The 113099-nt window shown below is 73.3% G+C and carries 108 protein-coding genes, 1 pseudogene and 2 riboswitches (2 of these 111 only partly in view); of the genes and pseudogenes, 57 read left to right on the plus strand and 52 right to left on the minus strand.

Features of this window, described 5'->3' with window-relative positions; all coding sequences use genetic code 11:
- The 3 genes from BLS67_RS03695 to BLS67_RS03705 all read left to right on the plus strand — a co-directional run.
- Nucleotides 1–129, plus strand: the end of a protein-coding gene (locus BLS67_RS03695) for a TldD/PmbA family protein (protein ID WP_091239930.1). The gene continues 1386 nt to the left of window position 1, outside the view; 129 of the gene's 1515 nt are visible here — the last part of the coding sequence; its start codon lies beyond the left edge, outside the window; its stop codon occupies nt 127–129.
- Between the two features lie 5 nt (nt 130–134).
- Nucleotides 135–1526, plus strand: coding sequence for a metallopeptidase TldD-related protein (locus BLS67_RS03700; protein WP_091239933.1), 1392 nt, complete (start codon nt 135–137; stop codon nt 1524–1526).
- Between the two features lie 22 nt (nt 1527–1548).
- A riboswitch (ZMP/ZTP riboswitch) is annotated at nt 1549–1629 on the plus strand.
- A 19-nt stretch (nt 1630–1648) separates the two neighbouring features.
- Complete coding sequence (locus BLS67_RS03705; protein WP_091239936.1) at nt 1649–3076, plus strand: glycine hydroxymethyltransferase; 1428 nt, start codon at nt 1649–1651, stop codon at nt 3074–3076.
- Nucleotides 3077–3182: 106 nt separating this feature from the next.
- Here BLS67_RS03705 and BLS67_RS03710 read toward each other — a convergent pair whose 3' ends face one another.
- Together BLS67_RS03710 and BLS67_RS24020 are read right to left on the minus strand one after the other, a co-directional pair.
- Nucleotides 3183–5030: a hypothetical protein gene (locus BLS67_RS03710; protein WP_091239938.1), complete on the minus strand. Its 1848-nt coding sequence runs from the start codon at nt 5028–5030 to the stop codon at nt 3183–3185.
- A gap of 250 nt (nt 5031–5280) precedes the next feature.
- Nucleotides 5281–6348: a hypothetical protein gene (locus tag BLS67_RS24020; protein ID WP_131801667.1), complete on the minus strand. Its 1068-nt coding sequence runs from the start codon at nt 6346–6348 to the stop codon at nt 5281–5283.
- A 206-nt stretch (nt 6349–6554) separates the two neighbouring features.
- Between BLS67_RS24020 and BLS67_RS03725 the strand changes: the two genes are divergently transcribed.
- The 3 genes from BLS67_RS03725 (at nt 6555) to BLS67_RS03735 (ending at nt 8323) form a co-directional block, all read left to right on the plus strand.
- A complete protein-coding gene (locus BLS67_RS03725; protein ID WP_207500242.1) occupies nt 6555–6767 on the plus strand; it encodes a hypothetical protein in 213 nt (70 codons plus the stop codon).
- Nucleotides 6755–7144: a hypothetical protein gene (locus tag BLS67_RS03730; RefSeq protein WP_091239949.1), complete on the plus strand. Its 390-nt coding sequence runs from the start codon at nt 6755–6757 to the stop codon at nt 7142–7144. The genes BLS67_RS03725 and BLS67_RS03730 overlap by 13 nt, the downstream gene beginning before the upstream one ends.
- A 147-nt stretch (nt 7145–7291) precedes the next feature.
- Nucleotides 7292–8323 (plus strand): C40 family peptidase, encoded by a 1032-nt coding sequence (locus BLS67_RS03735; protein ID WP_091239953.1) that lies wholly within the window; start codon nt 7292–7294, stop codon nt 8321–8323.
- Between the two features lie 7 nt (nt 8324–8330).
- Here the strand turns inward: BLS67_RS03735 and BLS67_RS03740 are convergent, their stop codons facing one another.
- A complete protein-coding gene (locus tag BLS67_RS03740) occupies nt 8331–8885 on the minus strand; it encodes a DedA family protein (RefSeq protein ID WP_091239957.1) in 555 nt (184 codons plus the stop codon).
- Between the two features lie 117 nt (nt 8886–9002).
- The gene (locus BLS67_RS03745; protein ID WP_091239961.1) at nt 9003–10214 is read right to left on the minus strand and encodes a saccharopine dehydrogenase family protein; all 1212 of its coding nucleotides are present in this window, start codon (nt 10212–10214) and stop codon (nt 9003–9005) included.
- A gap of 139 nt (nt 10215–10353) precedes the next feature.
- On the opposite strand from BLS67_RS03745, the gene BLS67_RS03750 reads away from it, so the two are divergent.
- Nucleotides 10354–11871: an APC family permease gene (locus BLS67_RS03750; protein ID WP_091239965.1), complete on the plus strand. Its 1518-nt coding sequence runs from the start codon at nt 10354–10356 to the stop codon at nt 11869–11871.
- 28 nt (nt 11872–11899) lie between these two features.
- A complete protein-coding gene (locus BLS67_RS03755) occupies nt 11900–12319 on the plus strand; it encodes a universal stress protein (RefSeq protein ID WP_091239968.1) in 420 nt (139 codons plus the stop codon).
- Nucleotides 12320–12422: 103 nt separating this feature from the next.
- On the opposite strand, the gene BLS67_RS03760 is transcribed toward BLS67_RS03755, so the two are convergent.
- Together BLS67_RS03760 and BLS67_RS03765 are read right to left on the minus strand one after the other, a co-directional pair.
- Nucleotides 12423–13811 (minus strand): aspartate aminotransferase family protein, encoded by a 1389-nt coding sequence (locus BLS67_RS03760; protein WP_091239971.1) that lies wholly within the window; start codon nt 13809–13811, stop codon nt 12423–12425.
- Nucleotides 13812–13902: 91 nt separating this feature from the next.
- A complete protein-coding gene (locus BLS67_RS03765; protein ID WP_242653810.1) occupies nt 13903–14472 on the minus strand; it encodes a YdeI/OmpD-associated family protein in 570 nt (189 codons plus the stop codon).
- Nucleotides 14473–14622: 150 nt separating this feature from the next.
- Here BLS67_RS03765 and BLS67_RS03770 point away from each other — a divergent pair, with 150 nt between their 5' ends.
- On the plus strand, nt 14623–15261 hold the full coding sequence (locus BLS67_RS03770; RefSeq protein WP_091239977.1) for an SRPBCC family protein: 639 nt from the start codon (nt 14623–14625) through the stop codon (nt 15259–15261).
- The gene (locus BLS67_RS03775) at nt 15262–15624 is read left to right on the plus strand and encodes an ArsR/SmtB family transcription factor (protein WP_091239980.1); all 363 of its coding nucleotides are present in this window, start codon (nt 15262–15264) and stop codon (nt 15622–15624) included. It abuts the gene before it with no gap.
- Here the strand turns inward: BLS67_RS03775 and BLS67_RS03780 are convergent.
- Nucleotides 15597–16145: a CGNR zinc finger domain-containing protein gene (locus tag BLS67_RS03780; RefSeq protein WP_091239984.1), complete on the minus strand. Its 549-nt coding sequence runs from the start codon at nt 16143–16145 to the stop codon at nt 15597–15599. The two genes, BLS67_RS03775 and BLS67_RS03780, sit on opposite strands and share 28 nt — an antisense overlap.
- A gap of 82 nt (nt 16146–16227) precedes the next feature.
- Here BLS67_RS03780 and BLS67_RS03785 point away from each other — a divergent pair, with 82 nt between their 5' ends.
- The 4 genes from BLS67_RS03785 to BLS67_RS03800 all read left to right on the plus strand — a co-directional run bounded on the left by BLS67_RS03785 (nt 16228) and on the right by BLS67_RS03800 (nt 18596).
- A complete protein-coding gene (locus BLS67_RS03785) occupies nt 16228–17187 on the plus strand; it encodes an EamA family transporter (RefSeq protein WP_091239987.1) in 960 nt (319 codons plus the stop codon).
- 81 nt (nt 17188–17268) lie between these two features.
- Complete coding sequence (locus tag BLS67_RS03790; protein WP_131801668.1) at nt 17269–17550, plus strand: hypothetical protein; 282 nt, start codon at nt 17269–17271, stop codon at nt 17548–17550.
- Nucleotides 17551–17637: 87 nt separating this feature from the next.
- The gene (locus BLS67_RS03795) at nt 17638–18027 is read left to right on the plus strand and encodes an RNA polymerase-binding protein RbpA (protein WP_278247104.1); all 390 of its coding nucleotides are present in this window, start codon (nt 17638–17640) and stop codon (nt 18025–18027) included.
- A gap of 23 nt (nt 18028–18050) precedes the next feature.
- Nucleotides 18051–18596 (plus strand): gamma carbonic anhydrase family protein, encoded by a 546-nt coding sequence (locus BLS67_RS03800; RefSeq protein ID WP_091239994.1) that lies wholly within the window; start codon nt 18051–18053, stop codon nt 18594–18596.
- Here the strand turns inward: BLS67_RS03800 and BLS67_RS03805 are convergent.
- Nucleotides 18565–20145 (minus strand): peptide chain release factor 3, encoded by a 1581-nt coding sequence (locus tag BLS67_RS03805; RefSeq protein ID WP_091239998.1) that lies wholly within the window; start codon nt 20143–20145, stop codon nt 18565–18567. The two genes, BLS67_RS03800 and BLS67_RS03805, sit on opposite strands and share 32 nt — an antisense overlap.
- 389 nt (nt 20146–20534) lie before the next feature.
- On the opposite strand from BLS67_RS03805, the gene BLS67_RS03810 reads away from it, so the two are divergent.
- From BLS67_RS03810 to BLS67_RS03870, 13 genes are all read left to right on the plus strand, one after another.
- Entirely contained in the window at nt 20535–22889 is a 2355-nt protein-coding gene (locus tag BLS67_RS03810; protein ID WP_091240001.1) for a chemotaxis protein CheA, read from the plus strand.
- A 1-nt stretch (nt 22890) separates the two neighbouring features.
- Entirely contained in the window at nt 22891–23334 is a 444-nt protein-coding gene (locus BLS67_RS03815) for a chemotaxis protein CheW (RefSeq protein WP_091240005.1), read from the plus strand.
- Between the two features lie 194 nt (nt 23335–23528).
- A complete protein-coding gene (locus BLS67_RS03820) occupies nt 23529–25148 on the plus strand; it encodes a methyl-accepting chemotaxis protein (RefSeq protein ID WP_091240663.1) in 1620 nt (539 codons plus the stop codon).
- 40 nt (nt 25149–25188) lie between these two features.
- Nucleotides 25189–26826 (plus strand): methyl-accepting chemotaxis protein, encoded by a 1638-nt coding sequence (locus tag BLS67_RS03825; RefSeq protein WP_091240008.1) that lies wholly within the window; start codon nt 25189–25191, stop codon nt 26824–26826.
- 41 nt (nt 26827–26867) lie between these two features.
- On the plus strand, nt 26868–28478 hold the full coding sequence (locus BLS67_RS03830) for a methyl-accepting chemotaxis protein (RefSeq protein ID WP_091240012.1): 1611 nt from the start codon (nt 26868–26870) through the stop codon (nt 28476–28478).
- A 31-nt stretch (nt 28479–28509) separates the two neighbouring features.
- Entirely contained in the window at nt 28510–30147 is a 1638-nt protein-coding gene (locus BLS67_RS03835) for a methyl-accepting chemotaxis protein (protein WP_091240015.1), read from the plus strand.
- Between the two features lie 9 nt (nt 30148–30156).
- Entirely contained in the window at nt 30157–31065 is a 909-nt protein-coding gene (locus BLS67_RS03840; protein WP_207500244.1) for a hypothetical protein, read from the plus strand.
- Nucleotides 31066–31151: 86 nt separating this feature from the next.
- Nucleotides 31152–32243, plus strand: coding sequence for a protein-glutamate methylesterase/protein-glutamine glutaminase (locus BLS67_RS03845; protein ID WP_091240019.1), 1092 nt, complete (start codon nt 31152–31154; stop codon nt 32241–32243).
- On the plus strand, nt 32240–33070 hold the full coding sequence (locus BLS67_RS03850) for a CheR family methyltransferase (protein ID WP_091240021.1): 831 nt from the start codon (nt 32240–32242) through the stop codon (nt 33068–33070). The genes BLS67_RS03845 and BLS67_RS03850 overlap by 4 nt, the downstream gene beginning before the upstream one ends.
- 1 nt (nt 33071) lies before the next feature.
- Complete coding sequence (locus tag BLS67_RS03855) at nt 33072–33455, plus strand: response regulator (RefSeq protein WP_091240023.1); 384 nt, start codon at nt 33072–33074, stop codon at nt 33453–33455.
- Nucleotides 33452–33940: a chemotaxis protein CheX gene (locus BLS67_RS03860; RefSeq protein WP_091240026.1), complete on the plus strand. Its 489-nt coding sequence runs from the start codon at nt 33452–33454 to the stop codon at nt 33938–33940. The genes BLS67_RS03855 and BLS67_RS03860 overlap by 4 nt, the downstream gene beginning before the upstream one ends.
- On the plus strand, nt 33937–34299 hold the full coding sequence (locus BLS67_RS03865) for a response regulator (protein WP_091240029.1): 363 nt from the start codon (nt 33937–33939) through the stop codon (nt 34297–34299). The genes BLS67_RS03860 and BLS67_RS03865 overlap by 4 nt, the downstream gene beginning before the upstream one ends.
- Nucleotides 34296–34784, plus strand: a complete 489-nt coding sequence (locus BLS67_RS03870; protein ID WP_091240032.1) for a hypothetical protein — start codon at nt 34296–34298, stop codon at nt 34782–34784. Before BLS67_RS03865 ends, BLS67_RS03870 begins: the two co-directional genes overlap by 4 nt.
- On the opposite strand, the gene metX is transcribed toward BLS67_RS03870, so the two are convergent.
- The 4 genes and pseudogenes from metX to BLS67_RS03890 all read right to left on the minus strand — a co-directional run bounded on the left by metX (nt 34771) and on the right by BLS67_RS03890 (nt 39616).
- Nucleotides 34771–35895, minus strand: a complete 1125-nt coding sequence (metX, locus tag BLS67_RS03875; protein ID WP_091240035.1) for a homoserine O-acetyltransferase MetX — start codon at nt 35893–35895, stop codon at nt 34771–34773. The genes BLS67_RS03870 and metX overlap by 14 nt on opposite strands.
- A gap of 1 nt (nt 35896) precedes the next feature.
- Nucleotides 35897–37186, minus strand: a pseudogene (locus BLS67_RS03880) (bifunctional o-acetylhomoserine/o-acetylserine sulfhydrylase); the annotation flags it as partial.
- 42 nt (nt 37187–37228) lie between these two features.
- Nucleotides 37229–37345: riboswitch (SAM riboswitch) on the minus strand.
- 22 nt (nt 37346–37367) lie between these two features.
- Nucleotides 37368–37835 carry a DUF6630 family protein gene (locus tag BLS67_RS03885; RefSeq protein ID WP_131801669.1) on the minus strand — a complete coding sequence of 156 codons (468 nt, stop codon included), beginning with the start codon at nt 37833–37835 and terminating at the stop codon, nt 37368–37370.
- Entirely contained in the window at nt 37832–39616 is a 1785-nt protein-coding gene (locus BLS67_RS03890; protein ID WP_091240046.1) for an ABC transporter ATP-binding protein, read from the minus strand. The genes BLS67_RS03885 and BLS67_RS03890 overlap by 4 nt, the downstream gene beginning before the upstream one ends.
- Before the next feature lie 84 nt (nt 39617–39700).
- Here BLS67_RS03890 and BLS67_RS03895 point away from each other — a divergent pair, with 84 nt between their 5' ends.
- The 5 genes from BLS67_RS03895 (at nt 39701) to BLS67_RS03915 (ending at nt 43493) form a co-directional block, all read left to right on the plus strand.
- On the plus strand, nt 39701–40120 hold the full coding sequence (locus tag BLS67_RS03895) for a MarR family winged helix-turn-helix transcriptional regulator (protein WP_091240049.1): 420 nt from the start codon (nt 39701–39703) through the stop codon (nt 40118–40120).
- A 40-nt stretch (nt 40121–40160) separates the two neighbouring features.
- Nucleotides 40161–40454 carry a Sec-independent protein translocase subunit TatA gene (gene tatA / locus BLS67_RS03900; RefSeq protein ID WP_091240053.1) on the plus strand — a complete coding sequence of 98 codons (294 nt, stop codon included), beginning with the start codon at nt 40161–40163 and terminating at the stop codon, nt 40452–40454.
- Between the two features lie 12 nt (nt 40455–40466).
- Nucleotides 40467–41483, plus strand: coding sequence for a zinc-binding dehydrogenase (locus BLS67_RS03905; protein ID WP_091240057.1), 1017 nt, complete (start codon nt 40467–40469; stop codon nt 41481–41483).
- Nucleotides 41484–41571: 88 nt separating this feature from the next.
- On the plus strand, nt 41572–42075 hold the full coding sequence (locus tag BLS67_RS03910) for a SigE family RNA polymerase sigma factor (RefSeq protein WP_091240060.1): 504 nt from the start codon (nt 41572–41574) through the stop codon (nt 42073–42075).
- Nucleotides 42072–43493 (plus strand): hypothetical protein, encoded by a 1422-nt coding sequence (locus BLS67_RS03915; RefSeq protein ID WP_091240064.1) that lies wholly within the window; start codon nt 42072–42074, stop codon nt 43491–43493. Before BLS67_RS03910 ends, BLS67_RS03915 begins: the two co-directional genes overlap by 4 nt.
- 8 nt (nt 43494–43501) lie before the next feature.
- Here the strand turns inward: BLS67_RS03915 and BLS67_RS23665 are convergent, their stop codons facing one another.
- Both BLS67_RS23665 and BLS67_RS03925 read right to left on the minus strand, forming a co-directional pair.
- Nucleotides 43502–44020: an Rv3103c transmembrane domain-containing protein gene (locus BLS67_RS23665; protein WP_091240067.1), complete on the minus strand. Its 519-nt coding sequence runs from the start codon at nt 44018–44020 to the stop codon at nt 43502–43504.
- On the minus strand, nt 44017–44910 hold the full coding sequence (locus BLS67_RS03925; RefSeq protein ID WP_091240071.1) for a mechanosensitive ion channel family protein: 894 nt from the start codon (nt 44908–44910) through the stop codon (nt 44017–44019). Before BLS67_RS03925 ends, BLS67_RS23665 begins: the two co-directional genes overlap by 4 nt.
- A 44-nt stretch (nt 44911–44954) precedes the next feature.
- On the opposite strand from BLS67_RS03925, the gene BLS67_RS03930 reads away from it, so the two are divergent.
- The 4 genes from BLS67_RS03930 (at nt 44955) to BLS67_RS03945 (ending at nt 49649) form a co-directional block, all read left to right on the plus strand.
- On the plus strand, nt 44955–45935 hold the full coding sequence (locus BLS67_RS03930) for an acyl-CoA dehydrogenase family protein (protein WP_091240667.1): 981 nt from the start codon (nt 44955–44957) through the stop codon (nt 45933–45935).
- A gap of 98 nt (nt 45936–46033) precedes the next feature.
- Nucleotides 46034–47065 (plus strand): iron-siderophore ABC transporter substrate-binding protein, encoded by a 1032-nt coding sequence (locus BLS67_RS03935; protein WP_091240075.1) that lies wholly within the window; start codon nt 46034–46036, stop codon nt 47063–47065.
- A gap of 222 nt (nt 47066–47287) precedes the next feature.
- On the plus strand, nt 47288–49159 hold the full coding sequence (locus BLS67_RS03940) for a BCCT family transporter (protein ID WP_207500245.1): 1872 nt from the start codon (nt 47288–47290) through the stop codon (nt 49157–49159).
- Between the two features lie 64 nt (nt 49160–49223).
- Nucleotides 49224–49649 (plus strand): hypothetical protein, encoded by a 426-nt coding sequence (locus BLS67_RS03945; RefSeq protein ID WP_091240081.1) that lies wholly within the window; start codon nt 49224–49226, stop codon nt 49647–49649.
- A gap of 1 nt (nt 49650) precedes the next feature.
- Here the strand turns inward: BLS67_RS03945 and BLS67_RS03950 are convergent, their stop codons facing one another.
- The 5 genes from BLS67_RS03950 to BLS67_RS03970 form a co-directional block, all read right to left on the minus strand.
- Nucleotides 49651–49941, minus strand: a complete 291-nt coding sequence (locus BLS67_RS03950; RefSeq protein WP_091240084.1) for a DUF1540 domain-containing protein — start codon at nt 49939–49941, stop codon at nt 49651–49653.
- A 52-nt stretch (nt 49942–49993) separates the two neighbouring features.
- The gene (locus BLS67_RS03955) at nt 49994–50827 is read right to left on the minus strand and encodes an ABC transporter ATP-binding protein (protein ID WP_091240086.1); all 834 of its coding nucleotides are present in this window, start codon (nt 50825–50827) and stop codon (nt 49994–49996) included.
- Nucleotides 50828–50837: 10 nt separating this feature from the next.
- Nucleotides 50838–51929 carry a FecCD family ABC transporter permease gene (locus BLS67_RS03960; RefSeq protein ID WP_242653811.1) on the minus strand — a complete coding sequence of 364 codons (1092 nt, stop codon included), beginning with the start codon at nt 51927–51929 and terminating at the stop codon, nt 50838–50840.
- Nucleotides 51926–53029, minus strand: a complete 1104-nt coding sequence (locus BLS67_RS24025) for a FecCD family ABC transporter permease (protein ID WP_091240089.1) — start codon at nt 53027–53029, stop codon at nt 51926–51928. The genes BLS67_RS03960 and BLS67_RS24025 overlap by 4 nt, the downstream gene beginning before the upstream one ends.
- A gap of 124 nt (nt 53030–53153) precedes the next feature.
- On the minus strand, nt 53154–53741 hold the full coding sequence (locus tag BLS67_RS03970) for a TetR/AcrR family transcriptional regulator (protein ID WP_242653812.1): 588 nt from the start codon (nt 53739–53741) through the stop codon (nt 53154–53156).
- 61 nt (nt 53742–53802) lie between these two features.
- On the opposite strand from BLS67_RS03970, the gene BLS67_RS03975 reads away from it, so the two are divergent.
- Both BLS67_RS03975 and BLS67_RS03980 read left to right on the plus strand, forming a co-directional pair.
- On the plus strand, nt 53803–54993 hold the full coding sequence (locus BLS67_RS03975; RefSeq protein WP_091240674.1) for an acyl-CoA dehydrogenase family protein: 1191 nt from the start codon (nt 53803–53805) through the stop codon (nt 54991–54993).
- Nucleotides 54994–55022: 29 nt separating this feature from the next.
- Nucleotides 55023–55292 (plus strand): DUF2277 domain-containing protein, encoded by a 270-nt coding sequence (locus BLS67_RS03980; protein ID WP_091240095.1) that lies wholly within the window; start codon nt 55023–55025, stop codon nt 55290–55292.
- Nucleotides 55293–55310: 18 nt separating this feature from the next.
- Here the strand turns inward: BLS67_RS03980 and BLS67_RS03985 are convergent, their stop codons facing one another.
- The 3 genes from BLS67_RS03985 to BLS67_RS03995 all read right to left on the minus strand — a co-directional run bounded on the left by BLS67_RS03985 (nt 55311) and on the right by BLS67_RS03995 (nt 59382).
- Entirely contained in the window at nt 55311–56432 is a 1122-nt protein-coding gene (locus BLS67_RS03985) for an NDMA-dependent alcohol dehydrogenase (protein ID WP_091240099.1), read from the minus strand.
- 126 nt (nt 56433–56558) lie between these two features.
- Nucleotides 56559–57299, minus strand: a complete 741-nt coding sequence (locus BLS67_RS03990; protein ID WP_091240102.1) for an SDR family oxidoreductase — start codon at nt 57297–57299, stop codon at nt 56559–56561.
- A 73-nt stretch (nt 57300–57372) separates the two neighbouring features.
- On the minus strand, nt 57373–59382 hold the full coding sequence (locus BLS67_RS03995) for a PTS mannitol transporter subunit IICBA (RefSeq protein WP_091240106.1): 2010 nt from the start codon (nt 59380–59382) through the stop codon (nt 57373–57375).
- A gap of 264 nt (nt 59383–59646) precedes the next feature.
- Here BLS67_RS03995 and BLS67_RS04000 point away from each other — a divergent pair, with 264 nt between their 5' ends.
- A complete protein-coding gene (locus BLS67_RS04000; protein WP_091240109.1) occupies nt 59647–60705 on the plus strand; it encodes a zinc-dependent dehydrogenase in 1059 nt (352 codons plus the stop codon).
- Nucleotides 60706–60763: 58 nt separating this feature from the next.
- Here the strand turns inward: BLS67_RS04000 and BLS67_RS04005 are convergent, their stop codons facing one another.
- The 5 genes from BLS67_RS04005 to BLS67_RS04025 form a co-directional block, all read right to left on the minus strand.
- Entirely contained in the window at nt 60764–61963 is a 1200-nt protein-coding gene (locus BLS67_RS04005) for an LLM class flavin-dependent oxidoreductase (RefSeq protein ID WP_207500246.1), read from the minus strand.
- A gap of 256 nt (nt 61964–62219) precedes the next feature.
- A complete protein-coding gene (locus BLS67_RS04010) occupies nt 62220–63479 on the minus strand; it encodes a bifunctional 3,4-dihydroxy-2-butanone-4-phosphate synthase/GTP cyclohydrolase II (RefSeq protein ID WP_242653813.1) in 1260 nt (419 codons plus the stop codon).
- Complete coding sequence (locus tag BLS67_RS24030) at nt 63476–63958, minus strand: flavin reductase family protein (RefSeq protein ID WP_091240118.1); 483 nt, start codon at nt 63956–63958, stop codon at nt 63476–63478. The genes BLS67_RS04010 and BLS67_RS24030 overlap by 4 nt, the downstream gene beginning before the upstream one ends.
- A gap of 3 nt (nt 63959–63961) precedes the next feature.
- On the minus strand, nt 63962–65446 hold the full coding sequence (locus BLS67_RS04020; RefSeq protein ID WP_091240122.1) for an aldehyde dehydrogenase: 1485 nt from the start codon (nt 65444–65446) through the stop codon (nt 63962–63964).
- 94 nt (nt 65447–65540) lie between these two features.
- Nucleotides 65541–66620, minus strand: a complete 1080-nt coding sequence (locus BLS67_RS04025; protein WP_091240125.1) for a TDT family transporter — start codon at nt 66618–66620, stop codon at nt 65541–65543.
- Nucleotides 66621–66706: 86 nt separating this feature from the next.
- Between BLS67_RS04025 and BLS67_RS04030 the strand changes: the two genes are divergently transcribed.
- The gene (locus BLS67_RS04030; protein ID WP_091240128.1) at nt 66707–67621 is read left to right on the plus strand and encodes a LysR family transcriptional regulator; all 915 of its coding nucleotides are present in this window, start codon (nt 66707–66709) and stop codon (nt 67619–67621) included.
- Here the strand turns inward: BLS67_RS04030 and BLS67_RS04035 are convergent.
- The 3 genes from BLS67_RS04035 to BLS67_RS04045 are packed head-to-tail and all read right to left on the minus strand — an operon-like array spanning nt 67605 to nt 70255.
- Entirely contained in the window at nt 67605–68138 is a 534-nt protein-coding gene (locus tag BLS67_RS04035; protein ID WP_091240131.1) for an NADPH-dependent FMN reductase, read from the minus strand. The genes BLS67_RS04030 and BLS67_RS04035 overlap by 17 nt on opposite strands.
- Nucleotides 68135–69052 (minus strand): hydroxymethylglutaryl-CoA lyase, encoded by a 918-nt coding sequence (locus tag BLS67_RS04040; RefSeq protein WP_091240134.1) that lies wholly within the window; start codon nt 69050–69052, stop codon nt 68135–68137. Before BLS67_RS04040 ends, BLS67_RS04035 begins: the two co-directional genes overlap by 4 nt.
- Complete coding sequence (locus BLS67_RS04045; RefSeq protein ID WP_091240138.1) at nt 69053–70255, minus strand: CaiB/BaiF CoA transferase family protein; 1203 nt, start codon at nt 70253–70255, stop codon at nt 69053–69055. It lies immediately after the preceding gene.
- Between the two features lie 194 nt (nt 70256–70449).
- On the opposite strand from BLS67_RS04045, the gene BLS67_RS04050 reads away from it, so the two are divergent.
- From BLS67_RS04050 to BLS67_RS04070, 5 genes are all read left to right on the plus strand, one after another.
- Nucleotides 70450–70971: a DinB family protein gene (locus BLS67_RS04050; RefSeq protein WP_091240141.1), complete on the plus strand. Its 522-nt coding sequence runs from the start codon at nt 70450–70452 to the stop codon at nt 70969–70971.
- Nucleotides 70968–71987, plus strand: coding sequence for a zinc-dependent alcohol dehydrogenase (locus tag BLS67_RS04055; RefSeq protein WP_091240144.1), 1020 nt, complete (start codon nt 70968–70970; stop codon nt 71985–71987). Before BLS67_RS04050 ends, BLS67_RS04055 begins: the two co-directional genes overlap by 4 nt.
- Nucleotides 71988–72027: 40 nt before the next feature.
- On the plus strand, nt 72028–72996 hold the full coding sequence (locus tag BLS67_RS04060) for an AraC-like ligand-binding domain-containing protein (RefSeq protein ID WP_091240147.1): 969 nt from the start codon (nt 72028–72030) through the stop codon (nt 72994–72996).
- Between the two features lie 73 nt (nt 72997–73069).
- Entirely contained in the window at nt 73070–74053 is a 984-nt protein-coding gene (locus tag BLS67_RS04065; protein ID WP_091240151.1) for a carbon-nitrogen hydrolase family protein, read from the plus strand.
- Entirely contained in the window at nt 74050–74724 is a 675-nt protein-coding gene (locus tag BLS67_RS04070; RefSeq protein WP_091240154.1) for a pyridoxamine 5'-phosphate oxidase family protein, read from the plus strand. The genes BLS67_RS04065 and BLS67_RS04070 overlap by 4 nt, the downstream gene beginning before the upstream one ends.
- A gap of 105 nt (nt 74725–74829) precedes the next feature.
- Here the strand turns inward: BLS67_RS04070 and BLS67_RS04075 are convergent, their stop codons facing one another.
- Together BLS67_RS04075 and BLS67_RS04080 are read right to left on the minus strand one after the other, a co-directional pair.
- Complete coding sequence (locus BLS67_RS04075; RefSeq protein WP_091240158.1) at nt 74830–75744, minus strand: SCO6745 family protein; 915 nt, start codon at nt 75742–75744, stop codon at nt 74830–74832.
- A gap of 17 nt (nt 75745–75761) precedes the next feature.
- Nucleotides 75762–76733, minus strand: coding sequence for an AraC family transcriptional regulator (locus tag BLS67_RS04080; RefSeq protein WP_207500247.1), 972 nt, complete (start codon nt 76731–76733; stop codon nt 75762–75764).
- Between the two features lie 193 nt (nt 76734–76926).
- Here BLS67_RS04080 and BLS67_RS04085 point away from each other — a divergent pair, with 193 nt between their 5' ends.
- The gene (locus BLS67_RS04085; protein WP_091240165.1) at nt 76927–79233 is read left to right on the plus strand and encodes a transketolase-like TK C-terminal-containing protein; all 2307 of its coding nucleotides are present in this window, start codon (nt 76927–76929) and stop codon (nt 79231–79233) included.
- 97 nt (nt 79234–79330) lie between these two features.
- On the opposite strand, the gene BLS67_RS04090 is transcribed toward BLS67_RS04085, so the two are convergent.
- From BLS67_RS04090 to BLS67_RS04110, 5 genes are all read right to left on the minus strand, one after another.
- Nucleotides 79331–79558 (minus strand): hypothetical protein, encoded by a 228-nt coding sequence (locus BLS67_RS04090; RefSeq protein WP_242653814.1) that lies wholly within the window; start codon nt 79556–79558, stop codon nt 79331–79333.
- A gap of 43 nt (nt 79559–79601) precedes the next feature.
- Complete coding sequence (gene ilvA, locus BLS67_RS04095; RefSeq protein ID WP_242653815.1) at nt 79602–80837, minus strand: threonine ammonia-lyase IlvA; 1236 nt, start codon at nt 80835–80837, stop codon at nt 79602–79604.
- An 82-nt stretch (nt 80838–80919) separates the two neighbouring features.
- Complete coding sequence (locus tag BLS67_RS04100; protein ID WP_207500249.1) at nt 80920–81846, minus strand: oxygenase MpaB family protein; 927 nt, start codon at nt 81844–81846, stop codon at nt 80920–80922.
- 23 nt (nt 81847–81869) lie between these two features.
- Complete coding sequence (locus BLS67_RS04105) at nt 81870–82286, minus strand: anthrone oxygenase family protein (RefSeq protein WP_207500251.1); 417 nt, start codon at nt 82284–82286, stop codon at nt 81870–81872.
- Nucleotides 82287–82305: 19 nt separating this feature from the next.
- Nucleotides 82306–83175, minus strand: a complete 870-nt coding sequence (locus BLS67_RS04110) for an SDR family NAD(P)-dependent oxidoreductase (protein WP_091240172.1) — start codon at nt 83173–83175, stop codon at nt 82306–82308.
- Nucleotides 83176–83234: 59 nt separating this feature from the next.
- Between BLS67_RS04110 and BLS67_RS04115 the strand changes: the two genes are divergently transcribed.
- Together BLS67_RS04115 and BLS67_RS04120 are read left to right on the plus strand one after the other, a co-directional pair.
- Nucleotides 83235–86609 (plus strand): pyruvate carboxylase, encoded by a 3375-nt coding sequence (locus tag BLS67_RS04115; protein ID WP_091240174.1) that lies wholly within the window; start codon nt 83235–83237, stop codon nt 86607–86609.
- Nucleotides 86610–86691: 82 nt separating this feature from the next.
- Nucleotides 86692–86901, plus strand: a complete 210-nt coding sequence (locus BLS67_RS04120) for a hypothetical protein (RefSeq protein WP_091240179.1) — start codon at nt 86692–86694, stop codon at nt 86899–86901.
- An 8-nt stretch (nt 86902–86909) separates the two neighbouring features.
- Here the strand turns inward: BLS67_RS04120 and BLS67_RS04125 are convergent, their stop codons facing one another.
- From BLS67_RS04125 to wrbA, 6 genes are all read right to left on the minus strand, one after another.
- On the minus strand, nt 86910–89228 hold the full coding sequence (locus BLS67_RS04125; RefSeq protein WP_091240182.1) for a putative bifunctional diguanylate cyclase/phosphodiesterase: 2319 nt from the start codon (nt 89226–89228) through the stop codon (nt 86910–86912).
- Between the two features lie 70 nt (nt 89229–89298).
- Nucleotides 89299–90195 carry an isocitrate lyase/PEP mutase family protein gene (locus tag BLS67_RS04130; RefSeq protein WP_207500253.1) on the minus strand — a complete coding sequence of 299 codons (897 nt, stop codon included), beginning with the start codon at nt 90193–90195 and terminating at the stop codon, nt 89299–89301.
- Nucleotides 90196–90262: 67 nt separating this feature from the next.
- Nucleotides 90263–91315, minus strand: coding sequence for a pyrimidine utilization protein A (gene rutA, locus BLS67_RS04135; RefSeq protein ID WP_091240186.1), 1053 nt, complete (start codon nt 91313–91315; stop codon nt 90263–90265).
- Nucleotides 91316–91343: 28 nt separating this feature from the next.
- Nucleotides 91344–92714: an MmgE/PrpD family protein gene (locus BLS67_RS04140; protein WP_207500256.1), complete on the minus strand. Its 1371-nt coding sequence runs from the start codon at nt 92712–92714 to the stop codon at nt 91344–91346.
- Nucleotides 92715–92755: 41 nt separating this feature from the next.
- Complete coding sequence (locus tag BLS67_RS04145; protein ID WP_091240191.1) at nt 92756–93361, minus strand: isochorismatase family protein; 606 nt, start codon at nt 93359–93361, stop codon at nt 92756–92758.
- The gene (gene wrbA, locus BLS67_RS04150; RefSeq protein WP_091240195.1) at nt 93358–93972 is read right to left on the minus strand and encodes an NAD(P)H:quinone oxidoreductase; all 615 of its coding nucleotides are present in this window, start codon (nt 93970–93972) and stop codon (nt 93358–93360) included. The genes BLS67_RS04145 and wrbA overlap by 4 nt, the downstream gene beginning before the upstream one ends.
- 88 nt (nt 93973–94060) lie before the next feature.
- Between wrbA and BLS67_RS04155 the strand changes: the two genes are divergently transcribed.
- Nucleotides 94061–94762, plus strand: a complete 702-nt coding sequence (locus tag BLS67_RS04155; RefSeq protein WP_207500258.1) for a FadR/GntR family transcriptional regulator — start codon at nt 94061–94063, stop codon at nt 94760–94762.
- Nucleotides 94763–94914: 152 nt separating this feature from the next.
- On the opposite strand, the gene BLS67_RS04160 is transcribed toward BLS67_RS04155, so the two are convergent.
- The 4 genes from BLS67_RS04160 to BLS67_RS04175 form a co-directional block, all read right to left on the minus strand.
- Entirely contained in the window at nt 94915–96039 is a 1125-nt protein-coding gene (locus BLS67_RS04160) for a helix-turn-helix domain-containing protein (RefSeq protein ID WP_091240201.1), read from the minus strand.
- The gene (locus tag BLS67_RS04165; protein ID WP_091240205.1) at nt 96036–96692 is read right to left on the minus strand and encodes a hypothetical protein; all 657 of its coding nucleotides are present in this window, start codon (nt 96690–96692) and stop codon (nt 96036–96038) included. The genes BLS67_RS04160 and BLS67_RS04165 overlap by 4 nt, the downstream gene beginning before the upstream one ends.
- A gap of 625 nt (nt 96693–97317) precedes the next feature.
- Nucleotides 97318–98991 carry a hypothetical protein gene (locus BLS67_RS04170; RefSeq protein WP_091240210.1) on the minus strand — a complete coding sequence of 558 codons (1674 nt, stop codon included), beginning with the start codon at nt 98989–98991 and terminating at the stop codon, nt 97318–97320.
- A gap of 232 nt (nt 98992–99223) precedes the next feature.
- Nucleotides 99224–99805 (minus strand): TetR/AcrR family transcriptional regulator, encoded by a 582-nt coding sequence (locus tag BLS67_RS04175; RefSeq protein ID WP_165617460.1) that lies wholly within the window; start codon nt 99803–99805, stop codon nt 99224–99226.
- Nucleotides 99806–99890: 85 nt separating this feature from the next.
- Between BLS67_RS04175 and BLS67_RS04180 the strand changes: the two genes are divergently transcribed.
- Genes BLS67_RS04180 through BLS67_RS04190 form a run of 3 tightly spaced genes read left to right on the plus strand, consistent with a single transcriptional unit; the run spans nt 99891 to nt 104072 of the window.
- Nucleotides 99891–102764 carry an aminotransferase gene (locus tag BLS67_RS04180; protein WP_091240217.1) on the plus strand — a complete coding sequence of 958 codons (2874 nt, stop codon included), beginning with the start codon at nt 99891–99893 and terminating at the stop codon, nt 102762–102764.
- 53 nt (nt 102765–102817) lie between these two features.
- On the plus strand, nt 102818–103288 hold the full coding sequence (locus BLS67_RS04185; RefSeq protein WP_091240220.1) for a hypothetical protein: 471 nt from the start codon (nt 102818–102820) through the stop codon (nt 103286–103288).
- A 46-nt stretch (nt 103289–103334) separates the two neighbouring features.
- Entirely contained in the window at nt 103335–104072 is a 738-nt protein-coding gene (locus tag BLS67_RS04190) for a PIN domain-containing protein (protein ID WP_091240223.1), read from the plus strand.
- Nucleotides 104073–104197: 125 nt separating this feature from the next.
- Here BLS67_RS04190 and BLS67_RS04195 read toward each other — a convergent pair whose 3' ends face one another.
- Nucleotides 104198–104617, minus strand: a complete 420-nt coding sequence (locus BLS67_RS04195) for a VOC family protein (protein WP_242653816.1) — start codon at nt 104615–104617, stop codon at nt 104198–104200.
- A 91-nt stretch (nt 104618–104708) separates the two neighbouring features.
- Between BLS67_RS04195 and BLS67_RS04200 the strand changes: the two genes are divergently transcribed.
- On the plus strand, nt 104709–105674 hold the full coding sequence (locus BLS67_RS04200) for a helix-turn-helix transcriptional regulator (protein ID WP_091240689.1): 966 nt from the start codon (nt 104709–104711) through the stop codon (nt 105672–105674).
- A gap of 74 nt (nt 105675–105748) precedes the next feature.
- Here the strand turns inward: BLS67_RS04200 and BLS67_RS04205 are convergent, their stop codons facing one another.
- From BLS67_RS04205 to BLS67_RS04220, 4 genes are all read right to left on the minus strand, one after another.
- Entirely contained in the window at nt 105749–106456 is a 708-nt protein-coding gene (locus BLS67_RS04205; protein WP_091240226.1) for an SDR family oxidoreductase, read from the minus strand.
- Nucleotides 106457–106494: 38 nt separating this feature from the next.
- Nucleotides 106495–107490 carry an NADP-dependent oxidoreductase gene (locus tag BLS67_RS04210; RefSeq protein WP_091240229.1) on the minus strand — a complete coding sequence of 332 codons (996 nt, stop codon included), beginning with the start codon at nt 107488–107490 and terminating at the stop codon, nt 106495–106497.
- Nucleotides 107487–108065 (minus strand): TetR/AcrR family transcriptional regulator, encoded by a 579-nt coding sequence (locus tag BLS67_RS04215; RefSeq protein WP_091240231.1) that lies wholly within the window; start codon nt 108063–108065, stop codon nt 107487–107489. The genes BLS67_RS04210 and BLS67_RS04215 overlap by 4 nt, the downstream gene beginning before the upstream one ends.
- A gap of 69 nt (nt 108066–108134) precedes the next feature.
- On the minus strand, nt 108135–109322 hold the full coding sequence (locus BLS67_RS04220; RefSeq protein WP_242653817.1) for an amidase: 1188 nt from the start codon (nt 109320–109322) through the stop codon (nt 108135–108137).
- Nucleotides 109323–109400: 78 nt separating this feature from the next.
- On the opposite strand from BLS67_RS04220, the gene BLS67_RS04225 reads away from it, so the two are divergent.
- The 4 genes in view from BLS67_RS04225 to BLS67_RS04240 are tightly spaced (at most 1 nt apart) and all read left to right on the plus strand, a layout consistent with a single transcriptional unit that may run on beyond the window.
- Entirely contained in the window at nt 109401–109946 is a 546-nt protein-coding gene (locus BLS67_RS04225; RefSeq protein ID WP_091240233.1) for a MaoC family dehydratase, read from the plus strand.
- Complete coding sequence (locus BLS67_RS04230) at nt 109943–111145, plus strand: CaiB/BaiF CoA transferase family protein (protein ID WP_091240236.1); 1203 nt, start codon at nt 109943–109945, stop codon at nt 111143–111145. Before BLS67_RS04225 ends, BLS67_RS04230 begins: the two co-directional genes overlap by 4 nt.
- A gap of 1 nt (nt 111146) precedes the next feature.
- Nucleotides 111147–112310 carry an acyl-CoA dehydrogenase family protein gene (locus tag BLS67_RS04235; RefSeq protein ID WP_091240238.1) on the plus strand — a complete coding sequence of 388 codons (1164 nt, stop codon included), beginning with the start codon at nt 111147–111149 and terminating at the stop codon, nt 112308–112310.
- A protein-coding gene (locus BLS67_RS04240) for an HpcH/HpaI aldolase/citrate lyase family protein (protein WP_091240243.1) crosses the window boundary here: on the plus strand, nt 112307–113099 show its 5' portion. 44 nt of this gene lie beyond the right edge of the window; the window shows 793 of its 837 coding nt (coding positions 1–793); its start codon is at nt 112307–112309; its stop codon lies off the right edge, out of view. The genes BLS67_RS04235 and BLS67_RS04240 overlap by 4 nt, the downstream gene beginning before the upstream one ends.

Consider the following 113099-nt stretch of genomic DNA (forward strand, 5'->3'; position numbering starts at 1 on the left):
GTCCTGGGCGGGGCCTTCAACTGCGGCAAGGCCCAACCCGGGCAGGTCGCACCGGTCAGCCACGGCTGCCCCAGCGCGCTCTTCGAGGGCACGACCATCCTCAACACGGTGCAGGAGGGCGGCCAGTGACTGCCATGACCGGTCAGCAGATCGTCGAGGCCGCGCTGGCGGCGGGCACCGTCGACGGCCAGATCACCTACGTCGTCGACAGCTCCGAGGCCAACCTCCGCTGGGCGAGCAACAGCCTGACCACCAACGGGGCCATGCGGTCCCGTCAGGTGGTCGTCATCTCCCTGGTCGACGGCGGCGCGGGCATGGCCGCGGGCACGGTGGCCCGCACCGGCACCCCGGACATCGCCGAGCTGGTCGCCGCCAGCGAGCAGGCCGCCCGCGACGCCGGTCCGGCCGAGGACGCGATGCCGCTCATCAGCCCTGGCGACCCGATGGCCCCGGCGACCTCCGGCGACTGGGACGCCGAGCCGGCCACCACCTCGATCGAGGTGTTCCGCGACGTCGCGCCCGCGCTGGGCCAGGCCTTCGGCGAGGCCGGCGGGCGCGACGAGCTGCTGTTCGGGTTCGCCGAGCACCAGATGAGCACCACCTACCTGGGCACGTCGACCGGGTTGCGGCTGCGGCACGACCAGCCCACCGGTCGGGTCGAGCTCAACGGCAAGAGCCGCGACTTCGGCCGGTCGGTGTGGGCCGGAGTCGGCACCCGCGACTTCGCCGACGTCTCGATCGAGGCCCTGGCCGCCGACGTCCAGCGCAAGATGGCCTGGTCGCAGCGTCGGGTCGACCTGCCCGCCGGCCGGTACGAGACGCTGCTGCCCCCGAGCGCGGTCAGCGACCTGATGATCTACGCCTACTGGACGATGGAGGCCCGCGACGCCGACGAGGGCCGCAACGTCTACGCCAAGGCCGGGGGCGGCAACCGGATCGGCGAGCGGATCTGCGGGCTGCCGCTGACCCTGCGCAGCGACCCGGCCGAGCCGGGCCTGGAGTGCGCACCGTTCCAGGTGGTCGGCGGGTCCTCCGGTGCGTCGTCGGTGTTCGACAACGGCATGACCACCCCGGCGATCGACTGGATCTCCGGCGGCACGCTGACCAACCTGATCCGGCCGCGGGCCTGGGCGCTGCAGCAGACCGCACCGCCCACCGCGGCGCTGGACAACCTGGTGCTCGAGGACCCGCAGGCCACCGCGACCACCGAGGAGATGATCGCGAGCACCGAGCGCGGGCTGCTGCTCACCACGCTCTGGTACATCCGCGAGGTCGACCCGCAGAGCCTGCTGCTCACCGGCCTCACCCGCGACGGCGTCTTCCTGGTGGAGAACGGCGAGGTGACCGGTGCGGTGAACAACTTCCGGTTCAACGAGTCCCCGGTGTCGCTGCTGGGCCGGGCCACCCAGGCCTCGCGCACCGAGCGCACGCTGCCCCGCGAGTGGAACGACTGGTTCACCCGCGCCGCCATGCCCATGCTCCGGGTCCCGGACTTCAACATGAGCTCGGTCTCCCCGGCCAGCTGAGCCCGCACGGCCCGGTACCCTCGTGCCGGGCCGTGACTGGCGCACAGGTGGGCCACCACCGGGGAGCGGTCCCGACGGACCGCCGCGCGCCTGGGCACCCAGCGATCCCCGGAGGAGCCCCGATGACCAGCACACCGTCGCCCGAGAGCACCGCCTTCCGCAGCGCCCTCGAGGTGATCGGCGCGGTGGAACCCGCCGTCGCCGCCGCGATCGGCCAGGAGCTCGCCGACCAGCGCGACAGCCTCAAGCTGATCGCCAGCGAGAACTACGCCTCCCCGGCCACCCTGCTGGCGATGGGCAACTGGTTCAGCGACAAGTACGCCGAGGGCACCCCCGGGCGCCGCTTCTACGCCGCCTGCCAGAACGTCGACACCGTCGAGCGGCTGGCCGCCGAGCACGCCCGCGAGCTGTTCGGCGCCGAGTACGCCTACCCGCAGCCGCACTCGGGCATCGACGCCAACCTCGTGGCCTTCTGGTCGATCCTGGCCCACCGGGTCGAGACGCCGGCGCTGGCCGAGGCCGGGGTCAAGAACGTCGACGCCCTCTCCGACGCCGACTGGGCGAACCTGCGCCGGGCACTGGGCGACCAGCGCATGCTCGGCATGAGCCTCGATGCCGGCGGCCACCTCACCCACGGCTTCCGCCCCAACATCAGCGGCAAGATGTTCGAGCAGGCCAGCTACGGCACCGACCCCGAGACCGGCCTCATCGACTACGCGGCGCTGCGCAAGCAGGCCAACGAGTTCCGGCCGCTGATCCTGGTCGCCGGCTACTCCGCCTACCCCCGCCGCGTCGACTTCGCCGCCATGCGCGAGATCGCCGACGAGGTGGGCGCGACGCTGATGGTCGACATGGCCCACTTCGCCGGGCTGGTCGCGGGCAAGGTGTTCACCGGCGACGAGGACCCGATCCCGCACGCGCACGTCGTCACCACGACCACCCACAAGTCCCTGCGCGGTCCGCGCGGCGGCATGGTGCTGGCCACCAGCGAGTACGCACCGTCCATCGACCGCGGCTGCCCGCTGGTGCTCGGCGGCCCGCTGGGCAACGTGATGGCCGCCAAGGCCGTCGCGCTGGCCGAGGCCCGTCGTCCCGACTTCGCCGACTACGCGCAGCGCATCGTGGCCAACTCCCGGGCGCTGGCCGAGAGCCTGCTGCGTCGGGGCATCACCCTGGTCACCGGCGGCACCGACAACCACCTGGTGCTGGCCGACGTCTCGTCGACCGGGCTGACCGGTCGGCAGGCCGAGGCCGCGCTGCTGGACTCCGGGCTGGTCACCAACCGCAACGCCGTCCCGGGCGACCCGAACGGGCCCTGGTACACCTCGGGCATCCGGCTGGGCACCCCGGCGCTGACCACCCGCGGTCTGGGCGAGGCCGAGCTGGCCGAGGTCGGCGACCTGATGGCCGACGTCCTGGCCGCCACCTCGGCGGTGGGCGACTCGAAGGTCAAGTACACGATCGAGGACGGCGTCGCCGAGCGCGTGCACGCCCGGGCCAGCGAGATCGTCGGCGCCCACCCGCTGTACCCCGGCGTCGACCTGAGCTGACCCCGCACGCACGACGGCCCGTCCCCCGCAGCAGCGGGGGACGGGCCGTCGTGCGTGGTGCTCCGGTCCGCCGTCCGGGATCAGGGGACGGCGGACCGGGGACCGGTCAGGCGGCGGTGCGCCGACGACCGGCCAGGGCCAGACCGAGACCACCGGCGAGGGCCACCAGGCCCAGGCCGAGGGCGTCGGACACGTCGGCACCGGTGTAGGCCAGCGTCGCCGGCGAGGAGTGCGAGGCACTCACCGTGGTGGCGTGGCTGCCCGAGCCCGTGGCGACCGGGGCGATGTGCTGCACCGGGGCGGTGGCGACGGGCTCGGTGGCGGGGGCGGTGGGCTGCTCGTGGCCGCCCTGGCCCTCGTGGCCGCCCTGCGCCGGCTGCTCGGCCGGGCATCCGCCCGAGGTGGTCCCGCCGCCGGCGGAGCCGCCGACCGCGGAGGTGCAGCCGGTGACGGTGGTGTCGCCCACGATGTTGCCGGCGTTGCCGCCGGTGTTCACGACGGTGGCGTCACCGCTGTGGGTCACCGGGTTGCAGTTGTCGTCGCTCTTGAAGTTGAAGCAGTAGACGACGACCTGGTTGCCCGAGTTGGCCCAGCCGTAGTTGCCGCCGGAGTACGCCATCTGCCACGGCGCCACGACGACGTAGTGACCGGCAGCGCCGGCCGAACCGCCGGTGGCGCTGTTGTCCACGACCGTGCTGGCCCCGCCGGAACCCGACCCGATGCTGGCCTGGTCCGAGCTGCCGCTGGTGGAGCCGGTCTGCGCGTTGCCGCCGGCCGCCGAGGTGTTGCCGCCGACCGTGGTGTTCCCGACCGAGTTGCCGGCGTTGCCGCCCGTGTTGCTGACCGAGGCGTTGCCGCTGTGGGTCACCGGGTTGCAGTTGTTGTCGGACTTGAAGTTGAAGCAGTAGACCTGGACGACGTTGCCGCTGTTGGCGTAGCCCTCGTTGCCGCCGCTGACCGCGTACTGCCAGGGCGCCACGTAGACCTCGTGGCCGTAGGCGATCCCGCTGCCCCCGGTGCTGGTCGAGGAGACGTCGGTGGAGGCGTACCCGCCACCGGTGCCCTGCATCAGGCTCGCGAGCCAGGCCAGCCACACGTCGAAGCTGTCCGCCGTGCCGTCGGTGTCACCGGTGGCGGCGTTGCCCCCGGTGGCCGAGGTGTTGCCGCTGACCGTGGTGTTCCCGACCGAGTTGCCGGCGTTGCCCCCGGTGTTGCTGACCGAGGCGTTGCCGCTGGAGGTCACCGGGCTGCAGTTCGACGAGCTCTTGAAGTTGAAGCAGACGACCGTGACGACGTTGCCGGAGTTGGCCTCGCCGTAGTTGCCGTAGCTGGCGGCGACCTGGGTCGGCTCGACGACGACGATGTGACCCTCGGCGTCGGCGTTCCCACCCGTGGCGGTCGACGTGGCCGTCGTGCTGGCCCCGCTGCCCGAGCTGGAGTTGGAGCTCGCGGTGGACTCGCCGCCGGAGCTGGAGCTGCCGCCCCCGCCGACGGACGCCGAGTCGGCGGAGCCGCTGGTGTTGCCCGTGCTGGCGTTGCCGCCGGTGGCGGTGGTGTTGCCGCTCACCGAGGTGTCGCCCACCTCGTTGCCGGCGTTGCCGCCGTCGTTGGTCACGCTCGCGTTCCCGCTGCTGGTCTGCGGGTTGCCGTTGGAGCCGCTGCCCGAGCCGCCCGAGGCCGACTCGACGCCGACCTCGTTGCCGCTGTTCGCGACGCCGACGTTGCCGCCGCTCTCCGCGGACTGCTGGGGGGCGACGACCACCTCGTGCCCGTAGGCGGTGGCGTCACCGCCGGTGGCCGTGGAGCTGACGGTGGTGTCGCTGGTGCTGCTGGAGCCGCTGCTGGCGGAGTCCGAGCTGCCGGTGGTGTCGGCGGAGGCGACCGCCTGGCCGAGGAGGAAGATCCCCCCGGCCATGGTGGCAACGGCGAGGCCGTTGCGCACGGTTCGGTTCATGTCTGGGTTCCTTCGTGCTGGTGTGCGTCGTTGCGCACGAGCGGGTGGTGCTGGATGGGTGGAGCGAGGTGGTGCGGTCGAGCCCCCGTGGTGGCTGCGAACCCGTGGTGCCGGGCGGACCGAGCTGTGCTCGGGTCGTGCTGGGGCTGCTGCGCGGTGGACCAGGCTGGCCAGGCCGGGAAGGGTCGCCCGTCGTGATGTGCCCCCCGTGGGCACACCGGGGACGGGACCGAGCGCGCGGAGCGGCGCGTCAGTCGGGGCGGGAGCCCGGGTCGCCGTCGGGGTCGACGACGGCTGCCACGGCGGCGAGGGTGCGCGCGGTGGCGGTCCCGGCCGCGAGGGCGGGGACGTCGGTGGTGAGCACCGCGGAGGCGGTGCCGGGGCCGGTCACGGCCTGCCCGTGGCTCGCGCCGCCGGACGGGGCGCAGGGAGCCGGGACGGCGACCGGGGCGTCCGGGGTGCCGGGGGCCGGCAGCGGGTCCGGGGCCGGGGCGGTCGGGGTCGCCGGCGTCGAGGCGTCCGTCGCCGCGGGTGCCGGGGCGGTGGTCTCGGCCGGCGCGATCACCGAGCGCTGGGTCAGCGCGGTCGGCCGGACGCCGCCGGGTCGGTGGGCCGCGGCGGGGGTGCCGATCGCGTCCACGGCGGGCGCCGAGCAGATCGGCGCGGCGGCGGACGACCCGGCCTGCGGGTCGGCGGCCGGTGCGGCGGTGGCGGTCGCCGAGGGCGTGGGCGCACCGGCCGTCGCCGCCGGAGCCGCGCCGTCGGCCGGCTCGGCGGAGGTCGCGGCCGGGTCGGTGGTGGTGCCCGACGTCGTGGTCGTTGTCGTTGTCGTGGTCGAGCTCGTCGTCGTCGACGTGCCGCTGGTGGTGCTCGTGGTCGTCGTGCTGGTCGCCTCACCCAAGGCGGCGGTCGTGCTGCCCTGCTCCTGCGTCCCGGACGTGTCGGCGGTGGCGCCGTCGGACGGAGGTGGCTCCTCGGCCGCGGGCGGCGGTGGCTCCTCCGGGGGTGGCGTGGTGTCGGGATCCGCGGGCGGCGGATCGGCCACCGTGTAGGTCGAGGCCGAGGTGTGCGTGCTCGCCGGGTCGGCGGTGTCGGTGGTGACCGGTTCCGGGTTCGTGGTCCCGGTCGCGGTGGTCTCCGGACCGCTCACCGCGGCCGGCTCGCCGGCAGGTGCCTCGTCGGCCGAGGCGGGTCCGGCGAGGGCGACCCAGGCCGCCGCTGAACCGAGTCCGAGTGCGGCCCCGACGAGCAGCCGTCGCGTCCACGGCCGACCACCGGACGGCGGTCGGCCGTCGGCGGTGCGCGCGGCCTGGGACATGGCCCGAAAGCTAGGGACGAGGTCAAGCGCCCGACCAGGTATCGAGTCCCGGAGATGCAGAACTTCGGCGTGTCGGTCCAGATGATCGACGGACCGTTCCGTCCCGATCACGCAGCGTCGGTCAGTTGGCCACTGGTGTGATGCGTGACACCATGCGTGGTATCACCTGCCGGGGGGCGGTGCGGCGCCCTGGGGGGCAGGTCGCGATGGCGATGACACTGCGGTTGACACCGGTGCAGACCGAGGGCCTGCGGGTCCAGGCGAGGGTCGAGCGCACCTCCATGCAGGAGGTCGCGAAGCGGGCGATCGAGGAGTACCTCGTCACCCACGCCCGGTTCGCCCCGCTGGACCTGGTGCTCGACGTCGAGCTGGAGCGCTACGCCGGCGCGCTGGAGGTGCTGTCGCGGTGGACGGACTGACGCTGGACGACCTGCTCCAGGTGGCGGCCCGCGTGGTGGGTCCCGACGTCGTCGTCCGCGACCCGGGGCTCATGGTGGCCGCGCTGGCCCGGGTGTCCGCGGTGGCCGACGGTGCGGAGGTCTACCCGACCGCGGCCGAGAAGGGTGCGGCGCTGCTGCACTCCCTGGTCCTCAACGGTGCGCTGGCCAGCGGCAACCGGCCGTTCGCCCTCGCCGCCTGCCTGGCGTTGATGGGTCTGCTGGACCAGCCCGCAGGCATCGCACCGGACGCCGCCGCCGGGCTGGTCACCGCGATCGTGACCGGCCGGGTCGAGGGCGTCCCGGAGATCGCTGCGGCGCTGCGCGGGCCAGGGGTGGACGACCCGCACCGCAGCTGACCACCCGGTGGTGCGTGTGGGGCGGGTGGGACAGACACGCCCTCGCACGTCCGGACGACGAGCACCGGTCTCGTTACGTTGCGTGTCGACTCGCTCGGCGACGGCACCCCTCCCCGGGTGCCCGGGCGCGACCGAAGAGGACATCCCATGACACCCCGATCGACCGCTCGTCGCTGGTCCAGGGTGGCCGTCCCGGCGGTGGTCACCGGCGTCCTGCTGACGCTGGCCACCGGCCCCGCGGTGGCCGCACCGGCCACCGCGGCCGACGCCGCCGCCGCGGTCACGCAGACCGCGCAGCAGGTCGAGGCGCTCAGCGAGCAGGTGAACGACGCCGAGCTCGCCGTCGCCGACCAGCAGGCCCTCGTGGACACCGCCGACGCCGCCGCGGACGCCGCCGACGCGGCCCTGGCGCAGCTGCAGCCCCAGGTCGACGCGATCGTGCGCAGCGGCTTCGTCGACGGCATGCCCTCGGGCATCGAGACCGTGCTGACCAGTGGTTCGGCCGACGAGATGCTCGACCGGGTCTCGACCATCGGCCAGCTCACCACCCACACCGACGCCGTGCTGGCCCAGGTCGCGGCCGCGCGCCAGGTGGCGGTGCAGGCCCGGTCGGACGCGGATGCGGCGAAGGCCGCCGCCGACGCGTCCCTGGCCGACCTGCAGGCTCAGCAGGACCAGCTGCAGGACCAGCTGGCCGGGTACCGCGCCGACTACGCCCGGCTGGCCGGCCCGCAGCAGGCCGCCGTCGACACCGCCGTGGCCGGGCCCGAGCTGTCCGCCGCGTCGATGGCGGACGCCGCCGCGGCTGCCCCGGCGGCCGCGCCCACCGAGGCGGCCGCGGCCGCCGTCGCGACCGCGCTGGAGCAGGTGGGCAAGCCCTACGTGGTCGGCGCAGCCGGTCCCGACGGGTTCGACTGCTCCGGGCTGACCCAGTTCGCCTACGCGGCGGCCGGAGTCTCGCTGCCGCACTCCAGCCGGGCGCAGTCCGGGCTCGGCGTCCCCGTGTCCCGGGCCGACCTGCAGCCCGGTGACCTGGTCTTCTTCTACTCGCCGGTGAGCCACGTGGGCATGTACATCGGCAACGGCCAGATGGTGCACGCCAGCGTCAGCGGCCGCCCGGTCGCCGTCACCAGCGTCGACCAGCGGGGGTACGTCGGCGCCCGCCGCGTCACCGGCTGAGCCCGGGTCAGGCGGCGGCCGGGGTCGACCGGCGCCGGCGGACCCGCCACACCACGAGGACGACGACGACCACGGCGGCGGCGACGACCGCGCCGGTCGTGCCCACGGTGCTCGCGACGCTCTCCCAGGAGGCACCGGCCAGGTAGCCGATCAGCACCGCACCCACGCCCCACAGCAGGCCGCCGACGGCGTTCCAGGTGAGGAAGGTCCGGTAGCGCATGCCGGCGACCCCGGCCAGCGCCGGGGTGACCGCGCGCAGGAACGCGGTCAGCCGGGCCAGCAGGACGGCGGGGCCGCCGCGCCGGGCGAGGGTGTCCGAGGCCCGGTCGATGCCGTCCTGGTGCTGGCGCGCGATGCGGCTGGCCAGCAGCCGGGGCCCGGCGTGCCGGCCGACCTCGTAGCCCACGGTGTCGCCGAGGACCGCCGCGACCACCACCAGGACGCCCAGCAGCCAGACCGAGACGCGGCCCTGCTCGGCGGCCACCCCGCCGAGCACGACGGCGGTCTCGGCAGGCACGACGAACCCGACGAACAGGGCCAGAAGGACCCGGTCGCCCCCCACGACGCGCTCCGCACGCCGCGGGCCCCTACGACCGGGCCTCCGGGAGGGCGGTCACCTGCGCACCGTTCCCACCCGGCTTGCACGTCCGCTGTCAGCGGCCCCGGAACGGGCTGGGGGTCAGCCGCCCTCGCGCATGCCCCACGGGGAGCCGTAGGCGGTGAGGAGGTCGAGGAACGGCTGGCTGTCGAAGGCCTCGGGCCCGAGCACGCCCGCGCCGCGCCACGTGCCGGCGGCCACCAGCTCGAGGGCCACCACGGGGTTCACCGCGGTCTGCCAGACCACCGCCTGGTGGCCGTACTCGCGCATGGACCACTCGTTGTCCACCACGTGGTACAGGTAGACCTGCCGCGGTTCGCCGTCCTTGCCCGTACCGCTGACCCACAGCCCGGCGCAGGTCTTGCCCGACATCCGGTCGCCGAGCCGGGCCGGGTCGGGCAGGCACGCCGCGACGACGTCGCGCGGGCTGACCTGCACACCCTTCACCGTGACCGGGTCGGTGCGGTCGAGGCCGAGCTTGTGCAGAGTCTTGAGGACGTCGATGAACTCCTCGCCCAGCCCGTACTTGAAGGTGACCCGCTTCGCGTCGACCCAGCGCGGAATGAGGAGCACCTCCTCGTGCTCGACGTTCACGCACTCGACCGGGCCGATGCCCTCGGGGAACTCGAACACCTCGGGCTCGCTGAACGGCGGGGTGGTGAAGAACCCGCGCCCCTCCTCGTAGACCACCGGCGGGTTCAGGCACTCCTCGATGGTCGTCCAGATGCTGAACGAGGGCGCGAACTCGTAGCCGGCGACCTCCAGGTTCGCCCCGTCGCGCACGCCGAGCTCGTCGATCGTCGAGAACAGGTGGTCGGCGGCGTACCGGGCGAACACGTCGGAGAGGCCGGGCTCCACGCCCATGCCGACCAGGGCCAGCTGCCCGGCGGCCTCCCACTCACCGGCCAACGCGAACTGCTCGTCGCCCAGCTTCACGCCGGTCTCGGCGTACGGGTTCTCGGGGTGCGGGTGGGACAGCGACATCGCCATGTCCAGGTAGGTCGCCCCACCGGCCAGCGCGGCCCGGAACAGCGGCATCACGAACCGCGGGTCGACGGCGTTCATCAGCACGTCGCAGCGGTGCTCGGCCAGCAGGGCGGCGACGGCGTCGGCGTCCCCGGCGTCGACCGACCCGGCGCTGCTGAACCGCTCGTCGCCCACGGCGGACGCGGTGGCCTCGGCCCGGGCGCCGTCGTAGTCGGTGACGACCAGGGCCTCGAAGAACGACCGGCGGGCGGCGATCGCGGCGAACGCGCTGCCGACGCCGCCGGCGCCGACCAGGAGGATGCGCATGCTGTCCTTCTCTTCTCGTGGAGGGAGGCCGAGCGTAGCGACGACATCCGTCGCCGTGCCAACTCGTAACACGCGAAACCCTTGTGGAGCCGTCATCCACCTGCGATAACCGTGGCATGACGGAACCAGTGAGCCGGCCATGAGCGAGCCCGCCGCGCAGCCGCAGCTGAAGCAGGGCGCGATCGGCTTCGTCGACGCCCTGGTCATCGGGCTCGCCTCGACCTCTCCGGCGTACTCGCTGGCCGCCGTGGTCGGCGCGGTGGTCGCCCTGGTGGGGGTCTACGCGCCGGGCGTCTTCCTGGCGTCGTTCATCCCCATGCTGCTGATCGCCTCGGCCTTCTACTACCTCAACCGCGCCGACCAGGACTGCGGGACGACGTTCTCCTGGGTCACCCGCGCGATGGGGCCCTGGGTGGGGTGGCTGGGCGGCTGGGCCATCGCGATGACCGGTGTGCTGGTCATCGGCTCGCTGGCCGACGTCGGCGTCCGGTTCGGGTTGCTGGCCCTGCAGCTGGACGGGCTGGCCGACAACACGTTCGTCGTCCGCACGCTGACCGTGCTGCTGATCATCGCGATGACCGCGGTGTGCGTGATCGGCACCGAGTTCAGCGCCAAGCTGCAGAACGGCCTGATCATCGCCCAGGTCGGCGCGCTGCTGGTCTTCGCGGGCATCGCCCTGGTCAAGGGCCTGGCCGGGGACGGCGTCGAGGGCGGTGGCCTGACGCCCTCGCTGTCGTGGCTGAACCCCTTCGGCGCGGGTGGGGGCGCGCTCACCGGCGGGCTGCTGCTGGGTGTCTTCATCTACTGGGGCTGGGAGTCCGCGGTCAACCTGACCGAGGAGACGCAGGACTCGGAGTCCACCCCCGGCAAGGCGGCGATCGTCTCGACGGTGGTCCTGCTGGTCACCTACCTGGGCGTCACGATCGCGATCCTCAGCTACTTCGGGACGGCGTTCCTCGCCGACCGCTCGGGCGAGGAGGAGACGATCTTCGCCACCCTGGCCACCGAGGTCATGGGGCCCTGGGACTGGGTGCTGCTGCTCGCGGTGTCCACCTCGGCCATCGCCTCCACCCAGACGACGATCCTGCCGGCCTCCCGCACCGGGCTGTCGATGGCCCGCCGGCACGCGATGCCCGCGTCGCTGGCCCGGATCAGCCCGCGGTTCCGCACCCCGGACGTCTCCACCTGGGTCGTCGCCGCGATCGCGATCGCCTGGTACCTGGTGGTCAACCTGATCAGCGAGAACGCGCTGTTCGACTCGCTGACCGCGCTGTCGCTGCTGATCGCCTTCTACTACTCCCTCACCGGCATCGCCTGCGCGGTGTTCCACCGCCGGCAGCTGACCCGCAGCGTGAAGGACTTCTTCCTCATCGGCGTCGGCCCGGTCATCGGGTCGTTGCTGCTGATCTGGCTGCTCGTCGAGTCGATCGGTGACCTGGCCGACCCCGCGAACTCCTACAGCGGCGTCTCCTGGTTCGGGGTCGGCCCGCCGCTGGTGATCGGGATCGGCATCTTCCTGGTCGGCGTCGTGTTCATGGTCGTCTGGCGGTTCACCGACGCCCGCTTCTGGGCCGAGAAGACCACCACCGTCGAGCGCCTGCAGGCCGACATCGCCGCCGGTCGCACCGGCGCCGCCGTCGAGGACCCCGCCCCGTGACCGCCCCGACCGCTGGAGAGACCCACCGATGAGCATCGTGCTCGGCTACGACGAGTCCCCGGGCGCCCGCCGCGCCCTCGGGCTGGCCATCGACCTGGCCGGCCGGCTGGACGAACCGCTGGTGCTCGTCTTCGGGGCCGCGCCCCCCGGGGTGGTGGGGGAGGAGGCCGGGTCGCACACCCAGGCGCTGGTCGAGCTGGGCCAGACCGTCCTCGCCCACGCGGTGGCCGACGCCGAGGCAGCCGGGGTGCGCACCGTGCTCGAGCTGGTCGACGAGAAGCCGGTCACCGCGCTGCTGCAGGCCGCCGAGAAGCACGACGCCCGGGTCATCGTGGTGGGCACCTACGGCGAGACCCCGCTCCGCGGCGCCATCCTCGGGTCGGTGCCGCACAAGCTGCTGCACCTCTCGGACCGCCCCGTCCTCTGCGTCCCGGCCGACCGCGGGTGAGTCCCGTGGATCAGGTGACCTGATCCACGGGGTTCCGGCCGCACCAACGGTGGTGAGGGTGGCGACCCGGCGATCAGGTCACCTGATCACCGGCACGCGGACCTCACAGCCGGGACCAGGCCTCCGTCAGGACGCTGCGCAGGGTCTGCTCGATGAGGTCGAACTCCGCCTGCCCGGCGATCAGCGGCGGGGCGAGCTGGATGACCGGGTCGCCGCGGTCGTCGGCGCGGCAGTACAGCCCCGCGTCGAAGAGCGCCCCGGACAGGAAGCCGCGCAGCAGCCGCTCGCTCTCGGCGTCGTCGAAGGTCTCCTTGGTCGCCTTGTCCTTGACCAGCTCGATCCCGTAGAAGAACCCGTCGCCGCGGACGTCGCCCACGATCGGCAGGTCGGACAGCTTCTCCAGCGTGCGGCGGAAGTCGTGCTCGGTGTCCAGCACGTGCTGGTTGAGGCCCTCGCGCTCGAAGACGTCGAGGTTGGCCAGCGCGACGGCCGAGCTCACCGGGTGCCCGCCGAAGGTGTAGCCGTGCGGGAAGGAGACGCCCGGCCGCAGGAAGGGCTCCACCACCCGGTCGCTGGCGATCATCGCGCCGATGGGGGAGTAGCCCGACGTCATCCCCTTGGCGCAGGTGATCATGTCGGGCACGTAGCCGAACTTCTCGCAGGCGAACGTGGTGCCCAGCCGGCCGAAGGCGCAGATGACCTCGTCGGAGACCAGCAGCACGTCGTGCCGGTCGCAGATCTCGCGCACCCGGTCGAAGTACCCGGGCGGGGGCGGGAAGCAGCCGCCGGCGTTCTGCACCGGCTCCAGGAACACCGCGGCCACGGTGTCCGGGCCCTCGAACACGATGGCCTGCTCGATCTGGTCGGCGGCCCACTGCCCGAAGGCCTTCGGGTCGTCGCCGAAGTAGGGCGCCCGGTAGATGTTGGTGTTGGCCGCCCGGAAAGCCCCCGGCACCAGCGGCTCGAAGTCCTGCTTGAGGGCCGGCAGCCCGGTGATGGACAGCGCCCCCTGGGTGGTGCCGTGGTAGGCGATGGCCCGGCTGATCACCTTGTGCTTGGCCGGCTTGCCGACCAGCTTGAAGTACTGCTTGGCGGCCTTCCACGCGGTCTCGACGGCCTCGCCGCCACCGGTGGTGAAGAAGACCCGGTTGAGGTCGCCCGGTGCCGCCGCCGCCAGCCGCTTCGACAGCTCGATGGCCGAGGGGTGCGCGTAGGACCAGATCGGGAAGAAGGCCAGCTCCTCGGCCTGCTTCGCCGCCGCCTGGGCCAGCTCGCGCCGGCCGTGGCCGGCCTGGACGACGAACAGGCCGGCCAGCCCGTCGAGGTACTTCCGGCCGCGGTCGTCCCAGATGTAGGCGCCCTCGCCCTTGACGATCACCGGCGGCGCCTGCTCGGTGTAGCTGCCCATGCGGGAGAAGTGCAGCCAGAGGTTGTCCACGTCGTGAGGGCCGTACCGGCCGGGCTCGGTGACGGGCTGTTCCGTGATGGTCATGGCTGTGCTCCCGGCTGCTGCGGATTCCGTCGTCCGACGACGGCTCGACGCTCCGGAGCGTAGCGAGGGAACCCCCCGCCTGACGAGACCGTCAGTGCAGCGTCTTCCCGTCGGCGAGCATGCCCACCAGCTTCGCGATCTGCGCGGCCCGCGTGCGGGGGTTGGCGGCGGTGTGCACCCGGTGCAGGACGGCGTACCGGTTGGTGCCGTCGAGGGCGTCGAACGCCGTGCGGGCCGCGGGGACGGCATCCAGGGCCGCGGCCAGGTCGTCGGGCACGGTGATGGTGGCCGGGCCCGCGTACGCCCGCGCCCAGCGGCCGTCGGCCTGCGCCGCCTCGACCTGGGCCCGCCCGGCCGGGCGCATGCGACCCGCGGCGACCAGCTCGGCGACGGTGGCCACGTTCTTGGCCGACCAGATGCTGCGCGGCCGGCGCGGGGTGGTGCGGATCGTCCAGGAGGTCTCGTCGACGGTGTTGGCGCGACCGTCGATCCAGCCGTGGCACAGCAGCACCTCGACCAGCTGGGCCCAGGTCAGCGAGGGGAAGGCCTTCTTCTTGGCCAGCAGCACGGACAGGCCCGGGGTGTCCGCGCCGTGCGCGTCGAACCAGGCGTGCGCCTCGTCCGCGGTGGCGAAGGACCGGACCTCGAACTCGTGCTCCACCCGCTCATCGTGGCGCCTCGGCCCGGCGCGGCGCACCCGGGCTCCGGGGTTCGCGCCCCCTGGGCCACGGGGGAGAGGGCCAGAACCCCGTACCCGGTGGGCGGCCACAGCCCTTGCTCTGGCGGTACAGGCTTGCATAAGCTCCGACTTATGATTGCTGACCCCGTCGCCACCGCCGGTCTCGTCGTCCGGGAGGTGCGCACCGGCTCCCGGGACGGCGCCACCACCCGCCTGGTGGTGGCCCGGCGTCGCTACCGCACCGACCGGGCCGATCTCTGGCAGGCCGTCACCGACCCCGAGCGCATCCCGCGCTGGTTCCTGCCGGTCGCCGGCGAGCTGCACGAGGGGGGCCGCTACCAGCTGCAGGGCAACGCCGGCGGCGTCGTCGAGCGGTGCACCGCCCCCGAGTCGTTCGCGGTCACCTGGGAGATGGGCCCGATGGTCTCCTGGCTCACCGTCTCCCTCGCCGAGGCCGACGACGGCACCGACCTCGAGCTGGTGCACGAGGCGCCGGTCGACCCGCAGATGTGGAACACCTTCGGCCCCGGCGCGGTCGGCGTCGGCTGGGACCTCGGCCTGATGGCGTTGGGGCTGCACCTGGAGTCCGCGGCCCCGGTGGACCCCGAGGCCGGGCTGGCCTTCCCGACGACCGCCGAGGGCCGCGCGTTCGTGGGTGCGGCCGCCGGCGGGTGGGCCGACGCGGCGGCCGCGGACGGCGACGATCCGGTCGCGGCCCGGTCCGCGGCGGCGCAGACCACGGCGTTCTACACCGGCACCAGCGCCGACTGAGTGGCCGTCGACCCCTTCGACGCGCTCGGCGACCCCACGCGCCGGCGGATCCTGGAGCTGCTGGCCGGTACCGAGCGCACGGTCGGCGAGCTGGTGACCGCCCTCGGACGGATCACCCAACCAGCGGTCTCCCAGCACCTGGCCGTTCTGCGGGACGCCGGGCTGGTGCACGTGCGCGCCGAGGGCACCCGCCGGTTCCACGCCGTCGACGACGCGGCCGTGGCTGCCGCCCGGGCGTGGCTGGCAGGGCTGATCGACCCCTTCGACCAGCCGCTGGACGCGCTGGCCACGGAGATCGCGCGCGGGCAGCGGGCCCGGCGGGTCCGGCCGGCCGATCAGCCCGCGGCGCGGCGGGCGCGGTAGGCCGCCGCGTGCGTGCGGTTGGCACACGAGGTGTCGCAGAACCGGCGAGAGCGGTTCTTGGTCAGGTCGACCAGCGCCGCGCCGCAGCCCTCGGCCTCGCACCGGCCGAGCCGGTCGTGCTGCTCGGCGCGCACCAGGTCGGCGACGGCCATCGCGGCCTCGACCGCCATGCGGTGCGCGAGCGGTGCGTGCTGCTCGGTGGCGTGCACGTGCCACCCCCAGTCGCCGTGCCGCACCAGCTGCGGCTGGGCGTCGCCGTCGCGCAGCAGGGCGTTCACCACGGCCACGACGCCGTCGGTGTCGTCGTCCCACATCTCGCCCAGCCGGGTCCGCAGCCGGTGGACCGCCGCCAGCTCGGCGGTGTCGCCGGCCCGGTCGCCGGTGAAGCCCCAGGTGTCCAGGAACGCGGCCAGCGCCGCGGGGTCGGGGAGGAGCTCGGTGCCGGTGCCGGAGCCGCTGGCCGTGTTCACCAGCGCTGCGGCCGCGTTCAGGCCGACCTCGGTGTCATGGGCGAACAGCATGTAGCTCCTGACGTCTGCTAGGGTCCAGCTCGTCAGGAGTGTACCCAACCTTGGTCCTGACGCGGGTCGCGAGGAGATCGTCGTGCTGGACCGTCGTGCCGGGTTGACCGGACTGCTGCTCGCCCTGGCCTCGGCCGCCGCCTTCGGCACCTCCGGGGTGTTCGCCAGCTCGCTGCTGGCCTCGGGCTGGAGCGCGGCCGCCGCCGTCACCGTCCGGGTCGGGGTGGCCGCGGCCGTGCTCACCGTCCCGGCGCTGCTGCAGCTGCGTGGCCGGTGGTCGCTGCTGCGGGCCAACGCCGGGTCGGTGCTGGCGTTCGGCCTCCTCGCCGTCGCCGGGTGCCAGCTGGCCTACTTCCTGGCCATCGGGCGGCTGTCGGTCGGCGTGGCCCTGCTCCTGGAGTACTCCGGCGTCGTCCTGGTCGTGCTCTGGACCTGGCTGCGGCACGGGCAGCTCCCGAGCCCGACGACCGCCGCGGGGGTCGTGGTCGCCGTCGTGGGGCTGGTGCTCGTGCTCGACGTGGTCGGGGGTGCACGGATCGACCTGCTCGGGGTGTTCTGGGGCCTGCTCGCCGCGGTCGGCCTGGCCGTCTACTTCGTGGTCTCCAGCCGCACCGACGGCGCCCTGCCCCCGTTGGTCAGCGCCTGGGCCGGGTTGGGCATCGGCGCCGTCGTGCTCGCCGCGGCCGCCGTGGTCGGGGTCGTGCCCTGGCGCACCACCGCGGTCGACGTCGACCTGGCCGGTGCGCGGGTGAGCTGGCTGGTGCCCGTGCTGGGGCTGTCCGTGGTCGCCGCGGCCTTCGCCTACGCCACCGGGGTGGCCGCCATCCGTCGGCTGGGGTCGCGCACCAGCTCCTTCGTCGGGCTCACCGAGGTGCTGTTCGCCGTCCTGTTCGCCTGGTTCGCCCTCGCCGAGCAGCCGGGCCCGGTGCAGCTGGTCGGCGGGGCCGTCGTCCTGGCCGGGATCGTGCTGGTCCGGGCGGGCGAGCAGCGCGCCGTCCCGGTCGAGCCGCTGCCCGAACCGGCCCCCCTCGCCCAGGCCTAGTCACCCCTGCGTGGGGCATCCGGCCTGGTCATCGGGGGTTCGTGACCGCCGGGACGGGTGCGAGGGCCTACCCTGGGGTGCATGACCGGCACCCCTGACACGACGATCGATGCTGCCGTGCGCGCGATCCGGGTCGCCGATGCCGAGCGGCAGACCGCCCAGGCCGCCGCCCGCGAGGCCCAGCGCCGCTGGGAGGCGGCCCTGGTCGCCGCGGTCGAGGCCGGCCACGCACCCTCCGCCGTGGCCCGCGAGGCCGGGGTGACCCGCAACCGCGTCTCGCAGCTGGTGTCCGCCCGACGGGCGGCCACCCAGGACGACCAGGCTCCCCGCACCCCCCGGATCGTGCCCAGCCCGCTGAGCTGACACCCTGTGGTGCGTAAACAGCGTTTCAGCCCGGCCGGGAACGGCTAGGTAGAGGCGGATCGAAGCACCCGACGAGGAGGCCCCACCGTGCCCGACAACCTGCGGGGATCCCGGATGGGCACGACGAGCCTGGAGAGCGTCCGCGGCGCCGTGCTCGCCGAGGCCGCCACCCACACCTACATCTGCGAGACCGACCACGAGGTCCAGGTCACCTTCGCCGCCGACGCGATCCCCCCGGCCACCTGGACGTGCCCCCGGCACGGTCGCCCGGCCGCCCTCGTCGTCACCGCCGACACCCCGGTGGCCGAGCCCGCCGACGAGGACGAGGCCCCGCGTGGGCGCGCCCGCAAGACGGGGCCGCCCCGGGTGAGCAAGACGCCGTGGGAGATGCTGCTCGAGCGCCGAGAGATCACCGACCTCGACGAGCTGCTCGCCGAGCGCCTCGAGGTGCTGAAGGCCCGCCGCACGCGCGCCTGACCCGCGTGCGGTAGGCAGGGCAGGTGACCGAACCGCTGATCGCCGCCCTGGGGGACCGCGTCCCCACGATCGACCCCACCGCCTTCGTCGCGCCCACCGCCGTGGTGGTCGGCGACGTGACCCTGGGGCCGCGCGCCTCGGTCTGGTACGGCGCGGTGCTGCGGGCCGACGCCGAGTCGATCTCGATCGGCGCCGACGCCAACGTGCAGGACGGCTCCATTCTGCACAGCGACCCGGGCTTCCCGCTGGTCCTGGGCGACCGGGTGACCGTCGGCCACCGGGTCGTGCTGCACGGCGCGCGGGTCGACGACGACGTCCTGGTCGGCATGGGCGCGGTGGTGATGAACGGGGCGCACATCGGCACCGGTTCGATCGTCGCGGCCGGCGCCGTGGTCACCGAGAACGCGGTGGTTCCCCCGGGGTCGCTCGTGGCCGGGGTGCCGGCGAAGGTGGTCAAGGAGCTGGGCGACGCCGCGGTCGAGCCGATCCGGGCCAACGCCTCCAGCTACACCGACCGCCTCGACCAGCACCGTGCCCTCAGGCGAGTTGGGCGGCCACCAACGGCGTGAGGGTGAGGTGCGGCTTGTTCTGCTCCAGCGCCCGCAGCGCCCACTTGTCGGTGAACAGCGCCAGCAGCTCGCCGTCGGGGCGGGCCATGACCTCCGCGCCCCGGGCCTTGGCGATCTCGGGTGCCGACTCGGCGTCGGTGATCCGGGCGACCGAGTAGGGCAGGTTCTCCAGGCTGACCCGGGAGCCGAACTCGTGCTCCATGCGGTGGCTGGCCACCTCGAACTGCATGGGGCCGACGACGGCCAGCACGGGGGCACCGTCACCGCGCCGGTCGGAGATCAGCACCTGGACGACGCCCTCGCCGGCCAGGGTGTCCATGCCCTTGCGGAACTGCTTGTACTTGCTGGTGTCGGCAGCCCGGGCGACGGCGAAGTGCTCGGGCGCGAAGGTGGTGATGGGGGGGTACGTCACGGGGACGTCGGTGAACAGGGTGTCGCCGACGCCCAGGGCGCTGGCGTTCACCAGACCGACGACGTCGCCGGGGTAGGCGGTGTCGATGGTCTCGCGGTCGCGGCCGAACACCTGCTGGGCGTACTTGGTGGCGAAGGGGCGGCCGTTCGCGGCGTTGGTGACCACCATGCCGCGCTCGAAGACGCCGGTGCACACCCGGATGTAGGCCAGCCGGTCGCGGTGGCCGGTGTCCATGCCGGCCTGCACCTTGAACACGAAGGCGCTGAACGGGTCGTCGAGGGCCCGGGGCTTGCCGTCGGTGTCGGGGCGGTCGGCCGGGGCGGGCGCGAGGTCCACGAGGGTGTCCAGCAGGGCGGCGACGCCGAAGTTCGAGACGGCGGAGGCGAACAGCACCGGGGTGGTGGCGCCGGCGAGGAAGAGCTCCTGGTCGTGCTGGGCGCCGGTCTCCTCGAGCAGCTCGCTCTCCTCGAGCGCCGTCGTCCAGGCCTCGCCCTCCTGGGCCAGCGCGGCGTCGGCGTCCATGACCCGCTCGGGGGCGATGGTCGCGCCGCCGGCGGTGCGGGTGAAGTGCCGGTAGCTGCCGTCGCGGCGGTCCAGCACCCCGCGGAAGTCGCCGGCGATGCCGACCGGCCAGGTCAGCGGGGTGGGCTGCAGGCCGGTGCGATCGGCGATCTCGTCCATGAGGGCCAGCGCCTCGTTGCCCGGGCGGTCCCACTTGTTGATCACCGTGATGATCGGGATGCCGCGGTGCTTGCAGACCGCGAACAGCTTCATGGTCTGGGTCTCGAGGCCCTTGGCGGCGTCGACCAGCATCACCGCGGCGTCGACGGCGGTGAGCACCCGGTAGGTGTCCTCGGAGAAGTCGGCGTGCCCGGGGGTGTCCAGCAGGTTGACCACGGCGTCGCGGTAGGCGAACTGCAGGGCGGCGCTGGTGATGGAGATGCCGCGGGCCTTCTCCATGTCCATCCAGTCCGACACCGTGGCGCCGCGGCCGGCCTTGCCGTGCACGGCACCGGCCCGGCCGATCACGTGGGCGTGCAGGGCCAGGGCCTCGGTCAGGGTGGACTTGCCCGCGTCGGGGTGGCTGATGACGGCGAAGGTCCGACGGCGCGCGGCCTCGCCGGCGGCAGTGCTCATTCCGGCGAGTCTACGGCGCCGCCGGGCCCCGCCGGTCCGGTCGCGCGGCTGACCGCTCCCGGAATGGTCGCGCAACCATTGTCGACACGGTGGGCGGTGACCGGAGAATGGTGTGTCGACTCATCGACCCGAATGGTCGACGACCGTTCTCCGGAGGATGTCGCAGATCACGTCGCAGGGGCTTGAGCTGGTCTTCTTCCCACTCGGACGGGTGGTGTCGAGGCGGTGGCCGCGCGCCCGAGAAATGGTCACCGCCATTCGTCCGCGCGTCTCGGAAAAAGTGCTCGCCGACTTGAGTGCTCGAGTTGAGAACGTGCCGGGGCTGCCGTTGTGGACCCTGACGACGAGGGGCAGCCGGCCCCCGAGGCACAGCAGGGAAGAGGACCAGCGTGGACGGCTTGGACGACATCGTCGAGGACTTCCTCGTCGAGAGCCACGAGAACCTGGACCAGCTGGACCGGGACCTGGTGGCGCTGGAGCAGGAGCCGAACTCCCGGGAGCGGCTGTCGAGCATCTTCCGCACGATCCACACGATCAAGGGCACCAGCGGCTTCCTGGCCTTCGGGAAGCTGGAGCAGGTCGCGCACGTCGGCGAGAACATGCTCTCCCGGCTGCGGGACGGCGCACTGCAGCTCACCCCGCACCGCACGGATGCGCTGCTGACCATGGTCGACACCGTCCGCGAGCTGCTGGGCTCCATCGAGACCACCGGTGGTGAGGGCTCGGTCGACGTGTCCCGGGCCGTCGAGCTGATCAGCGCCGCCCTCGAGGACGGGCCGGCCGCGCCCGAGGCCGAGGTGCAGGCCGCCGTCGAGACCGCCGCGGAGGCGCAGGTCGTGGAGGCCGCCGTCGAGGTCGTCGAGGAGGAGCTGGCCGCGATCGAGGAGACCGTGCCCGCCCCGGTCGCCGTCCCCGTGCCCGCCCCCGCTGCCCCGGTCGTGCCGGCCCCGGTCGCGGCGGCCCCGGCCAAGCCGGCCGCCGCCGGCGAGGAGGAGCACGCCCCCCGTCGCGCGGTCGCCGACTCCACCATCCGGGTGGACGTGGACCTGCTCGACGCGCTCATGCAGCTGGTCGGCGAGCTGGTGCTGACCCGCAACCAGATCGTGCAGTACGTCTCGCGGCAGGCCGACACCGACCTGGTGCGCGCCGGGCAGCGGCTGAACCTGATCGCCAGCGAGCTGCAGGAGGGCGTCATGAAGACGCGCATGCAGCCCATCGACCACATCTGGTCCAAGCTCCCCCGCGTTGTCCGGGACCTGGGTCAGCAGTGCGGCAAGTCCGTGCGGCTGGCGATGGAGGGCAACGAGACCGAGCTGGACAAGACCCTGCTGGAGGCGGTCAAGGACCCGCTGACCCACCTCGTGCGCAACTCCGTCGACCACGGGATCGAGAAGCCCGAGGCCCGGCGCGCCGCCGGCAAGGCCAGCGAGGGCGTGCTGAGCCTGCGGGCGCGGCACGAGTCCGGCCAGGTCGTGGTGGAGGTCGTCGACGACGGCGCCGGCATCGACCCGGTCAGGATCGGCGAGAGCGCGGTCCGCAAGGGCCTGGTGACGCCGGACCAGCTGGCCCGCATGGCGACCACCGACATCCTGCAGCTGATCTTCGCCCCGGGGTTCTCCACCGCGGCCGCGGTCACCAACGTCTCGGGCCGCGGGGTCGGGATGGACGTCGTCAAGACCAACATCGAGGCCATCGGCGGCACCATCGAGATCGAGTCCGAGCCCGGCCGGGGCACGTGCACCCGGCTCCGCATCCCGCTGACGCTGGCGATCGTGCCGGCGCTCACCATCGAGTGCGCCGGTGACCGCTACGCCATCCCGCAGGTCAGCCTGCAAGAGCTGGTCAGCCTGGACGCCGAGAAGGCCGCCAGCGCGGTCGAGACCGTCGGCGGCGCGCAGGTCTACCGGCTGCGCGGCGAGCTGCTGCCGCTGGTGCAGCTGGCCGACGTGTTCGGCACCAGCTCCGAGCGGCACGACGGCCACGTCGTCATCGCCGTCCTGAGGTCCGAGGGCCGCCGTTTCGGCCTGGTCGTCGACCGGGTCATCAACACCGAGGAGATCGTCGTGAAGGCAGTCGGCGCCCAGCTCAAGTCCATCGGCCTCTACTCCGGGGCGACCGTCCTCGGCGACGGCACGGTGGCCCTGATCCTCGACGTCCAGGCCCTCGCCCGCCGGGCGCTGCGGGCCGAGACCGTCGAGCGGGCCGAGCAGCGCACCGCCGCCAGCGCGGCCGCCGCCACGGCGAGCGCGGGCGCCGAGCGCACCCGGATGCTCCTGGCCGCGATCGGCGGCGGACGGCGGGTCGCGATCCCGCTGGACACCGTCACCCGCCTGGAGCAGGTCAAGACGGCCACGGTGGAGCGCGTCGGCTCGCGGGAGGTGGTGCAGTACCGCGGCGCCATCCTGCCGATCGTCCGGCTGGACCAGCACCTGGGCGCCGCGTCGGCCTACGGCTACGGCGAGGAGTCGACGAAGGACACCCTCGAGGTCATCGTCTACGCCGACCACGACCGCAGCGTGGCGATCGTCGTCGAGGAGATCCTCGACATCGTCGACGACACCGAGGTCCGGCACTCCGACATCGACGACATGGGCCTGCTCGGCTCCGCCGTCTTCGGCGACAAGGTCACCGAGCTGCTCGACGTCCGCGCCGCGATCCTCGCGGCCGACCCCGGCTTCTACGCCTTCGAGACATCCTTCGACACCTCCGCCGCGGCGGACTCCGACGACCTGATGGCGGTCTGACATGAGCAGCACGGCTACCACCGAGGGCACCGCCCAGCTGGCCACCTTCTGGCTGGACGGCGACCTGTACGGCGTCGAGGTCGAGCACGTGCAGGAGGTGCTCCGGGCGCAGAAGCTCACCCGGGTCCCCCTCGCACCGCCGGCCGTCGCCGGCCTGATCAACCTGCGCGGCCAGGTCGTCACCGCGATCGAGCTCCGCGAGCGGCTGGGCCGCCCGGCCCGGGCCGAGGGAGCCGAGGCCGTGGTCATCGTCGTCCGGATGCACGGCGAAGCCGTCAGCTTCCTGGTCGACGGCATCGCAGACGTCGTCCACGTCGACGCCGTCGACTTCGAGCAACCGCCGGACACCCTCGACGGGCGGGGCCGCGAGCTGATCCGCGGTGCCTACAAGCTCGACGGCCGGCTGCTGCTGGCCCTGGACGTCGCCCGCGTCGTCGCCGCCTGACCCCAGCACTGCACGCACGACCGCACGACCGCACGACCGCACGACTGCACGACCGCACGACTCCGGTGCGGCGGCGGGCCGGCTCCGCCGCCCGCCGCCCCACGGCGACGACGCCGACCCGCACCCGGGACCCCCTCGAACCGCCCCGCACCCATGACCAGGCCCGCACCGTCGGCCGCACCCGAGGAGACCCCGTGTCCACCCCCCTGCCCACCACGCGCTCGCGATCCGACCGCTGGTGGGGTGACCGCAGCGTCACCGTGAAGGTGCTCGCCGCCGTCGGCGTCGCCTCGCTGGTCGCCGGCACCATCGGTGTCCTGGGGCTCCGCGCCCTGGACAGCGCCGCCGACACCAGCCAGTCCATCTACGAGAACAACGTGACCAGCGTGGTGGCGATCGGCGCGATGATCGACGACGTCCAGCAGCTCCGGGTCGCGTCCCGGAACGCCATCCTCGCCGCGGACCAGCAGGCCACCACGACGGCGGTGGACTCGGTGGGCACGATCCTCGAGGCCTACGCGACGGACCAGGCGAGCTACACCGAGTTCGGGATGACCCCCGACAAGCAGGACGTGGTGGATGCCGCCGCGGCCGACCTCGCCGACTGGAAGAACTTCTTCGACACCACGCTCACCCCGCTGTCGATGGCCAACGACTACGCCGGGTGGATCACGGCGAACGACGCCAACGGTGCGCTCGGCCAGATCACCGACCAGCTGGGCTCGCTGCGCGACGTCGAGACCCAGCAGGCGGAGCAGGCCGCCGCGGCCGCCCGGGCCGATGCGGACTCCGCCCGCACGACGAGCATCGTGGTGCTGGTCCTGGGCATCCTGCTCGCCCTGGCCGTCGGCTGGCTGGTGGCCCGCGCCGTGGGCCGGGGCATGCGCCGGGTCCAGGGGGTGGCCGAGGCGCTGGCCGCCGGCGACCTCACCGCGACGGTCGGCTCGACGACGCGCGACGAGCTGGGCCGGATGGGCACGGCGCTGGACGAGGCGATGGGCAACCTCCGCACGCTGATGGCCTCGGTGGTCGGGTCGGCCGATGCTGTGGCTGCCTCGAGCGAGGAGTTGTCGGCGTCCTCGGCGCAGATCTCGGCGTCGGCGGAGGAGACGAGCCTGCAGTCGGGGTTGGTGTCGGGTGCGGCCGATGAGGTGTCGCGGTCGGTGGCGACGGTGGCTGCCGGTGCGGAGGAGATGTCGGCCTCGATCCGGGAGATCGCGCAGAACGCCAACGAGGCGGCGCGGGTGGCTGCTGGTGCGGTGACCGAGGCCGAGGCGACGAACCAGACGATCCAGAAGCTGGGGCTGTCCTCGAAGGAGATCGGCGACGTGGTGAAGGTGATCACGAGCATCGCGGAGCAGACCAACCTGCTGGCGCTCAACGCCACGATCGAGGCCGCCCGGGCCGGTGAGGCGGGCAAGGGCTTCGCCGTGGTGGCCAACGAGGTCAAGGAGCTCGCGCAGGAGACCGCCCGGGCGACCGAGGACATCGCCCGCCGGGTGGAGGCCATCCAGGCCGACACCGGGGGTGCGGTCGCGGCGATCGGGCGGATCGGTGAGGTGATCGGGCAGATCAACGACTACCAGCTGACCATCGCCTCCGCGGTGGAGGAGCAGACGGCCACCACCAACGAGATGTCGCGCAGCGTGGCCGAGGCCGCGGGTGGCACGACGGAGATCGCCGCCAACATCACCGGGGTCTCGGGTGCGGCGTCCTCGACCACGCAGGCCCTGGGCCAGACCCGGGTGGCCGTCGACGAGCTGTCCCGGATGGCCGCCGACCTGCGCACCACCGTCGGCCGCTTCACCTACTGACCCACCCCACCCACCGTCGGACGACCGAGGAGGACCGGACATGACCGACCACACGACGAGCCGCCGCGGGCTCGGCCGCGCAGGTCTGCGCACCAAGCTGGCCCTGGCCTTCGGCGGGGTGGCCCTGCTGCTCGTGCTCTGCGCGGTGGGCGGGGTGGCCGCGGTCGGCCAGCAGCGGCAGCTGGCCCAGCAGGTGCGCGCCGCCGACGGCGTGCTGCGGGACGCCGAGACGATGCGCTTCCAGATCGCCGACGCGACCGGGTGGCAGGGCTTCGTGCTCGCCGACGTCGCGGCGTTCGGCCCCGAGGCGTCCCTGCAGGACGACTCCTACAACCGCGCCGGCTTCCTGGCCAGCAAGGCCTCGATCTACCAGTGGCTGGACGCGGTCGACACCTCCGGGATGGACGCCGCCGAGCTGGCCGCCTTCGACCAGCTCCGGCCGGCCTGGGACAGCTACTACTCCTGGGACGACCAGGTCATCGCCTGGATCCGCCCCGGCACGCAGGCCGGGCTCGCCCAGGCCCAGACCTCGATCAACGGCGGTGACGCCGGCGCGGCCTACACGGTGGTGCTGGGCATCGCCGACACCATCGCCGGATCGGCCCAGGACCGCCTGGACGCCCTGGCCGACCGGCAGTCGGCCGCGCAGACCCGGGCGACCTGGCTGCTGTGGTCCGCCGGTGCCGCCGGCCTACTGCTGGCCGCCCTGCTCGCCTGGGCGGTCACCCGGTCGGTGGCCCGTCCGCTGGACCGGATCCGCGAGGTCGCCGAGGGCCTCGGCGCCGGTGACCTGACCCAGCGCACCGGGCTGACCGGTCGGGACGAGATGGGTCGGACCGGTGCCGCTCTCGACGCCGCCGCCGAGCAGCTGCGGGGGGTCATGGCCGCGGTGATCGGCTCGGCCGACGCGGTGGCCGCCTCGAGCCAGCAGCTCGCCTCGTCGTCGGCGCGCATCTCGGCCTCGTCGCAGGAGACGAGCCTGCAGTCGGGGCTGGTCTCGGGTGCGGCCGACGAGGTGTCGCGCAGCGTGGCCACGGTGGCCGCCGGTGCGGAGCAGATGAGTGCCTCGATCCGGGAGATCGCGCAGAACGCCAACGAGGCCGCCCGGGTCGCCGCCGAGGCGGTGAGCGAGGCGGAGGCCACCAACGCCACGATCGCCCGGCTGGGGGCGTCCTCGAAGGAGATCGGCGACGTCGTCAAGGTCATCACCGCGATCGCCGGGCAGACCAACCTGCTGGCCCTGAACGCGACGATCGAGGCCGCCCGGGCCGGCGAGGCGGGCAAGGGCTTCGCCGTCGTGGCCAACGAGGTCAAGGAGCTCGCCCGGGAGACCGCCCGGGCGACCGAGGACATCGCCCGCCGGGTGGAGGCCATCCAGAACGACACCGGCGGTGCGGTCGCGGCGATCGGCCGGATCGGCACCGTCATCGGCCAGATCAACGACTACCAGCTGACCATCGCCAGCGCGGTCGAGGAGCAGACCGCCACCACCAACGAGATGTCGCGCAGCGTGGCCGAGGCCGCGGGCGGGACCACCGAGATCGCCGCCACCATCACCGGCGTCTCCGGGTCCGCCACCTCGACCACCGAGGCGCTCGGCCAGACCCGCGTCGCCGTCGACGAGCTGTCCCGCATGGCCGCCGACCTCCGCACCACCGTCGGCCGCTTCACCCACTGACCTCCCCGGTCCACCGCCACCCCTGAACCGAAGAGGCCCCCATGAGCACCGTCCGCACCCGCCTGGGTTCCCTGGGCGTCCGCACCAAGATCGTCGCTGCCGTCCTGGTCGCCGCCGTCGCGGCCGCGGCCGTCGGGATCACCGGTCTCACCGCCCTGTCCGCCTCGGCGGACCGCACCCAGGTCGTCTACGCCGACGACGTCCGGGGCGTCCAGCTCGCGCAGGAGATGCGCTTCCAGCTGATCTCCATCCGGTTCGCGCAGCTCAACCGCACCAACGCCACCAACGCCGGTGACGCCGACACCCTCGCGAAGTGGACCAGCACCCGGGGCGACGCCGTCACGGCCTTCGACGCCGCGGCGCAGCAGCTGCTGGACACCGTCACGCTCTCCTCCTCCGACCGCGGCGTGGTCTCCGACGCGGTCGACGGGATCGACCGCTACATCGAGCTGACCGCCCAGCTGGACGCCTTCACCGCCGCCGGCGACCGGGCCGGTTGGCAGAACCTGCGCGACACCGAGGTCACCCCGCTGATGACGGGGGTCGTGGACGCCCTCGACGGCCTGGCCGCCGACCGCGCCGCCGCCGCGGCCACCGACGCGGCGGCAGCCGAGACGGCCTACCGCTCCACCCGGTGGGAGCTGCTGGCCACCCTGCTCGTCGGACTGGCCGTGGCGCTCGGGCTCGGGTTCGTCGTCGCCCGGTCGATCGTCGGACGGCTGCGGAAGCTGCAGACGGCCGTCACCGGGCTGGCCGGGGGCGACCTCACCGTGCAGACCGGCATCACGTCCCGCGACGAGGTCGGCCAGACGGCGGCCCTGCTGGACAGCGCGCTGGTCGACCTGCGCGGGCTCATGTCCACCGTCGTCGGGTCCGCGGACGCTGTGGCTGCCTCGAGCGAGGAGTTGTCGGCGTCCTCGGCGCAGATCTCGGCGTCGGCGGAGGAGACGAGCCTGCAGTCGGGGTTGGTGTCGGGTGCGGCCGATGAGGTGTCGCGGTCGGTGGCGACGGTGGCTGCCGGTGCCGAGGAGATGACGGCCTCGATCCGGGAGATCGCGCAGAACGCCAACGAGGCGGCGCGGGTGGCTGCTGGTGCGGTGACCGAGGCCGAGGCGACGAACCAGACGATCCAGAAGCTGGGGCTGTCCTCGAAGGAGATCGGCGACGTGGTGAAGGTGATCACGAGCATCGCGGAGCAGACGAACCTGCTGGCGCTGAACGCCACGATCGAGGCCGCCCGGGCCGGTGAGGCGGGCAAGGGCTTCGCCGTGGTGGCCAACGAGGTCAAGGAGCTGGCGCAGGAGACCGCGCGGGCGACGGAGGACATCGCGCGTCGGGTGGAGGCCATCCAGGCCGACACCGGGGGTGCGGTCGCGGCGATCGGGCGGATCGGTGAGGTGATCGGGCAGATCAACGACTACCAGCTGACCATCGCCTCCGCGGTGGAGGAGCAGACGGCCACGACGAACGAGATGTCGCGCAGCGTGGCCGAGGCCGCGGGTGGCACGACGGAGATCGCCGCCAACATCACCGGGGTCTCGGGTGCGGCGTCCTCGACCACGCAGGCCCTGGGCCAGACCCGGGTGGCCGTCGACGAGCTGTCCCGGATGGCCGCCGACCTGCGCACCACCGTCGGCCGCTTCACCTACTGACCCGCTCACCAGCAGAACCGAGGAGCCACCCATGACCACCACCGACACGGCCGCGGCCACCCGCGGGCGCCGTTTCGGCATCCGCCCGCAGGTGATCGCCGTCGGTGCGGCCGGCATCGTCGCGGCCGCCGCCGTCGGCGCGGTCGGCATCGCCGGGCTCGGCACCGCCCGTCACCACCTCGACTCGGTGCTCGAGATGCAGGGGGCGTTGACCGTCGCGCAGCGGATCCAGACCGCCGACGCCGACATCAGCGGCTGGCAGGTCGCCTATGCGTGGGACGCCCGGCGGGTCAGCCCCCTGGTGGCCATCGACCCCACCAGCGCCAACCGCAAGGGGTTCCTGGACTCGGAGCGGTCCCTCGAGGCGACGCTGGACAGCATGCCCGTCGACGCCCTGTCCAGCTCCGAGCGCGCGACCTACGCCCAGATCAACGACCAGTGGGACGCCTACTTCGACGCCGACGACCAAGCTGTGCTGGCCTACTCGAAGAACACCCCCGCCACCACGGACGCCGGGGACGCGATCGTCCTGGGCCAGGGGTACGACATCTACTACCAGCTGCTGCAGCTGACCGAGGACCTGCACGACTCGCTGTCCGACCGGGTGGACGCCGAGACCGCTGCCGCCCAGTCCGCGCAGACCCGGTCGACCTGGCTGGTCGCCGGGGCCCTCGGTCTCGGGCTCGTCCTCGTCCTCGCGCTGGCGGTGTGGCTGTCCGGGCGGATGGTCTCGGGCCTGCGGCGGCTCCGGGACTCGGCCACCGCGCTCGCGGCCGGCGACCTCACCCGCAGCACCGGGGTGCGCCGGGCCGACGAGGTCGGCGACACCGCCGTGGCCCTCGACGAGGCACTGGGCAACCTGCGCTCGCTGATGTCCTCGGTGGTCGGGTCGGCCGATGCGGTGGCTGCCTCGAGCGAGGAGCTGTCGGCGTCGGCCGCGCAGATCTCGGCGTCGGCGGAGCAGACCAGCGTGCAGTCCGGTGCGGTGTCCGGAGCAGCCGAGGAGGTGTCGCGCAGCGTGGCCACGGTGGCCGCGGGTGCGGAGCAGATGAGCGCCTCGATTCGGGAGATCGCGCAGAACGCCAACGAGGCCGCCCGGGTCGCCGCGGAGGCCGTGAGCGAGGCCGAGGCCACCAACGCCACCATCACCAAGCTGGGGGTCTCCTCCAAGGAGATCGGTGACGTGATCAAGGTGATCACGAGCATCGCCGAGCAGACCAACCTGCTCGCGCTCAACGCCACCATCGAGGCCGCCCGCGCCGGTGAGGCGGGCAAGGGCTTCGCCGTGGTGGCCAACGAGGTCAAGGAGCTCGCGCAGGAGACCGCCCGGGCCACGGAGGACATCGCCCGCCGCGTGGAGGCCATCCAGGCCGACACCGGGGGCGCCGTGGCCGCCATCGGCCGGATCGGCACCGTCATCGGCCAGATCAACGACTACCAGCTGACCATCGCCACCGCGGTCGAGGAGCAGACGGCGACGACGAACGAGATGTCCCGGTCGGTGGCCGAGGCCGCGGGCGGGACGACGGAGATCGCCGCCACGATCACCGGGGTGTCCGGCGCGGCGGGCTCGACGACGCAGGCGCTGGGGCAGACCCGGGTCGCCGTCGACGAGCTGGCCCGCATGGCCGGCGACCTGCACACCACCGTCCGCGGCTTCACCTTCTAGGCCCCGGACATGCCCTACACGCTGGTCAGCGCCGCCACGCTCGGCTTCGACCTGGTCCGCCTTTCCGGCGGCCCGGACGTCGCGGCGGTCCTGCTGGCGGGTCTGGGCGCCGGCCCCGAGCACCTGCAGGGCTGGGCGGCCCAGCACCCGGTGGCCACGGGTACCGCGTCGCAGCGCACCCGCTGGGCCGAGCGGTCGACCCGGATCCGGGAGCTGGCCACGGCCGGGGTCCCGGGGCTGCGGTCGCTCGATGCCCCGCCGCAGGACCGGACCGCGGCTCTGGTCGCCCTGCTCGAGCAGGGCACCATCGGGGACGCGGCAGCGCTGGAGCGGGTGCTCCGGGACGACGTGCTGGGTGCGGGGTCGACCTCGGCCGTGGCCGTCGGTCCCGACGTGCGGGACCTGGCTGCCGAGGTGCTGTCCGACGCGGCGATCGCCGCCTGGGGCGGGCCCGCGGTGCCGGAGGAGGACCGGCGCGCGGCCCGGCGGGCGGTCGACCACGTCCGCCCGGTACCGCTCCCCGACCTCGGCCCGAGCGCCGAGGCCCTCCACGCGGCGCTGGACCGGGTCGCCGGCTTCGACGAGCTGGCCCGTGGCCGGTGGCGGGTCGCCGTCGACGAGGTGCGCGAGGGCCGGCGGGACTGGGCGGCCGCCATGCACGGGGCCGCCTGGGCCGCCCACGTGTCCGGGCGGACCCGCGCCCTGGCGGCGGCCCAGCTGATGGCGGTGCGGGCCTTCCGGGAGTCCGGCTTCACCGCCGGCGACGGGGCGCGCGGGCTGTGGAACGCGGTGGCGGGCTGCGTCCAGGCGGTGGCCATGAACGACCTGCTCGACGGCGCGTCGCTGGACCAGCTGCTGCTGCCGTGGCTGCTCGCCGAGGGGGACCACCCCACGGGGGTGCACCGCGTCCCCGGGTGACCGACCCGGCTCAAGTACCACGCCCCCGTGCCGACACTCCTACCACTGGCTGCCCCCGGGCCGGCCCCAGCAGAGAGCAGGATGCCGTGCCCCCGATCCGGGTGATGGTGGTCGACGACTCGATCGTCGTCCGCAAGATCGTCACCGACGTGCTCAGCGAGGACCCGGCCATCGAGGTCGTGGGCACCGCGGTCAACGGCAAGGTGGCGTTGGCCAAGATCGACCAGCTGCGGCCGGACCTGATCACGATGGACATCGAGATGCCCGAGCTCAACGGCATCCAGACCGTCGCGGCCATCCGGGCCACCGGTCGGCGCACCCCGATCATCATGTTCTCCACGCTCACCGAGCGGGGCGCGACCGCCACGCTGGACGCGCTGGCCGCGGGTGCCGACGACTACGTGACGAAGCCGGCCAACGTCGGCAGCATCATGCAGTCCAAGGAGAGCGTCCGCGAGCAGCTCATCCCGCGGATCAAGGTCCTCACCGGCCGCCCGCTCGGCCCGGCCCTCGCCCCGGCCGCCCCCCGCGCGGCCGTCGTCCCCCCGCCCGCGGCGCGCCGCGGTGTGCGGAAGGCCCCCGCCGTCCTGGTGATCGGGTCCTCGACCGGTGGACCCGACGCCCTCACCAAGGTCATCCCGCGGCTGCCGCGGGACTTCCCGCTCCCCGTGCTCGTCGTCCAGCACATGCCGCCGGTGTTCACCAAGCAGTTCGCCGGCCGGCTGGACCGGTTGAGCGCGCTGACCGTCGTCGAGGCGACCGCAGGCGTGCCGATCGGCCCCGGGACGGTGCACATCGCCCCCGGCGACTTCCACCTCACCGTGGCACCCGGCGCCGGCGTCCGGCGCACCGCCCTGGACCAGGCCGCCCCGGAGAACTTCTGCCGGCCGGCCGTCGACGTCCTCTTCCGGTCCGCCGCGGCCGCCTACGACGGCGCCGTGCTGGCCGTCGTCCTCACCGGCATGGGGTCGGACGGGAAGCTGGGCACCGGTCGCATCCGCGAGGCCGGCGGCACCGTCGTCGCCCAGGACCAGGCCACGTCCGTCGTCTGGGGCATGCCCGGCGCGGTGACGCAGGCCGGCCACGCCGACGAGGTCGTCCCGCTGGACCGCGTCACCGACACCATCCTCCGACTCGCCGGCACCCGACCCTCGACCCTGGTTGGAGCTCGTCCATGACCACCGCCCTCGCCACCCCCGGCTTCGACTGGGTCTGCCAGCTGGTGCGACGGGAGTCCGCGATCGTGCTGGCCCCCGGCAAGGAGTACCTGGTCGAGGCCCGGCTCATGCCGCTGGCCCGGCAGATGGGGCTCGCCGGCGTCGCCGAGCTCGTCGACCGGGTGCGCTCGCGCCCCGACCCGGCGACCAACCGCCGCATCGTCGAGGCGCTGACCACGAACGAGACCTCCTGGTTCCGGGACGGCGACCCGTTCACCACGCTGACCAGCACCGTCGTCCCGGCCCTGCAGGCCGCCCGTCGGCCGAACGAGCAGATCAACATCTGGTCCGCGGCCTGCTCGAGCGGGCAGGAGGCGTACACGATCGGCATGCTGCTGGCCGACGCGCTGCCCGGCGCCGCCGGCCGGGTCAGGATCACCGCGACCGACCTGTCCCGCGACATGGTGGCCCGCACCCGGGCCGGCCGGTTCAGCCAGCTCGAGGTCAACCGGGGCCTGCCGGCCCCCATGCTGGTCCGGCACTTCACCCGGGTCGGCACGGAGTGGGAGATCGCCCCCGCACTGCGCCAGATGGTCACCGCCAGCGAGCTGAACCTGGCGGGCCCGTTCCCCCGCCTGGGCCCGTTCGACGTGGTCTACCTGCGCAACGTGCTCATCTACTTCGACCCGCCGACCAAGCGCGAGGTGCTGCGCAAGGTCCGGCAGGTCATGCGACCGGACGGCTGGCTCTTCCTGGGGGCAGCCGAGACGACCTTGGGTGTCGACGACACCTGGGAGCGGGTCCCCTGCGGCCGCGGCTCCGCCTACCGACCGACGAAGGGGAACTGACATGCGAGCGCTGGTGATCGACGACTCCCGCGCCATGCGCCGGATCGTCGCGTCGATCCTGGAGGGCTTCGGGTACGAGACCCGTCCCGCCGGGCACGGCCGGGAGGCCCTGGACGTGCTCGAGGAGGGCTGGGTCCCCGACCTGGCCTGCATCGACTGGAACATGCCGGTGATGGACGGGCTGCAGTTCGTCTCCGCCGTCCGGGCCAACCCGGCCTGGCGGTCGGTGACGCTGATGATGGTCACCACCGAGAGCGAGCACGGCCAGATCGTCAAGGCGCTGGCCGCCGGCGCCCACGAGTACGTCATCAAGCCGTTCACCGCCGACGCCATCGGCGACAAGCTGGCCCTGCTCGGCCTGCTCCCCACCGGGGTCCCGGCGTGAGCGCCCCGATCACCCACCTGCTCGACGGCGAGACGGTCACCGCGGTCGCCGGCGAGGTGTGGAGCGCGCTGGTCGGCGAGGAGGAGTTCCTCGTCCCCGGCCACGACGGGCCCGTCGTCCTCGGGCCCAGCGCCTGGGTCACGGTCACCGGACCGTGGAACGGGCTGGTCGTGCTGACCTGCGACGAGGCCGGCACCGCCGACCTGACCCGGTCGGTGCTGCAGATGCGGGCCGACGAGGAGGTCACCGCCGAGGACGTCGACGACGTGCTCCGCGAGCTGGCCAACATCCTCGGCGGCAACGTGAAGTCCCTGCTCCCGGGTCCCTCGGCCCTGGGCCTGCCCGAGACCGGCGTCGCCCCGCTGCGCGCGGCCGACGTCGACACCTGTCGGGTGGCCGCCAGCTGGCGCGGCCACGACCTGGCCATCACCATCCAGGGCGCCACGGAGGCGCCCGTGTTCACCACCACGGAGGTCCCGCAGTGAAGATCCTGGTCACCGACGACAGCCGCGTGATGCGGCAGATCGTCGTCCGCACGCTCCGCCAGGCGGGGTACGACGACGTCGACATCGTCGAGGCGGAGGACGGCGTGGAGTGCCTGGCGAAGGTCGCCAGCGACGCGCCGGACCTGGTGCTCTCGGACTGGAACATGCCGAACATGACCGGCATCGAGTGCCTGCGCGCGCTGCGGGCGCAGGGCTCCTCGGTGCCGTTCGGGTTCGTCACCTCGGAGGGGTCGCCGGAGATGCGCGAGCAGGCCAGCCAGGCCGGCGCGCTGTTCCTCATCGCCAAGCCGTTCACCGCGGACACCTTCCGCGACGAACTGGACACGGTGCTGGCGTGAGCGCCCCGGTCAAGACCGGGCTGCCCACCAACAAGGCTGTCCTGGACCTGCTCCAGGGGCTCCTCGGCCGGGCCGTCACGGTGGCTCCCGGTGCGCCGGTCACCCCGACGCCGTCCCGGCCGACGGCCTTCGCGACCTACGTCGACCCCGGCTACGGGCTCAACGCGGTCGTCCTGATCGACCTGCCGCTCGCGGCCTGGTGCGCCGGGGCCCTGGCCCTGCTGCCCAAGGGCGGGTGCGAGGACGCGGTCGAGGAGGGCGAGCTGTCGGAGATGCAGGTCGAGGTGCTGCACGAGGTGGTCAACGTGGCCGCGTCGCTGTTCAACGCCGGCGGTGTCCTGCACTCGAAGCTGGACAAGCTCTACGCCCCCGGCGAGGCCGTGCCCGCCGACCTGGCGGTGCTGACCGGTTCGACCAACCGCCTGGACCTCGACGTGACCGTCGCGGGCTACGGCGGGGGATCGTTGTCGATCATCCTGAACTGAGCGACCGGCCCTGGTGCGGGAGCTCCAGCAGCTCCCGCACCAGGGCGCCCACGGCGTCCCGCTCCACCAGGAAGCCGTCGTGTCCGTACGGGCTGGGCACCACCCGCAGCGGGACACCGAGCGCGTCGGCCACCCGCTGCTGCTCCTCGATCCGGTACAGCCGGTCGGAGTCGATGCCGGCGACCAGGCACCGGGCGGTGACCCGGGCCAGCGCGGCCTCCACCCCACCGCGCCCCCGGCCGACGTCCCAGCTGTTCATGGCCTGGGTGAGCACCACGTAGCTGCCGGCGTCGAAGCGGCCGGCGAGCTTGGTGGCATGGTGCTCGAGGTAGCTGGCCACCGCGAAGCGCTGGTCGTCCTGGACGTCGTGGCCGAACCGGGTCTCCAGCTCGAACGCGCTGCGGTAGGTCAGGTGCGCGATGCGGCGGGCGATGCCGAGGCCGGCCACCGGGCCCGCGCCGGCGGCGTAGTCGCCGCCGGCCCAGCGCGGGTCGGACACGACGGCGGCCTGCTGGGTGGTCTGGGTGCCGATCTGGTCGGCGGTCGCCACCGCGCCCGACGCCAGGAAGAACAACCGCTCGACCCGGTCGGGGTGGGCGACGGCCCACTCCAGGGCGCGCATGCCGCCCATCGAACCGCCGATCACCGCCGACCAGCGCTCGATGCCCAGCGCGGCGGCCAGCCGGACCTCGACCTCGACCTGGTCGGCGATGGTGACCTCGGGGAACCGGGAGCCCCAGGGGCGGCCGTCGGGGGCCGCGGAGGAGGGCCCGGTCGTGCCCTGGCAGCCGCCGAGCACGTTGGCGCAGACCACGAAGGTGCCGTCCAACGGGGCACCCGGGCCGACCAGGCCGTCCCACCAGCCCGGGGTCGGCTGCCCCGGGCCGGTGGGGCCGACCACGTGGCTGTCGCCGGTGAGCGCGTGCTCGACCAGCACCGGGGGATCCCCGGGATCGCCCCACGTCTCGTACGCCACCCGGACACCGGGCAGCGATCCCCCGCGCTCGAGCTCCAGCGGGCCGACGTCGACGAACCGGCGATCGCCGGTGGGGTCGCCCTCGATCCACCCACCCGAGCGCGCGGGCACCCCCACCACCCGCGCGCTCGTCACCTCAGGCGCTCTTCGCCGCGCGGAAGCCGGCCTCGAGGTCGGCCAGGATGTCCTCGATGCCCTCCAGGCCGACCGCGAGGCGGACCAGGCCGGGGGTGACACCGGTGGTCAGCTGCTCCTCGGGGGTGAGCTGGGAGTGCGTGGTCGAGGCCGGGTGGATGACCAGGCTGCGGACGTCGCCGATGTTGGCCACGTGGCTGTGCAGCTCGAGGGCCTCCACGAACGCCTTGCCGGCCGCGACGCCGCCGACGATCTCGAACGCGAGGACGGCACCGGGACCCTTGGGGGAGTACTTCTTGGCGGCCTCGTGCCAGGGGGAGGACGGCAGACCGGCGTAGTGCACCGACTCGACCTCGTCGCGGGCCTCGAGCCACTCGGCCACCCGCTGGGCGTTGGCCACGTGCCGGTCCAGCCGCAGGCTCAGCGTCTCGATGCCCTGCACCACGAGGAAGGCGTTGAACGGCGAGATGGCCGGGCCGAGGTCGCGCAGCAGCTGCACCCGGGCCTTGAGCGCGTAGGCCGGCGCGCCCAGGTCGGCGTAGACCACGCCGTGGTAGGTCGGGTCGGCGGTGGTGAACATGGGGTGCTTGCCCCCGGTCCAGTCGAAGTTGCCGCTGTCGACGATGACGCCGGCCACGGCGGTGCCGTGCCCGCCCAGGTACTTGGTGGCCGAGTGCACGACGACGTCGGCGCCGAACTCGATGGGCCGGATCAGGTACGGGGTGGCGATGGTGTTGTCGACGATGAGCGGGACGCCGTTGCGGTGCGCGACCTCGCTGACCGCGGCGATGTCCAGGACGTCGCCCTTCGGGTTGCCGATGGTCTCGGCGTAGAAGGCGCGGGTGTTGTCCTGCACGAGGGACTGCCAGGCCTGCGGGTCGTCGGGGTCCTCGACGAAGGAGACCGTGATGCCCAGCTTGGGCAGCGAGTGGTGCAGCAGGTTGTAGGTGCCGCCGTACAGCGACGCCGAGGCCACCACGTGGTCGCCGGCCTCGGCCAGGTTGAGGATCGCGAGCGTCTCGGCGGCCTGGCCGCTGGCCACCGCGAGGGCCGCGACGCCGCCCTCGAGCGAGGCCACGCGCTGCTCGAGCGCGTCCTGCGTCGGGTTCATGATCCGGGTGTAGATGTTGCCCATCTCGGCCAGCGCGAACAGGTCCGCGGCGTGCTGGCTGTCGCGGAACTGGTAGCTGGTGGTCGCGTAGATCGGCAGCGCGCGGGCCCCGGTGGTGGGGTCGGGGCTGGCGCCGGCGTGGATCTGCCGGGTCTCGAAGCTCCAGGAATCGCTCATGTGCGCCGTCCTCCTCGTGTCGGGAGGGCCCGCGGCGCGCGGGCACTCCGTCGGTTGCCGGGCGGCGGGCGCCGTCCGACCGGCTCTTCCCCTGGGAGCACCGCAGACGGAGTAGCGGTTGCCGGGCAGCAAGCCAGGTGCTTGTCGCTGCCTCTCGTGAGCCACCGAGGATGGTACTGGGGCCTCACCCGAGGGCGGTGTCGTGCCCCAGTTCCTGCGCCAGCGCCGCGATCTCGGCCCGGTCGGCGGCGCGGACGACGACCAGCGGGTAGGCGTCGGACTCCTCGGCCAGGTGGACCAGGCACAGCCCGGCGGGGGCGAGGACGGCGTCGGCTGCCCGCACCGCGGTGGGGACGTCGCCGTCGGTGTCGGTGACCGGGCCGAGGTCCAGCCGGGCCCGCACCACCCGCGGCACCCGGGCCAGGGCGTCGGCCAGCTCCTCGCCCTGGTCGCCGTGGTCGAGGTAGGCCAGGGCGCCGACGTCGTCCAGGCCGTCCAGCAGCGCGGTCCAGGGGTCGGCCGGCGGGTCGTCGAGGGTGGCCTGCACGGACGGCCAGAGCTCGGGGTCGTCGTCCAGCAGGGCGCACAGCCGCTGCCAGCGGGCGAGGGTCTGGTCGTCGACGGCCACCCGGTCGACGCTAGCGCGGCTCACGCCGGGACGGCGACCGGCCCGGCGAGCGCGGCGTAGCGGCCGCCGGCGGCGACCAGCTCGTCGTGCGTGCCCTGCTCGACGACGCGGCCGTGGTCGAGCACCGCGATGGTGTCGGCGTCGCGGACGGTGGACAGCCGGTGGGCAATGGTGATCGTCGTCCGGCCGCGGGCGACCTCGTCGAGGGCCGCCTGCACCGCGCGCTCGGTCTCGTTGTCCAGCGCGCTGGTCGCCTCGTCCAGCACCAGCACCCGCGGGTCGCGCAGCAGCGTGCGGGCGATGGCCAGCCGTTGCTTCTCCCCGCCGGAGAACCGGTGGCCGCGGGCGCCGACGAGGGTGTCGTAGCCCTCGGGCAGCGAGGCGACGACGTCGTGCACCTGGGCCCGGTGAGCGGCGGACTCGATCTCGGCGTCGGTCGCGTCGGGCTTCGCGTAGCGCAGGTTCTCGCGGATGGTGGTGTGCAGCAGGTAGGTCTCCTGGCTGACCACGCCGACCACCCGGGCCAGCTCGGCCAGCGGCAGGTCGCGGACGTCGACCCCGTCGATGGTCACCCGCCCGGTCGTGACGTCGTTGAGCCGGCTGACCAGGGAGGCCAACGTCGACTTGCCCGAGCCGGTCTCGCCGACCAGGGCCAGCGTCGTCCCGGCGGGGACGGTGAGGTCGACGTCGCTGAGCGCCGGCCGGTCGCCGTAGGAGAACGAGACGCCCTCCAGCCGGACCTCGCCGCGGACCTCGGGCAGCGTCACGGGCCGGGCCGGGTCGTCGATGTCCACCGGCAGGTCGAGGTACTCGAACACCCGGCTGAACAGCGCCATCGAGGTGATCAGCTGGCCGCCGACGTCCAGCAGGCCCATCAGCGGGCGGAACAGGGCGCCCTGCAGGGCGGTGAAGGCCACCAGGGTGCCGATCGTCATCCCGCCCGACGTCGCGGGCAGGCCGGCGAACAGGTAGATCAGCGCCGGGATGCCGGCGAACACGATGCTCATCGAGGCCATCCGCCAGCGGCCGGCCAGCTGCGAGCGGACCTCGAGGGCGGCCAGCTCCTGCGACGTGGTGGCGAACCGGGCCGACTGGGCCGGGCCGGTGCCCAGGGTCTTGCCCAGCTGGACGCCGGAGATCGACAGGCCCTCCTCGACCTGGGTCTGCATGTCGGCCATGCGGCGCTGGCGCTCACCGGTGACCTCGCGGCGCAGCAGCGCGACCCTGCGGGTCAGCCAGATGGCCGGCGGGAGGACGACGAGCGAGAGCAGGGACAGCCGCCAGCTCAGCGCGGCCATGGCGACCGCGGTGCCGACGACGGTGGTGGCGTTGGAGGCCAGGCTCGTCGCGGTCGAGGTGACCACGGACTGCATGGAGCCGATGTCGTTGGTCAGCCGGGACTGCACCTCACCGCCGCGGGTGCGGGTGAAGAAGCCCAGCGACTGGCGCTGCAGGTGGGTGAAGACCGACGTGCGCAGGCCGTGCATCACCTTCTGCCCGACGGTGGTCGAGAGCCAGGTCTGGACGACGCCGAGCAGCGCGGTGGACGCCGCGACGGCGACCATGCCGGCGACGGCCCAGGCCAGCAGCCGGACGTCGGCGTGCGGCAGGGCGTCGTCGATGACGGTGCGGACCAGGAACGGGGTGGCCAGGGCGATCAGCGAGCTGAGCACGATCAGCGCCATGACGGTGCCCACCTGGAGCCGGTGGGGGCGGAAGAGCGCCAGCACGCGTCGGAAGGACACGGGGGAGCGCTCGAGCTGGGTCCTGTCGGCCGCGGCGGGCCGGGTCTCGGGGCGTGGCATGCACGTCCCCCTCTCTGTCGGCGGGTCGATGCTGAGGTTACCTCATGGTGAGGCAACCACGCCGCGTGCGTTAGCATTCCCGCCGTGCCGACCCCCGACGACGACCTGGGCGAGCTGATCGTCCGCGCGGCCCGCTCGCTGCGCGGCCGCTGGCGCGAGGTGCTCGAGCCGTGGGACCTGTCGCCGCACCAGGCCCGCGCGCTGATGGTGGTCGGGCGCTCCGGCGACGGCCTGCGGTTGTCCGGGCTGGCGGAGGCGCTGCGGATCGCCCCGCGCTCGGCCACCGAGGTCGTCGACGGTCTGGCCGCACGGGAGCTGGTCGAACGGGTGCCCGACCCGACCGATCGGCGAGCCGTGCTGGTGCGGGCCACCGACACAGGTGCCCGGGTGATGGCCGAGGTGGCGGCCGCCCGGGCCGCCGACGCCCGCGCCGCGCTCGCCCGCATCCCCGCCGACGAACGCGCCGAGCTGGCCCGGTTGCTCCGCCGCTTCGTCGACGGCTGATGTTCAGCAGACCCACAGGTGGCTGGTGCACCGTGGGGTCATGAACCTGGGTGCACCCGAGATCGGCCTGATCATCCTGGCCGTGTTCGTGCTGTTCGGCTACAAGAAGCTGCCCGACGCCTCCCGGTCGCTGGGCCGGTCGCTGCGGATCTTCAAGGGCGAGATGGGCGGCATGAAGGACGACGACGCCCGCGCCGCGGCGGCGACCCCCGCCCCGGGCGTCGCCCGCGACCTCGAGGCCGAGGCCGCCGAGGCCGAGGCGGCCGCGCTCGAGGCCCGCGCCCGGGCCGCGCGCGCCCGCGCCGACGCCCAGCAGCGCCAGCTCCCCGCCTGACATCCTCAGGGCGTGCGCGCCCTGGTGTTCGAGGAGTTCGGTGGTCCGCTGACCGTCCGCGAGGTCGCCGACCCGGCCCCGGCGCCGGACGGCGTGGTGGTCGAGGTGGGCGCCAGCGGGGTCTGCCGCAGCGACTGGCACGCCTGGTCCGGCCACGACGAGGACGTCGTCCTGCCGCACGTGCCGGGGCACGAGCTGGCCGGGGTGGTGGCCGCCGTCGGTGAGCGCGTGCGCGGCTGGTCGGTGGGCGACCGGGTGACGGCGCCCTTCGTGTGCGCCTGCGGCAGCTGCCCGCCGTGCCGCGAGGGCGCCGGGCAGGTCTGCCTGCGCCAGACGCAGCCGGGGTTCACCCACTGGGGCTCGTTCGCGCAGCTGGTCGCCCTGGACGCCGCCGACGTCAACCTGGTCGCGCTCCCCGACGACCTCCCGGTGGCGACCGCGGCCGCGCTGGGCTGCCGGTACGCGACCGCCTTCCGCGCGGTCACCGGGGTCGGCCGGGCCGCGCCGGGGGAGTGGGTGGTGGTGGTCGGCTGCGGCGGGGTCGGGCTGTCCGCCGTCCAGGTGGCCGTGGCGGTCGGCGCACGGGTGGTCGCCGTCGACCCCTCCCCGGGGGCGCGCGAGCTGGCGGCCTCGATGGGCGCCGAGCACGTGCTGGACTCGGCCAACGGCGTCGTCGACCTGACCGGGGGCGGGGCGCACGTCGCGCTGGACTGCCTGGGGTCACCGGCCACCTGCGAGGCCTCGATCCGCTCGCTGCGCCCGCGCGGCCGGCACGTGCAGGTGGGCCTGCTGCCACCCGCGCAGGGGCGCCCCGTGATCCCGATGGAGCTGGTGGTGGCCCGCGAGCTGGCCGTCCTGGGCAGCCACGGCATGGCGGCGACCGACTACCCGGCCATGCTGTCGATGATCGCCGCCGGCCGGCTGCGCCCGCAGGACCTGGTCACCCGTGAGATCGGGCTGGCCGACGCCGGCGCCGCGCTGGTGGACGTCGGCCGCACCCCCGGCGTCACGGTGATCACCTCGTTCTGAGGCGTGCGACCGGCTCGCCCCCGCCGCTGGCAACCTTCCGGGGCCGTCACCGCGTCTTCACTGCAGGGACGGCGGCGAGGGGGAACGGGTGGGGGACGAGCTGGACGCGGAGTTCGACGCGTTCGTCCGGCGGCGCTACGGCGGGCTGCTGCGCACCGCGCACCTGCTGACCGGGGACCGCGCGCTCGCCGAGGACCTGCTGCAGACCGCGCTGCTGGAGACCTACCGGCGGTGGGACCGGCTGGCCGACCGCGAGGACCCGGTGGGCTACGTCCGCCGGGTGCTGGTGACCACCCAGACCGGGTGGGCGCGGCGGTTCTCCTCCCGCGAGCAGGTGCTCGCCTTCCCGCCCGACTCGTGGCGCGAGGACGCCGGCCCGGCCGACCGGCTCGACCTGTGGGTCGCCCTCCGGCAGCTCCCACCCCGCATGCGGGCCGTGCTCGTCCTGCGGTTCTACGAGGACCTCTCCGAGGCGGCCACCGCCGAGGTCCTGCGCTGCTCGGTCGGCACGGTCAAGAGCCAGACCTCCCGGGGACTGGCCCGGCTGCGCACCCGTCTACCCGCCGACGACCTGCTGGAGGACAAGCGATGACGACCGAGGACGACGTCCGGACCGCCCTGCACCGCGCCGCCGACGACCTCGGCCACCCCGTGGTGCCGCACCGGGTGCTGGCCGCCGGGCTCCGCGAGACCGGTCGGCGCAGGCGTCGGCGGCGCATCGGGATCGCGGCCGCGGGGGTGGCGGTCGCGGTGGTGGTGACCGCGGTGCCCGTCGGCATCGCGGCCCTGCGCACCGACCCGCCCACGACGGCGACCCCCGTCGTCCCCGAGGTCGACGTGCTGGGCCTCGCGCCCCGCGGGTCGCTGGCCGGGGACCGGGCATTCCTCGACGCGCTGGTGCAGCAGCCCTGGGTCGTGCCGGGGACGACCCCGGAGGACGCCCCGGACGCGCCGGTCGCCACCCGGCGGGTGGCCTTCGCCGGGGACGTCCCGGGCGGGCGCTGGGCTCTGGTGGTGGGGGAGAACCCGACGCCGTCCACGCTGCCCGCCGAGCAGCAGACCGACCTGGGGGCCATGAGCGGCGTCGCCGGCGTCTGGTTCGTGGGTCCGGTCGGTGCCGCCGCGGACCAGCTGGCCCCCGTGACCTACCCGCGCGGTCTGCCGACCGACCAGGTGCAGTCGTTGTCCGACCCGGCCACGGGCACCGTCGTCGTCCTCGCCGCCCCCGGGGACGAGATCGCGCTGTCCGACCGGCCCGACATCGCCGCCGACGCGACGGTCACGCGCACGTGGACCGACGTCGGCGCCGCCGACGGGCTGGGCGTGGGCGCCCTGCCGGTCGGCGACGTGGGGGGCTACCGCACGGCCGGGCAGTACCGGGTCACCCGCGACGGCATCGTGGTGCAGCGGCAGTCGCCCGACCAGCTCGGCCGGCAGGACGACGCCGAGGTCCCGGTCATCCCGATCGACCACCCCCGCGGGTCGGTCCCCGGGGCCGACCTGATGGACCAGGTGCACGCCGCCGAGCTGCTCGGCACGACGGGGTTGTCGATCGCGGAGGTCGGGTTCCAGGTGGTGTGGTCCGGCGCGATCCCCGGGCCGGACGACGACCCCACCTACGCCACGGTCCTCGTCGCGACCCTGCCGTCGGGGGCGATGCTGGTCCAGGGGACCGACCTGCGTGACCTGGGTGACGGCGGATACGGGGGCGGGGTGGACGTCCTCCAGCTCTTCCCCGCCGGTGCGCCCACCGACCTGGTGGTCGCGATGCGGACGGCCGTGAGCGGGGACGGCGGGCGCGGCACGGTGACCTCGCTGGTCGTCGCCGTCCCCGACGGGGCGGTGCAGGTGACCGCGCTGGACGAGGACGGCGGGCGGCTGGGCACCTTCCCGGTGGCCGGCGGAGCCGCGGTGGCCCCGTTCCCCGACGGCACCACCGCGGTCGAGGTCGCCTTCGCCGACGGGTCCACCCGCACGGCGGCGCTCGGGTCGTACACCGGCGACCTCTGACCCGCGGGTCAGCTCGTGGGGGCCGCCGAGGTGGGGGCGTCCGTCGTCCGGGGCGTGGTGGTCGTGGGGGCCGCCGGCGAGGTGGTGGTCGGGGCCGGGGTGCTGCTGGACGCCCCGGACTCCGAGGTGGTCGACGGCGCCGTGGTGGTCGGGCGGGACGTCGAGGTGGGCGCCGGCGTCGTCGTCCCGGTCGTGGTGGTGGGCGCCGGCTCCGTGGTGCCCGTCGTCGTGGGCGCCGGGGGCTCGGTGGTGGTGGCCGGCTGCTCGGTGGTCACCGGCGCCGGGTCGCTCAGCGACGTCGACATCAGCGAGGGCTCCCACGCGAAGAACAGGCCGACGAACAGCACCGCGAGGACGACGGTGGAGGTGCGCGCCCGGCCGATCCGTGCGGGCGCCCGGCGCGGCCAGATCCGCGAGCGGCGGGTCGAGGGCTCGGCGGTGACGGTCGGCCCCGTCGATGTGGGCTCGGTGGCATCGACGGTGGGCACCGGGGTGGTCGGCTGGCGGCCGGTCTCGGGTTCGGTCACGAGGTCACCTCGCGGTCGGGGGCGTCCTCGGGCAGGTGCGGCTGGACGACGATGCCCTCGCGGCGGAACGCCAGCGCGATCCGCGAGCGCAGGTCGCGGCCGACGTCGAACTGCTTGCCCGGCAGGGTGCGCGCCACGATCCGCACGTTGACCTCGTCCAGGCCCAGGCTGGTCACGCCCATGACGCTCGGGACGTCGAGCAGCAGCTTGGCCAGCTCCTCGTCGGCGAAGGCCTGCTCGCCGACCTCGCGCAGGACCTCCTGCACGTGCGTGACGTCGGTCGACGCCGGCACCGGGACGTCGATGACCGCCCGGGCCCAGTCGCGGGAGAGGTTCACGACCTTGGTGATCTGGCCGTTCGGGATGATCACCACCTCGCCGTCGACCGACCGCATGCGGGTGATGCGCAGGGTGACGTCCTCGACGGTGCCCTCGGCCGGCGCGATGCCGCCGGCCAGGTTGATCGAGACGACGTCGCCGAACCCGTACTGCCGCTCGGTGATCAGGAAGAAGCCGGCGAGGACGTCCTGCACGACCCGCTGGGCGCCGAAGCCCAGGCCCACGCCGAGCACGGTGGCCGGCGCGACCAGGCTGGTCACGGGCAGGCCCAGCGTCGAGAGCACGGTGACGGTGGCGACGGTGTAGATCACGACGACGGCGACCCACTGCAGCACCTGGGTCAGCGAGTGCCGGTGCTTGGCGGCCTCCGAGCGCACGAGGGCGTCGCCGCCGCCCGCGCTGGCGTCGATCCGGGCGGTGACCTTGCCGCCGATCCAGGTGACCAGCCGGGCCAGCAGCACCGAGCCGAGGATGATCAGCAGCACGGCCAGACCGCGGCCCCGGACCCAGTCGGCCAGGTTGCCCAGCGGGGCGATCGCGAGGACGTCCATCGCGCCCCAGTGTGCCGCGCGGAGCTGTGGCGCAGCATGGCCGGGTGTCCGACATCGTCGCCCGCGCGCGGGCCCTCGCCGACGACCTGCTGTTCCCCGCCGCGACGGGGGTGGACGCCGACGGCGTCCTCCCCGGCGCCGCGCTGGACACCCTGGCTGCGGAGGGGCTGTACGGGTTGACCGGACCGGCGTCGCACGGCGGGCTGGCGGCCGACCCGCCGACCGTGCACGCCGTCGCCGAGGCGCTGGCCGGGGGTGACCTGTCCGTCACGTTCATCTGGCTGCAGCACCTCACCGTGCCGGCGATGGTGGCCGGGTCGCCGCTGGCCGGGGAGTTCCTGGCCGACCTGTGCACCGGGCGGGTGCGCTCGGGGATCGCGCTGCTGGCCGCCACCCGACCGGAGCCGGTGGCGATCACCGCACGTCGGGAGGCCACGTCGTTCGTGCTGGACGGCGGGGTGCCGTGGGTGACCGGGTGGGGCCACGTCGACGTCCTGCTGGTCGCGGCCCGGACGCCGGACGACGTCGTGCACCTCCTGCTGGTCGACGCGCAGGCCGGTCCCACGCTGGAGGTGGTGCCGCAGCGGTTGGTGGCGGTGCAGGCCAGCGCCACGGTGGAGCTTCGGGTGCGCGGGCACGTCGTCCCGGCGTCCCGGCTGGTGCGGTCGGTGCCGCTGGCGGAGTGGCAGGCCGCCGACCCGGGCAACCTGCGCACCAACGGGTCGCTGGCGCTGGGCGTCGCGGCCCGGTGCGCCCGGCTGGGCGAGCTCCCGGCGCTCGAGGTCGACGTCGCCGCCGTCCGGGCACGGCTGGACGCCGCCGGACCCGATGGCCTGCCGGCTGCCCGAGCCGCGGCCGCCGCCCTGGCCCACCGCGCCGCGGGCCTGCTGGCGGTGGCCGTGGGCAGCCGGTCGGTGTCGCGCGGGCACCCCGCCGAGCGGCTGACCCGGGAGGCCCTGTTCCTGCTGGTGTTCGGCTCCCGGCCGGCGATCCGGGCGGCCCTGCTGGGCGAGCTGGGTGGTTGAACGCATCACGATCCGGTCTCGGCGTGACCGAGGAGTTGTCCTGGGGGCCGGTCTCAGGTGAGGCTTGCCTTACCGACCGTCGACAGCTGAGGAAACCCATGTCCCGCCGCACCACCCTCGCCGCGCTCACCGCGGCGGCCGCGCTCACCCTCACCGCCTGCGGTGGCTCGTCCACCTCCTCGGACGAGGCCGGCGCCTCGGGCGGGTCCGGCGGCAGCGCCTTCCCGGTGACGATCGAGAACGCCTTCGGCGAGACCACCATCGAGTCCGAGCCGCAGCGGATCGTCGTCATCGGCTACACCGACGTCGACACCCTGCTCGCCCTCGACGTGCAGCCCGTGGCCTTCCAGGAGTTCGTCTCCTTCCCCGACGCCGCCGTGCCGGGCCTGGGTCCGTGGGCCGAGGACGCCGCCGGCGACACCGAGATGCAGGTCTTCCCGGTCGCCGACGGTGCACCGAGCGTCGAGCAGGTGCTCGCGCTGCAGCCCGACCTCGTGGTCGCGGTCAGCAGCGGCATCGAGCAGGACGAGTACGACCAGCTCTCGGCCGTCGTCCCCGTGCTGGCCCGCCCCGCCGACTCGACCGCCTACCTGGTCGACCGGGACGACGCGACGCTGACCATCGGCAAGGCGCTGGGCAAGGAGGACCAGGCGCAGCAGCTCGTCGACGGCGTCGACCAGGCCTTCACCGACGCCGCCGCGGCCAACCCGGACTTCGCCGGGAAGACCGTCGTGGTCACCCTGCCCGCCACCGACGGCAGCGGCGGCTACTCCGCCTACGTCGAGGGCGACACCCGCACCCAGTTCTTCACCGACCTGGGCTTCGAGCTGACCCCGGGCATCGCCGACCTGGACGCCGGCGACAGCTTCTTCGTCACCGTCTCGGCCGAGCAGGCCCAGCTGCTGGACGCCGACCTGGTGGTCGCCATCGGCCTCTACGACATCGACCAGACCCGCGCCGAGCTGGCCGCCGACCCGGTGTTCAGCGCCATCCCGGCCGTGCAGTCCGGCCACGTGCTCTACGTCGACCCGCTGACCGGCGGCGGCGCCGTGGCCTACAACGACGTGCTCAGCGTGCCCTACGCGCTGGACCTCCTGGTGCCCCAGATCCAGGCCGCCCTGGCCGGCTGACCCGCCTCCGCAGCGCACCTCCCGCGCCCCGTCCCGACCCCGGGGCGGGGCGCGAGACGTGTCACGAAAGGGTTGCTGTGGGCCCTCCCGGTTTGCGCTGTGGGGCAGGTGGGGCGGACGGTGGGGAGTCGGCCGTGGTCGTCCCACCTGCGGGGACGCCGGCCGTGACCTGTTCCCGAGCCCGGATGGAGGGGCGCTCAGACCCGTGCGCCGCACCCGATCGTGACCACCACAGCACCCCGACCGAACCCCACCGCCGGTGACCCCGGCGACGAACCTCCGGGCACCGGCGAGCACCCCGCCATCGCCGCGCCGCCCCCGGCGCCCGCGGACCAGAAGGGCCACCTGGACACCGTCGTCTTCGGTGTCGCCGCGGCCCTCGCCCTGGGCTTCGTCGTCTGGGGCTTCGCCAGCCCGTTGGGGCTGGGCTCGGCGAGCTCGTCCGCGCTGGGCTGGATCGAGTCGAACCTGGGCTGGTTCTTCGTGCTCGCGGCGTCGGGCTTCGTCGTCTACGTGATCTGGCTGGCCGCCTCGCGCTACGGCCGCATACCGCTGGGCCGCGACGACGAGGGGCCGGAGTTCACGACCGTCTCGTGGATCGCGATGATGTTCAGCGCCGGCATGGGCATCGGCCTGATGTTCTTCGGCGTCGCCGAGCCGCTGGCGCACTACACCTCGCCGCCCCCGGGCACGGTCGAAGGCGAGAGCGCCGACGCCGTCTCCGTCGCGATGGCCACCACGCTCTTCCACTGGACGCTGCACCCGTGGGCCATCTACGCCGTCGTCGGCCTGGCCATCGCCTACGGCACCTTCCGCCGCGGCCGCTCTTCTCTGATCAGCGCCGCGTTCGCCCCGCTGCTGGGCGAGCGCCGCACCAGCGGGCCGGCCGGCAAGGTCATCGACGTCCTCGCCATCTTCGCCACGCTGTTCGGCTCGGCCGCCTCGCTGGGCCTCGGTGCCCTGCAGATCGGCTCCGGCGTCGAGATCCTCGGCTGGGCCGGGGACGTCGGCAACGGCGTGCTGGTCGTCATCATCGCCGTGCTGACCATGGCCTTCGTCGCCTCGGCGGTCTCGGGCATCTCGCGCGGCATCCAGTGGCTGTCCAACACCAACATGGTGCTGGCCCTGGTGCTGGCCGTCTTCGTGTTCGTCGTCGGCCCGACCGTGCTGATCCTCAACCTCATCCCGACGGCGCTGGGCAGCTACTTCTCCGAGCTCGGCGAGATGGCCGCCCGCACCGAGGCCTCCGGCGGCGACGCCATGGCCACCTGGCTGCAGGGCTACACCGTCTTCTACTGGGCCTGGTGGATCAGCTGGACCCCGTTCGTCGGGCTGTTCATCGCCCGGATCAGCCGCGGCCGCACCATCCGGCAGTTCGTCACCGGCGTGCTGCTGGTGCCCAGCGCGGTCAGCCTGGTCTGGTTCGCCGTCTTCGGCGGGGCCGGGATCGCCGCGCAGCAGAACGGCGCCGACATCGCCGGGCAGGCCACCTCCGAGGGCCAGCTGTTCGGCGTCCTGCAGCAGTACCCGCTGGCCACCGTCGCCACGGTGCTGGTCATGGTGCTCGTGGGCATCTTCTTCGTCTCCGGCGCCGACGCCGCCTCCATCGTGATGGGCTCGCTGAGCCAGCGCGGCACGCTCGAGCCCTCGAGGTGGGTCGTCGTGTTCTGGGGCGTCGTCATGGGGTCGGTGGCGGCGATCATGCTGCTCATCGGCGGCGACGCCGGGCTGACCGGCTTGCAGAACCTCACGATCATCGTGGCGCTGCCGTTCGTGTTCGTGATGATCGGCCTGGCGGTCTCGCTGGCCAAGGACCTGCGCAGCGACCCGATGATGCTGCGCGGCGTGGTGGCCACCGAGGCGGTCGAGCAGGCCGTCGTGCACGGGCTGCAGACCCACGGGGACGACTTCGTCCTCAGCGTCCAGCACGCCCCGGACGAGGACGGCGACGGCGTGGCCGACGGGCCCACGCCCAGCCGCACCGTGGCGGCCCGGCGTCCCCGGGGGTCGTCGACCGAGGACGTGGGCTCGCCGCTGCCCCGGCCCGAGGAGTCGCCGCTGGTCGCCGGTCGGCCGTCGGAGCCGAAGGACTGATCCTCGACAGCGGTGGTGAGGTCAGGTTAGCCTGACCTCACCACCCTGTCCTGGAGGTCCGTCCGTGCCGCTCAAGCTCCCCGTCGCCAGCGTCGTCGCCCTGCTGGGCCCGGCCGCCGTGCGCGCGCAGGTCTGCGCCGCGCTCGACGAGGGCTCGGCGCGCTGCGCCGGCGGGCACGGTGGCCTGCGGGTGGCCCGCATCGGCGTCGAGCCGGGCGACCCGCTGCAGGACCGGCTGGACGTCGTCCGGGCCGCCGGGCAGGCGAGGATCGTGCTGGTCGAGCGGCTGACCGCCGGGTTGGGCTCGGCGGACCGCCGGGTGGTGCTCTCGGCGCTCGAGGACCTCGCCGGCGCCGGCGCCACGGTCGTGGTGGACGACGACGACCCGGTGGCGGTGCTGGCCGTCGCCGACGCCGCGCTGCGGGTCGACGCGACCGGTCAGGTCGAGCTCGAGGAGCTCCCCGACCTCACCGCCCTGCTGGCCGGGTAGGTCAGCGCGCCGAGTAGGTGAGGCAGTCGGCCTTGTCGGCGGCCGAGCCGACCTGGACCGAGGCCGCGGTGCACTCGAGCTTCTCGTTGTGCGAGCAGTCGGTGCGGTGGCAGGCGCCGACGACCCCGGTGCGCTCGATGCCCGAGCGGAACGAGATCTCGACGAACGTGCCGCAGTGGGCGTGGTCGCCGCCGATGGTGATGGCCCCGGCGTGGCAGCCGGCGTCGGCGTTGTAGGAACAACTGCTCACGGAGCAGTCCTGGACCTGGGGCAGCTGCTGGGTGCTGGTCATGCCAGCACCGTGGCACGGGTGCGCCGGCGCCGCCACCAAACGGAGGCTTGCCTCAGCGCAGGCGACGCACCGGGACGACCATCGGCGTGCCGGACACCGGGTCGGGGATGACCCGGGCCTCGAGGTCGAACACCTCGGCCAGCAGCTCCTCGGTGAGCACCTCGGCCGGGGTGCCCGAGGCGACCAGCACGCCGTCCTTCATGGCGACCAGCCGGCGGGCGTAGCGCGCGGCCAGGTTGAGGTCGTGCAGCACGACGGCGACCGTGCGGCCGCGCTCGGTGTGCAGCCGCTCGACCAGCTCCAGCACGTCGATCTGGTGGGACAGGTCGAGGTAGGTGGTCGGCTCGTCGAGCAGCAGCAGGTCGGTGCCCTGGGCCAGCGCCATCGAGATCCAGGCCCGCTGCCGCTGCCCGCCCGAGAGCGCGTCCACCGGCCGGTCGGCGAACTCGGCCATGTCGGTCCAGCTCAGCGCCTCGGCCACGACGTCCTCGTCGTCCCGGGACCACTGGCGCAGCCACGACTGGTGCGGGTGCCGGCCGCGGGCCACCAGGTCGGCCACCGTGAGCCCCTCGGGGGCGATCGGGGTCTGCGGCAGCATGCCCAGCACCTTGGCCACCTCGCGGGTGGAGGTCCTGGCGATCGGCTTGCCGTCGAGCACCACCTGGCCCGACGTGGGCCGCAGCAGCCGGCCCAGCGCGCGCAGCAGCGTGGACTTGCCGCAGCCGTTCGGGCCCACGATCGCGGTGAACGAGCCGTCGGTCAGCGCGAGGTCGAGCCCGTCGACGACCACGTTCTCGCCGTAGGCCAGCCGCACCTGCTCGGCGGCCAGCCGCACCCGGGGTGCACCGGCCTCGTCGAGCTGGGGCTTGGTCAGCGTGGCGGTCATCGCGGTGTCCTCACGATAGGGCGCGGCGGCCACGGACGAGCAGCCACAGCAGGTACGGGGCCCCGACGACGGCGGTCACGATGCCGACCGGCAGGGCGACGGGCAGGACGGTGCGGGCGAGCAGGTCGGAACCGACCACCAGCACGGCGCCCAGCAGCGCCGAGGCCAGCAGCGGCGGGCGCGAGCCCCCCGCGAGCCGGACGGCGACCTGCGGGACGACGAGGGCGACGAACTGGATGGGTCCGGCTGCGGCCACCGAGACCGCGGCGAGCGCGACCGCGACCAGCACGACCACGGCCTGGGCGGCCCCGACCCGGACGCCGAGCGCGCGGGCGGTGTCCTCGCCGAACTGCAGGACGCCGAGCTGCCGCGAGCAGGCCAGGGCGACCGGCACCAGGACCACCAGCACCAGGCCCAGCGGCCAGGCCTGGTCCCAGGTGCGGGCGTTCAGCGAGCCGGTCAGCCAGACCGTCGCGGCGGCGGCGTCGGTGATGGTCGACCGGGTGATCAACCAGTCGACGGCGGCGAACCCGACGGAGGAGAGCCCGACGCCCACGAGGACCAGCCGGTAGCCGTCGACCCCCTTGCGCCAGGCGAGGCCGAAGATCAGCAGTGCGGTGAGCAGCCCGCCGACGAGCGCGGCCACCGGCAGGCCGAGCCCGCCCAGCAGCTGGGCCGCCCCGCTGGTCCCGCCGCCGACGACGATCACCGCGACCGCCGCTGCCGAGGCGCCGGCGTTGATGCCCAGCGTGTCGGGGGAGGCCAGCGGGTTGCGGGCGAAGGTCTGGATCAGCGCCCCGGAGAGCCCCAGGGCCAGACCGACGAGGACGCCGACGACGATGCGCGGCGCCCGGAGCTGGGTGACGACGAACTGCTGGGTGGGGTCGCCGATGCCGACCAGCGTCCGCAGCACGTCGGCCAGCCCGATCGGGTAGTCGCCCCGGCCGAGGCTGACGGCGCTCACCAGCACCAGGGCGACCAGCGCCACGACCGGGAGCAGCAGCTGGCGCGTGCGCACGACGCCCGAGACCGGGCCGATGCGCACGACCCGTCGGCGGTCGGTGCGGACACCCGGCCCGCGGGTGGTGATGGTGGTGCTCACAGGGCGGACAGCTTCCGGCGGCGGACCAGCGCGATGAAGAACGGGGCGCCGACCAGGGCCAGCACGATGCCGACCTGCAGCTCGCCGGGCCGTACGACGACCCGGCCCACGACGTCGGCCACCAGCAGCAGCACCACGCCGAGCAACCCGGAGTAGGGCACCAGCCAGCGGTGGTCGGGTCCGGTCACGGCGCGGGCGATGTGCGGGACGACGAGGCCCACGAAGCCGATCGGCCCGCAGGCCGCGGTGGCCGCACCGGTGAGCAGGGTGATCGAGGTGATGCCGACGACCCGGGCGAGCAGCACGTGCTGGCCCAGACCACGGGCGACGTCCTCACCCAGGCCGAGCAGGTTCAGCGCCGGCGCGTTGACCATCGCGAGGAGCAGCCCGACCGCGATGAACGGCAGCACCTGCCAGGCGATGGTGGCGTCCCGCCCGCTCAGCGAACCGACCACCCAGAACCGGAAGCTGTCCAGGGTCTGCTGGTCGCTGACCAGCACCGCCCGGACCAGTGCGTAGAGCAGGGCCGAGATGGCCGAACCGGCCAGCGCGAGGCTGACCGGGGTGGCGCCGCCGCGGCCGCTGGAACCGATGGCGAAGACCGCCACCGAGCCCAGCAGGGCGCCGGCGAAGGCGAACCAGACGTAGCCCGACGGGGTGGTGATGCCGAGCAGGAAGATCGCCCCGACGACGGCGGCCGAGGCGCCGGCGGCGACCCCGAGCAGCCCGGGGTCGCCCAGCGGGTTGCGGGTGTGGCCCTGCATCAGGGCGCCGGCCACCCCCAGCGAGAGCCCGACCAGGATGCCGAGCAGCGTGCGGGGGATGCGCAGCTCGCGGATGACCACGGCGTCGTCGCCGGTGAACCCCGGGTCGGTGAGCGCCTGCCAGACGGTGCCCAGCCCGATCGACCGGGTGCCGACGGCGATGCTCAGCGCGCAGGCCACCACCGCGAGAGCCAGCAGCAGCCACAGCCCGCCGATGCGGGTGGCCGGGCCGTGCAGCAGCCCGCGCCGGCGCTGCTCCTGCTGGGCCTGCGCCGCGAGCTCCACGTCGGTGCGCCGGGCGACGGCCGGCGGGGCCTGCGCGGTCCGCTCGGGCACGGGCGTCTCCTGGGCAGGCGGGCGGCGGCCCCGAGGGGGCCATGATCGGTAAGCCTCACCTTACCCGCCGCCCGTTCCGTGTCACCCCCGCCCGCCGCTCGACCCCGTGCCGGGTGGTGGCAGGTCAGGAGCGGTGCAGGCCGGCGACGACGAGGGCGGCGAGCTCGGCGTAGGCCGCGGCGTCGTCCAGGTCGGTGGCCGCGGCGATCCGGCCGGCGTGGATGGCCGACATGACCTCGGTGACCGCCGCCCCGACGAAGGAGGCGTGCGCCGGCCGCAGGGTGCCGGCTGCGACCCCCGCGCTGACCAGCTCCTGCACCCGCCGGGCCGCCGTGCGGGTGTTGCGGGCGTAGACCTCGGCCGCCGGCGGGAAGGCGGCCAGGTCGGCGAAGAAGGCGGGGCCGGCCGGGCGCAGCTGCTCGCTCACCGCCAGCAGGTAGGCCTCGATCCGGTCGCCGGCTCCGGCGGGTTCGGCGGCCCGCGACTCCACTGCCACCGTGGCCCGGGCGAAGAACCGGCGGACCGCGGCCACCACCAGCTGCTCCTTGCTGCCGGCCACGGCGTAGAGCGTGGACTTGGAGCAGTGCAGCCGGCGGGCCAGCTCGTCGAGGGTGAACACGGCGAAGCCCTCGGCGAGGAACAGCTCGACCAGGTCGTCGAGCACCGCTTCGCGGCGCGCGGGTCCGCGGGTCGCCGCTCTGGCCGTCGTCACGTCGTCCAGGCTATCTTCAGTACGGAACGCCGTCCTGCAGTACTGATGAGAGGTGCCCGTCATGCCGGTCCAGCGTCTGGTCCCCACCCAGGAGGCCGCCGACCTCCTCGCCCTGACCCGGGAGATCGCGCAGGAGGAGCTGGCGCCGAAGGTGGCCGCCGCCGAGGCCGACGAGCAGTTCCCCCGCGAGGTCTTCCGCACCCTGGGCCGGGCCGGCCTGCTGGGCCTGCCCTACGGCGAGGAGTACGGCGGCGGCGGGCAGCCCTACGAGGTCTACCTGCAGGTGCTCGAGGAGATCGCCGCCGTCTGGGCCAGCGTCGGGGTGGGGGTCAGCGTGCACGGGCTGTCCTGCTTCGGCCTGGCCACGAAGGGCACCGACGAGCAGAAGCAGCGGTTGCTGCCGGACATGCTGGGCGGCGAGCTGCTGGGTGCCTACTGCCTCTCCGAGCCGCACGCCGGGTCCGACCCGGCCGCCATGCGCACGACCGCCGTCCGGGACGGCGACGCGTACGTGCTGACCGGCGAGAAGGCCTGGACCACCCACGGCGGGCAGGCCGACTTCTACAAGGTCATGGCCCGCACGTCGGACCACCGCTCGCGCGGCATCTCCTGCTTCCTGGTGCCCGCCGACAGCGCGGGCCTGGTCGCCGACCCCGCCGAGCGGAAGATGGGCCTCACCGGCTCGACCACCGCGCTCATGCGCTTCGAGGGTGTGCGGGTCGACGCCGACCGACGCCTGGGCGACGAGGGCGAGGGGCTGCCCATCGCGCTGGCCGGTCTGGACGCCGGCCGGCTGGGCATCGCCGCGGTCGCGGTCGGGCTGGCCCAGGGGGCGCTGGACGACGCGCTGGCCTACGCGAAGGAGCGCGAGACCTTCGGGGTGCCGATCATCGAGCACCAGGGTCTGGCCTTCGTGCTGGCCGACATGGCCGCCGCGGTCGAGACGGCCCGGGCCATGACGCTGCACGCCGCCCGGCTCAAGGACGCCGGCCTGCCGTACTCCCGGCAGGCGTCCATCGCCAAGCTGGTCGCGACCGACAACGCGATGAAGGTGACCACCGACGCCGTCCAGGTGCTCGGCGGGTTCGGGTACACGCGCGACTTCCCGGTCGAGCGGTACATGCGCGAGGCCAAGGTCATGCAGATCTTCGAGGGCACCAACCAGATCCAGCGGCTGGTCATCAGCCGGGCGCTGGCCAAGGGCGGCGCGGTGTCCACGGCGGTGGCCCCGGCCGAGTTCGCCCTGGCCTGAGGCCCCGTCGCGGGCCTAGCGTGGCGGCCATGTGCCGCAACATCAGGGTCCTGCACAACCTCGCTCCGGCCACGACCCCCGACGAGGTCGACGCCGCCGCGCTGCAGTTCGTGCGCAAGGTCAGCGGGTCGGTCAAGCCGTCGCAGGCCAACCAGGAGGCCTTCGACCGGGCGGTGGCGGAGATCGCGCACGCGACCAGGCACCTGCTCGAGGACCTCACCACCAGCGCCCCGCCGCGCGACCGCGAGGTGCTGGCCGCGCGCGCCCGCGAGAAGGCCGCCGCCCGCTACGCCAGGTAGCGGACGGCGGCCGTCCCGTCAGTCGAAGACGATGACGCCGCGGATGTTCTTGCCGTCGTGCATGTCCTTGTAGGCCTCGGTGACCTGGTCGAGGGTGTACTCCTTGGTGATCAGCTCGTCGAGCTTGAGCTGACCGGCCTGGTACATGCGCAGCAGCTTCGGGATGTCCGAGTGCGGCGACTGGGCACCGATGATCGCGCCCTGCAGCCGCTTCTGCATCAGGGTCAGGTCGAACATCGAGATCGGGGCCATGTCGGTCATGGCGCCCAGCCCGGTGGCCACCACGGTGCCGCCCTTGCGGATCGAGGCGAGGCCCTGGGCCGGGTGCTCCGGCTTCAGCACACCGACGGTGATCAGGCAGACGTCGGCGCCCTGGCCCTGGGTGATCGACTGGGCGAACTCGGTGGCCTGCTCCATGTTCTCGAACACGTCGGTGGCGCCGAACTCCTGCGCCATCTCGCGCTTGAACGGGACCGGGTCGACGGCGATGACGTTCGTCGCGCCGGCGTGCGCCGCACCCTGGACGGCGTTGATGCCGATGCCGCCGATGCCCATGACGATCACGACGTCACCGGGCTTCACCCCGCCGGCCTTGACCGCGGTGCCGAACCCGGTGGGCACCCCGCAGCCGACCAGGGCGGCGGACTTGAGCGGGATGTCCTTGTCGATCTTGATGACGGAGGCGACGTCGGCGGTCGTGTACTCGGAGAAGGTCGAGATGCCGCACATCTGGCCGACGTTCTCGCCGTCGAGCTTCATGCGGAAGTCCTCGGCGTCGTCGGCGCGCGAGCCGACGAGCAGCAGGGCGCCCTTGTCGCAGAGGTTGAAGTCGCCGCGGCGACAGGCCATGCACTGACCGCAGGAGGGGACGAAGGAGAAGACGACGTGGTCGCCCTCCTCGAACCCGGGGGTGTCCGGGCCGACCTTGGTGACGACGCCGGAGCCCTCGTGACCGCCGCAGAAGGGGTAGGTCATGACCTGGAGGTCGCCGGTCTGCAGGTGGTCGTCGGAGTGGCACAGGCCCGACGCGGCCAGCTTGACCTGGACCTCGCCCTTGCGCGGGTCGTCGAGCTCGAGGGTGACGGTCTCGTACTCGCCGGGGGACTGACGGATGATCGAGGCGCGGGTGGTGGTGGGCATCGTTGCTCCTGCTTCGCTCGGCCTGGTGGCACCGGGTGTCAGGTGCCGATGTGACCATAAACGCATTCGTTGACCTGTGGTGACCCCGGTCACGCTGGACATCTGCTGTGCAACGTCCCGCAACCCCTACAGGCCGCCGGCCACCCGCAGGACGGTGCCGCTGACGTAGCCCGCGTCGGGGCCCAGCAGCCAGACGACGGCGGGGGCGATCTCGTCGGGTTCCCCGGGGCGGCCCATGGGCACCCGGGCGGTCACGCGGTCCAGCCGACCGGCGTCCCCGGCACCGGCGTGGATGCCGGTGCGTACCAGCCCCGGCGCGACGCCGTTCACCCGCACACCGCTCGCGGCCAGCTCCTTCGCCAACCCGACCACCAGGGCGTCGACCCCGGCCTTGGCCGCGGCGTAGTGCACGTACTCGTGGGCCGACCCCAGGGTGGCCGCCGAGGACGACACGCAGACGATCGCCCCGCCGGCCCCGCCCCGGTCGGTGGACATGACCTGCGCGGCCCGCCGGCAGCAGAGCACGGCGCCCAGCAGGTTGACGTCCAGCACGGTGCGGACGACGTCCACCGGGGTGTCGGCCAGGTCGCCGAGGTGGGCGGTGAGGCCCGCGTTGGCCACCAGCCCGGTCGGGGTGCCCAGCTCGGTGTCGAACAGCCGGTCGACGTCGTCCGGCTCGGCGACGTCGGCTCGCGCCGCGACGGCCCGGACGCCCGCGGACTCGGCGTCGGCGACCACCCGGGCAGCGGCGTCGGCGTCGGCGCGGTAGCCCACGACCACGTCGTGCCCGGCGCGGGCGAGGGCGGCGACGGTGGCCGCCCCGATCCCGCGGCTCCCCCCGGTGACGACGGTGAGCGGTGCGGGCACGGCGCCATGGTGCCCGACGCAGCGCGGCCCCGGTTCCGAGGAACCGGGGCCGCGGTGGTGCGGGTGCTGCGGATCAGGCGGGCTGCATGGCCCCCAGGACGGCGAGGACGTCGTCGGCACTGCGGGCCGCCGACAGGCGCGCGACCTGCGACTCGTCGGTGAAGATCTCGGCGATCCGGCCGAGCAGCTTCAGGTGGTCGTCGCCGGCGCCGGCGATGCCGATCACGAACTCGACCGGCTTGCCGTTCCAGTCGACCTGCTGCGGGAACCGGACGAAGGAGATCGCCGACCGCCGGATGGCGCCCTTGGCCTCGTTCGTGCCGTGCGGGATGGCCAGCAGGTTGCCCATGTAGGTCGACACCGAGGTCTCCCGCTCGTGCATGGCCTGCACGTAGGAGGACTCGACGGCGCCGGCGGCGACCAGCAGCTCACCGGCCCGGGTGATGGCGTCGTCCCGGCTGCCGCTGGCGTCCAGGACGATCGACTCGCGGGCCAGCAGGCCGCTGTCGACACCGCCGCCGGCAGCCGCCGGGGCCGATGCGCCGGCTCCGGCGCCGTTCTGCTGCTGGAGCAGGTCGACGATCTCGTCGTAGCGCGGGCTGGACATGAAGTTCTCGACCGAGACGTGGGTCGCGGAGGGGGTCTTCTGCCGGGCCCGGTCGGTGAGGTCCTGGTGGCTGACCACCAGGTCGACGTCGTCGGTCAGGTTGCTGATGGCCTTGTTCACCACGGTGACGTCGGTGAAGCCGGCGCCGTGCACCTTCTTGCGCAGCACCGAGGCGCCCATGGCCGAGGAGCCCATGCCGGCGTCGCAGGCGAACACGATCGACCGGATCGGGCCGGAAGCAGCCGCACCGGAGCCGGCGAGCATGCCCGACACCGAGGACTTCTTGCCCTTGTTGGCCTCCATCTGCGCGGTGGCCGCGGCCAGGTCGCCGTCGTCCGTGCTCTTGTCGATCTTGAGCAGGAAGGACGCGACCAGGAAGCAGACGCCGGCGGCGACGACCACCGAGGCGGTGACGCCCAGCAGGCTGCTCGGCGGCGAGGAGGCCCAGACGGCGATGATCGAACCGGGCGAGGCCGGGGAGCGCAGGCCCGAGCCGAACGCGACGTTGGTGGCCACGCCGGCCATGCCGCCCAGGATCACCGCGGCGATCAGCTTCGGCTTGGCCAGCACGTACGGGAAGTAGATCTCGTGGATGCCGCCGATGAACTGGATCAGGATCGCGCCGGGGGCCGAGGACTTCGCCGCGCCGCGGCCGAAGACCGCGAACGCCAGCAGCAGGCCCAGGCCCGGGCCGGGGTTGGCCTCGAGCAGGAACAGGATCGACTTGCCGTCGGTCTGCGCCGCGGTGGTGCCCAGCGGGGTCAGGATGCCCTGGTTGATGGCGTTGTTCAGGAAGAGGATCTTGGCCGGCTCGATGAAGATCGAGGTCAGCGGCAGCAGGTTCCGCTCGACCAGGAAGTCGACGACGTTGCTGGCCAGGTTGCTGAAGCCCTGCACGAACGGCCCGGCGACGACGAAGCCGACGACGGCCAGGATGCCGCCCCAGATGCCGGCGGAGAAGTTGTTGACCAGCATCTCGAAGCCGGGGCGGATCTTGTGCGCCCAGAGCGCGTCGAGCTTCTTCATCGACCAGCCGCCGAGCGGGCCCATGACCATGGCGCCCAGGAACATCGGGACGCTGGCGCCGGTGATGGCACCCATGGTGGCGATGGCACCGACCACGCCGCCGCGCAGCGAGTCGTTGTACATCATCCGGCCGCCGGTGTAGCCGATCAGCAGCGGCAGCAGGTAGGTGATCATCGGGCCGACGATCCCGACGTTGCCGTTCGCGTCGAGGAGGACGCCGTCGGCGTCCTTCCACCCGCCGAGCACCGAGACGAAGCCGTAGCCGCCGTCGTAGCCGAAGGCGTCGCCGATGAGCTTCACCCAGCCGGTCTGGATGAACAGGGCGGTGATCAAGCCCCAGGCGATGAACGCGCCGATGTTGGGCAGCACCATGTTGGAGAGGAACGTGCCGAAGCGCTGCACGTGCAGCCGGGCACCACCGCGGGAGGCGGTCTCTGTCGAGCTGGCCATCGAGGACCTTCTTCTGGACGGGGGCCGCACCCGGTAGCGGGACGGCTGTGGAACGGATCGTAGGCACAGTCTGTGACAGCTGTCACGAATCTGTGAATCAGTTTGTATACGCCGTTTCGCGCCCGGTCAAGCCCTCTTCGGGCACCAGTGCGGGCCCGGATGCGTACGATTCGATGCAAGAGCTGCCGCTACTAGGGTGATCCCGGGCACAGCCGGGCGATCCAGGACGGCGGACGCCGACCCACCAGCACCCGTGGAGGACACATGAAGGCCCTGCGTTTCTACGCCCCCGAGGACGTCCGTCTCGAGGACGTCCCGGAGCCCGAGTGCGGGCCGGGTGAGGTCAAGCTCAAGGTGAAGAACTGCTCCACCTGCGGCACCGACGTCAAGATCTTCCACAACGGGCACCAGAACCTCTCCCCGCCGCGCACCATCGGCCACGAGATCGCCGGCGAGGTCGTCGAGGTCGGCGCCGACGTCAACAGCACCTACGGCAGCAGCTGGGCCGCCGGGGACCGCGTGCAGGTCATCGCCGCCGTGCCGTGCGGGGAGTGCCACGAGTGCCGCAAGGGCTGGATGGCGGTCTGCCAGAACCAGACCTCGATCGGCTACCAGTACGACGGCGGCTTCGCCGAGTACATGATCGTGCCGCAGCAGGTGCTCAAGGTCGACGGCCTCAACCTCATCCCGGACAACGTCGGCTACGACGAGGCCTCGGCCGCCGAGCCCTTCGCCTGCGCGATCAACGCCCAGGAGCTGCTGGGCATCGAGGAGGGCGACACCCTGGTCGTCTTCGGCGCCGGCCCGATCGGCTGCATGCACATCCGCATCGCCCGCGGCGTGCACAAGGTGGGCAAGGTCTTCCTGGTCGACGTCAACGCCGAGCGGCTGCAGATGAGCGCCGACGCCGTGCAGCCCGACGAGGTCATCAACGGGGCCGAGGTCGACGTCGTCGAGCGGGTCATGGAGCTGACCGGCGGCCGCGGGGCCGACGTCGTCATCACCGCGACCGCCGCGAACGTCACGCAGGAGCAGGCCATCGCCATGGCCGCCCGCAACGGCCGCATCTCCTTCTTCGGCGGGCTGCCCAAGACCAACCCGACGATCACCTGCGACTCCAACGTCGTGCACTACCGCCAGCTGCACATCCACGGCGCCAACGGCTCGGCCCCCGAGCACAACAAGCGCGCGCTGGAGTACATCTCCACCGGGCAGGTGCCGGTCAAGGACCTCATCACCCAGCACATCCCGCTCGACCGCGCGCTGGAGGCCTTCGACATCGTCAAGGCCGGCACCGCCATCAAGGTCACCGTCGAACCCTGACGCACCGGTGGCCGGGACCGACGGCGTCGGTCCCGGCCACCGGTGACGGGGTCCTTCCTCAGTGGCGGACGCCGGCCTGCACCAGCAGCGGGAGGATGTCGCTCTCGAACATCCCGAGCTCCTCGAGCGGGTCGATGAGGCCCATGATCATCCCGTCCATGCCGGCCTGGTTGAGCTTCACCAGCTCCTCGGCGACCTGCTCCGGCGTCCCGACGATCGGGTAGCCGCCCCAGCCGGCGATGAAGCGCTCCTGGTACTCCTTCACGACGTGGTCGAAGGACTGCGACGCGCCCGAGCTGGCGATCTTGATGACGTTGCCGGCGGCGCCCCAGTCGCCCTCGTCGATCACGTCCTGGAACGCGGCCTTGGCCTCGGCCTCGGTGTCGCGGCAGACGATGAGCCCGTAGGTCATGGTCTGGATGGCCCGCTGGTGCTCGCTCTTCGCCTTCTCCTTCAGCGTCGAGGTGTAGGTCTTCACGTTCTCGAGGGTGTCGAGCGAGGCGAAGTTGACGTCGACGTTGCGGGCGGAGAACTCGATGCCGGCCGGGGAGTTGCCGGCGTTGATCAGCGCCGGGCGGGGGCCCTGCACGGGCTTGGGGTAGGCCTCGACGTCCATGCCGTGGAAGTACTTCCCGTCGACGTCGAAGCTGCCCTCCTCGGCCCACAGCTTGAAGGCGAAGTCCAGCCACTCCTGGCCGAAGGCGTAGCGCTCGTCGTGCTCGCGCTGCTCGCGGCCGAACATCTCCATCTCGGGGGTCACCCAGCCCATGACCAGGTTGAGCGCGAACCGCCCGCCGGAGATGTGGTCGATCGTGGTGGCCTGCTTGGCCGAGACGATCGGGTGCATGGTCGGCAGGTGCGAGGTCGCGGCGATCGCGATGTTCTCGGTGGCCTCGGCCAGGCCCGCGGCCCAGGTGTAGGTCTCGAAGCAGTTGCCGTTGAAGTTGGTCGAGCCGCCGAAGCCCTTCCACCGCGCGACCGGGATCATCGCCTCGAAGCCCAGCCGGTCGGCCTTCTGCGCGATCGCCTTGGTGTGCTCCCAGGTGATCTCGTAGCTGCTGGCCGCGTGGCTCATGATCAGCCCGTAGGAGCAGTTGGTGCCGAACAGGCCCAGCTTCATGCCCTGGTCGTTGAACAGCGGGTTGGTCGTGGTGCGGTCGGCCAGCGGCTTGGTCTCGGCCGGCGGCCGGGGGTCGGTCGGGGCCAGGCCCAGTCGCTCGTTGGCGCGCTGGGTGGGACGGTCGTCGGTGGTCGTCACGCGGGGCTCCTCGGCAGGTCGTCGGCCCGGGCGCGGTGTGCCCTGGACCACGTTCGAGGTCGACGCTAGGAGCGCACGGATGCCCGGGACAGCCGCCCAGCGCACGAGAGCGACCGCTCCCCGCAGACCTGCCGGCGAGCCCCTGACCAGCGCGGACGCCCAGGACGACGCAGGCATGGGAGCCCGTGCACCTACCTCCGGCCCCGCGAGGTAGGTGCATGGGCTCCCATGCCTGGGTGGTGCGGGGAGGGCCGGGTCAGGTGCCGGCGACCGGGAGGTCCAGGACGGCGGACAGCTCCGACCCCGCGCTGAACGCATGGCCCATCCGTTCCCGCTTCGTGCGCAGGTAGCGGATGTTGTGCGGGGTCTCCACCGTCGGCAGGTGCACCCGGCCGGTGATGGTGAGGCCGTAGCCCTCCAGGCCGCTGTACTTGGCCGGGTTGTTGGTGATCAGCCGGATCCGGGTGGCGCCGAGGTCGCCGAGGATCTGGGCGCCGACGCCGTAGGAGCGGGAGTCGACGGGCAGGCCCTGGGCGGTGTTGGCGTCCACGGTGTCCAGGCCCTGCTCCTGCAGGCCGTAGGCGCGGATCTTGTGGCCCAGCCCGATGCCGCGGCCCTCGTGCCCGCGCAGGTAGACCACCGCCCTGGTGCCCTCGGCGGCGATGGTGGCCAGCGCCGCCTCGAGCTGGCCGCCGCAGTCGCAGCGCAGCGACCCGAGGATGTCCCCGGTCAGGCAATCGGAGTGCACCCGAACCAGGGCGCCGGCACCGGTGCGCGAGGCGGCGGCCAGGTCGCCCATGACCAGCGCGAGGTGCTCGGTGCCGTCGAGGGTGTTGCGGTAGGCCAGTGCCCGGAAGTCGCCGAACTCGGTGGGCATCTGCGCCGACCCGACCAGCTCGACCAGCTGCTCGGTGGCCCGGCGGTGCCGCACCAGGTCCGCGATCGCCAGGACCGGCAGCCCGTGCTCGGCCGCGAAGGCCGTCAGCGAGGCCCCGGCGCGCATGGAGCCGTCCTCGTCGACGATCTCCCCGATCACGCCCACGCCGGAGAGCCCGGCCATGGTGGTGAGGTCGACGGCGGCCTCGGTGTGCCCGGCGCGCACCAGCACACCGCCCTCGCGGGCGATGAGGGGGAACACGTGCCCGGGACGGCGGAACTCCGCCGCCGGAGCCGAGGTCAGGGACCGGACGGTGAGCGCACGGTCGGCCGCCGACACCCCGGTGGAGGTGTCGAGGTGGTCCACGGTCACCGTGAACGCCGTCCCGTGGTTGTCGGTGTTCTCGGTGACCATCAGCGGCAGCTGCAGCTCCGCGGCCCGCGCGGCGCGCATCGGGGCGCAGACGATGCCGGTGGTGTGCCGGACGACGAAGGCCATCTGCTCCGTCGTGCACCGCTCCGCCGCGATGATCAGGTCGCCCTCGTTCTCCCGGTCCTCGTCGTCGACCACGACGACCATGCCGCCGGCGGCGAGCGCCGCGACCGCGGTCTGCACGGCCTCGGTCGGGGTGCGCTTCACGAGATGGCCTCCAGTGCGGCGTGGGTGCCGAACACCCGGGAGTGGTAGGTCAGCGGCGCCCCGTCGACGGTCGCTGCGCCCCGGACCAAGCCGAGGGCCACCACGTGGTCGCCGCCCTCGACCAGCTGGTCGACGTCGCAGGCCAGCCATCCGGGCGCCCCCGGCAGCCGGGGCAGGCCCTGGTCGTCGGTCCAGTCGACGGCGGCGAACTTGTCGGGGCCCTTGCGCGCGAACGACAGCGCCAGCGCCGACTGGGTCGAGCCGAGCACGTTGACCCCGAACCGGCCGGTCTCCCGGACCAGCGCCAGCAGGTCGGAGCCGCGGTCGAGGGAGACCAGCACCATCGGCGGGTCCATCGACAGCGACGCGAACGCCGACACCGTCGTCCCGTGCGGGACGCCGTCGGCCGACACCGCGGTGATGACCGAGACCGGGGTGGCGACCCCGGCCATCACCTCGCGGAAGGACTCCGCCAGCACGGGTCAGCCCAGCTGGAACGGGTCGCGGGTGCCGCCGGTCAGCTCGATGAACACCGACTTGTTCTCGGTGTACTCGTTGACCGCCTCGACGCCGTTCTCGCGGCCGATGCCGGAGTTGCCGAACCCGCCGAAGGGCATGTTCGGGGCCACCACGCGGTAGGCGTTCACCCAGACCGTGCCGGCGCGCAGCTTGGCCGCGACCCGGTGCGCGCGGTGCACGTCCTTGGTCCACACCGCGCCGGCCAGGCCGTACGGGGTGTCGTTGGCCAGCTTCAGCGCCTCGTCCTCGTCGGTGAACGTGTAGGCGGCCAGCACCGGCCCGAACACCTCCTCGCGCACGATGGTGTTCTCCGGGCCCACGTTCGTGACCACGGTGGGCTTGACGAACAGCCCGCCCAGCTCGGCGGCCGGCTCGCCGCCGCAGGCGAAGGTGGCGCCCTCGGCCGCGGCGCCCTGCAGGTAGCCCAGCACCTTCTCGTACTGCGGCCGGTTGGCCACCGGGCCCATCTCGGTGTCGGCGTCGTTGGGGTCACCGAGCACGATCTCGTTCGCCCGGGCGGCGATCTTCTCGACCAGGGCGTCGTGCACCTCGGCGTGCACGATCAGCCGCGAGCCGGCCATGCAGGTCTGGCCGGTGGCGGCGAACACGCCCGCGACCAGGCCGTTGGCGGCGGCGTCGAGGTCGGCGTCGGCGAAGACGATCTGCGGGCTCTTGCCGCCCAGCTCCAGGGTGACCTTGTTCAGGTTGCTCACCGCGGCCCGGGCGACGGCGGCACCGGTGGCGGTGGAGCCGGTGAAGGCCACCTTGTCCACGCCGCTGTGCGAGGCCAGCGCCTCACCGGTCGAGCGGTCCCAGCCGGTGACGACGTTGAGCACGCCGGCGGGCAGCCCGGCCTCGTGCAGCACCTGGGCGAACGCCACGGTGGAGGCCGGGGAGTGCTCCGACGGCTTGACCACGCAGGTGTTGCCGGCGGCCAGCAGCGGCGCCAGCTTGAAGGTCAGCAGCAGCAGCGGGGAGTTCCACGGCGTGATGGCCCCGACGACGCCGACCGGCTCGCGCACCGTGTAGCCGAAGTAGTTGGGGTTCACCGGCGGGACGGTGCGGCCCTCGAGCTTGTCGGCCAGGCCGGAGAAGTAGTAGTACCACTGGTTCAGCCCGGTGAGCTGGCCGCGCATCTCGCGCATGAGCTTGCCCGAGTCGTTGACCTCGAGCTGGGCCAGCCGCTCGGCGTTGGCCAGGATCGCGTCCCCGCACTTCCGCATGATCGCCGCGCGCTGGAAGCCGGTCATCTGCCCCCACTCGCCGTCGAAGGCGGCGCGGGCCGAGGCCACGGCGGCGTCGACGTCCTCCGGTGCGCCGTCGGCGAGCACCGCCCAGGCCTGCCCGGTGTAGGGGTTCTGCGACTCGAAGGTCTTCCCGGAGCGGGCGGGGACGGACTCCCCGCCGATGAACAGTCCGAAGGTCTCGAGCTCGGTGGCGGTCGTCATCGACAGCTCCTCAGGTGCAGGTGGTGGCGGTCACGTCGAACGGTAGGGACGTCACGCCGGGCCCACCATCCGCTGAGAGCGCACGGATGACCGGCTACAGCAGCGACCCGTCGAGCACGCCGCGGGCGGTGCGGACGGCGACCACGGCCCAGGCGCCCAGCAGGACGGCGAACAGCGCAACCGCGGCGACCTGCAGGAACGTCTCGCCGGTGTGCGCGGCCAACCCCGAGGTGCCCGTGACCACGGTGCCCACCGGGAAGGTGAACGACCACCAGGTCAGCGTGAAGGGCAGGTGCGCCCGGGCGGTGCGCACGGTCACCGCGGTCGCGATGCCCGCCCACAGCAGCGCGAACCCCCAGACCGGCAGCCCGTACACCAGGCCCAGGGCCTGGAACGCCGCGGCGTAGGGCGACGGGACGGCGAGGTGCGCCTGCGTGCCCAGGTTGTTCGCGGCGGTGATCGACTGGCCGAGCGGACCGAGCACGATCCACAGGGTGGGCACCATCGCGGCCGCCCCCACCTTGTGCCGCGCCAGCCGGCCCCACACCAGCGTGATCACGACCAGGCTGGCCAGCAGCGAGAGCCCGAACATCGACCAGCACAGCGTGAACAGGGTGGTGCGCAGCTGGCCGGCCGGCAGTTCGGGCACCAGCAGCGCCCCGGTCGCCGCCGACACCATGGGCGGGACGACGGGCATGAGCCAGCCGCCGAACGCGGCGTCCTCGGGCACGTCGTGCCGGGTGAACACCAGGTACGGGACGCCGACCGCGGTGACCAGCCCGTAGCCGGTGCCGGCCACCCAGAGGACGGCGAACACCCCCAGCGCCGCCGACGACCCGATCAGGTCGGCACCCACCAGGTGGGTGGCCACGCCGAAGGCCAGCAGCGCCATCGGCGGCGCGCCGTAGAAGTGCGCCATGACCGGGTTCGAGGCGTGCCCGCGGGCGGCTCCGGGGTGGTGCCGCCAGTGCAGGACGGTGGCCGTGGACACCGCCAGCAGCAGCACCCCCGCCAGCACCCACACCACCTGTGCCAGCAGCCGCAGCCCGGGTACCTGCACCGGCAGGGTCACCGCGGCGGTCGCCACGATCGAGGTGCCCATCACCGAGGCGAACCAGTTCGGCCCGATCGAGGCGACCTGCGGGTGTGCGGGTGCGGCGAGGGTGGCGGTCATGGCTCCACGGTGCAGCCCGCGTGGGGCGCCCGGTAGCTGCCGCGACGCTGTGGGTGCACAAGCCGACCTTGTGGGACCATCAACCCGTGCCCCTGAGCCCGCACGTGCCCGAGCTGGGGGCGCTCGAGCTGCTGCTCGACGTCGTGGCCACCGGCAGCATCGGTGCGGCCGGCCGGCGGCACGGCATCAGCCAGCAGGCCGCCTCGGCCCGGCTGCGCACCCTGGAGCGGCAGGCCGGGGTCGCCGTGCTCGACCGGCGGGCCCGCGGCACCCGGCTGACCGAGGCCGGGACGGCGTTCGCGGCCTGGGCGACCCGGGTGGTCGAGGCCGCCGCCGAGCTGGACGCCGGGCTCGCCGCCCTGCGGCACGACGGCGCGGCCCGGCTGCGGCTGGCGTCGAGCATGACGGTCGCCGAGCACCTCGTGCCCGGGTGGCTGGCAGCACTGCGCCGCCGGGGCGACGCCGCGCAGGTGACCCTGACCGCCACCAACAGCGCCGCGGTGGCCGACCTCGTCCGGTCCGGAGGGGTCGACCTCGGGCTGGTCGAGGGCCCCGATCCGCTGGGCGACCTGCAGCAGGCCGTGGTCGGCCACGACCAGCTGGTGCTCGTCGTGGCCCCCGACCACCCCTGGGCCACCCGTCGCCGTCCGGTCGACGCCGCGCTGCTGGCCCGCACGCCGCTGGTGACCCGGGAGCCGGGCTCGGGCACCCGCACCGCCTTCGAGCAGGCCCTGGGGATGCCGGCGGCCGCGCCGGTGCTGGAGCTGAGCACCGCGACCGCCGTCCGGGAGTCGGTGCGGGCCGGGCTCGGGCCGGCCGTGCTGTCGGCGCTGGCGGTCGCCGGTGACCTGCGGGAGCACCGGCTGGTGGCGGTCGCCGTCGCCGGGGTGGACCTGCGGCGCCGGTTGCGCGCGGTCTGGGTGGGTGGCCCGCAGCTGCCGGCCGGCCCGGCCCGCGACCTGGTGGCCCTGGCGGCCCGGCCGCTCAGACCTGCGGGGTGAGCGCCCGGATCGCCGCCGACCCCTGCACCGCGGTGGTGAGGTCGACCAGGGCGCGGCCGTGCGACGCCGCCAGCTCGGCGGCGTCGGCGGTGAGGTCGGTGCCGTCGAAGTGCGGGTGGGTGAGCACCAGGCCGGGGCTGAGCACCTGGCAGCCGTAGAACCCGGCGAGCAGGCTGCGCAGCGAGTCCTGGGCCAGGAAGTGCTCCGGGGCGTTGTTGGTCATCACGATCGCGGCGGTCGTGCCGGCCAGGTGGGCCTTCGTCTCGGTGGTGTACCTGCCCCGCTCGGCGACCTCGAACAGGCTGCGCAGCAGGCTGGAGAACGACGCCCGGTAGGTGGGGCTGCCGAACACGACCGCGTCGGCGGCCTCCATCGCGTCCAGCACGGTCGCGACGTCGGTGTCGGCCAGGCTCAGCTTCTGCGTGTCGGCGCCGGTGCAGCCGGCCAGCACGCCCGCGACCCCGGCGTCCGTCCGTCCGCCGACCGACGGGCTGCCCACGATCCCCAGCACCCTCACGAGAACTCCCCCCGGGGCCGGCTGACGCCGCCGGCGCGGAACAGCGAACTGGGCAGCGGGTGCTCGACGGCCCGCTCGGTGGCGGCGGCCGCGACGAGCACGGCGTCCAGGTCGATGCCGGTCTCGACCCCCGAGTCGGTGAGCCAGTAGACGAGCTCCTCGGTGGCGATGTTGCCGCTGGCGCCCGGGGCGAACGGGCAGCCGCCCAGCCCGCCGACGGAGGCGTCGAGCTGGGTGACCCCGGCCTGGACGGCGGCCAGCGCGTTGGCCTGGCCGGTGCCGCGGGTGTCGTGGAAGTGCGCGCCGAGCGGCAGCCCGGGGGCCGCCGCGGCCACGGCGTCGAGCAGGTCGACCGTGCGGCGCGGGGTGACCGTGCCGATCGTGTCGCCCAGGCAGAGCTGGTCGGCGCCCTGCGCGACGGCGGACCGGACGACGTCCAGCACCCGGGACGGATCGGTCCGTCCGTCGAACGGGCAGTCCCACGCGGTCGCGATGATGACCTCGAGCGTGCCGCCGGCGGCGTGCGAGACCTCGGCGATGGCGCCGATGGCCTCGGCGGCCTCGGCGGTGGGTCGGCCGGCGTTGGCCCGGGAGTGCGAGTCGGCGGCGCTGACCACGTACTCCAGGTGCGGGATGCCGGCGTCGACCGCCCGCTGCGCGCCGCGCAGGTTGGCGACCAGCGCCGAGAAGTGCACGCCGTCGAAGCGGTGCAGCTGCGCGGCGAGCTGGTCGGCGTCGGCCAGCGCGGGCACGGCCTTCGGCGAGACGAACGAGGTCACCTCGATCCGACCCACGCCGGTGGCGACCAGCGCCTCGAGCATCTCCAGCTTGGCCGCCAGCGGTACCGGCTCCTCCAGCTGGAGCCCGTCGCGCATGCCGACCTCGCGGACGTCGACCCGGTCGGGCAGCTCCACTCAGACCACCCCCTGCTCGGCGAGCTCGGTCAGGTCGTCGGCGGTGAGCCCGAGCAGCTCGCCGTAGACCTCGGCGTTGTGCGTGCCCGGCCGCGGCGGGCCGGCCCAGCGGACCGACCCGGGCGTGGCCGACAGCTGCGGGGTGACCCCGGGGCCCAGGACGTCGGCGCCGACGCCCAGGTCGTGGTGGGGCACCAGCATGTCGCGGGCCAGGAACTGCTCGTCGGTGACGACCTCGGCGACGGTGGCCACCGGACCGACGACGACGCCGGCCGCGCTGCAGCGGGCGACGACGTCCTCGGGCGGGAGCGCCTTGGCCCAGGCACCGATCAGCGCGTCGAGCTCGTCCTGGTGCTTCGCCCGGGCGGTGTGCGTGGCGTAGCGCTCGTCGTCGGCCAGCTCGGGCCGGTCCATCGCCCCGCACAGCCGGCGGAACAGGGTGTCCTGGTTGGCCGCGATGATCACGAAGGTGCCGTCTGCGGTCTCGTAGCTGTTGGACGGCGCGATGGCGTCCAGCCGGGTGCCGCTGGGCTGCCGGACCAGCCCGGCGCGGGAGTAGTCGGGGACCATCGACTCGGTCACCGCCAGGCAGGAGTCGGTGAGCGCGGCGTCCACCACCTGGCCCTGCCCCGTGCGGGCGCGGGCGACCAGCGCGGTGAGGATGCCCTGGCAGGCGAACATGCCGGCCAGCGAGTCGCCGATCGACAGCGCCATGCGCACCGGGGCCTGGCCGGGGAAGCCGGTGACGAAGCGCAGCCCGGCGCGGGCCTCGGCCACGCTGGCGTAGCCGGGCTGCGCGGCCAGCGGACCGGTCTGCCCGTAGCCGGACACCCGGGCCAGCACCAGCCCGGGGTTCACGTCGGACAGCACGTCGTAACCCAGGCCCCAGCGCTCGAGGGTGCCCGGGCGGAAGCTCTCCACGACGACGTCGGCGCCCGCGACCAGCTGCAGGAACATCTCCTGGCCGCGCGGTTGCCGCAGGTCCAGGGTCACGCAGCGCTTGTTGCGGGCGTGCACGGTCCAGAAGAACCCGCGGCCGGCCTCGTGCGCCTGGCCCCAGGTGCGCAGCGGGTCGGGTCGGTCGGGTGCCTCGATCTTGACGACGTCGGCGCCCTGGTCACCCAGCAGCCGGCCGGCGAAGGGGCCGGCGATCAGCGTGCCGATCTCCAGCACCCGCAGGCCCTCGAGCGCTCCGGTGGACATGTGGGCTCCTCACGTCGACGTGCGGGGTCTGCGGCCGACGGTAAGCCGGTCGTGCACGACCGACCATCCGTCCCCGGCGGACCTCCATCCGCCCAGCGCAGGAGTCCCCGGACCCTCTGGACCCCACATGCATTGCGCCCTACCTTTCGTCTCGACGCCGGGCACCGCAGCCCGGCGAAGACGACGGGAGAACCATGTCCGACATCGTCGAGACGCAGTCGCGGATCGCCGACCGCACCCTGACCGCGGTGGAGGAGCTGCTCCGCTCGATCCCCGACGGCGACCTGCACGTGGCCGACCCGGGCGGCGGCTGGACCGGCGCCACGGTGGTCAGCCACATGACCCTGGCCGGGCTGCTGTGGGTGGCCGACATCGCGCGCCTGCAGGCCGACCCCGACCTGGACTTCTTCTACCGGGAGGAGATCGGCCACGACACCATCGGCGCGATCCCGCCCACCGCCGCCGAGGCCGCGGACAAGATCGCCTCGCTGCGCCGCACGATGGTCTCGACGATGCCCAACCACACGCCCGAGATCCTCGAGCGGTCGGTGGAGATCACCACCCTGGGCCGCATGACCGTCGCCGAGTGGTTGCCGATCATCGTGGGCCACGTCGTGCACCACCGCGACCAGCTGCACGCCGTCCTCAAGTCGCGGGGCAAGCTGCCCGAGCGCTATGAGGTGCCGGAGGGGTACACCGGCGAGGACGCCGCGTGAAGGCCGTCGTCCTCACCGGGGTCGGGCAGGTCGAGGTCCAGGAGCGCCCGGACCCCACCGCCGACCCGCTGCACGTGGTCGTGCACGTCGACGTCGCCTCGCTCTGCGGCACCGACGCGCACCAGTACGAGGGCCGCATCGACTCGCCGTTCCCGCGGGTGCCCGGCCACGACTTCGCCGGCACCGTCGTCTCGGTCGGCTCGGGTGTCGACGAGTCGCTGGTCGGCCGACAGTTCGCGGTCAAGCCCTCGCTGCCCTGCGGCACCTGCGCCGCGTGCGTCGACGGGCCCTCGCTGGACTGCCCGAACAAGAAGCTCATCGGGCTGTGGAGCGACGGCTGCTTCGCCGAGCTGGTCGCCGTCCCGCGGGTGAACCTGGTGCCGATCCCCGACGGCGTGCCGATCTGGGGCGCGGCGCTGCTGGAGCCCTTCGCCGTCGCGCTGAACTGCATCGACCGGCTGCAGATCAAGCTGGGCGACTCGGTGCTGGTGCTCGGCCAGGGGCCGATCGGGCTGGCCGTGGCCCGGTTCGCCGCGCTGAGCGGTGCCGGCCGGCTGACCGTCACCGACGTCCGCGAGGAGGTCTTCGAGGTGTCGCGGGCGTTCGGGGCGACCGACTGCCTGGACAGCCGCACCGACGGCCTGGTCGAGACCATCCGCGAGATGCACCGCGGCGTCGGGCCGGACATCGTCGTCGAGACCTCGGGCGCACCCGCGGCGTCGTCCTCGGTGATCGACCTGGTGCGCAAGGAGGGCAAGGCGTCGTTCATCGGCTACGCCAACGACCTGCCGGGCATCCCCGTCGTCCCGATGATGCTCAAGACCGCCACGGTCTTCGGCATCGGCGGCAACGGCGGGCGCGGGCAGTACGAGCGCTCGCTGGAGCTGATCCGGGCCGGCCGGGTGGACCTCTCGCCGCTGGTCACGCACCGGTTCTCCCTGGACGACGCCCCGGAGGCCTTCGAGGTCGCGTCGACCAAGCGGGACGGCGCCATCAAGGTGCTGCTGGAGCCCTGAGGCCTGGTCCGGGGCGGGGTGCGCTGTCATCATCGGCGATGTGCGCCCACCCGCCCCGGACCAGCAGGTGCTGACCTGCGGTGCGGCCGGGCCCGAGGCCTTCGAGCAGTGGCGGGCGCTGATCAGCGACACCTTCGTGCCGCTCACCGCGACCCCGACCACCGACCGGCCCTTCCGCGGCGAGCTGCGCGTCGTCACCCACCCGGCGGTGCAGCTCACCGAGGTGCGGGCGCAGGGCCAGCACGTGGCGCGCACCCGGCAGCTCATCGCCGGCAGCTGCGAGGACTACCTGCTGGCCAGCATCCAGCTCGGTGGCCGGGGCCGGGTCGAGCAGGACGGGCGCACCGCCGTCCTCACCCCGGGCGCGATGACCTTCTACGACAGCACCCGGCCCTACGTGCTCCACTTCGACGACGCGTTCGAGCAGCTGGTGGTCCAGCTGCCCCGGCGTCCGCTGCTGGCCGCGGCGGGCATCCCCGACGACGGCGTGCACCTCACCGCCGTCGCCCTCGAGGCCGGCGGTCCGGGGTCGGTGCTGGCCGGGTTCTTCTCCTCGCTCGCCCTGGTGCACGACCGTGACCCGGTCGGGGCCGCCCAGCTCAGCGCGCACGCGCCGGGGCTGCTGGCCTCGGCCCTGCGGCTGGCGGCCGGCCAGGGGGCCGGGCCCGAGGACGCCGGGCTGGAGCGGGAGCGGGTGCTCGCCCACCTGCGCCGGCACGCCGCCGACCCGCACCTGGACGCCGACACCGTGGCCGCGGCCTGCCACCTCTCGCGGCGCGCGCTGTTCCGGCTGTTCGAGGGGCACGAGTCGTGGGCGTCGGCGCTGCGGCGGATCCGGGTGGAGCGGGCGGCCGGGCTGCTGCTGACCCAGCCGCGTCGCCCGGTCGCCGCGATCGGCACGGCGTGCGGGTTCGCCGGCGAGGCCCAGTTCCACCGGGCGTTCCGGCAGGTCGTGGGGTGCACCCCCGCCGAGCACCGGGGCCGTGGAGGTGGCACGCAGCGTCGGTGAGCTGGCACCCAGGGTCAGCCGGCGCGGCGCAGGGTGGGGCGCACCGCACCGCCGTCCCGAGGGAGCACCGCACATGACCGCACGTGTCGTCCGCGCCGCCGCCGTCCAGGCCGAGCCGAGGTGGCTGGACCTCGACGCCGGCGTCACCGCCCTGATCGAGCACGTCGCCGAGGCCGCGCGCAACGGCGCGCAGCTCGTGGCGTTCCCCGAGACGTTCATCCCGGGCTACCCGTGGTGGATCTGGCTGGACTCCCCGGCCTGGGGCATGCAGTTCGTCGCCCGGTACGCGGAGAACTCGATGACCCGCGACGGCGCCGAGATGGCCCGCATCGCCGCCGCGGCGAAGAAGCACGGCGTGCACGTGGTGTTCGGGTTCAGCGAGCGGGCCGGCGGCAGCCTCTACATGTCGCAGGCCTTCATCGACGACACCGGTGAGGTCATCTCGGTGCGCCGCAAGCTCAAGCCCACCTCGGTCGAGCGCGCGGTGTTCGGCGAGGGCGACGGCAGCGACATCCAGGTGCACGACACCGCGCTGGGCAAGATCGGCGCGCTGAACTGCTGGGAGCACTTCCAGCCGCTGACCAAGTACGCCATGTACTCCCTCGGCGAGCAGATCCACGTGGGCTCGTGGCCCAGCTTCTCGGTCTACCGGGGCGCCGCCCACGCCCTCGGTGCCGCGGTGAACAACGCCGCGAGCCTCACCTACGCCGTCGAGGGCCAGGCCTTCGTGCTGGCGCCGTGCGCGGTGGTGGGCCAGGCCGGGCACGACCTGTTCTGCGACACCGACGTGAAGAAGCAGCTGCTGCTGCAGGGCGGCGGGTTCACCCAGATCTACGGCCCCGAGGGCAGCGTGCTGGCGGAGCCGCTGGAGGAGCACGAGGAGGGCATCCTCTACGCCGACCTGGACTTCTCGCTCATCGCGATCGCCAAGTCCGCCGCCGACCCGGTGGGCCACTACTCCCGCCCGGACGTCGTCCGGCTGCTGCTCAACCGGCAGCCCTCGCCGGTCGTGGTCGACCGCGCGCCGCTGGCCCAGCTGGAGGAGGTCGAGGCGTGAGCACCCCGGAGAAGGACGCGTTCTACACCCCGGCGCACCGGCGGGCCCAGGACCGCTTCGACGCCCAGCCGCTGGCCGACCGGGTGGTCGACGCGATCGTCAAGGACGAGATCGACGACTTCTACGGCGCCTTCATCAGCTCCCGGGACTTCTTCTTCCTGGCCACCGTCGACGCCGAGGGCCGACCGACCGTCTCCTACAAGGGCGGCGCGCCGGGGGTGGTCGCCGTGGTCGACCCGACGACGATCGCCTTCCCGCACTTCGACGGCAACGGCATGTTCCTGTCGGTGGGCAACGCCGAGGACACCGGGAAGATCGGGCTGCTGTTCATCGACCTGGAGACGCCCAACCGGATCCGGCTGCAGGCCGACGTCGAGCGGGTCACCGACGACCCGGTGCTGCTGGCCCGCTGGCCCGGGGCCTCGCTGGTGACGGTGGCGAAGGTCGAGACGGTGTTCCACAACTGCGGCCGGTACATCCACAAGCACCAGCGGGTCGAGGACTCCCGGTACGTGCCCGACGCCGACGGGTCGCAGCCCGTGCCGGCGTGGAAGCGGATCGACGTGGTGCAGGACGTGCTCACCGACGCCGACCGCGCCCGGACGACGGCGGAGGGCGGCACCATCACCTTCGAGGACTACGTCGGCAAGCTCCTGGCGGGCACCTCGTAACCCGCCCCCCTACCCCCCCGCCGACCCCGGCATGGGAGCCCATGCACCCACTCACGAGCCCCGTGGGTAGGTGCATGGGCTCCCATGCCGGGTGGCTCGAGGCCGCTACCCCGAGACGCGCTTGTAGGGGTCGCTCGGGGCGGCACCCGCGGCCACGATGCGGCCCGACCAGTCGTCCAGCTGACGGGTGAGCGCCTCGACGTCGTCGCCGATCGGTGCCAGCACCCGGGCCATCGCCTCGTCGGTGACCTGCTCGATGCGGTCGCGCTCGGCCCGGCCGGTCGCGGTGAGCTCGCCGTCGGCCAGCCAGCCGCGCTCGCGCAGGTCGGCGTCGGCGGCGTCCATGATCTCGGGTGCCCAGCCGCGGGTGCCGGCGTAGGCCCGCCGCTCCCAGCCGATCCAGTACTCGGTCACCAGGTTCATCTGGACGCCGGTCAGCCCGGCGGCGACGTTGGCCGCCTGGTGGGTGTCACCCCGGTACTCCCGCAGGATGTTCAGCGCGTGCCACAGCTGCCCCCACGGGTCGCTCGGCCACTCCAGCGACGCCAGCCCGGCCACGAGCGGGCGGCCGGCGACGTCGGCGACGGCCACGTCGGTGGCCCGGCGCAGCTGCGCGACCGCGGTCTCGACCTCACCGGTGGGGACGTCGCCCAGGATCTCGTGCAGCGACTCCACCGCGCCCCGCTCGCGGGCGGCCAGCACGTCGGCGCGCGAGGCGATCCCGCGGGCCTGGTCGTACAGCTGGGCTACCAGGCCGGGCTCGAACACCCCGAACGCGGCGACGACGACCGGCGCGGTCGGCTCGCCCATCGGCGCGGTGCGGCCCCACACGTAGCCGGTCAGGAACTCCAGGCCCAGCGCCTCCATGGCCGCGTAGGCGGGCATGCCCCAGAAGCCGATGGTGGCCAGCGGCTCGGCGGCGTCGCGCAGCGACCGCGCGGCGCCGGCCGGGATGCGCGGTGCCGGGCGGCCGGCGGAGGGCTCGGCGAGGAAGGCGGCCGACAGTTCGTCGTAGTCCACGGTGGGTGTCTCCCGGGTCAGTGGCGCAGGGTGGCGGACGGGAGCTCGCCGAAGCGGTCCCGGTACTGCTGGGCGAAGCGGCTCTGGTGGAAGAAGCCCCAGCGCATGGCGACGTCGGTGACCCGCACCGTGCTCGGGTCGGCGTGCACCAGCTCGGCGCGCACGCGGTCCAGCCGCACCCGGCGCAGGTAGCTCATCGGCGACTCGCCGTACTGCTGCTGGAAGGCCGCGTGCAGGGTGCGCACGCTCATGCACCCCACCCGGGCCAGCTGCTGCGGGGTGAGCGCCTGGTCGGCGTGCTCCTCGAGGTAGGCGACCACCGGCGCCAGCCGGCCGTGCTCCAGGGCCTTGGCCGGTGCGGCGAGGGCGTCGGAGAACTGGTGCCGCCCGGCGTGCAGCAGCTGGGTCATCACGAATGCCTCGAGCTGCTCGCGGGCCAAGGGCATCTCGGCCAGCCCGCCGGGCCGGTCGAGCTCACGGGCCAGGAACTCCACCGAGTTCAGCAGCGACTGCCCGGCCGGGGCGGTGAGGTCCAGGCCGAAGTCGAAGTCCAGCACCTCGGCCACCGACCGCCCGACCAGGTCGCCGAGGTGGGACTCGAGGCTGGCCCGCGGGATCTTGAGGATCAGCTGCTCGGCGTCGGGGGTCCAGCGGACGGTGTTGCGCTGCCGCGGGTTCAGCACCGCGCCCGACACCCGGGCCAGCGTGCGGGTGCGGGCGCCGTCGGAGCGGTCGGCGTCGGTGCTGCCCGCGGTGGTGAGGTTGACGTGGTAGCAGTCCTCGGTCGGCGGCATGACCAGCTCGGTCTGCGCCCCGTAGGTCAGGTAGCCGAGGGTGAAGTTCCGGTCCGTGACGGCGTTGAGCCGCATGTCCACCTGGTCGGCGGGGGCGCTGAGGTCGTGCTGGAGGTAGACGCGGGTGACGGCGTCCTGGGCCTCCTCGAGGCTGTGGGTGCCCACCACGGGGAACCGCGACAGCGGCTCGCTCACGGACACCCTCCGCCCCGGACCTCGTCGTCTCGCATGTGGCGCGGGCCACAGCTCGACCCGCAACCTAGGTGGGGCACGACCGGGTTGCCAACCGTTGCGTGCGAACGGGTATCCGCTGAGCGCAGCGCCGTGCGGATCGGTCGCTGCGGTCAACGGCTGGCCGCCCCGCCACCGGTCGGCCACCCTGGTGGGCATGACCGCTGTGGCCCCGACCCGTGCCGACGCCGCCCTCCGCGAGATCGAGGAGCGGGTGCTGTGGTTGGCCAGCGCGATCGTCGACCACGCCAACCGGGTGCGGCCCAACCCCACCGGGCTGAAGGTCGGCGGGCACCAGGCGTCGTCCGCGTCGATCACCACGATCATGACCGCGCTGTGGCTGGAGACCCTCGGCCCCGAGGACCGGGTGTCGGTCAAGCCGCACGCCTCGCCGGTGCTGCACGCCCTGGAGTACCTGCTGGGCCAGCTGCCCGCCGACAAGCTCACCACGCTGCGGGAGTTCGGCGGCCTGCAGTCCTACCCCTCGCGGCTCAAGGACCCCGTGCCCGCCGACTACTCCACCGGCTCGGTCGGCATCGGGGCCACCGCGCCGATCTGGGGCGCGATCGCCCGCCGGTACGTCAACACCCAGTTCGGCACCGGGGGCGCCGGCCGGCAGTGGTCCCTGGTGGGGGACGCCGAGCTCGACGAGGGCGCGGTGTGGGAGGCCGTGGTCGACCCCATGGTCGCCGAGCTGGGCGAGGTCGTGTGGGTGGTGGACCTGAACCGGCAGTCGTTGGACCGCGTCGTCCCCACGTTCGGCGCGACCCGGTTGCAGGGCATGTTCGCCGCCGCCGGCTGGCAGGTGCTCACCGTCAAGTACGGCGCGCTGCTGGAGGAGCTGTTCACCCGCGACGGCGGCCCCGAGCTGCGCGACCGCATCGACGAGATGACCAACCCGGAGTACCAGCGCATGCTGCGCCGCTCGGCCGACGAGCTGCGCGCGCAGCTGCCCGGGGACGGCGCCGGGGCCGCCGCGATCGCGGGCCTGATCGCCGGGGTGGCCGACGACGACCTGGTCGCCGCGGTGCGCAACCTGGGCGGGCACGACCTCGCCGCGCTGCGCACGGCGTTCGGGCAGATCGACGACACCCGGCCCACCGTGGTGCTGGCCTACACGCTGAAGGGCTACGGGCTGGCCACCGAGGGGCACCCGCAGAACCACTCGGCGCTGCTCAGCGAGGCCCAGCTGCACGAGCTGGCCGCCCGCGTCGGGGTGGACCCGGCCGACCCGTGGGCCCGCTTCGCCCCGACGTCCGAGCCCGGCCGGTTGCTGTCCGCCGCGGCCGGGCGGCTGGCCCGCACCGAGCACGAGGGGGCGCCGGCCCCCGCCGTCCCCACCGACCTGGGGCGCACCCCGAACGGGACGGCGACCACGCAGGCCGCCCTGGGCCGCACCCTGCTCGACCTCAACCGGGCCGCCCCCGAGGCCGGCGCCCGCGTGGTGACGGTCAGCCCGGACGTGTCCAGCTCCACCAACCTGGGCGGCTGGGTGAACAAGGTCGGCGTCTGGTCGGCCGAGGACCGCCGCGACTGGTTCTCCGACGACCCCGAGACGATCCTGCACTGGCGCGAGCGGCCCAGCGGCCAGCACGTCGAGCTGGGCATCGCCGAGGTCAACCTGGTCGGGCTGATGGGCGAGCTGGGTTCCACGTGGAACCGGTGGTCGCAGCCCCTGTTGCCGATCGGCGTCATGTACGACCCGTTCGTCTCCCGGGCGCTCGAGCCGTGGAGCTTCGGGGTCTACGCCGGTGGTCAGTCGATCCTGGTCGGGACGCCGTCCGGGGTGACGCTGGCCGGCGAGGGCGGGGCGCACCAGTCGATCACCACGCCGTCCATCGGGTTGGAGCAACCCGGCGTGGTCACCTACGAGCCCGGGTTCGCCCTCGACACCGAGTGGTGCCTGCTCGCCTCGCTGGGCCGGCTGGGGCGACCCGACGGCACGAGCGCCTACCTGCGGCTGTCCACCCGGCCGGTCGACCAGACCCTGGCCGCGGTCCCCGACGACCCGGCCGCCCGTGAGCGGCGCCGTCGGCAGGTGGTGGCCGGGGCGTACGTGCTGCGCCGGGTCGCCGAGCCCGCCGTCACGGTGGTGACGATGGGCGCGATGATCACCGAGGGCCTGGCCGCGGCCGACCGGCTCACCGGGCTCGGCCACCCCGCCGACGTCGTGGTCGTCACGAGCCCGGGCCTGCTGTTCCGCGCGCTGCAGGCCCGCCGGGGCCAGGACGACGCCGCCACCGCCGTCCTCGACCAGGCCTTCCCCGCCGACCGGGCCGTGCCGATGGTGACCGTGCTCGACGGCCACCCGCACACCCTGGCCTTCCTGGCCGGCATCCACCGGGTGCCCGCGGTGCACCTGGGCGTGACCCGGTTCGGCCAGTCCGGCGACCTGGCCAGCGTGTACCGCCACCACGGCATCGACACCGACGCGGTGGTCGCCGCCGCCCTGGACCTCGTCTGAGGCCCGGCGCCCAGCGTCGATCAGGGGGGTGCGCGGGAATCCGTCCTCCTGCACGAGATCTGGTGGGGGAGGACGGACCTCCGCGCAGGAGGACGGCTCAGCGGCGGTTGCGCGGGTGCTGCCGGGCGGTGCGTTCGTTGCCCCGGGCGTAGTTGCCGGTCACCCGGGCCATGAGCTGCTGGGGGTCGGCGCCGGCCTCGAGCTGGGCGAGGAACCGGGCCGCGGCGTCCCCGCGCAGGGTGGTGGCCGCCCGCCCGTGGTGCTGGATCTCGACGTCGCCGCTGGCCCGCACCTGGTGCACGAAGCCGTCCGGAGGAGCTGCCACGGCGGGGATCCTCGCCCGCATCCGGCGCGCGGTCGAGCCGGTTTCAGACCAGGAAGCGGTAGGCCGTCGTCCCCGGGGCCAGGTGCTGGATGCGCAGCGGGCCGGCGGCGATCCGGGCCAGCAGCGGGGTCAGCCCGGCGGCGGCGCCGAGCTCGATGCCGACCAGGGCGGCGCCGGTCTCGCGGTTGTCCCGCTTCTGGTACTCGAACAGCACGATGTCGTCGTCCGGGCCGAGCACCTCGTGCAGGAACCGGCGCAGCGCTCCGGGCTCCTGCGGGAACTCGACCAGGAAGTAGTGCTTGAGCCCGCGGTGCACCAGCGAGCGCTCGACCACCTCGGCGTAGCGGCTGACGTCGTTGTTGCCGCCCGAGAGCAGCGCGAGCACCGTCGTCCCGGGGTCGACGACGACGGCCCCCGACGCCAGCGCCGCGCTGGCCAGGGCGCCGGCGGGCTCGGCGATGACGCCGTCCACCTGGTACAGGTCGAGCATCTCGGTGCAGACGGCGCCCTCGGGCACGGCGACCAGCTCGACCCCGGCGTCCCGGATCAGCGGGAAGGTGACCTCGCCGGCCCGGCGCACCGCGGCGCCGTCGACGAAGGTGTCGATCTCGGCCAGCGTCACCGGCTCGCCGGCGACCAGCGCGGCGGCCATGCCCGCGGCCCCGCTCGGCTCCACACCCACGATCCTCGTGCCGGGCGCGTGCTCGCGCAGCCAGGTCGCGCACCCGGCCAGCAAGCCGCCGCCGCCCACCGGCAGGACGACGACGTCGGGCACCCGGTCGAGCTGGGCGAGGAACTCGACGGCGACCGTCGCCTGCCCGGCGACGGTGGACAGCGCGTCGAACGCCGGGACGACGACGGCGCCCGACGCGGTGGCCAGCTCGGCGGCGATGCGGGCTGCGTCGTCGTAGGTGTCGCCCTCGACCCGCAGCGTGATCGCGTCCCCGCCGAGCGCGGCGATCCGCTGCCGCTTCTGCTTGGGCGTCGTGCCCGGGACGACGACCGTGCCGCGGACGCCGAGCGTCGCGCAGGCGTGCGCGAAGCCCTGGGCGTGGTTGCCGGCGCTGGCGGTGATCACCTCGCTGCCCCGGTCGAGCTGGGCGATCGTGTTGTACGCGCCGCGCACCTTGTATGAGCGGCCGACCTGGAGGTCCTCGCGCTTGGTCCAGACGTCGGCGCCGCTGAGGTCCGACAGCCGCGGGTTGCGCTGCACGGGGGTGCGCAGGGCGACGCCGTCCAGCCGGGCGACGGCGTCCTCGACCAACTGGCTGAAGTCCACGGGGGTACATCCTCCCGGCCCGCTGTCGATCATCGGCGGGTGGCTGCCCGGCACGCCGCCGGCGCCGACCACCTGCCGATGATCAACTCGCCAGGGAGGCCGCCCAGGCGGGAGCCGGGCCCGTGCCCAGACGCCACCGGGCGGCTTCCTCGCTCGGGCTGTGCGAGCCCAGGGCCAGGCTCAGCGCGCGCAGCTGGGCCTCGGTGACCAGCAGCTGGGCGCGGTCGAGCGGGTTGCGCGATCCGCGCCCGGGCACCCGGGCCAGCGGCGCGATCGTGGGGGACACCAGCCGCGCCGCGCCGCCGGAGAACCCGGCGTAGACCAGCCGCTCGGGCGGGGACAGCCCGGGCGGGGCCTGCAGGAACGCCAGCAGGTCGTCGGGCACCGGCTCCAGCACCGGCCGGTAGCCGCGGATCGCCTCGGCGAGCTCGGCCCGGGTGGCGGGCAGGTCGGTGGCGCCCAGCCGCTCCGCGGTGCGGGCCCACTCGCGCACGTAGTCGTCGCCCCAGCGCGGGCCGAACCGGCTCATGTCCCGGCCGACGGCGGTCTGGGCGGCCAGGAAGGCGTCGGTGAAGGCCAGGTGCACCCAGCGCAGCAGGTCGGGGTCGCCCGCGGAGTAGCTGCGGCCGTCGTCCAGCGTGCCCTTCACCCGGCGGTGCATGCCGCGCACCCGGGCGGACTCCCGCTCGGCCAGCTCCGCCGAGCCGAACGTGCTCACGACCAGCCAGCGGGCGGTGCCGGCCAGCCGCTTCCAGGGGTCCTCGCGGTAGGCCGAGTGCCGCTGCACCCCGGCCAGCGCGAGGGGGTGCGCGCCCTGGCCGAGCAGCGCGGCGACCCCGCCGACGAGGGTGGAGAGGTCGCCGTGCACCCGCCAGACCACGCCGTCGGGGTCGAACCAGCCGTCGCCGCTGCCGACGGTGCCGATCTCGCGCACCCAGTCGGGCGCCCCGGTCGGGTCGCCGGAGACGCGGCCACGGAACGCGGACCGCGCTGCGGAAAGAGGATTCACCACCCCACTGTGCGGGATGGCGCTCAGCCGAGCAGCAGGAGGACGGCGGCGGCCCCTGCGGCTGCGGTGCGGAGGGTGTTCCACCGCGTCCACGCCCGCAGGTAGGCCGGCCAGGTGATCGGGTCGCGCTCCAGGCGGTCGTTCAGCGGCACGTTGGCCGCGATGGTCACCCCGACGGTGCCGGCCAGGTAGAGCCCCGCGCCGACCCGCGGCACCACGCCCGGCCCGACCACCAGGACGGCGACGCAGGCGGCCGCCGTCCCGAACAGCAGAACCATCAACGGCGGCCGGACGGCGGTCACGTTCACCGCCCGCATCGCCGCGGCGCCGTCCGGGGCAGGCAGGCGGCCGAGCGCCGGCATCACGAGCCCGCTGAACGCGAAGAACACCCCGCCCACCAGCGCGCAGCCGACGGCCGTGAGGGTGCCCAGCAGCTCCACGCCGGCACCGTAGCGGTCCTCAGATGTCGCGCCAGGGGCCCGTCGCGGCGTTCTCCTGCGGCTTCGACTCGAAGACGTTGCCGTCGGTGGGCGGCACCGAGTCCTTCGACATCCCGAAGACCTTCAGCAGCGGGCCGACGAGGGCGTCGAACACCGGCGGCGCCACCCGGTACCCCAGGATGATCAGCGGGTTCGCGATGCCGGACTGCCGCAGCCGCCGCGGCCGGTCGACCGCGGCCAGGACCGCCCGGCCCACCCGGCGCGGGGAGTAGACCGGCGGCGGCGGGTGCCCGGTGTTCCCCAGCACGGTCGCGGCCTGGTAGTAGATCGGCGTGTTCACCCCGCCCGGCGAGACGGCCGAGACGTGGACGCCCGGCACGTCCCGGGTCTCCTGCTGCAGGGTGCGGACCAGCCCCAGCTGGCCCCACTTGGCGGTCGCGTAGGCGCCCATCGTGGGCGCGGTGATCGAGGCCAGCAGCGAGCTGACGACGACGAGGTCGCCGCGGCCCTGCCGGCGGAAGGTGGCCAGCACCGGGCGGGCCAGGTTCGCCGTCCCCTTGATCGCGGTGTCCACGACCTGGTCGAACACCTCGGCGGGGAGGTCCTCGACGTCGCCGTAGGCCATGACGGTGGCGGCGTGCACGACGAGGTCCAGCGCGCCGGCCCGCTGCACGACGGCGGCCACGCCGGCGCGGTCGTTGACGTCGCAGGGCTCGACGACGACGTCGGCGGCACCGGCTGCCCGGCACTCCGCGGCGGTCTCCTCCAGGGCCGACCGCCCCCGGGCGAGCAGCACCAGCGAGGCCCCGTCGGCCGCGAGCAGGAGGGCGGTGGCGCGGCCGATGCCGCTGGAGGCACCGGTCACGAGGGCCGTGCGGGGAGAGGTCACCGTCCTGTCGTGCCCTCCCGCTACGGTGCGCACACCCGTCGCCGTCCCCGGGAGTGCCCGTGTTCCAGAAGGTCCTGGTCGCCAACCGCGGGGAGATCGCCGTCCGGGCGTTCCGCGCCTCCTACGAGCTGGGGGCCGGCACCGTCGCCGTCTTCCCGCACGAGGACCGCAACTCGGTGCACCGGCTCAAGGCCGACGAGTCCTACGAGATCGGCGAGCCCGGCCACCCGGTGCGCGCCTACCTCGACGTCTCGGCCATCGTCACCGCGGCCCGCCGCGCCGGGGCCGACGCCGTCTACCCGGGCTACGGCTTCCTGTCCGAGAACCCCGACCTGGCCGCGGCCTGCGCCGACGCCGGCATCACCTTCGTCGGTCCCAGCGCCGCGGTGCTCGAGCTGACCGGGAACAAGGCCCGTGCGATCGCCGCCGCGAAGGGCGCCGGGCTGCCGGTGCTGGGCTCCACCGACCCGACCGACGACGTCGACACCCTGCTCGAGCAGGCGCGTGGCATGGCCTACCCGCTGTTCGTGAAGGCGGTCGCCGGCGGTGGCGGCCGCGGCATGCGCAAGGTGGACGACGAGGGCGCCCTGCGCGGGTCCGTCGAGGCGGCCATGCGCGAGGCCGAGTCGGCGTTCGGCGACCCCACGGTGTTCATCGAGCAGGCCGTGGTGAACCCGCGGCACATCGAGGTGCAGATCCTGGCCGACACCCAGGGCAACGTGATCCACCTCTTCGAGCGCGACTGCTCGGTGCAGCGCCGGCACCAGAAGGTCATCGAGCTGGCCCCGGCGCCCAACCTCGACCCGGCCCTGCGCGAGCGCATCTGCGCCGACGCCGTCGCCTTCGCCCGGGCGATCGACTACACCTGCGCCGGCACGGTCGAGTTCCTGCTCGACGAGGCGGGCAAGCACGTGTTCATCGAGATGAACCCGCGCATCCAGGTCGAGCACACGGTCACCGAGGAGGTCACCGACGTCGACCTCGTGCAGGCCCAGCTGCGCATCGCGTCGGGGGAGTCCCTCACCGACCTGGGGCTGTCGCAGGACACCGTCCAGCTGCGCGGGGCCGCGCTGCAGTGCCGCATCACCACCGAGGACCCGGCGAACGGCTTCCGCCCCGACACCGGCCGCATCACCGCCTACCGCTCGCCGGGCGGTGCCGGCGTGCGGCTGGACGGCGGCTCGTCGATGGGCGCCGAGGTGGGCGCCCACTTCGACTCCATGCTGGTCAAGCTCACCTGCCGCGGGCGCGACTTCGGCGTCGCGGTGGCCCGGGCCCGCCGGGCGGTGGCCGAGTTCCGCATCCGCGGCGTCTCCACCAACATCCCGTTCCTGCAGGCCGTGCTCGACGACCCCGACTTCCGGGCCGGCCGGGTCACCACCAGCTTCATCGAGGAGCGGCCCGAGCTGCTCACCGCGCGGCAGTCCGCCGACCGCGGCACCCGGCTGCTGGCCTACCTGGCCGACGTCACGGTCAACGCCCCGCACGGCGAGCGGCCGCACCTGGTCGACCCCACCGACAAGCTTCCCGCCGTCGAGCTGGTGGGCACCCCGCCGGCCGGTTCGCGGCAGCGGCTGCGCGACCTGGGTCCGGTGGGCTTCGCCGCCGACCTGCGCGCGCAGACCGCCCTGGCGGTCACCGACACCACCTTCCGCGACGCCCACCAGTCGCTGCTGGCCACCCGGGTGCGCACCAGGGACCTCCTGGCCGTCGCCCCGCACGTGGCGCGCACGGTGCCGCAGCTGCTCAGCCTCGAGGCCTGGGGCGGGGCGACCTACGACGTCGCGCTGCGCTTCCTGCACGAGGACCCGTGGGAGCGGTTGGCCGCCCTGCGCGAGGCGGTGCCCAACATCGCGTTGCAGATGCTGCTGCGCGGCCGCAACACCGTGGGCTACACGCCCTACCCGACCCAGGTGACCACCGCGTTCGTGCACGAGGCCGCCCGCACCGGCATCGACGTGTTCCGGGTGTTCGACGCCCTCAACGACGTCTCGCAGATGCGGCCGGCGATCGAGGCCGTGCGCGAGACCGGCACGGCGCTGGCCGAGGTGGCGCTCTGCTACACCGGCGACCTCTCCGACCCCGCCGAGCAGCTCTACACGCTGGACTACTACCTGCGGTTGGCCGAGCAGATCGTCGGGGCCGGCGCGCACGTGCTGGCGATCAAGGACATGGCCGGGCTGCTCCGCCCGCCGGCCGCGGCCACCCTGGTCACCGCGCTGCGCGAGAACTTCGACCTGCCCGTGCACCTGCACACCCACGACACCGCGGGCGGTCAGCTGGCCACGCTGATGGCGGCCTGGCAGGCCGGGGTCGACGCCGTCGACGGCGCCGTGGCGAGCATGGCGGGCACCACGTCGCAGCCGCCGCTGAGCGCGATCGTCGCGGCCACCGACCACACGCCGTACGAGACCGGCCTCGACCTGGCTGCGGTGAACGACCTCGAGCCGTACTGGGAGGCCGTGCGGCGGGTGTACGCGCCGTTCGAGTCGGGCCTGCCCAGCCCCACCGGGCGGGTGTACACGCACGAGATCCCCGGCGGGCAGCTCTCGAACCTGCGGCAGCAGGCGATCGCGCTGGGCCTGGGCCAGCGGTTCGAGGAGGTCGAGAACGCCTACGCCGCGGCCGACCGGCTGCTCGGCCACCTGGTGAAGGTCACGCCGTCGTCCAAGGTGGTCGGCGACCTCGCGCTGCAGCTGGTGGGCGCCGGGGTCGACGTCACCGAGTTCGCGGCCGAGCCGGGTCGGTTCGACGTCCCCGACTCCGTCGTCGGGTTCCTGCGCGGTGAGCTCGGCGACCCGCCCGGCGGGTGGCCCGAGCCGTTCCGCAGCAGGGCGCTCGAGGGCCGCCGGGCGGCCGAGCCGGCCGCCGAGCTGACCGACACCGACCTCGCGGGCCTGCGCGACGCCCCCCAGCCCACGCTGAACCGGTTGCTGTTCCCCGGGCCCACCAAGGAGTTCGAGGCGCACCGCGAGACCTACGGCGACACCTCGATCCTGCCCAGCAAGGAGTTCCTCTACGGCCTGCGGCGGGGCACCGAGCACGCCGTCGACCTCGAGCCCGGGGTGCGGCTGCTGATCGGCGTCGAGGCGGTCGGCGAGCCTGACGAGCGCGGCATGCGCACCGTGATGTGCACGCTCAACGGCCAGCTGCGGCCGGTCAGCGTGCGCGACCGCTCGGTCGACTCGCAGGTCAAGGCCGCCGAGAAGGCCGACCGCGCCGACCCGGGCCAGGTGCCGGCGCCGTTCGCCGGCGTGGTCACGCTGCAGGTGGCCGAGGGCGACCAGGTCGCGGCCGGAGACCCGCTGGCCACCATCGAGGCGATGAAGATGGAGGCCGGCATCACCGCCCCCCGGGCCGGCACCGTCTCCCGCGTCGCGATCGGCCGGGTCCAGCAGGTCGAGGGCGGTGACCTGCTCGTCGTGGTGAATTGAGTGTCATAACAGGCCGGATCGGTCCGGACAGGGCACCCTTCGATCACGCCACACCGAGTGGTGTGCTGTCGAAAGGTGCTCGATGACCGCCACCGCGTTGGATCCGCTCGGCCACGTCCTGGGGCGGCTGCAGCGGCTGCTGGGGGTGGGTGTGCCGGCCGAGGACCTCGCGGTCAGCGTCGTGACCCGGTTCCTGACCGGTGACGAGCCGACGTGGCTGCGACGGTGCACCGAGGAGGTCCGGCTGGACGTGCTGACGGTGCACGGGGTGCTGGCGGCGCGCCGCGGCTGAGTGAGCGGTCAGCTCCCGACCGTCGCCGGTTCGACACGGGCGGGCGGCGGGGTCTGCTCGGCCAGCCAGGTCGTCCAGTCCGCCAACGGCATGGGCCGGCCGGTCAGGTACCCCTGCACGGTGTCGCAGCCCAGCTCGACCAGGGCGTCCAGGCCCTCGGGGTCCTCGATGCCCTCGCCGACCACCCGCAGGCCCAGGTCGTGGGCCAGGGCGATGCTGTGCCGGGTGATGGCCGCCGCGGTGGGGCTGGTGGCCAGGTCCTGGGTCAGCGAGCGGTCGAGCTTGAGCTCGTCCACCGGCAGCTGGTGCAGGTAGGACAGCGAGCTGTACCCCGTGCCGTAGTCGTCGATGGCGATGCCCACGCCCATCTCCCGCAGCCGGCCCAGCACGTCGGCGACCCGCAGCGGGTCGAGCATGAGGGTGTCCTCGACGACCTCGACGGTGAGCGCCCACGGCGGCAGGCGGTGCGCCAGCAGCAGCTGGAAGACCCGGTCGGGCAGGCGGCGGTCGCCCAGGTCGGTGGCCGAGAGGTTGACCGAGACCGGGACGGGGGTGTGGTGCCACCAGGTCGCGGCGGCGGCCACGGCCATGCCGAGCACGGCGTCGCCGAGGGCCGGGAGCAGCCGGCCGTGCTCGGCGGCACCCAGGATGTGGTCGGGGCCGAGCATGCCGCGGGTGGGGTGGGCCCAGCGGACCAGGGCCTCGCAGCCGGCGACGGTGGTGACCCGCCCGCCGCGGGCGACCGGGCACGCCGGGGCGACGTGCAGCTGCGGCTGGAACCAGAGCACCAGCTGGCCCTCGGCGATCGCGGTGTCCAGCTCGCCGGCCAGCTGCAGCCGGGAGACCTCGACCTCGGGCTGCTGGTCGGTCACGTGCACCACGACGGCCTCGGCCCGGCGCTTGGCCTGGGTGAGGGCGTCGTCGGCGCGGCGCAGCAGGGTGGCCGGGGCGGAGGGCTGGCCGGCCGGGGCGACGGCGACCCCCACGCTGGCGGTCAGCCGCACGCGGGTCCCGCCGACGTGCATCGGCAACCGCAGCCGGGCGGCCATCTCGTCGGCCACCGCACGGGCACCAGCGGGCCCGGTGCCGGGGAGCACCAGGGCGAAGGTGTCACCCTCCAGCCGGACGGCCACCCGCCCGGGGGGCTCCTCGTCACCGGTCAGCCGCGCGGCCTGCAGGCGCAGCACCTCGTCGCCGGCGGCGTGCCCCAGGCCGTCGTTGACGTCGTGGAAGCTGTCGAGGTCGAGCAGCAGGAGCGCGGTGGGGACGTCGTCCGGCAGCCCGGCCAGCGCCGCGTCCAGCGTGCGCCGGTTGCCCAGCCCGGTCAGCGGGTCGGTCAGCGCCTGGGCCCGCAGCTCGTAGAAGTTCTCGGTCGCGCGCAGGGTGAGCACGGTGCGGACGGCCATGGAGACCAGCGCGGCCACGGCCAGCAGGACGGGGACGGCGCCGAGGGGCGCCAGTGCGCTCCACGTGAGCACCAGCAGGGCGGCGGTCGACCCGCCCAGGGGCAGGACGATGCGACGCACCTCGAGCCGCAGCCGCCACGACTGCTCCCGGATGGTCCACTCCGGGGGGCAGCGGTGGGCGGCCCAGGCGAGCAGCACCGGGCCGGTGACGTAGAGCAGGTCGGTGGGGGCGCCGTTCCCGCCGGCGAGGTACTGGCCCAGGTCGGCGACCAGCTGGAGGCCGACGGCGAGCGCGGGCAGCAGCACGCTGCGGAAGGAGCCCACCACCGAGCCCAGGCTGGCCAGCAGGGCGAGCAGCAGCAGGTCGGCGGCGACGTAGCCGAGGGCCAGCAGGGTCGCCGCGTCCGCGTCGTGGACCGTGGAGAGCACGACGGCGAGGGCGAGCGCGAGGGCGCCGAGACCGGTGGTGAGGCCGTCCACCCACACGGTGGGGTGCGGTCGCAGCCGCAGCCGCCGGAGGAGCAGGAACGGCATGCCGACCAGCGCCAGGTAGCCGACCCCGTAGAGGCCGTCCGCCCAGCTCGGCTCGAGCCCGGAGGGCGGGTCGGCCGCGTAGGCCAGGTTGGCCGAGGTGAACAGCAGCATGACGGCGGCCAGTGCGGTCCAGACGGGTGCCATCGTGGTCGCCCGCACGGCGGCGCACCCGGCCACCACGGCGCACGTTGTGGCGAGCACGCCGAACGCGACGGGGACGGCGGGGTCGTCCCACACGCCCGACAGGTCGGCGGCGAACACGGACCCGACGACGACGAGCAGCGCGAAGCCGGTCGCCGACCAGACGGCGACCCGGCTGGCGGTGAGCCACCCGGGGTGCTGGCGCCGGCGGCCGGTACGCGGAGCCGTGGCCGCCCTCTCCTGCATGACCCGACCATCGGCAGGACCCGGCGCTGGGTGGAGTCCCTCCACCGACGATCACCCGGCCGGGGTGGGGTCAGCCGGCGAAGCGGGCCTCGTCGGCGCGCAGCTCGGGCAACCCGATGGTCTGCAGGAACCCGTCGAAGTCACCCATGGTGGCCCCGGCGGTCGAGGAGGTCTGCTTCAGCGTCGACAGCACGGCCTGCATGGCGTGCGAGGCGGCCAGCAGGGTGCTGATCGGGAACAGCACGAGCGAGAAGCCCAGCTCGGCGACGGTGTCCATGGTCAGGCCCTCGGTCTGGCCGCCCTCGACCCAGTTGAAGAGCAGGTGGTGGCCCTTCAGCTCGGTGGCGACCAGCTCGACGTCCTCGGCGGTGCGCGGGGCCTCGACGAACAGCACGTCGGCGCCGGCGTCGGCGAACCGCAGCGCCCGGTCGATCGCGGCCCGGGTGCCCTCGACCTGGGCGACGTCGGTGCGGGCGATGACCACGAGGTCGGGGTCGGTGCGGGCGGCGACGGCGGCCCGCACCTTGGCGACGGCCTCGTCGGCGTCGATCACCGCCTTGCCGGTCATGTGCCCGCAGCGCTTGGGCGAGACCTGGTCCTCCAGCTGCAGCCCGGCGACGCCGGCCTGCTCGTACTCGCGCACGGTGCGGACGACGTTGAGCGCGTTGCCGTAGCCGGTGTCGGCGTCGGCGATGAGCGGGACCTCGACGGCCTGGGCCATGCGCCGGGCGTTGTCGGTCATCTCCGCGCCGCCGAGCAGCCCGATGTCGGGGCGGCCCAGCAGCGAGGCCGAGGTGCCGAAGCCGGTCATGTAGACGACGTCGAACCCGGCCTGCTGCACCAGCCGAGCGCTCAGGGCGTCGTAGGCGCCCGGGGCGATCAACGGGCTGCGGGTGTCCTGGGCGGCGGCCAGCAGCTCGCGCAGCCGGGCGCGCGGGTTGGTGCGGGGGGTGACGAACGAGGTCACGCGGGGTCCTTCCAGGAGGTGGGCCGACGGGGCTCCGCACGGGGGAACGGGAGCCCCGTCGGCGGCATCAGCCGAGCAGGGGCTTGACCTTCTCGCCGAAGGTCTTCACGCCCTTCTCGAAGTCGTCGAAGGTGAACATCATCCCCTTGACCCCGGGCATCTTCGCCACCTCGTCGATCTGCCGGGCGACGGTCTCGGGCGAGCCCACGAGGGTGGCCATGTTGAAGTTGACCGCCCCCTCGGGCAGGTTGATCGTCCGCGCGGTGCCGCCGGAGTCGGCCGAGGTGTCCTTGGACCCCTCCTCGTTCATGTAGCCGAGCGCGGCCAGGTCAGCGCCGTCGTGGTAGCTCTTCCACTTCGCCTGGGCCTCCTCGTCGGTGTCGGCGATGATCGCCATGAACAGCGGCAGCGACCCGACGTCCCGGCCGGTCTTCGCAGCGGCCGCGGCCAGCTTCTCGGTGGGCTCCCGGTAGGTCTCGGGGGTGTTCACGCCCGGCGAGAGGATGAAGTTGTAGTCGCCGTGCTCGGCGCAGAACCGCATGCCGCGCTCGCTCTGGCCGGCGCAGACGATGTCGACGTGCGCGCTGGGCCGCGGCGACAGCTTGCAGTCGGTCATCTGGAAGTACGTGCCGTCCAGGTCGCAGGTGCCCTTCTCCCAGAGGTCGCGCAGCACCTGCACGTACTCGGTGGAGTAGTCGTAGCGCTCGCCGAAGTACTGGTCGCCTGGCCACAGGCCCATCTGCGAGTACTCGCCCGAGGCCCAGCCCGACACGATGTTGACGCCGAACCGTCCGGGCGCGATCGAGTCGATGGTGGTGGCCATGCGGGCCACCAGGGCCGGCGGCAGGGTGAGGACGGCCGTCGATGCGTAGAGCTTGATCGTCGAGGTGACGGCGGCCAGGCCGGCCATCAACGTGAACGACTCGAGGTTGTGGTCCCAGAACTCGGTCTTCCCGCCGAACCCGCGCAGCTTGATCATCGACAGCGCGAAGGCGAAGTCCTGCGCCTCGGCCTCCTGCACGATCCGCTTGTTCAGCTCGAAGCTCGGCATGTACTGCGGAGCGTTCTCGCTGATCAACCAGCCGTTGTTGCCGATCGGGATGAAGACGCCGAAGTCCATGCCTGCTCCTCTGGGTGGAAGGGGTGGGTCAGCCTGCTGCGCAGGCTTCTGCGAAGTCGCGGGCGGAGCCGCCGTCCCCCAGGGAGAGGACGGCGGCGAGCACGCGTTCGGTGGTGGCCTCGTCGGCGACCGGGGCCATCGACCCGCGGTACTTGGTGACGACGTCGGCGTCGCTGAGCGGTCGGTCGGCGTGCCCGCGGTTGACCTGCTCGCGGTGGGTGAGCACCCGGCCGTCGGTCGTGATGATCTGCACCCACCCGGAATAGGCCCGCGGGAAGGCGCTCTCGTCGTCGGGCACGACCTCGACCTTGCGGGCCAGGGCGAGCACCTCGGGGTCGCGGAGGGCCTCGTCGGAGAGCTCGGCGAGGGTGAACCGGCCGCGGGCCAGCGCGGTCGAGACGATGTAGGGCAGCGAGAACTTGGCGTCGTACTCGTCGCGGGGTGCCCACTTGGCGGCGGCGGGCTCGCACACGACCTTGCCGGGGGTGGGGTGGATCGCGCACCGCACGGCGGCGACGTCATCCGCGGTGAGGCCGTGCTCGGCGCGCAGCAGCAGGACGGCGTCGGCGAAGGCGTGCGCGAAGTGGCAGACCGGGTACGGCTTCACGGCCGTCTCGGGGGTCTCCCACCGCTCGCCGAGGCCGTCGGCGACCAGCTCGGGGTGGGCGTCGCGGCCGGCCAGGTGGGTGGCGAACAGGCCGAAGCGGCCCTCGTAGACCGCCTCCGGACCGGTCCAGCCGGCCCTGGCGAAGGTGGCGGCGGTGATGCCGCTCTGCGCGGCCCAGCCGGGGTGCAGGCGCTTGGTCCAGGAGCCGTCCTCGAGGAACTCCAGCAGCCCGGCCGCCATCGAGCCGACCACGCCCTGCGCGGCGACGAGCTGGTCCGGGCCGAGCCCGAGGATCTTCCCCGCGGCGACGGCGGAGCCGAAGGCCCCGGCGACGGCGGTGGGGTGGTAGCCCAGGTCGTGGAAGTGGCCGGCCCCGGCCAGCCCGACCCGGGCGGCCACCTCGACGCCGAGGATGTAGCCCAGCAGCAGGTCGCGGGCCGAGGCGTCGGCCGCCACGGCGGCGCTCAGGGCGGCGGGCAGGGCGGAGGCCGACACGTGGGTGACGGCGCCGATGTGGGTGTCGTCGAAGTCGAGGCCGTGCACGAGCACGCCGTTCAGGACGGCGGCGTCGCGCGCAGGCAGCCGGGTCTTGCTGCCCAGCACCGGGACGTCGCCGGCGCCGAAGCTGCCCAGGGCGTCGGCGGCGACGTCGGCGAAGGGGTGGGCCGACGCGGCGAAGGCCAGGCCCACGGCGTCGAGCACGAGGTGGCGGGCGCGCTGCAGCACGGGGGCGGGGACGTCGTCCCAGGTGGTGCGGGCCACGACGTCGGCGACCTGGCGGGCGATGCTCATCGGTGGGCTCCCTCCTGTGACGGCGACCATAGGTCAGACGTTTAACGCTGTGAAGACCTCACGGTCCGGAACCAGTCGTCGGTGCTCGGGACGACGTCGGCGTACCGGGCGTCGAGGTCGACGAGTGCGGCGTCGTGGATGGCCGTGGACCGGTCGGCGACGGCGTCGGCCAGGACGACGGGGGCGTAGTCGAGCGAGGCGGCGTCGACGACGGTGGCGCGCACGCAGCCGGCGGTGGTGAACCCGGCGACGGCGAGGGTGTGCACGTCGAGGTCGTGCAGCAGGTCGTCGAGCTCGGTGCGGACGAAGCCCGAGGCGCGCTTCTTGGTGACGACCGGCTCGCCGTCGACGTACCCGACGCGGGGGTCGAACTCGGCGAGCTCCGCCCCGGGGCGCAGCTGCTTCAGCGCGGGGGCCTTCGTCGTCCAGACCGGGCCGAGCTCGGCGTCGTCGTCGAAGAGAACCCGCAGCCAGACGACGGGGACGCCGGCCTCGCGGGCGGCCGCGGCGGCGCGTCCGCAGGCCTTCGCCGCAGCGTCGACGGCGGGGTCGAGGGTGAAGAGGTTCTGGCAGTCGACGAGGACCAGCCCGGGCCGGTCGGTGGTGTCGAGCCGACCCATGCCGACCCGGACGGCCTCGGCGGTCATGCCTCGAGCCCGGCCGCGACGAACCCGGCGAACGTCGCGAGGCGGACGCCCTGGAGGCGGCAGGCCTCGATCGAGACGTCGTCGGGGGCGGCGCCGGAGCGGGAGACGAAGGAGCCGCCGTAGGGGTTGCCCGACTCCTTCATGAGGTGGCGCTCGCCGTAGCCGAGCGGGAGGACCAGCGAGCCCCAGTGGTAGAGCACGTTGTTCATCGCCAGGATCGTCGACTCCAGGCCGCCGTGGCCGGTGGAGGCGCTGGTGAACGCCGTCCCGACCTTGTCCGCCAGCTTGCCCTGGAACCAGAGCCCGCCGGTGGTGTCGAGGAACTCCTTGAGCTGGCCGGCGGGGAGGCCGAACCGGGTGGGGCTGCCGAGGGCGATGCCGTTGGCCCACTCGAGGTCGTCGAGGGTGGCGGTCTCGTACCGCGCCTCGTCGACGAAGGCCTGCCACTTCGGGTTGGCGGCGATGGCCTGCGGGGGTGCGAGCTCGGGGACGATGCGCACCCGGACCTCGGCGCCCTGCTCCTCGGCACCCCGCCCGATGGCCTCGGCCATGGCGGCCAGGTTGCCGGTGGAGCTGTAGAAGACGACGGCGACGCGGGGGGTGACGGGCACGGCCCCATCAAAGTGTCAGACGATTGGCGTCGTCAACGCCTGAGGTGTCAACACCGTGTGAACCCGTTCCGCTGGCACACTGCGCAGCGTGACCGGGCCCGCGTACGCCGTGCTGGCCGGGAACATCCGCGCCCGGATCGTGAGCGGCGAGCTGGCCCCGGGGGAGCGGCTGCCCAACGAGCAGGAGCTCTCGGCCGAGTTCGGGGTCGGGCGGTCGACCGTGCGCGAGGCGTTGCGGTCGCTGGCGTCGCAGGACCTCATCCAGACCACGCGTGGGGTGGCGGGGGGCAGCTTCGTGAGCGTGCCGACGGCGGCGCACCTGTCGGCCCACCTGGAGACGGGGGTGGCCCTGATGGCGGCCGCCGAGCGGGTGACGGTCGGGCAGCTGATGTCGTTGCGTCACCTGCTCGAGGTGCCGGCGGCCGGTGAGGCGGCTCGGCACCGGACGGACGAGCAGCTGGAGGACCTGCGGCGAGCCGAGTTCGACCCGGCGACTGCGGTCGGCGAGGCGACGTATGCGGCGAACCAGGACTTCCACCTGGTGCTGCTGCGAGCCAGCGGGAACCCGCTGCTGGAGGTCATCACGGCGCCGCTGTTCCGGGTGCTGGCGACGCGGTTCGGTCGCGACCACGCGCCGGACGGGTTCTGGGCGTGTGTGGCGGACGACCACGCGGAGCTGCACGACCTCGTCGCTGCTCGGGATGCGGACGGTGCTGTCACCGCCATGCGGCGCCACCTCGACCACCTCACCGGCGCCTACCAGCAGATGGACCGGTTGAGCCGGGGCTGAGTACTGTTCGGGGCTGTATCTGACTTATCACCAGTCGTGGTGGCTCCAGCGCTGAGAGCCTCAACCAGCGGCCCATCTGGGCTGTGAACACTCTGAACTCGATGTGAGGTCTCCGCCTTTCGGGTCGATCACAGCCAGGGGGACCCCTAACGTTATGCCTGTCCGCCGCGAATGACCCGTAGGCCCGTGGGCCCATTCAAAACTGCGCCGCCTTGATTGCCTCCTGCAATGGCCACCGGCACGAGCCCGAACACGTGACGGTTCAACTCGTCCTGGGTGATGTTCAACTGTCCAGCGACTTCAATGGGCAGAAGATCCTGACTGCGAAGCGCTTTGAAGACCTTGGCGAGTAGCTGAGAGGTCTCGGGGACGATAGCGCCACGCGGTTCGCTGCTTCGGTAGCCCATCTGCGACAGCCGAACGCATAGGTCGCGATAGCCCCACTCGGACAGGAGGTCCAGCTCATGGAGACGGTGGGTCAAGGCCATCGCCGCCACCTTCCAATGGCGCTTGGCTTTTAAAATGTGGTCAATCGAAGCATTGCGGAGACCCGCACCGAGCACGCTTTGCCGCGGCATTAGAAACGCCGCCGCGAAGGCCTGTGCCTCCTGTTCGGCTGGTTTTCCATGAGGAACCTCGTCGCCGCAGTGCAGGACCAAGTGACCCAACTCATGGGCCGCATCGAAGCGGCGCCGCTCTCCCGTCTTGGACGTATTTAGGAAAACGTAGGGGGCATCGTTGAGTTGGAAGCTATAGGCGTCCACGCTGGCGACGTCGGTTGCAAGCGAGAAAACGCGAACGCCGTGCGCCTCCATCAGGTGAACCATATTCGAGATCGGGGCCAGCCCTAGGCCCCAGCGCTCACGTACGACCGCCGCTGCGCGCTCGGGGTCGTATCCCTCCAGAGTGGGCAGGTCGGGCCCGGGCAGGCGAAAGCGCTGGTCGAGCCATTCGGCCAGATCCATCGCAATTGCACCTGCCGCGGTCGCGGAGTCGCGCTGTCGGGCGGTCATCTTGCTGAGAGCTCGAAAGCTGACCGCGTCGACGGGAACGAAGTCGATGTCGCTGGCAGCGAAGAATGACGGCGGCATTTCAAGAGCTTTCGCGAGCGCCTCGATGTTGTGCGGCAACGGGTCAACCTCGCCCCGCTCCCAGCGCGCGACGGTTCTTGCGGCAACCTCCACAGCCTGTCCGAGGGCAGTCTGCGAGAGTCCTCGCCGCTGCCGCGCCAGGGTGAGCCGCGCGGGATTGAAAGAACTTGGGGGGTCCTGGGTCATCGAGGCTCGACAGGCACGACGATTCCGCCGCCTTCCTCGTCACCGTCGTCGATGATGGGCTCATCGGCTATGCCGCCGTCGTTGCTCAGCGGCGGGAGAATGTATCGCTGGTGCCAGTCGGTGATGAAGCCGCGGTGGTTGATCGCGGCAGGGAGTGACAGCTCCGCCCGAACCTCCTCGCGATCGGCGTACTGGAGAAGGAGCCAAGTCTCCAGTGGGCGGATGGGCTCCTCGTCTTCGTCCAGCTCGTCGAAAAACGTCATCTGTTCGTTATTTCGGGCCACCGCGACGGCGGTCCGCTCGCCCTTGGGCCACTTGGTCGTCGGGTATTTTCGGGCCAGCATGAACGGCACGCCGGTGACGGGATTGCCCGCGGCGCAGACGATGGCCAGGCCGCGCTCTCGGTGGATGACCTTCGAGATGAGGTCCGTGTCGTTGGGCTCGTACCCCAGCGCTGAGAGCGCCTCCCGGGTGTACGCGACGCTGTGCATCCACCGTGCCATTCCGGACGCGGCGGGAGGGTAGAGACCCCCTGCATAGCTACGGGCCGCAGCAGCTGCGCGCGCGACAACCGCATCGCGCAGGAAGGCGGCGGTGAAGCCGAACTTTGACACCATCTGGTCGGCCGACTGCTCGTACGCGAACTCGGGCATGCTGCACCGTTCCTCGCCTAGTGTCTGCTTTTCTTACCTCATCTGAGGTAAGAAAAGCAGACAGGCGCCCTTCTGTCCACCTGCGTGGCCTGTGGGACGGCGCGGCGCCGCACAGAGCAACAGTGGGAGGACCTGCGCCGGGCGGAGCTAAGTTCGACCCCCCGTTGCAGGTGGGTGGGGCAGCCTACCTCCCGGGTGCTGGGGACCTGGGCCGGGCGCGACCTTGCGTCGGACGGGTTCTGGTCGTGCGTGGTCGACGACCACGCGGGACTGCACGACCTGATGGCCCGACGGTGCCCTTGTCGCCATGCGGAGGTACCTGGACCACTTGACCGGCGCCTACTGGCAGATTGACAGCCTCACTCGTGCGCAGGACCAGAGTCCTCGCTAGGAACACCTGTGAGGATGGGCAACTGCCGAGCTGTAGGGGTCGGCTTGCGTACCCGTCTAGTTCGAACGGGCTGCTTGGCAACAGTGTGCAACTCGGCTTTTTCGACGGGGCTTATCCACTGCTCGGCGACCGTTTGCAGCATCCGGGCGGCTGGACTCAGTAGTTGATAGGGAGTCTCGGCCAGCCGGCGAGCAGATATTGTCGCTTGGATACTTAGCCAGTTTTCAGGCGAGGTCACGATGCTGCTCCATCTCGGTTTTCGGCCTGCTGCTCGTTTAAGTCAGGCGAGGTGCCGGTGGTGGACGAATCCTTTATTGTCGATTTCGCTAGCAGGTCAGCCGAAACTGCGACCGCCACAACTACAGCATCTTCCTGTTCTCGCACGGCCAATTCGCTCCAGGCGATTCCTACGGGAACTGAGTTCGCCGGGTCGTGGCGATTTATCGTCGACCCAAGTTTCCTCTTACCGGCAGTGAAAACCTCATCGTAGCGACTGGGACCAAAACCCAAGAATGCCTTGAAGGGGATCTTGTCACCCGCGGAACGGCTGCCCCCTTCTAAGGGTGGCCGGGTGTCGATCAAGTCGGCATACATGTCTCCGGCCAGGCTTTTAGGGTACGGCTCAACATATTGCACCTCGGACACACCCGCACCGACAATGAACTTCGTACACTCGTGACACGGAAAAGTAGTTGTATACAGCTTAGAATCCTGTATAGCCGTGCCCGTCCTCGCTGCTTCGACGATAGCTGCCTGCTCGGCATGCAAGCATCGTGTGAACTCGATCAGGGATTTGGCTCGCGTTCCGTCAAGTAGTGACTTGCCATCTTCGCCAGGCTTTCTGGCCTCTTTTAGGACTGCCGCACCACCCGCTTGGTTTCTGGCGGCGGTGAAGAAGTTCGCCTTGGCTAGACGGTCGAAAAGCTCACGAATAACGCTTTCGGTGTAGGCCGGATTCGGATCCGTACCCGACTGAAAGTCTCGGAAGTCCGGGATGTCACCTTCTCGGAATTGCCCTCCGCCAGGTCTGGGGACCTCATTTGTGCCGACGATGACAGGCGATCCAGCGGGAGGGACAATGGCGGCCCCGACCTGACGACCGACGGCCGCTGACCTTAAGGCGGCTGCGCTCGCAAATCTCATGGCCTCTTCGTCGGCGGACGGCGAAATGAACGGCGAGTCGAAGGCTCCGGACAGAAAACGATCAAGCCCGTCTGTCCATGGTCGCCCTCGATTGACGGCTAGATAAAAGTCGGATTGAGCGAATGTATCGCGGACATTCTGACCGTGCTTGGCATCCACGTCGGCTTCGTCGCGGTCGATTAAGCTTTGCGCTCGGCCCAGTGGTGCGCTATCGAACGTTTTATCCGCCTCGCCGAGTACTCGAGCCAGATTTCGAATTCTTTCGTCCCCATCCTCAACTATCGATATTTGCCAGTAGGCGGCGCCGTAGACATTTCGTAGTAATTGAGCTTCGCGGGGGTGCTTTAGGCTGTCAAAGATGTACGCAATCGGAGGTGGGTCCGTAAGTGAACCCTCGTCGATCGCTTTTGAGCGGCGCGCTTGTCTGTGTCTGGCGACGTATGCGATAGCGAGCGCTGCTAATGCACTATGGTCCCCTGCCTCCTTGCGCAGGCGATCGCCGGCATCCATCCGGAGTTTGTGATAGTCGGGATTGTCGCGACTCGGAAGGGGAGAGCCAAAGTTCAAGTCATCTAGGAGGCCGGCAAGGTGCGCCCGTTCCGTGCTGTAGCCGTATGTCGTGAGCTTTCCTTCTAGGGACTCGCGAACCTCTTTGTTGCTGCTACCAAGCGGTGCAACGAGCCCGATGAAGAGGTCATGGCGCTGACGGTCCGCTTGGGCGAGTTGCTGCAGGCTTCGTTGTGGACCGCTCGACCCGTCGACCATGACGTCCTCCCAAGCTTCTTCGAGTCAGCAGTATGACTGGGCGCACCGACAGGCTGGGCGGATTGACGGGCGGTCTAGGTCGTCTTGTGAGGCTTGCGGTTCCAACGTGCGCTAGGAGCGGGTCCGCTGTGGGCGTGCCTGCCTGCACGCCGTGCTCGCGCGCGTAGCGCCAGCTGGGGTCGTGCGCAGGTCGTGAAGTCTCCGATTGCTCGTCGAGGGTCAGTCGGCGTGATCATCGAGCTCCTCGCAGGCGTGACAGGACGCTGCGCACCACGTCGCGTTGGGTCGGTCCCGGTTCGTCGGCGAGGCTGTCGACCTCCAGACCGGAGATGACGGCGAGCAGCAGGCGGGCGTCGATCTCCGGGTCCGCTGACCCCAGCGCGGTCATCGCCTCGACCATCTGCGCCCGCAGGCTGCGCAGCCACCCCGCCGTCGACTCCTGTAGCGCGGGCCGGCGGGCCGACTCGACCATCAGCTCGTACTCGGTGATCAGCTGCCGCCGGCGCACCGTGCAGCCCTCGACCACGAAGTCGGCCACCGCGTCCGCCGCCTCGTCGGGCGTCCCGGCGCCCACGCGGCGGATCATGGCTGCCATTCGCTCGCCCTCGATCTCGGAGTGGCGAGCGAACGCGGCCTCCACCAGCTCGTCCTTGCCGGCGAAGTAGTAGCTCACCGCCCCCAGCGGCGCCCCGGCCTCGGCGGCCAGCCCGCGCATCGACAGCCCGGCCAGGCCGTCGCGGGCGATGATCCGCAGCGTCGCGTCGAGCAGCTCGATCTTGCGCGCGGCGCCCTTGCGGCTCGGCGGCTCGGTCACGTCGTCCATCCTGCCTGGGCCTTGTGGCCCACGGTCCCGTTGTGCTCAACTTGGACGTTCGTCCAATTCTGAGTGGAGCACGAGCATGGCGCTGTTCGACTTCTTCGCCGCACCGGCCCTGCCCGTGCCCACCGTCGACCACGCTGGTGCCGCCGCCCTCGGGTCGCAGCTCACCGGTCGCCCCGTGCAGGCCCACGAGCTGGGCAGCCAGCAGGACGCCAACTTCCTGCTCACCGACGGCGACGACGTGGTCGGCGTCCTCAAGATCGCCAACGTCGGGTTCGGCGACGACGACGCCGATGCCCAGGACGCCGTCGCCGACCACCTCGCCGCCGTCCTCCCCGACCTCCGGTTCGCCACCGCGCTGCCCGGCACCCGCGGTCACCTCGACCAGGCCGAGGGCACCTGCACCGCCCGCGTGCTGCGCCACCTGTCTGGCGGCACCCTGCATGGCTCCGGTCACCTCGCCCCCGTCGTCGTGACGGAACTCGGCCGGATGGCCGGGGAGGTCTCGGTCGCCCTGCGCGACGTCGACCACCCCGCCCTGCGCCGCACCCTGCAGTGGGACCTGCAGCACGCCGCCCGCGCCCTGGACGTCCTCGCCGACCACGTCACCGACCCGACCGACCGCGCCCGTGTGCAGCAGGTGCGCGACGAGGCCTGGCCGTTGATCCCCGACGGCCTCCCGCAGCAGGCCGTGCACGGCGACCTCACCGACGACAACGTGGTCTGCCGCGACGACGACGGGCTGAGCATCCCCGACGGCGTCATCGACTTCGGCGACGTCGTCCGCACCTGGGCCGTCGGCGAGCTGGCCATCACGATCTCCTCGCTGCTGCACCACGAGGGCATGACCCCGGTCGGCGCGCTGCGGGCCGCGGTCGCGTTCCACCAGGTGCGCCCGCTCAGCGAGGCCGAGGCCGACGCGCTGTGGCCGCTCGTCGCGCTGCGCGGCGCCGTCCTCGTGGCCAGCGGCTACCAGCAGACCGGTCTGGACGGCGACGCCAACCAGTACGCCATCGCCGGTCTGGAGCAGGAGCGCCGCATCCTCGCCGCGGCCGTCGCCGTCCCGCTGCCGGTCATGCAGCAGGCCACCCGGCTCGCGCTCGGCCTGCCCGCCGAGCCCGCCGCCCTGCCCGCCGGGCACGGCTCACTCGCCCGCCCCGGGGACGTCACCCTGCTCGACCTCTCGGCCGAGTCCGACGACCTGGACGGCGGCCGCTGGCTCGAGCCCGGCATCGAGGACGACCTCGCGGCCCGCGAGCACACCGCAGTGGCCCGGGCCATCGAGCACCGCGCGACCCGCGCCGTCCCGCTGTCCCGCACCGCCCCCGCCACCGTGCCGACCGGTCTCCACCTGTGGACCTCAGCGCCATTGGAGCTCACCGCCCCCTGGGCCGGGCGCGTGCACCGCGACGGCGACGCGCTGGTCGTGACGGGTGCGTCGCACGTGCTCCGGGTCGAGAGCGCCGATCTCGCGGCCGGCCCGGAGGTGGCGGCCGGGCAGCCGCTCGGCACGGTGCCGCCGCGCACCCGGGTGCGGATCACCGTGACCACCACGCCGGACGTCGTCCCGACGTTCGTGACCCCCGAGCTGGCCGCCCCGTGGCGGGGCGTGGTCTGCGATCCCGCGCCCCTGCTCGGCCTCGACACCGTGGACGACGACCCGCACGCCCGGGCCCGTGAGCTGCAGGAACGGCGCGAGGTGAGCCTGGCCGAGGTGCAGGAGCACTACTACGCCGCGCCGCCGCAGATCGAGCGCGGCTGGCGCGAGCACCTGCTGGCCACCGACGGTCGCGCCTACCTCGACATGGTCAACAACGTCGCCGTCCTCGGGCACGGCCACCCCGGCTTCGCCGATGCGGTCGCCACGCAGCTGCGCCGGTTCAACAGCAACTCGCGGTTCCACTACCGGGCCGTCGTCGAGTTCGCCGAGAAGCTGACCGCCACCCTGCCCGCGCCGCTGGACCAGGTCTTCCTCGTCAACTCCGGCTCCGAGGCGGTCGACCTGGCGCTGCGCATCGCGATGGCCGCAACCGGCCGGCGCGACGTCTGGGCGGTGGGGGAGGCCTACCACGGCTGGACCTACGCCTCCGATGCCGTCTCCACCTCGATCGCCGACAACCCCAACGCCCTGGACAGCCGGCCCGACTGGGTGCACGTGCTCGACACCCCCAACCCCTACCGGGGCAAGCACCGGGACGGCGACGCCGCCGCGTACGCCCCCGAGGCCGTGACCCGCATCGACGCCCTGGCCGCCGCCGGCACGCTGCCCGCCGGGTTCGTCGCCGAGCCGGTGTACGGCAACGCGGGCGGCATGGCGCTGCCCGAGGGCTACCTGGCCGCCGTCTACGGGGCGATCCGCCGGCACGGCGGGCTGGCCATCGCCGACGAGGTGCAGGTCGGCTACGGGCGCCTGGGCCACTGGTTCTGGGGCTTCGAGCAGCAGGGCGTCGTCCCCGACGTCGTCGCCGTCGCCAAGGCGATGGGCAACGGGCACCCGCTGGGCGCCGTCATCACCTCGGCAGCCGTCGCCGAGCGGTACCGCACGCAGGGCTACTTCTTCTCCTCGGCCGGCGGCAGCCCGGTCTCCAGCGTGGTCGGGACGGCGGTGCTCGACGCGATCCGCACCGAGCGGCTGCAGGAGAACGCCCGCGAGGTCGGCGACCACCTGCACGCCCGGCTGCGCGCGCTGGGCGAGAAGCACGAGGTGATCGGGGCCGTGCACGGCTTCGGGCTCTACTGCGGCGTCGAGCTCGTGACCGACCGGACGACGCGCGCCCCCGCCACCGCGCTCACCGGCCGGTTGTGCGACCGGCTGCTGGAGCTGGGCGTGGTCATGCAGCCCACCGGCGACGGCCAGAACATCCTCAAGGTCAAGCCGCCGCTGGTGCTCACGCGCGAGTCCGCCGACTTCTTCGTCGACGCCCTCGACCATGCGCTGACCACGGGGGTCTGAGCGCGTTTCCGCGGAAACGCCTTCCCGCTTGACCGGACCGGTTCCATGCATGCGTGGGACGACGGCGGGACGAGCAGGAGCCGAGGCTGGTCTTCCTGAGCCCCGAGCAGTACCGGGAGCGGTTCGGGCGGGACCCCGAGCCGCCCGAGGAGTCGACCGAGCCGTGGCCGGACCCGGGGAACTGGGTCGGCTGGACCCAGCCCTGGCCGCCGCCCACGGTCGTGGTGGTCATGGCCGAGCACGCCGACGTCGTCCTGTGGAACCGGTCGCCCGGGCGGGACCCCTGGCGGGACAGATACACCCTCGACCCGGCGGTCCTCGGCATTAGCCCTGGCCTGGCAGGTCGGCTCCGGGGGTGGAACGGGCGGTACGGCCTGCACGAGATGCCGGCCGCCTGGGTCGACGAGGGCTGGACGCTCGCGCACGACGTCCAACGGGAGTTCGATGCCCGCGGTCTGGACGTCGAGGTCCGCTACCACGACGCCGACGGAACCGAACCCGCCGTGCGAGGCCGCCACCGCTGAGATGCCTCGGACTTGCTGCTCTCGCCGGAGCAGGTAGACACCGCAGATGCGCATCGGTCTGTACGTGGATGCCTACAACGTCTACTACGGCGCCCGGTCCCACTGCGGCCGCGGCACCTCGGGCTGGCGGTGGCTGGACCTACCGGCGCTGGCCCTAGGACTGGTCAACCCGCATCTGTGGCCGGACCCGTCCCTCGCCCGGTTCGTCTACTGCACGGCCGACCGTGACCGGGAGGGCGATCCGACGTCCATCGCGGACCAGGCCACGTACATCGGTGCGTTGCAGGCCGCCTACCCGCAGGCCGTCATCGCGAAGGGCTACTACGTCCCGCGCGTCAAGACCGGCGTGCTGGTCGACCAGGATCACCCACCCCGGAGGGTCCTGTCGCCAGGTGCAGCGGACATCCCCGGTTGGCTGCCGGCGCGGGAGACGGAGGGACCATCGGGTGACGACGAGCTGTTGGTGTCGCTGACGACGTTCGAGGAGAAGGGCTCCGACGTGAACGTCGCGAGTCACCTGCTCATCGACGTGCTGGTCGGGAAGGTCGATGCCGCGGTCGTGGTCTCCAACGACAGCGACCTCCAGTTCCCGCTCCAGCAGGCCCGACTGCACGTGCCGGTGGCCACGATCAACCCCACCAAGCGTCCGACCCCGGCCGCGTTGAAGGGGCAGCCCACGGACGGGGTGGGGCGGCACTGGTGGCGCAGGCTCACCCCGGCCCACTTTCGCGCCCATCAGCTCCCTGACCCCATGGGAGGACTGTCGCGACCCGAGGGCTGGTAGCTCGACACCGACCGAGCGTGGTCACTACAGTGGCGTCATACCACCCGGTTCTCTCGCCCTCGGGCGAGGGGCCGGGTCTTTTCGTTGAGGTGCGCGACGAGGCCTGCCCGCCGGGGTCCGGCGGGCTATCCGGCGGTGGGCGGAGTGCGGCGTCCACCAGCGGGCGGGGAGAACAGGTTGACCAGGGTGCCGTCGGGATCGCGCAGCAGGGCCGACCGGTTGCCCCACGGCATGGTCGTCGGGGGCAGCACCCAGGTGGCCCCGGGGAGCGCGCGCTGGATGCGGGCGACCTCGGCGTCGACGTCCTCGACCCGGAACTCGACGATGCTCGCCCGGTTGCCGGTCGTCGGGTCGAGGTGGTCGCCCAGCCGGGCCACGGTGCTCGCACTGGCGATGGCCAGGGTGACGCCCGGCCACCGCAGCTCGGCGAACTCGGGGGTGGCCCAGGCGGGCACCACCCCGGTGACCTCGGCGTAGAAGCCGACCAGGTTGTCGATGCGGTCGGTGATCAGGCGGATCGAGGCGAACGGGATCGAGCTGGACACGGGTTCCTCCCGGGGTCGGTGGGTGCGGCAGGGCCACGCTCGCACCGCACCAGGACGCAATCCGCCCGGTATCGATGACACGATGTCGCTCGTGGCCAAGCCGACCGCGCGGGTGCTGGCGCTGCTGGAGACGTTGCAGTCCGGCGGCCGGTGGACCGTCGCCGACCTCGCCGGCCGGCTGGGCGTCGACGAGCGCACGGTCCGGCGCTACGTGCAGCACCTGCTCGAGCTGGACGTGCCGGTCCGCTCGGTGCGCGGCCGCCACGGCGGCTACCAGCTCGCCCCGGGGTTCCGGCTGCCCCCGCTGATGTTGACCGACGACGAGGCGGTGGCGGTCGTGCTGGGCCTGGTCGCCGCGCGCCGCCTGATCCCCTCGGTCGTGCTGGACGAGGCGTCGGCGACGGCGGCAGCCAAGATCCGCCGGGTGCTGCCCGAGGCGCTGGGGCGACGACTGACCGCACTGCTGCAGGCAGCTCGGTTCACCGGTCCGGACGGCGACGCCGACGGCGCAGTGGCCCGCACGTTGCTGGTGCTGGCCGACGCGGCGGCGGCCCGGCAGCCGGTGGTGGTCGACTACACCGACCGGCACGGCGCACAGACCGAGCGGACGCTGCACCCCTACGGCCTGGTCGTCCACTCGGGTCGGTGGTACGTGGTGGCCGCCGACGCGGGCGACGACGGGATGCGCAACTTCCGGCTGGACCGGATCTCCGCCCCGTCGCCGAGGCCGGGGACGTTCGCCGTCCCCGAGGGGTTCGACCCGGTCGAGTACGTCACCGCGGGGCTGGCCGCGACACCGTGGCGGCAGGAGGTCGAGGTGCTCGTGGACGGTGTCGTCGACGACGTCGTGCAGCGCCTGCCCCCGGGCCTGGCCGACGTGCGGGAGGAGCCAGGCCGGCCGGGATGGGTCCGGTTGCAGCTGCGGGCCGAACGGCTGGACTGGGTGCCGGCCCTGCTCGCCGGACTGCAGCGCCCCTTCGTGGTGGAGGCACCCGAGGAGCTGAGGCGCGAGGTGGCAGCCGTCGGTCGCCGGTTGACCAGCGCCGCTGCCCGGTGATCCCGGGGGCGCCGACGACGTGCACCTCGCGCCGACCCGGGGCGACGAGCTGGTCGTCGCCCCCGGGTGAGCCCTCAGGCCTGGGCGAGCTGGGGGTACACCGCCTCGAGCGGGGCGCTCAGACCGGCCTTGAGCTGCACCGACGTCTCGTCGGCCAGCACCTCGTACGCCCCGGCCTCCAGGCCGTCGAGCACGCGCTGCACCAGCACGGCGGGGTCGAGCTTGGGGTCGGTGGCGTGCTCGGCCATGGGGGTGTCGACGTAGCCGACGTGGACGCCGAGCACGTGCACCCCGGCGGGCTGCAGCTCCAGGCGCAGCGAGTTGGTCGCCGACCACAGGGCCGCCTTCGTCGCGCTGTAGATGCCGGCGACGGCGTACCAGCTCAGCGCCGAGTGGACGTCGACCAGCGCGGCCCCCTCGGCGGCCGACAGGGTCGGGGCGAAGGCGCGGGCGAGGACGAGCGGGCCGAGGAAGTTGGTCTCGACGTTGCGCCGGATCTCCTCGTCGGTGTGCTGCAGGATCCCCGGGCTGGAGACGGAGGTCCCGGCGTTGTTGACCAGCACGGTCACGTCGGGGGCGGCGGCGACGGCCGCCCGGACCGACGCCGGGTCGGTCACGTCGAGCTGCAGCGGGACGACGCGGTCGTCGTCCCAGGTGCGGGGGGTGCGGGCGCTGGCGTAGACCTTGGCCGCGCCGCGGGCGAGGGCCTGGTGCACGAACTGGGTGCCGATGCCGCCGTTGGCGCCGGTGACGAGGACGACGGATCCGTCGAGGGAGGGCATGGCTGTGCTCCTGTGCTGGTGAGGGGTGGGGTGGTGGGTCAGGAGCGGGTGATCGTGACCTTGCCCTTGGCCCGGCCGGTCTCGACGTGGGCCAGGGCTACGGGCGTCTGCTCGAAGGGGAAGTCGCGGTCGAGCACCGGGGTGAGCACGCCGGCGTCGACGAGGGCGGCGATCTCGGCCAGCTGGGTGCCCGAGGCGCGCATGAAGAGGAACGAGTAGCGGACGCCGAGCTTCGCGGCCTTGCGGCGGACCCCGGCGCTGAGCAGGCGGAACACCGTGCGCAGCACCGGGTTCAGCCCCGCCCGGACGCCGAAGTCGTGGTCGGGCGGGCCGGCGATGCCGATGGCCAGGCCGCCCTTGCGCAGCACGCCGAGGGAGCGGGTGAGGTTCTCCCCGCCCTGGCCGTCGAGCGCGAGGTCGTAGCCGCGCACGAGGTCGGTGAAGTCCTGGGTGCGGTAGTCGACGACCAGGTCGGCGCCCAGGGCGCGCACCCACTCGACGTTCGACGTCCCGGTCGTGGTGGCGACCGTCGCGCCCAGGTGCTTCGCGAGCTGGATCGCGACCGTGCCGACCCCGCCGGACCCGGCGTGCACGAGCACCTGCTGGCCGGGCTGGACCCGCGCCACCTCGACGAGCGCCTGCCAGGCGGTCAGGGCGACCAGGGGCAGCGCGGCGGCCTCGGTCATCGAGAGGGTGGCGGGCTTGGTGGCCAGGTCGTCCTGGTGGACGGCGATGCGCTCGGCGAAGGTGCCGATGCGGTGGTCGCGCGGCCGCCCGAACACCTCGTCACCGACGCTGAACCGGGTGACCGCGTCGCCCACCCGCAGCACGACGCCGGCGAGGTCGTGGCCCAGCGTCAGCGGGGTGCGGTAGGGCAGGAGCTGCCTGAACTCGCCGTCCCGGATCTTGGCGTCGAGCACGTTGACGCTCGCCGCCCGGACGTCGACCAGCACGTCGTGCGGCCCGACCTCGGGCTCGGCGACCTCCGCCAGGTGCAGCGGGCGCTTGTAGCGGTCGACGACGAAGGCCTTCACGGGGTGTCCTCTGCGGGGGCGAGCTGGGCGGTAAGGGTGGCGAGGGCACCGTCGAGGACGGCGGCCGACAACGCCGGGTCGTCGAGGGAGCGGGCGAGCTGGAGGGTGCCGACGAGCGTGGCCAGCACCTGCAGCGCCGCAACCCGGCCGAGGCCCGGCAGCAGCTCACCCATCGCGTCGGCCATCTGGACCAGGCCGGCGGTGTAGGCGGCCTGGACCGCCGGGGAGCTGCGGGCGATCTCGTCGAGCAGCGCCCCCGACGGGCACCCGCTCGCCGGGTCGTCGCGGTGCGTCGCGGACAGGTAGCTGCCCAGGTAGGTGCGGACCGAGTCGGCGCCGGGCGGCAGCGACCGGAGCACCTCGGTCTGGGCCCGCAGCTGGTCGGCCACCGTCGCGGCCACCAGGTCGTCCTTCGAGGCGAAGTGTGCGTAGAAGGCGCCGTTGGTCAGCCCGGCGTCGGCCATCAGGGTCTTGACCCCGGAGCCGTCGATGCCGTCGCTCTTCAGCCGCCGGCCCGCGGTCTCCAGGATCCGCCGCCGGGTCTGCTCCTTGTGCTCGCCGTCGTAGCGCGCCATGTCGACCTCCTTTGTCGTACGACCGTCATCTAATCACCGTACGACCGTACGCGCAAGGCTCTGCGCAGGTCAGCGGTTCGTCGGTGGGCGGCGGGTGTGGTGGTCGGTCCGCTGCTGGAACCAGAGGCCGGCGGCGAACAGCACGTCCTCGGCGTCCTCGGGCGCGGTGAGCTGCACCCCGACCGGCATCCCCGACACCGGGTGGAAACCGACCGGCAGCGCGAGCGTGGGCCCGGCGTGCAGCGACCACGGGTAGGTGAGCTGGCCCAGGCGGCGGGAGACCCGCAGGACGTCGTCGGGGTCCCGGCGGGGGACGTCGACCGGCATCGTCGGCGTGAGCAGCAGGTCCACGTCGTCCAGGGCGGCGGAGATCTGGCCCTGCAGTACCCGTCGCGCCTCGACCGCCTCGGCCCGCTGAGCTGCGGTGATGTCCCGCCCCAGGCCGATGCGCACCAGGCTGTCCGGGTGGAACCGGTCGGGCTCCTCGGCGAGCCGGGTGGCGTGGATGCGGGCCAGGTCGGCGTAGACCAGCGTGTAGACGATGTCCTGCGCGTCGAGCAGACCCTCCACCTCCACCGGCACCACCTCGGCGCCGAACGCGGCCAGCGCGGCGTCGACCACCGCCTGCACCCCGGGGTCGACGTCGGTCATCAGCTGCACCGGGATGCCGATCCTGCGCGGAGCCGTGGGCACCGGCAGCCCTGCCGTCGATCCGGTGAGCACCCGCTGGGCCCGCGCCACCAGGTCGACGGTCCGGGCCAGCGGGCCCACGGTGTCGACGTCGTCGCAGACCGGGAAGACGCCGTCCAGCGGGATCGAGCCGTGCGTGGGCCGCAGGCCGACCACCCCGCAGCACGACGCCGGCAGCCGGATCGAGCCGCCGGTGTCGGTGCCCAGCGCCAGGTCGACGACCCCCGCGGCCACCGCCGCGCCCGAGCCGCCCGACGAGCCGCCGGGGATGCGGTCGAGGTCCCACGGGTTGGCGCACGGTCCGGCGGCCGAGTTCTGGTTGGTCACCCCGACCGCGAACTCGCTCAGGTTCAGCGTCGCGACGAGGGAGGCCCCCGCGGAGGTCAGCCGCCGCACCACCTCGGCGTCCTCGGCAGGGACCCGATCGGCGAAGAACGCCGAGCCGCACGTCGTCGGTCCGCCCGCGACGTCGACGTTGTCCTTGACCCCCACCCGGACGCCGGCCAGCGGGCCATCGCCAGCGGGCCGGTCCACCCACCTGATCACCGCGTTCACCGGGTCGTCCACCAGCACTCCAGTCGTCGCAGGGGCTTGCGCACCTAATCATCAGACAATTAGCGTCGCGGTGTCGAGGGAGGCACACACATGGCCACGCACCCCGCCGTCCTGGGGCGGTTCTTCGAGGACTACGTCGTCGGCGACGTCTACCAGCACCCGCTCGGCCGCACGATCTCCGAGGCCGACAACACCTGGCTGACGATGCTGACGATGAACACCAACCAGCAGCACGTCAATGCGCACCTGGCCGCGCAGAACCCGATCACCGGGGGCCGGGTGATCGTCAACTCCGGGCTGACGATCGCGCTGACGCTGGGGCTGAGCGTGCTGGACATGAGCCAGAACGCCGTCGCCAACCTGGAGATGACCGACGTCCGGCTGACCCACCCGGTCTACGTCGGCGACACGATGTACGCCGAGAGCCTCTGCACCGGGCTGCGGGCATCGAAGTCCCGCCCCTACGCGGGCATCGTCTCGATGGTCACCCGCGGGCTGAACGCCGAGGGCGACGAGTGCATCTCGTTCAAGCGGTCGGTCATGGTCGCGACACGGGAGAGCGGGATCGGGCAGGGGCACTTCCCCGAGGCCAAGACCGGGCCCCTGCAGGACCCGGCAGCATCGGCGCAGCAGTGAGGCCGCTCGAGGACGTCCGGATCATCGCGCTCGAGCAGTACGGCGCCGGCCCCTTCGGCAGCGTGCACCTGGCCGACCTCGGCGCCCAGGTGATCAAGATCGAGGACCCGCGCACCGGCGGCGACATCGGCCGCTACGTGCCGCCCTACGTGCACGGCGAGGACTCGCTGTTCTACGAGACCTTCAACCGCAACAAGCAGAGCCTGAGCCTCGACATCTCCACGCCCGCCGGCCGCGAGGTGTTCGAGGACCTCGTGCGCACCAGCGACGCCGTCTGGTCGAACCTGCGCGGCGACGTCCCGGCCAAGATCGGCATCCGGTACGCCGACCTCGCCCACCTCAACCCGGCGATCGTCTGCTGCAGCCTGACCGGCTTCGGCATGACCGGGCCGCGGGTGAACGAGCCCGGCTACGACTACGTGCTGCAGGGCATCGCCGGCTGGATGAGCCTCACCGGCGACCCCGACGGCCCGCCCACAAAGACCGGTCTCTCCCTCGTCGACTTCTCCAGCGGCTTCGTGGCCGCGCTCAGCCTGCTGTCGGGCCTGCACGCCGCACGGCGGGACGGCGTCGGCGGCGACTGCGACGTCTCGCTCTACGACACCGCCATGTCGCTGCTGACCTACCCGGCCACCTGGGCGATGACGGCGGGGTACGAACCGGTCCGCACCGTCGACTCCGCCCACCCCTCGCTGGTCCCCTTCCAGGCGTTCCGGGCCGCCGACGGCTGGCTGGTCGTCGGCTGCGCCAAGGAGAAGTTCTGGCAGCGGCTGGTCGCCGTCCTGGGGCGGCCGGACCTCGGGGACGACGAACGGTTCGCGTCGTTCGCGCTCCGCGACCGGAACCGCGACGAGCTGCTGCCCACGCTCAAGGCGGTCTTCGCCAGCGGCACGGTGGAGCACTGGCTCACCCAGCTGCAGGCCGCGGGGGTGCCGTCGTCCCCGATCAACGACGTGGTCCAGGCGCTGGCCGACCCGCAGGCCGCCGCCCGCGGGCTGCTGCTGGAGACGGAGCACCCGCACTGGGGCACCGTGAAGCAGGTGGGCAGCCCGGTGCGCTTCGGCGAACCCTTCACCGAGCACCGCCGCGCCCCGCACCGCAACGAGCACCAGGACGACGTGACGACCTTGCTCGGCTACTCCCCGGACAAGGTGGCCGCCCTGGCCGCCGCCGGGGCCTTCGGACGACAGGAGAGCTGACGTGGACTTCACCCTGAACGAGGAGCAGCGGGACTTCCAGCAGACGCTGCGCCGCTTCGTCGACCGCGAGATCGTGCCGGTGGCCTCGGAGTGGGAGCGCACCGGCCGCTACCCGACCGAGATCGTCGAGCACCTGAAGCAGCTGGGCCTGTTCGGGCTCACCACGCCCGAGGAGTACGGCGGCCTGGCGCTGGACATGGTCAGCTTCACGCTGGTCTACGAGGAGATCGCCCGCGGCTGGATGGGCATCGCCGGCATCCTCGGCAGCCACGGCCTGTCGGCCTGGATGATCGCCAAGCACGGCACCCAGGAGCAGAAGGACCGCTTCCTGCCCAAGCTCGCGACCGGTGAGTGGCGCACCGGCGTCGGCCTCACCGAACCCGGCGCCGGCACCGACCTGCAGGGCATCGCCACCACCGCGGTGCGCGACGGCGACCACTACGTCGTCAACGGCACCAAGACCTGGATCACCAACGCCCGGCACGCGGACGTGCTGCCGGTGCTGGTGAAGACCGACCCGAAGGCCGAGCCCCGGCACCGCGGCATGTCGCTGCTGCTGGTGGACACGTCGTCCGAGGGCTTCGAGGTCAGCCGCGACCTGGGCAAGCTCGGCTACAAGGGCACCGAGTCGTGCGAGATCAGCCTGGTCGACGTCCGGGTGCCGGTGGGGGACCTCCTCGGCGGGGTCGAGGGCCTGGGCATGAAGCAGGCGTTGAGCGGGCTGGAGATCGGCCGGCTGAACATCGCCGGCCGCTCGGTCGGGGTCGCGCAGGCCGCCTACGACGCCGCGCTGAAGTACGCCGGCGAGCGCGAGGCGTTCGGCCACCCGATCGCCGAGTTCCAGGCCATCGCGCTCAAGCTCGCCGAGATGGCCACCCAGCTGCAGGCCGCCCGGCTGCTCACCTACTGGGCCGCCTCCCAGGCCGACGCCGGCAAGCGGGTCGACGCCGAGTCGGGCATGGCCAAGGTGTTCGCCTCGGAGACCGCGCTGACCCTGTCGCTGGAGTCGATGCGCATCCACGGCGGCTACGGCTACTCCACCGAGTTCGTCGTCGAGCGGCTCTACCGCGACGCCCCGCTCATGGCCATCGGCGAGGGCACCAACGACGTGCTGCGCACCGTCATCGCGAAGTCTCTGGTCAGCGGCGCGACGGTCGTCGGGTGACCGTCCGGTCCTGGCTCTACGTGCCCGGCGACCGGCCCGACCGGTTCGCCAAGGCGCTGGCCACCGGCACAGGAGCCGTCGTCCTCGACCTGGAGGACGCCGTCCCCCCGGCCGGCAAGGACGCCGCCCGCGCAGCCGTCGTCGACTGGCTGGCCGGCGACCGCGTCGACGCGCAGGTCTGGGTGCGGGTCAACACCGGCAGTCGAGGTCAGGACGACGTCGCCGCGGTCGCCCGGGGTGCCCGGCTCACCGGTGTGGTGCTGCCGAAGGCGTCGTCCCGGGCGCTGCTGGAACGGGTGCACGACCAGCTGCTGGCCGCCGAGGAGAGCGCGGGTCGTCCGCCGGGCAGCATCGGGGTGAGCCCGCTGGTCGAGAGCGCTGCCGGCGTGCTGGCCGCGCCCGCCCTGGCCGGCGGGCCGCGGGTGCGGTGCCTGCAGCTGGGCGAGGTCGACCTGGCCGCCGACCTGGGCGTGCACCCCGGACCCGAGGGCGCCGAGCTGCTGCTGGCCCGCTCCGCCGTGGTGCTGGCCTCGGCCGCGGCCGGCATCGCGCCCCCGCCGGCCGCGGTGTCGGTGGAGTTCCGCGACCTGGCCGCGTTCGAGGCCGAGACCCGGCGGCTGACCGCGCTGGGCTTCCGCGGCCGGGCCTGCATCCACCCCGCGCAGGTCGAGGTGGTCGAGCGGGTCTGCCGGCCGACGCCCGACGAGATCGCCGCCGCCCGCGACGTGCTCGCCCGGCTCGAGGCCAGCCCCGGGGTGGCCGTGGGCGCCGACGGGAAGCTGCTCGACG

Origin of the sequence: Klenkia soli (assembly GCF_900103975.1) — a bacterium.
GTDB classification, from domain to species: domain Bacteria; phylum Actinomycetota; class Actinomycetes; order Mycobacteriales; family Geodermatophilaceae; genus Klenkia; species Klenkia soli.

Excerpts from the sequence above, each read along its gene's own strand:
- BLS67_RS03890 (WP_091240046.1), bottom strand. The coding sequence starts at position 39,616 with ATGCCACGCCCCGAGACCCGGCCCGCCGCGGCCGACAGGACCCAGCTC.
- BLS67_RS03835 (WP_091240015.1), top strand. The coding sequence starts at position 28,510 with ATGACCACCACCGACACGGCCGCGGCCACCCGCGGGCGCCGTTTCGGC.
- BLS67_RS04190 (WP_091240223.1), top strand. The coding sequence starts at position 103,335 with ATGCGCATCGGTCTGTACGTGGATGCCTACAACGTCTACTACGGCGCC.
- BLS67_RS03755 (WP_091239968.1), top strand. The coding sequence starts at position 11,900 with ATGAGCATCGTGCTCGGCTACGACGAGTCCCCGGGCGCCCGCCGCGCC.
- BLS67_RS04205 (WP_091240226.1), bottom strand. The coding sequence starts at position 106,456 with ATGCCCTCCCTCGACGGATCCGTCGTCCTCGTCACCGGCGCCAACGGC.
- BLS67_RS03700 (WP_091239933.1), top strand. The coding sequence starts at position 135 with ATGACCGGTCAGCAGATCGTCGAGGCCGCGCTGGCGGCGGGCACCGTC.
- BLS67_RS04140 (WP_207500256.1), bottom strand. The coding sequence starts at position 92,714 with ATGAGCATCGCCCGCCAGGTCGCCGACGTCGTGGCCCGCACCACCTGG.
- BLS67_RS03840 (WP_207500244.1), top strand. The coding sequence starts at position 30,157 with ATGCCCTACACGCTGGTCAGCGCCGCCACGCTCGGCTTCGACCTGGTC.
- BLS67_RS04025 (WP_091240125.1), bottom strand. The coding sequence starts at position 66,620 with ATGACCGCCACCCTCGCCGCACCCGCACACCCGCAGGTCGCCTCGATC.
- BLS67_RS04120 (WP_091240179.1), top strand. The coding sequence starts at position 86,692 with ATGACCGCCACCGCGTTGGATCCGCTCGGCCACGTCCTGGGGCGGCTG.
- BLS67_RS03745 (WP_091239961.1), bottom strand. The coding sequence starts at position 10,214 with ATGCGCATCCTCCTGGTCGGCGCCGGCGGCGTCGGCAGCGCGTTCGCC.
- BLS67_RS04215 (WP_091240231.1), bottom strand. The coding sequence starts at position 108,065 with ATGGCGCGCTACGACGGCGAGCACAAGGAGCAGACCCGGCGGCGGATC.
- BLS67_RS04225 (WP_091240233.1), top strand. The coding sequence starts at position 109,401 with ATGGCCACGCACCCCGCCGTCCTGGGGCGGTTCTTCGAGGACTACGTC.
- BLS67_RS04085 (WP_091240165.1), top strand. The coding sequence starts at position 76,927 with ATGACCGCTGTGGCCCCGACCCGTGCCGACGCCGCCCTCCGCGAGATC.
- BLS67_RS03850 (WP_091240021.1), top strand. The coding sequence starts at position 32,240 with ATGACCACCGCCCTCGCCACCCCCGGCTTCGACTGGGTCTGCCAGCTG.
- BLS67_RS04020 (WP_091240122.1), bottom strand. The coding sequence starts at position 65,446 with ATGACGACCGCCACCGAGCTCGAGACCTTCGGACTGTTCATCGGCGGG.
- BLS67_RS03855 (WP_091240023.1), top strand. The coding sequence starts at position 33,072 with ATGCGAGCGCTGGTGATCGACGACTCCCGCGCCATGCGCCGGATCGTC.
- BLS67_RS03955 (WP_091240086.1), bottom strand. The coding sequence starts at position 50,827 with ATGACCGCCACGCTGACCAAGCCCCAGCTCGACGAGGCCGGTGCACCC.
- BLS67_RS03705 (WP_091239936.1), top strand. The coding sequence starts at position 1,649 with ATGACCAGCACACCGTCGCCCGAGAGCACCGCCTTCCGCAGCGCCCTC.
- BLS67_RS03770 (WP_091239977.1), top strand. The coding sequence starts at position 14,623 with ATGATTGCTGACCCCGTCGCCACCGCCGGTCTCGTCGTCCGGGAGGTG.
- BLS67_RS03760 (WP_091239971.1), bottom strand. The coding sequence starts at position 13,811 with ATGACCATCACGGAACAGCCCGTCACCGAGCCCGGCCGGTACGGCCCT.
- BLS67_RS03825 (WP_091240008.1), top strand. The coding sequence starts at position 25,189 with ATGACCGACCACACGACGAGCCGCCGCGGGCTCGGCCGCGCAGGTCTG.
- BLS67_RS04160 (WP_091240201.1), bottom strand. The coding sequence starts at position 96,039 with ATGACCCAGGACCCCCCAAGTTCTTTCAATCCCGCGCGGCTCACCCTG.
- BLS67_RS04050 (WP_091240141.1), top strand. The coding sequence starts at position 70,450 with ATGTCCGACATCGTCGAGACGCAGTCGCGGATCGCCGACCGCACCCTG.
- BLS67_RS03805 (WP_091239998.1), bottom strand. The coding sequence starts at position 20,145 with ATGAGCACTGCCGCCGGCGAGGCCGCGCGCCGTCGGACCTTCGCCGTC.
- BLS67_RS03985 (WP_091240099.1), bottom strand. The coding sequence starts at position 56,432 with ATGCCCACCACCACCCGCGCCTCGATCATCCGTCAGTCCCCCGGCGAG.
- BLS67_RS03980 (WP_091240095.1), top strand. The coding sequence starts at position 55,023 with ATGTGCCGCAACATCAGGGTCCTGCACAACCTCGCTCCGGCCACGACC.
- BLS67_RS04170 (WP_091240210.1), bottom strand. The coding sequence starts at position 98,991 with ATGGTCGACGGGTCGAGCGGTCCACAACGAAGCCTGCAGCAACTCGCC.
- BLS67_RS03735 (WP_091239953.1), top strand. The coding sequence starts at position 7,292 with ATGACACCCCGATCGACCGCTCGTCGCTGGTCCAGGGTGGCCGTCCCG.
- BLS67_RS03710 (WP_091239938.1), bottom strand. The coding sequence starts at position 5,030 with ATGAACCGAACCGTGCGCAACGGCCTCGCCGTTGCCACCATGGCCGGG.
- BLS67_RS03925 (WP_091240071.1), bottom strand. The coding sequence starts at position 44,910 with ATGGACGTCCTCGCGATCGCCCCGCTGGGCAACCTGGCCGACTGGGTC.
- rutA (WP_091240186.1), bottom strand. The coding sequence starts at position 91,315 with ATGGACTTCGGCGTCTTCATCCCGATCGGCAACAACGGCTGGTTGATC.
- BLS67_RS03915 (WP_091240064.1), top strand. The coding sequence starts at position 42,072 with ATGACGACCGAGGACGACGTCCGGACCGCCCTGCACCGCGCCGCCGAC.
- BLS67_RS04065 (WP_091240151.1), top strand. The coding sequence starts at position 73,070 with ATGACCGCACGTGTCGTCCGCGCCGCCGCCGTCCAGGCCGAGCCGAGG.
- BLS67_RS03815 (WP_091240005.1), top strand. The coding sequence starts at position 22,891 with ATGAGCAGCACGGCTACCACCGAGGGCACCGCCCAGCTGGCCACCTTC.
- BLS67_RS03975 (WP_091240674.1), top strand. The coding sequence starts at position 53,803 with ATGCCGGTCCAGCGTCTGGTCCCCACCCAGGAGGCCGCCGACCTCCTC.
- BLS67_RS03830 (WP_091240012.1), top strand. The coding sequence starts at position 26,868 with ATGAGCACCGTCCGCACCCGCCTGGGTTCCCTGGGCGTCCGCACCAAG.
- BLS67_RS03780 (WP_091239984.1), bottom strand. The coding sequence starts at position 16,145 with ATGCTGTTCGCCCATGACACCGAGGTCGGCCTGAACGCGGCCGCAGCG.
- BLS67_RS03725 (WP_207500242.1), top strand. The coding sequence starts at position 6,555 with ATGGCGATGACACTGCGGTTGACACCGGTGCAGACCGAGGGCCTGCGG.
- BLS67_RS24020 (WP_131801667.1), bottom strand. The coding sequence starts at position 6,348 with ATGTCCCAGGCCGCGCGCACCGCCGACGGCCGACCGCCGTCCGGTGGT.
- BLS67_RS03750 (WP_091239965.1), top strand. The coding sequence starts at position 10,354 with ATGAGCGAGCCCGCCGCGCAGCCGCAGCTGAAGCAGGGCGCGATCGGC.
- tatA (WP_091240053.1), top strand. The coding sequence starts at position 40,161 with ATGAACCTGGGTGCACCCGAGATCGGCCTGATCATCCTGGCCGTGTTC.
- BLS67_RS04000 (WP_091240109.1), top strand. The coding sequence starts at position 59,647 with ATGAAGGCCCTGCGTTTCTACGCCCCCGAGGACGTCCGTCTCGAGGAC.
- BLS67_RS04180 (WP_091240217.1), top strand. The coding sequence starts at position 99,891 with ATGGCGCTGTTCGACTTCTTCGCCGCACCGGCCCTGCCCGTGCCCACC.
- BLS67_RS04145 (WP_091240191.1), bottom strand. The coding sequence starts at position 93,361 with ATGACCGCCGAGGCCGTCCGGGTCGGCATGGGTCGGCTCGACACCACC.
- BLS67_RS03935 (WP_091240075.1), top strand. The coding sequence starts at position 46,034 with ATGTCCCGCCGCACCACCCTCGCCGCGCTCACCGCGGCGGCCGCGCTC.
- BLS67_RS03790 (WP_131801668.1), top strand. The coding sequence starts at position 17,269 with ATGACCGGCACCCCTGACACGACGATCGATGCTGCCGTGCGCGCGATC.
- BLS67_RS04045 (WP_091240138.1), bottom strand. The coding sequence starts at position 70,255 with ATGTCCACCGGAGCGCTCGAGGGCCTGCGGGTGCTGGAGATCGGCACG.
- BLS67_RS04125 (WP_091240182.1), bottom strand. The coding sequence starts at position 89,228 with ATGCAGGAGAGGGCGGCCACGGCTCCGCGTACCGGCCGCCGGCGCCAG.
- BLS67_RS04165 (WP_091240205.1), bottom strand. The coding sequence starts at position 96,692 with ATGCCCGAGTTCGCGTACGAGCAGTCGGCCGACCAGATGGTGTCAAAG.
- BLS67_RS03995 (WP_091240106.1), bottom strand. The coding sequence starts at position 59,382 with ATGGCCAGCTCGACAGAGACCGCCTCCCGCGGTGGTGCCCGGCTGCAC.
- BLS67_RS03950 (WP_091240084.1), bottom strand. The coding sequence starts at position 49,941 with ATGACCAGCACCCAGCAGCTGCCCCAGGTCCAGGACTGCTCCGTGAGC.